Source organism: Nonomuraea sp. NPDC049504 (assembly GCF_040676845.1).
GTDB lineage: Bacteria > Actinomycetota > Actinomycetes > Streptosporangiales > Streptosporangiaceae > Nonomuraea > Nonomuraea salmonea.
In genome coordinates this window covers 56,735-170,236 of record NZ_JBFAPT010000022.1, presented here as the reverse complement: position 1 = coordinate 170,236, position 113,502 = coordinate 56,735, and the positions used below count along the sequence as shown (strand labels likewise).

The 113,502-nt window shown below is 72.4% G+C and carries 104 protein-coding genes (2 of these 104 only partly in view); 48 read left to right on the top strand and 56 right to left on the bottom strand.

What is annotated here, in order from left to right:
• Positions 1–502, bottom strand: the 5' portion of a protein-coding gene (locus tag AB0K28_RS35590) for a helix-turn-helix transcriptional regulator (protein ID WP_364378549.1). It extends 374 nt beyond the left edge of the window; 502 of the gene's 876 nt are visible here — the first part of the coding sequence; the start codon lies at positions 500–502; its stop codon lies off the left edge, out of view.
• Positions 503–847: 345 nt separating this feature from the next.
• Between AB0K28_RS35590 and AB0K28_RS35585 the strand changes: the two genes are divergently transcribed.
• Positions 848–1,345 (top strand): DUF6292 family protein, encoded by a 498-nt coding sequence (locus AB0K28_RS35585; protein ID WP_364378546.1) that lies wholly within the window; start codon positions 848–850, stop codon positions 1,343–1,345.
• A 49-nt stretch (positions 1,346–1,394) separates the two neighbouring features.
• Here the strand turns inward: AB0K28_RS35585 and AB0K28_RS35580 are convergent, their stop codons facing one another.
• Together AB0K28_RS35580 and AB0K28_RS35575 are read right to left on the bottom strand one after the other, a co-directional pair.
• A complete protein-coding gene (locus tag AB0K28_RS35580) occupies positions 1,395–1,520 on the bottom strand; it encodes a hypothetical protein (protein ID WP_345385641.1) in 126 nt (41 codons plus the stop codon).
• Between the two features lie 5 nt (positions 1,521–1,525).
• Complete coding sequence (locus AB0K28_RS35575; protein WP_364378636.1) at positions 1,526–2,083, bottom strand: hypothetical protein; 558 nt, start codon at positions 2,081–2,083, stop codon at positions 1,526–1,528.
• Positions 2,084–2,440: 357 nt separating this feature from the next.
• On the opposite strand from AB0K28_RS35575, the gene AB0K28_RS35570 reads away from it, so the two are divergent.
• The 9 genes from AB0K28_RS35570 to AB0K28_RS35530 are packed head-to-tail and all read left to right on the top strand — an operon-like array spanning position 2,441 to position 12,667.
• Positions 2,441–3,430, top strand: a complete 990-nt coding sequence (locus AB0K28_RS35570) for a substrate-binding domain-containing protein (protein WP_345385645.1) — start codon at positions 2,441–2,443, stop codon at positions 3,428–3,430.
• 13 nt (positions 3,431–3,443) lie between these two features.
• Positions 3,444–4,499 (top strand): galactitol-1-phosphate 5-dehydrogenase, encoded by a 1,056-nt coding sequence (locus AB0K28_RS35565; protein WP_364378542.1) that lies wholly within the window; start codon positions 3,444–3,446, stop codon positions 4,497–4,499.
• Positions 4,500–4,501: 2 nt separating this feature from the next.
• Complete coding sequence (locus AB0K28_RS35560) at positions 4,502–6,010, top strand: FGGY-family carbohydrate kinase (protein ID WP_345385649.1); 1,509 nt, start codon at positions 4,502–4,504, stop codon at positions 6,008–6,010.
• Entirely contained in the window at positions 6,000–6,935 is a 936-nt protein-coding gene (locus AB0K28_RS35555; RefSeq protein WP_364378539.1) for a sugar-binding domain-containing protein, read from the top strand. The genes AB0K28_RS35560 and AB0K28_RS35555 overlap by 11 nt, the downstream gene beginning before the upstream one ends.
• Positions 6,932–8,431, top strand: a complete 1,500-nt coding sequence (locus AB0K28_RS35550; protein ID WP_364378536.1) for a sugar ABC transporter ATP-binding protein — start codon at positions 6,932–6,934, stop codon at positions 8,429–8,431. The genes AB0K28_RS35555 and AB0K28_RS35550 overlap by 4 nt, the downstream gene beginning before the upstream one ends.
• Positions 8,428–9,453, top strand: coding sequence for an ABC transporter permease (locus AB0K28_RS35545; protein WP_345385659.1), 1,026 nt, complete (start codon positions 8,428–8,430; stop codon positions 9,451–9,453). The genes AB0K28_RS35550 and AB0K28_RS35545 overlap by 4 nt, the downstream gene beginning before the upstream one ends.
• On the top strand, positions 9,446–10,366 hold the full coding sequence (gene deoC / locus AB0K28_RS35540) for a deoxyribose-phosphate aldolase (protein ID WP_364378533.1): 921 nt from the start codon (positions 9,446–9,448) through the stop codon (positions 10,364–10,366). The genes AB0K28_RS35545 and deoC overlap by 8 nt, the downstream gene beginning before the upstream one ends.
• Before the next feature lie 14 nt (positions 10,367–10,380).
• A complete protein-coding gene (locus AB0K28_RS35535) occupies positions 10,381–11,802 on the top strand; it encodes an aldehyde dehydrogenase family protein (RefSeq protein WP_364378633.1) in 1,422 nt (473 codons plus the stop codon).
• Positions 11,795–12,667 (top strand): aldehyde dehydrogenase family protein, encoded by an 873-nt coding sequence (locus AB0K28_RS35530; RefSeq protein WP_364378530.1) that lies wholly within the window; start codon positions 11,795–11,797, stop codon positions 12,665–12,667. Before AB0K28_RS35535 ends, AB0K28_RS35530 begins: the two co-directional genes overlap by 8 nt.
• Before the next feature lie 316 nt (positions 12,668–12,983).
• Here the strand turns inward: AB0K28_RS35530 and AB0K28_RS35525 are convergent, their stop codons facing one another.
• Positions 12,984–13,565, bottom strand: coding sequence for a DUF4865 family protein (locus tag AB0K28_RS35525; protein WP_364378527.1), 582 nt, complete (start codon positions 13,563–13,565; stop codon positions 12,984–12,986).
• Positions 13,566–13,791: 226 nt separating this feature from the next.
• Here AB0K28_RS35525 and AB0K28_RS35520 point away from each other — a divergent pair, with 226 nt between their 5' ends.
• A complete protein-coding gene (locus tag AB0K28_RS35520) occupies positions 13,792–14,586 on the top strand; it encodes a hypothetical protein (RefSeq protein ID WP_364378524.1) in 795 nt (264 codons plus the stop codon).
• Positions 14,587–14,651: 65 nt separating this feature from the next.
• On the opposite strand, the gene AB0K28_RS35515 is transcribed toward AB0K28_RS35520, so the two are convergent.
• The gene (locus tag AB0K28_RS35515; RefSeq protein ID WP_345385667.1) at positions 14,652–14,849 is read right to left on the bottom strand and encodes a hypothetical protein; all 198 of its coding nucleotides are present in this window, start codon (positions 14,847–14,849) and stop codon (positions 14,652–14,654) included.
• A 249-nt stretch (positions 14,850–15,098) separates the two neighbouring features.
• Here AB0K28_RS35515 and AB0K28_RS35510 point away from each other — a divergent pair, with 249 nt between their 5' ends.
• The gene (locus tag AB0K28_RS35510; protein WP_345385669.1) at positions 15,099–16,070 is read left to right on the top strand and encodes a DUF1838 family protein; all 972 of its coding nucleotides are present in this window, start codon (positions 15,099–15,101) and stop codon (positions 16,068–16,070) included.
• On the opposite strand, the gene AB0K28_RS35505 is transcribed toward AB0K28_RS35510, so the two are convergent.
• The 4 genes from AB0K28_RS35505 to AB0K28_RS35490 all read right to left on the bottom strand — a co-directional run bounded on the left by AB0K28_RS35505 (position 16,067) and on the right by AB0K28_RS35490 (position 19,600).
• Positions 16,067–16,858 (bottom strand): class I SAM-dependent methyltransferase, encoded by a 792-nt coding sequence (locus tag AB0K28_RS35505; RefSeq protein WP_364378519.1) that lies wholly within the window; start codon positions 16,856–16,858, stop codon positions 16,067–16,069. The two genes, AB0K28_RS35510 and AB0K28_RS35505, sit on opposite strands and share 4 nt — an antisense overlap.
• A 108-nt stretch (positions 16,859–16,966) precedes the next feature.
• Complete coding sequence (locus AB0K28_RS35500) at positions 16,967–17,377, bottom strand: ATP-binding protein (protein WP_364378516.1); 411 nt, start codon at positions 17,375–17,377, stop codon at positions 16,967–16,969.
• Positions 17,378–17,467: 90 nt separating this feature from the next.
• On the bottom strand, positions 17,468–18,634 hold the full coding sequence (locus AB0K28_RS35495; protein ID WP_364378514.1) for a hypothetical protein: 1,167 nt from the start codon (positions 18,632–18,634) through the stop codon (positions 17,468–17,470).
• Positions 18,635–19,099: 465 nt separating this feature from the next.
• Positions 19,100–19,600 carry a hypothetical protein gene (locus tag AB0K28_RS35490; RefSeq protein ID WP_364378511.1) on the bottom strand — a complete coding sequence of 167 codons (501 nt, stop codon included), beginning with the start codon at positions 19,598–19,600 and terminating at the stop codon, positions 19,100–19,102.
• A gap of 306 nt (positions 19,601–19,906) precedes the next feature.
• On the opposite strand from AB0K28_RS35490, the gene ilvA reads away from it, so the two are divergent.
• A complete protein-coding gene (gene ilvA, locus AB0K28_RS35485) occupies positions 19,907–21,211 on the top strand; it encodes a threonine ammonia-lyase IlvA (RefSeq protein WP_364378508.1) in 1,305 nt (434 codons plus the stop codon).
• Positions 21,212–21,263: 52 nt separating this feature from the next.
• Positions 21,264–22,145 carry an RNA polymerase sigma-70 factor gene (locus AB0K28_RS35480; protein ID WP_364378505.1) on the top strand — a complete coding sequence of 294 codons (882 nt, stop codon included), beginning with the start codon at positions 21,264–21,266 and terminating at the stop codon, positions 22,143–22,145.
• Here the strand turns inward: AB0K28_RS35480 and AB0K28_RS35475 are convergent.
• From AB0K28_RS35475 to AB0K28_RS35465, 3 genes are read right to left on the bottom strand one after another with little or no spacing between them, the layout of a single operon-like run.
• Positions 22,142–24,910, bottom strand: a complete 2,769-nt coding sequence (locus AB0K28_RS35475; protein ID WP_364378502.1) for an FAD-binding and (Fe-S)-binding domain-containing protein — start codon at positions 24,908–24,910, stop codon at positions 22,142–22,144. The two genes, AB0K28_RS35480 and AB0K28_RS35475, sit on opposite strands and share 4 nt — an antisense overlap.
• 13 nt (positions 24,911–24,923) lie before the next feature.
• Positions 24,924–25,928, bottom strand: coding sequence for an alcohol dehydrogenase catalytic domain-containing protein (locus AB0K28_RS35470; protein WP_364378499.1), 1,005 nt, complete (start codon positions 25,926–25,928; stop codon positions 24,924–24,926).
• The gene (locus tag AB0K28_RS35465; protein WP_364378496.1) at positions 25,929–26,777 is read right to left on the bottom strand and encodes a fumarylacetoacetate hydrolase family protein; all 849 of its coding nucleotides are present in this window, start codon (positions 26,775–26,777) and stop codon (positions 25,929–25,931) included.
• 139 nt (positions 26,778–26,916) lie between these two features.
• Between AB0K28_RS35465 and AB0K28_RS35460 the strand changes: the two genes are divergently transcribed.
• Positions 26,917–28,629: an IlvD/Edd family dehydratase gene (locus AB0K28_RS35460; protein ID WP_364378493.1), complete on the top strand. Its 1,713-nt coding sequence runs from the start codon at positions 26,917–26,919 to the stop codon at positions 28,627–28,629.
• Between the two features lie 79 nt (positions 28,630–28,708).
• Here the strand turns inward: AB0K28_RS35460 and AB0K28_RS35455 are convergent, their stop codons facing one another.
• The 6 genes from AB0K28_RS35455 to AB0K28_RS35430 all read right to left on the bottom strand — a co-directional run bounded on the left by AB0K28_RS35455 (position 28,709) and on the right by AB0K28_RS35430 (position 34,493).
• Positions 28,709–29,575, bottom strand: a complete 867-nt coding sequence (locus AB0K28_RS35455) for an LLM class F420-dependent oxidoreductase (RefSeq protein WP_345385689.1) — start codon at positions 29,573–29,575, stop codon at positions 28,709–28,711.
• A gap of 51 nt (positions 29,576–29,626) precedes the next feature.
• Complete coding sequence (locus AB0K28_RS35450) at positions 29,627–30,322, bottom strand: hypothetical protein (protein WP_345385691.1); 696 nt, start codon at positions 30,320–30,322, stop codon at positions 29,627–29,629.
• On the bottom strand, positions 30,319–31,176 hold the full coding sequence (locus AB0K28_RS35445) for a carbohydrate ABC transporter permease (protein ID WP_345385693.1): 858 nt from the start codon (positions 31,174–31,176) through the stop codon (positions 30,319–30,321). Before AB0K28_RS35445 ends, AB0K28_RS35450 begins: the two co-directional genes overlap by 4 nt.
• The gene (locus AB0K28_RS35440) at positions 31,173–32,090 is read right to left on the bottom strand and encodes a sugar ABC transporter permease (RefSeq protein WP_364378488.1); all 918 of its coding nucleotides are present in this window, start codon (positions 32,088–32,090) and stop codon (positions 31,173–31,175) included. The genes AB0K28_RS35445 and AB0K28_RS35440 overlap by 4 nt, the downstream gene beginning before the upstream one ends.
• A 65-nt stretch (positions 32,091–32,155) precedes the next feature.
• A complete protein-coding gene (locus tag AB0K28_RS35435) occupies positions 32,156–33,451 on the bottom strand; it encodes a sugar ABC transporter substrate-binding protein (protein WP_364378485.1) in 1,296 nt (431 codons plus the stop codon).
• A gap of 34 nt (positions 33,452–33,485) precedes the next feature.
• On the bottom strand, positions 33,486–34,493 hold the full coding sequence (locus AB0K28_RS35430) for a hydroxyacid dehydrogenase (protein ID WP_345385700.1): 1,008 nt from the start codon (positions 34,491–34,493) through the stop codon (positions 33,486–33,488).
• Positions 34,494–34,882: 389 nt separating this feature from the next.
• On the opposite strand from AB0K28_RS35430, the gene AB0K28_RS35425 reads away from it, so the two are divergent.
• On the top strand, positions 34,883–36,802 hold the full coding sequence (locus tag AB0K28_RS35425) for a DUF2264 domain-containing protein (protein ID WP_364378482.1): 1,920 nt from the start codon (positions 34,883–34,885) through the stop codon (positions 36,800–36,802).
• Between the two features lie 25 nt (positions 36,803–36,827).
• Here AB0K28_RS35425 and AB0K28_RS35420 read toward each other — a convergent pair whose 3' ends face one another.
• Positions 36,828–37,964: a substrate-binding domain-containing protein gene (locus AB0K28_RS35420; RefSeq protein WP_364378479.1), complete on the bottom strand. Its 1,137-nt coding sequence runs from the start codon at positions 37,962–37,964 to the stop codon at positions 36,828–36,830.
• Between the two features lie 217 nt (positions 37,965–38,181).
• Between AB0K28_RS35420 and AB0K28_RS35415 the strand changes: the two genes are divergently transcribed.
• From AB0K28_RS35415 to AB0K28_RS35375, 9 genes are all read left to right on the top strand, one after another.
• Complete coding sequence (locus AB0K28_RS35415; RefSeq protein WP_364378476.1) at positions 38,182–40,746, top strand: ATP-dependent Clp protease ATP-binding subunit; 2,565 nt, start codon at positions 38,182–38,184, stop codon at positions 40,744–40,746.
• Between the two features lie 248 nt (positions 40,747–40,994).
• Positions 40,995–41,378 (top strand): hypothetical protein, encoded by a 384-nt coding sequence (locus tag AB0K28_RS35410; protein ID WP_345385708.1) that lies wholly within the window; start codon positions 40,995–40,997, stop codon positions 41,376–41,378.
• Positions 41,379–42,293: 915 nt separating this feature from the next.
• Positions 42,294–43,100 carry a hypothetical protein gene (locus tag AB0K28_RS35405; protein WP_364378473.1) on the top strand — a complete coding sequence of 269 codons (807 nt, stop codon included), beginning with the start codon at positions 42,294–42,296 and terminating at the stop codon, positions 43,098–43,100.
• 128 nt (positions 43,101–43,228) lie between these two features.
• Positions 43,229–43,558, top strand: coding sequence for a TraR/DksA C4-type zinc finger protein (locus AB0K28_RS35400; RefSeq protein ID WP_345385711.1), 330 nt, complete (start codon positions 43,229–43,231; stop codon positions 43,556–43,558).
• 64 nt (positions 43,559–43,622) lie between these two features.
• A complete protein-coding gene (locus tag AB0K28_RS35395) occupies positions 43,623–45,137 on the top strand; it encodes a helix-turn-helix domain-containing protein (protein ID WP_364378470.1) in 1,515 nt (504 codons plus the stop codon).
• Between the two features lie 160 nt (positions 45,138–45,297).
• Positions 45,298–46,551, top strand: a complete 1,254-nt coding sequence (locus tag AB0K28_RS35390; protein WP_364378467.1) for an FAD-dependent oxidoreductase — start codon at positions 45,298–45,300, stop codon at positions 46,549–46,551.
• Between the two features lie 82 nt (positions 46,552–46,633).
• A complete protein-coding gene (locus AB0K28_RS35385) occupies positions 46,634–47,734 on the top strand; it encodes a histidine kinase (RefSeq protein WP_364378464.1) in 1,101 nt (366 codons plus the stop codon).
• Complete coding sequence (locus tag AB0K28_RS35380) at positions 47,731–48,378, top strand: response regulator transcription factor (protein WP_364378461.1); 648 nt, start codon at positions 47,731–47,733, stop codon at positions 48,376–48,378. Before AB0K28_RS35385 ends, AB0K28_RS35380 begins: the two co-directional genes overlap by 4 nt.
• A 47-nt stretch (positions 48,379–48,425) precedes the next feature.
• The gene (locus AB0K28_RS35375) at positions 48,426–48,563 is read left to right on the top strand and encodes a hypothetical protein (RefSeq protein WP_364378458.1); all 138 of its coding nucleotides are present in this window, start codon (positions 48,426–48,428) and stop codon (positions 48,561–48,563) included.
• A gap of 44 nt (positions 48,564–48,607) precedes the next feature.
• On the opposite strand, the gene AB0K28_RS35370 is transcribed toward AB0K28_RS35375, so the two are convergent.
• Both AB0K28_RS35370 and AB0K28_RS35365 read right to left on the bottom strand, forming a co-directional pair.
• Positions 48,608–50,764: a SulP family inorganic anion transporter gene (locus tag AB0K28_RS35370; protein ID WP_364378455.1), complete on the bottom strand. Its 2,157-nt coding sequence runs from the start codon at positions 50,762–50,764 to the stop codon at positions 48,608–48,610.
• A 110-nt stretch (positions 50,765–50,874) separates the two neighbouring features.
• Entirely contained in the window at positions 50,875–53,151 is a 2,277-nt protein-coding gene (locus tag AB0K28_RS35365; protein ID WP_364378452.1) for an FdhF/YdeP family oxidoreductase, read from the bottom strand.
• Positions 53,152–53,299: 148 nt separating this feature from the next.
• Between AB0K28_RS35365 and AB0K28_RS35360 the strand changes: the two genes are divergently transcribed.
• Positions 53,300–54,166, top strand: coding sequence for an LLM class F420-dependent oxidoreductase (locus tag AB0K28_RS35360; protein ID WP_345385717.1), 867 nt, complete (start codon positions 53,300–53,302; stop codon positions 54,164–54,166).
• Positions 54,167–54,239: 73 nt separating this feature from the next.
• Here AB0K28_RS35360 and AB0K28_RS35355 read toward each other — a convergent pair whose 3' ends face one another.
• From AB0K28_RS35355 to AB0K28_RS35320, 8 genes are all read right to left on the bottom strand, one after another.
• Complete coding sequence (locus AB0K28_RS35355; protein ID WP_364378449.1) at positions 54,240–55,328, bottom strand: hypothetical protein; 1,089 nt, start codon at positions 55,326–55,328, stop codon at positions 54,240–54,242.
• On the bottom strand, positions 55,325–55,873 hold the full coding sequence (locus AB0K28_RS35350; protein WP_364378446.1) for a UGSC family (seleno)protein: 549 nt from the start codon (positions 55,871–55,873) through the stop codon (positions 55,325–55,327). Before AB0K28_RS35350 ends, AB0K28_RS35355 begins: the two co-directional genes overlap by 4 nt.
• A gap of 123 nt (positions 55,874–55,996) precedes the next feature.
• Complete coding sequence (locus AB0K28_RS35345; protein WP_364378443.1) at positions 55,997–56,704, bottom strand: alpha/beta fold hydrolase; 708 nt, start codon at positions 56,702–56,704, stop codon at positions 55,997–55,999.
• A complete protein-coding gene (locus tag AB0K28_RS35340) occupies positions 56,701–57,543 on the bottom strand; it encodes a class III extradiol dioxygenase family protein (RefSeq protein WP_364378440.1) in 843 nt (280 codons plus the stop codon). The genes AB0K28_RS35345 and AB0K28_RS35340 overlap by 4 nt, the downstream gene beginning before the upstream one ends.
• Before the next feature lie 3 nt (positions 57,544–57,546).
• A complete protein-coding gene (locus AB0K28_RS35335) occupies positions 57,547–57,888 on the bottom strand; it encodes a hypothetical protein (RefSeq protein ID WP_345385725.1) in 342 nt (113 codons plus the stop codon).
• Positions 57,885–59,291, bottom strand: coding sequence for a hypothetical protein (locus AB0K28_RS35330; protein ID WP_345385727.1), 1,407 nt, complete (start codon positions 59,289–59,291; stop codon positions 57,885–57,887). The genes AB0K28_RS35335 and AB0K28_RS35330 overlap by 4 nt, the downstream gene beginning before the upstream one ends.
• Positions 59,292–59,410: 119 nt before the next feature.
• Positions 59,411–60,082 carry a response regulator transcription factor gene (locus tag AB0K28_RS35325; protein WP_345385729.1) on the bottom strand — a complete coding sequence of 224 codons (672 nt, stop codon included), beginning with the start codon at positions 60,080–60,082 and terminating at the stop codon, positions 59,411–59,413.
• On the bottom strand, positions 60,079–61,626 hold the full coding sequence (locus AB0K28_RS35320) for a histidine kinase (RefSeq protein WP_364378435.1): 1,548 nt from the start codon (positions 61,624–61,626) through the stop codon (positions 60,079–60,081). Before AB0K28_RS35320 ends, AB0K28_RS35325 begins: the two co-directional genes overlap by 4 nt.
• Positions 61,627–61,831: 205 nt before the next feature.
• On the opposite strand from AB0K28_RS35320, the gene AB0K28_RS35315 reads away from it, so the two are divergent.
• On the top strand, positions 61,832–62,107 hold the full coding sequence (locus AB0K28_RS35315) for a muconolactone Delta-isomerase family protein (protein WP_345385733.1): 276 nt from the start codon (positions 61,832–61,834) through the stop codon (positions 62,105–62,107).
• A gap of 167 nt (positions 62,108–62,274) precedes the next feature.
• Complete coding sequence (locus tag AB0K28_RS35310) at positions 62,275–63,147, top strand: hypothetical protein (protein WP_364378432.1); 873 nt, start codon at positions 62,275–62,277, stop codon at positions 63,145–63,147.
• Between the two features lie 19 nt (positions 63,148–63,166).
• Here AB0K28_RS35310 and AB0K28_RS35305 read toward each other — a convergent pair whose 3' ends face one another.
• Both AB0K28_RS35305 and AB0K28_RS35300 read right to left on the bottom strand, forming a co-directional pair.
• Entirely contained in the window at positions 63,167–64,486 is a 1,320-nt protein-coding gene (locus tag AB0K28_RS35305; RefSeq protein ID WP_364378429.1) for an MFS transporter, read from the bottom strand.
• Between the two features lie 88 nt (positions 64,487–64,574).
• On the bottom strand, positions 64,575–65,573 hold the full coding sequence (locus AB0K28_RS35300) for a hypothetical protein (RefSeq protein WP_364378426.1): 999 nt from the start codon (positions 65,571–65,573) through the stop codon (positions 64,575–64,577).
• A gap of 282 nt (positions 65,574–65,855) precedes the next feature.
• Here AB0K28_RS35300 and AB0K28_RS35295 point away from each other — a divergent pair, with 282 nt between their 5' ends.
• Complete coding sequence (locus AB0K28_RS35295) at positions 65,856–66,683, top strand: IclR family transcriptional regulator (protein WP_364378423.1); 828 nt, start codon at positions 65,856–65,858, stop codon at positions 66,681–66,683.
• On the opposite strand, the gene AB0K28_RS35290 is transcribed toward AB0K28_RS35295, so the two are convergent.
• Positions 66,658–67,497, bottom strand: a complete 840-nt coding sequence (locus AB0K28_RS35290; RefSeq protein ID WP_364378420.1) for an SDR family oxidoreductase — start codon at positions 67,495–67,497, stop codon at positions 66,658–66,660. The two genes, AB0K28_RS35295 and AB0K28_RS35290, sit on opposite strands and share 26 nt — an antisense overlap.
• Entirely contained in the window at positions 67,497–68,801 is a 1,305-nt protein-coding gene (locus AB0K28_RS35285; RefSeq protein WP_364378417.1) for an AMP-binding protein, read from the bottom strand. Before AB0K28_RS35285 ends, AB0K28_RS35290 begins: the two co-directional genes overlap by 1 nt.
• 272 nt (positions 68,802–69,073) lie before the next feature.
• Here AB0K28_RS35285 and AB0K28_RS35280 point away from each other — a divergent pair, with 272 nt between their 5' ends.
• Positions 69,074–70,183, top strand: coding sequence for an alcohol dehydrogenase catalytic domain-containing protein (locus AB0K28_RS35280; protein WP_364378414.1), 1,110 nt, complete (start codon positions 69,074–69,076; stop codon positions 70,181–70,183).
• Between the two features lie 47 nt (positions 70,184–70,230).
• Here AB0K28_RS35280 and AB0K28_RS35275 read toward each other — a convergent pair whose 3' ends face one another.
• Both AB0K28_RS35275 and AB0K28_RS35270 read right to left on the bottom strand, forming a co-directional pair.
• Positions 70,231–71,493 carry a pectate lyase gene (locus tag AB0K28_RS35275; RefSeq protein WP_364378411.1) on the bottom strand — a complete coding sequence of 421 codons (1,263 nt, stop codon included), beginning with the start codon at positions 71,491–71,493 and terminating at the stop codon, positions 70,231–70,233.
• Positions 71,494–71,900: 407 nt separating this feature from the next.
• Complete coding sequence (locus AB0K28_RS35270) at positions 71,901–72,869, bottom strand: CapA family protein (RefSeq protein ID WP_345385751.1); 969 nt, start codon at positions 72,867–72,869, stop codon at positions 71,901–71,903.
• A gap of 108 nt (positions 72,870–72,977) precedes the next feature.
• Between AB0K28_RS35270 and AB0K28_RS35265 the strand changes: the two genes are divergently transcribed.
• Positions 72,978–73,115 carry a hypothetical protein gene (locus AB0K28_RS35265; protein WP_364378407.1) on the top strand — a complete coding sequence of 46 codons (138 nt, stop codon included), beginning with the start codon at positions 72,978–72,980 and terminating at the stop codon, positions 73,113–73,115.
• Here AB0K28_RS35265 and AB0K28_RS35260 read toward each other — a convergent pair.
• The 8 genes from AB0K28_RS35260 to AB0K28_RS35225 all read right to left on the bottom strand — a co-directional run bounded on the left by AB0K28_RS35260 (position 73,099) and on the right by AB0K28_RS35225 (position 81,591).
• Entirely contained in the window at positions 73,099–73,866 is a 768-nt protein-coding gene (locus tag AB0K28_RS35260) for a protein-L-isoaspartate(D-aspartate) O-methyltransferase (protein ID WP_364378404.1), read from the bottom strand. The genes AB0K28_RS35265 and AB0K28_RS35260 overlap by 17 nt on opposite strands.
• 78 nt (positions 73,867–73,944) lie before the next feature.
• Positions 73,945–75,408 carry a glycoside hydrolase family 43 protein gene (locus AB0K28_RS35255; protein ID WP_364378401.1) on the bottom strand — a complete coding sequence of 488 codons (1,464 nt, stop codon included), beginning with the start codon at positions 75,406–75,408 and terminating at the stop codon, positions 73,945–73,947.
• Between the two features lie 181 nt (positions 75,409–75,589).
• Positions 75,590–77,077, bottom strand: coding sequence for an alpha/beta fold hydrolase (locus tag AB0K28_RS35250; protein WP_364378398.1), 1,488 nt, complete (start codon positions 77,075–77,077; stop codon positions 75,590–75,592).
• 99 nt (positions 77,078–77,176) lie between these two features.
• Positions 77,177–78,175, bottom strand: coding sequence for a LacI family DNA-binding transcriptional regulator (locus tag AB0K28_RS35245; protein ID WP_345385761.1), 999 nt, complete (start codon positions 78,173–78,175; stop codon positions 77,177–77,179).
• Positions 78,176–78,198: 23 nt separating this feature from the next.
• A complete protein-coding gene (locus tag AB0K28_RS35240; RefSeq protein ID WP_364378394.1) occupies positions 78,199–79,728 on the bottom strand; it encodes an alpha-L-arabinofuranosidase C-terminal domain-containing protein in 1,530 nt (509 codons plus the stop codon).
• A gap of 147 nt (positions 79,729–79,875) precedes the next feature.
• Positions 79,876–80,358, bottom strand: a complete 483-nt coding sequence (locus tag AB0K28_RS35235) for a hypothetical protein (RefSeq protein WP_345385767.1) — start codon at positions 80,356–80,358, stop codon at positions 79,876–79,878.
• Positions 80,355–80,873 (bottom strand): RNA polymerase sigma factor, encoded by a 519-nt coding sequence (locus tag AB0K28_RS35230; RefSeq protein ID WP_364378390.1) that lies wholly within the window; start codon positions 80,871–80,873, stop codon positions 80,355–80,357. The genes AB0K28_RS35235 and AB0K28_RS35230 overlap by 4 nt, the downstream gene beginning before the upstream one ends.
• 82 nt (positions 80,874–80,955) lie before the next feature.
• On the bottom strand, positions 80,956–81,591 hold the full coding sequence (locus AB0K28_RS35225; protein ID WP_364378388.1) for a hypothetical protein: 636 nt from the start codon (positions 81,589–81,591) through the stop codon (positions 80,956–80,958).
• Positions 81,592–81,774: 183 nt separating this feature from the next.
• On the opposite strand from AB0K28_RS35225, the gene AB0K28_RS35220 reads away from it, so the two are divergent.
• The 3 genes from AB0K28_RS35220 to AB0K28_RS35210 all read left to right on the top strand — a co-directional run bounded on the left by AB0K28_RS35220 (position 81,775) and on the right by AB0K28_RS35210 (position 84,556).
• Complete coding sequence (locus AB0K28_RS35220) at positions 81,775–82,368, top strand: histidine phosphatase family protein (protein ID WP_364378386.1); 594 nt, start codon at positions 81,775–81,777, stop codon at positions 82,366–82,368.
• Between the two features lie 6 nt (positions 82,369–82,374).
• Positions 82,375–83,100 carry a helix-turn-helix domain-containing protein gene (locus AB0K28_RS35215; protein WP_364378384.1) on the top strand — a complete coding sequence of 242 codons (726 nt, stop codon included), beginning with the start codon at positions 82,375–82,377 and terminating at the stop codon, positions 83,098–83,100.
• A 265-nt stretch (positions 83,101–83,365) separates the two neighbouring features.
• The gene (locus tag AB0K28_RS35210) at positions 83,366–84,556 is read left to right on the top strand and encodes an FAD-dependent monooxygenase (RefSeq protein WP_364378382.1); all 1,191 of its coding nucleotides are present in this window, start codon (positions 83,366–83,368) and stop codon (positions 84,554–84,556) included.
• On the opposite strand, the gene AB0K28_RS35205 is transcribed toward AB0K28_RS35210, so the two are convergent.
• From AB0K28_RS35205 to AB0K28_RS35185, 5 genes are all read right to left on the bottom strand, one after another.
• Positions 84,522–84,752 (bottom strand): hypothetical protein, encoded by a 231-nt coding sequence (locus AB0K28_RS35205; protein WP_345385779.1) that lies wholly within the window; start codon positions 84,750–84,752, stop codon positions 84,522–84,524. The genes AB0K28_RS35210 and AB0K28_RS35205 overlap by 35 nt on opposite strands.
• 63 nt (positions 84,753–84,815) lie before the next feature.
• Positions 84,816–85,043, bottom strand: coding sequence for a hypothetical protein (locus AB0K28_RS35200; RefSeq protein ID WP_345385781.1), 228 nt, complete (start codon positions 85,041–85,043; stop codon positions 84,816–84,818).
• 15 nt (positions 85,044–85,058) lie between these two features.
• Positions 85,059–86,396 carry a TRAP transporter large permease subunit gene (locus AB0K28_RS35195; protein WP_364378379.1) on the bottom strand — a complete coding sequence of 446 codons (1,338 nt, stop codon included), beginning with the start codon at positions 86,394–86,396 and terminating at the stop codon, positions 85,059–85,061.
• A 74-nt stretch (positions 86,397–86,470) separates the two neighbouring features.
• Positions 86,471–87,385, bottom strand: a complete 915-nt coding sequence (locus AB0K28_RS35190; protein WP_364378377.1) for a CoA ester lyase — start codon at positions 87,383–87,385, stop codon at positions 86,471–86,473.
• The gene (locus AB0K28_RS35185) at positions 87,382–88,569 is read right to left on the bottom strand and encodes a CoA transferase (protein ID WP_364378375.1); all 1,188 of its coding nucleotides are present in this window, start codon (positions 88,567–88,569) and stop codon (positions 87,382–87,384) included. The genes AB0K28_RS35190 and AB0K28_RS35185 overlap by 4 nt, the downstream gene beginning before the upstream one ends.
• A 68-nt stretch (positions 88,570–88,637) precedes the next feature.
• On the opposite strand from AB0K28_RS35185, the gene AB0K28_RS35180 reads away from it, so the two are divergent.
• A complete protein-coding gene (locus AB0K28_RS35180) occupies positions 88,638–89,291 on the top strand; it encodes a GntR family transcriptional regulator (protein ID WP_364378373.1) in 654 nt (217 codons plus the stop codon).
• A gap of 48 nt (positions 89,292–89,339) precedes the next feature.
• Here the strand turns inward: AB0K28_RS35180 and AB0K28_RS35175 are convergent, their stop codons facing one another.
• On the bottom strand, positions 89,340–90,167 hold the full coding sequence (locus AB0K28_RS35175) for a Scr1 family TA system antitoxin-like transcriptional regulator (protein ID WP_364378371.1): 828 nt from the start codon (positions 90,165–90,167) through the stop codon (positions 89,340–89,342).
• A 245-nt stretch (positions 90,168–90,412) separates the two neighbouring features.
• On the opposite strand from AB0K28_RS35175, the gene AB0K28_RS35170 reads away from it, so the two are divergent.
• The 3 genes from AB0K28_RS35170 (at position 90,413) to AB0K28_RS35160 (ending at position 92,206) form a co-directional block, all read left to right on the top strand.
• Entirely contained in the window at positions 90,413–91,033 is a 621-nt protein-coding gene (locus AB0K28_RS35170) for a hypothetical protein (protein ID WP_364378370.1), read from the top strand.
• A gap of 94 nt (positions 91,034–91,127) precedes the next feature.
• Positions 91,128–91,445: a hypothetical protein gene (locus AB0K28_RS35165; protein WP_364378369.1), complete on the top strand. Its 318-nt coding sequence runs from the start codon at positions 91,128–91,130 to the stop codon at positions 91,443–91,445.
• Between the two features lie 20 nt (positions 91,446–91,465).
• The gene (locus tag AB0K28_RS35160; protein ID WP_364378367.1) at positions 91,466–92,206 is read left to right on the top strand and encodes a GntR family transcriptional regulator; all 741 of its coding nucleotides are present in this window, start codon (positions 91,466–91,468) and stop codon (positions 92,204–92,206) included.
• Here AB0K28_RS35160 and AB0K28_RS35155 read toward each other — a convergent pair.
• Positions 92,180–92,797 carry a DedA family protein gene (locus tag AB0K28_RS35155; protein WP_345385802.1) on the bottom strand — a complete coding sequence of 206 codons (618 nt, stop codon included), beginning with the start codon at positions 92,795–92,797 and terminating at the stop codon, positions 92,180–92,182. The two genes, AB0K28_RS35160 and AB0K28_RS35155, sit on opposite strands and share 27 nt — an antisense overlap.
• A 159-nt stretch (positions 92,798–92,956) precedes the next feature.
• Between AB0K28_RS35155 and AB0K28_RS35150 the strand changes: the two genes are divergently transcribed.
• From AB0K28_RS35150 to AB0K28_RS35110, 9 genes are read left to right on the top strand one after another with little or no spacing between them, the layout of a single operon-like run.
• Complete coding sequence (locus tag AB0K28_RS35150) at positions 92,957–94,903, top strand: beta-L-arabinofuranosidase domain-containing protein (protein ID WP_364378364.1); 1,947 nt, start codon at positions 92,957–92,959, stop codon at positions 94,901–94,903.
• The gene (locus AB0K28_RS35145; RefSeq protein WP_364378362.1) at positions 94,900–96,588 is read left to right on the top strand and encodes an ABC transporter substrate-binding protein; all 1,689 of its coding nucleotides are present in this window, start codon (positions 94,900–94,902) and stop codon (positions 96,586–96,588) included. The genes AB0K28_RS35150 and AB0K28_RS35145 overlap by 4 nt, the downstream gene beginning before the upstream one ends.
• Positions 96,589–97,524 (top strand): ABC transporter permease, encoded by a 936-nt coding sequence (locus tag AB0K28_RS35140; protein WP_345385808.1) that lies wholly within the window; start codon positions 96,589–96,591, stop codon positions 97,522–97,524.
• Positions 97,521–98,519 carry an ABC transporter permease gene (locus AB0K28_RS35135; RefSeq protein ID WP_364378360.1) on the top strand — a complete coding sequence of 333 codons (999 nt, stop codon included), beginning with the start codon at positions 97,521–97,523 and terminating at the stop codon, positions 98,517–98,519. The genes AB0K28_RS35140 and AB0K28_RS35135 overlap by 4 nt, the downstream gene beginning before the upstream one ends.
• Entirely contained in the window at positions 98,516–99,316 is an 801-nt protein-coding gene (locus tag AB0K28_RS35130; RefSeq protein WP_364378358.1) for an ABC transporter ATP-binding protein, read from the top strand. The genes AB0K28_RS35135 and AB0K28_RS35130 overlap by 4 nt, the downstream gene beginning before the upstream one ends.
• Positions 99,313–100,125: an ATP-binding cassette domain-containing protein gene (locus AB0K28_RS35125; RefSeq protein WP_364378356.1), complete on the top strand. Its 813-nt coding sequence runs from the start codon at positions 99,313–99,315 to the stop codon at positions 100,123–100,125. Before AB0K28_RS35130 ends, AB0K28_RS35125 begins: the two co-directional genes overlap by 4 nt.
• The gene (locus AB0K28_RS35120; RefSeq protein WP_364378354.1) at positions 100,122–101,399 is read left to right on the top strand and encodes an alpha/beta fold hydrolase; all 1,278 of its coding nucleotides are present in this window, start codon (positions 100,122–100,124) and stop codon (positions 101,397–101,399) included. The genes AB0K28_RS35125 and AB0K28_RS35120 overlap by 4 nt, the downstream gene beginning before the upstream one ends.
• The gene (locus tag AB0K28_RS35115) at positions 101,392–102,732 is read left to right on the top strand and encodes an aminopeptidase P family protein (protein WP_364378352.1); all 1,341 of its coding nucleotides are present in this window, start codon (positions 101,392–101,394) and stop codon (positions 102,730–102,732) included. Before AB0K28_RS35120 ends, AB0K28_RS35115 begins: the two co-directional genes overlap by 8 nt.
• Entirely contained in the window at positions 102,729–103,628 is a 900-nt protein-coding gene (locus tag AB0K28_RS35110; protein ID WP_364378350.1) for a dihydrodipicolinate synthase family protein, read from the top strand. Before AB0K28_RS35115 ends, AB0K28_RS35110 begins: the two co-directional genes overlap by 4 nt.
• A gap of 7 nt (positions 103,629–103,635) precedes the next feature.
• On the opposite strand, the gene AB0K28_RS35105 is transcribed toward AB0K28_RS35110, so the two are convergent.
• Positions 103,636–104,538, bottom strand: a complete 903-nt coding sequence (locus tag AB0K28_RS35105) for an ACT domain-containing protein (RefSeq protein WP_364378348.1) — start codon at positions 104,536–104,538, stop codon at positions 103,636–103,638.
• Positions 104,539–104,628: 90 nt separating this feature from the next.
• On the bottom strand, positions 104,629–106,689 hold the full coding sequence (locus tag AB0K28_RS35100; RefSeq protein WP_364378630.1) for an alpha-galactosidase: 2,061 nt from the start codon (positions 106,687–106,689) through the stop codon (positions 104,629–104,631).
• Between the two features lie 168 nt (positions 106,690–106,857).
• On the opposite strand from AB0K28_RS35100, the gene AB0K28_RS35095 reads away from it, so the two are divergent.
• On the top strand, positions 106,858–107,754 hold the full coding sequence (locus AB0K28_RS35095; RefSeq protein WP_364378346.1) for a siderophore-interacting protein: 897 nt from the start codon (positions 106,858–106,860) through the stop codon (positions 107,752–107,754).
• 254 nt (positions 107,755–108,008) lie between these two features.
• On the opposite strand, the gene AB0K28_RS35090 is transcribed toward AB0K28_RS35095, so the two are convergent.
• The 4 genes from AB0K28_RS35090 to AB0K28_RS35075 form a co-directional block, all read right to left on the bottom strand.
• Positions 108,009–109,175, bottom strand: coding sequence for a hypothetical protein (locus tag AB0K28_RS35090; RefSeq protein WP_364378344.1), 1,167 nt, complete (start codon positions 109,173–109,175; stop codon positions 108,009–108,011).
• A 311-nt stretch (positions 109,176–109,486) separates the two neighbouring features.
• Positions 109,487–110,068: a helix-turn-helix domain-containing protein gene (locus AB0K28_RS35085; RefSeq protein ID WP_345385828.1), complete on the bottom strand. Its 582-nt coding sequence runs from the start codon at positions 110,066–110,068 to the stop codon at positions 109,487–109,489.
• 302 nt (positions 110,069–110,370) lie between these two features.
• Positions 110,371–112,188: an ABC transporter ATP-binding protein gene (locus AB0K28_RS35080; RefSeq protein WP_364378341.1), complete on the bottom strand. Its 1,818-nt coding sequence runs from the start codon at positions 112,186–112,188 to the stop codon at positions 110,371–110,373.
• Positions 112,189–112,508: 320 nt separating this feature from the next.
• Positions 112,509–113,502 carry the final stretch of a DEAD/DEAH box helicase gene (locus AB0K28_RS35075; RefSeq protein ID WP_364378339.1) on the bottom strand. Its footprint extends 1,736 nt past the window's final position, so only the last 994 of its 2,730 coding nucleotides appear in the window; its start codon lies beyond the right edge, outside the window; the stop codon is at positions 112,509–112,511.

Here is a 113,502-nt window from a genome sequence, read left to right as displayed (position 1 = left end):
ACTCCGGAGGGAGAAAGCGTTTCTGGCGGTTCAGCCGGATGGCGACGCGGTCCTCGACCTGACGCTGCGTCAGCGTGTCGTCGATGTCGCGCCAGCTCTGGATCAGATGCCGCGCGTACGCCTCCGTCTGCAGGACGCCCGGCACCACCCCCACCTCCCACTGCCGGATCGAGTCGGCCACCGCCTCGACTTCGAGAAACGACAGGAACTCCTGCGTCGGCGCGGGATAGGCCCGCCAGGAGTGCGGGGTCTGGGTCTGGCCGGCCAGCGCCAGAAGGCGCTCGCGCTGGACGGCGGAGGCATTGTAGACGTCGAGCAACAATTCGATGTCGCCCTGCGAGACGCTGATGCGGGCGTTCTCGATCCTGGAAATCTTGGAAGGCGACCAGCCGAGCCGGTCCTTGATGTCGTCGCCCGTCAGGGACGCACGTTCACGGAGATGACGCAGCTCCCGCGCCAGAATGCGACGCTGCACGGTGGGCGGAGAAGTGCGATTGACCATATATGTCCCAAAAGTGGCTAATTCCCGGACAGAGCCTTGATCACTCCAGATATTGAGCCACAGAAGTAAGACTGCGTGCAAGATTGCATGCAGACTTACCATACCTCACCATTGGTAGCGGGAGGGGTGCGGATGACCACAGAAATCGCCGACGACGGGGACGCCCTTCAAAAGCCCGTCGCATGTCGGCAGCTCGGCATCCCTGGTTCCGCGAGAAAGAGGGGAGCCTTGCATGTCCCTGGTCCTCAAGGGCGGGTCAAGGCCGGAGCTCAGCTCGACCGGCTTGCCGCGTGGGGTCGCCGCCCCACGGGCACCGATGTGGTGACGCCCAGGGGTGTCTGGCATGTGGAGTGGCAGGAGTTGCATGTCGGCTACCTGCACGATGTCTACCTGGCTCTCGTTCGGCGGGCCGTTCAGCCGAGTGATCACTGGATGGCGGAGTTCCTGCCGCGCTCGGCTTCCATCCTCATCGAGGATCGGGAGCTCGTCGAGGAGTGCGTGCTGGCGCTGGCCTGGGACGAGGAGAGCGGGTGGCGGTTCGGGAGCTTCGTGCGGGGAGACGTGCGCTGCCCGACGCTGCTGAGGCGGCAGCGGTACTTCGGTGGTGACGTGCTGCCCGATCCGGCCGAGGTGGGGGACACGGTGCTGGCCATCGTGGAGCGGCTGCGGCAGCCGCGGCGCTGGTGGTGGGGGCATCACAGGGAGCAGCCCTGGGGGTGGCACTATCCGCCGGCGTACCGGTCGTATCGGGACGTCGACGACGGGTTCGATGATCGGTTGCGGGAGCATCTGCCGCCGGACGTGCCGTATGTGGCGCCGCGCGAGCCGTCCGCCGGGGCCTGAGGGCCGATCTCCGAGGCCCCCTGTGTGGGGCGGGGGGCCTTGACGGGGGTCAGCCGGTCCGTACGCGTTCGCCGGTGCGGCGCAGCAGCACGGCGGCGGCGAGGGCGGCGGCCACCAGCAGGGTTCCCGAGACGCTCAGGCAGAGGCGCATGCCGTCCAGGAACGCGCCCGACACCGCCGTCAGCGCCTGGGCGGTGGCGGGGCCGAGGTCGAGGCCGGCGACTGCGCCGAGGCCGCCTGCGTCGGCGGTGTGCAGGACCTGCTGGGCGGACGCGCCGGTGAGGCCGGCTCCGGTGAGATGGGTCGGCAGGGTGTCGAGGGCGAGTCCCCATGACCAGGCCTAGCAGCATGGAGACGACGTTGACCAGCACCATGCGCAGGCCCGCTTCCAGGGTGCTCAGCTGCTGGACGAGCCCGAAGTAGAGGCTGAGCACGAAGAAGAAGCCGATCAGGGCCGAGGAAGCTGATCAGCGCGGCCAGGGTCGAGGCGGTGAAGGCCGGGCTGCGGAACAACGACGGCGGCAGCATGGGGGCGCTGCTGCGCGCCGCTCCACCAGGACGAACGCGGCGCCGCTGAGCACGGCCACCGCCAGCGCCGCCACGGCGAGCGGTTCGCCGTACGAGGTCGCGCACCGGAAGGAGGAAGATCCAGCGCCAGCCGGCGTGTTCGAGCACGACGCCGGCGATCAGCGGCGGCACGGCCATGGCGGCCATCATGCAGGTGGTCCACCAGCCGATGTACGTGCCGCGCCGCCGCACGTCCGGCACCGTCTGGCCGATCAGGGCGAGGCCCGCCTGGTAGATCTTCTCGCGCCCGTGGACGTCGGCGAACACCCCGGCGGTGAGGATCAGCGCGGCGACCGGAGGGACGAAGGCGTCCTGCATCCACGACAGCTGCGCGGTCGAGCTTCCGACACGTACGGCGCCGCGGAGCGGCCGTAACGGCTGTGACCTGCGGAAACTCCTGTGACGGTCAAAGGACACCAGGAGCAAGGACACCAAGTCTGCTCATATGAGCAAATTCCGGCTCAAGTGTTGCATCGAGGTTAATTCCCGACTTACGGTGCGTTACCTACGTCACATACGGAGGCCCCCATGAGTAGATTTCGGCTGCTCACAATCCCTGCACTCCTCCTGATCTCCGCCCTGACCGCCTGCTCGGTGTCGTCCACACCAGGCGGGTCGACGGAAGCGGGCGGCGAGAAGTCCGGCGGCCCGGTCGCCATCGGCTTCAGCCAGGCGACCCAGCAGTCGCCCTTCTACGTCCAGCTCCGCGAGGGCGCCGAGGCCGCCGCCAAGAAGGCGGGCGCCTCGCTCTACTTCGCCGACGCGGGCGGCGACGTCACCAAACAGAACAACGACATCCAGGACCTGATCACCCGCCAGGTGGACGTCCTGCTGGTCAACCCGGTGGACCCCCAGGGCGTGCAGCCCGGGATCGCCGCGGCCAAGGCGGCGGGCGTGCCGGTCGTGACCGTGGACCGGCCGGTGCCCGAGGGCGCGGTCGCCCAGGTCGGACGGGACAACAAGGCGATGGGCGAGCTCGTCGGCAAGCGGCTCAGCGAGGCGCTCGGCGACAAGGGCGGCAAGGTCATCGAGATCCGCGGCGACGCGGGCGGCGCGGTGGCGCGTGACCGCAGCGCCGGCTTCCACGACGCCGTGAAGGGCAACCCCAACATCAAGATCGTCGAGGGCCCGTACTCGGACTACGTGCGCTCCAAGGCGGTCACCGCGATGCAGGACCTGCTCCAGGTGCACCCCGACGTCGCCGCCGTGTACGCGCACAACGACGACATGGCACTCGGCGCGCTCCAGGTCCTGAAGGAGAACGGCAAGGACAAGGTCCTGGTCGCGGGCGTGGACGGCCTCATGGAGGCGGTCAAGCAGATCCCGGACGGCCAGTACGTGGCCACCGCGCTCAACGACCCGCTCTCCCTCGGCGCCAAGGCCGTCGAGACCGTGCTCAAGGTCAAGAACGGCGAGCAGGTCGAGCCGAACATCGACGCGGGCACCGCGCTCATCGACAAGGGCAACGCCGCCCAGTACATCGGCGACGGCGAGTTCGCCGCGGCACAAGAGAAGTAGGAAAGGCACAACGATGGCGGAAACCATGCAGGCGGCGGTGCTCCACGCGCCCGGCGACATCAGGGTCGAGCAGGTGCCCGTGCCCGAGCCGGGCCCGGACGAGGCGCTCGTACGCGTGGCGGCCTGCGGCGTGTGCGGCTCGGACATCTCGCGCATGCTGCAGCCGGGGATCGCCTACCACTTCCCGATCATCTGCGGGCACGAGTTCTCCGGTCACGTCGTCGGGCTCGGCGCGAACCTGGCCGCCGAGGGCAGGGTCCGCGAGGGCGACCTGGTCACCGTCCCCCCGCTGATCCCGTGCCGCACCTGCGGCCCGTGCACCCAGGGCCACTTCAGCCTGTGCAAGAAGTACGGCTACTTCGGCAGCCGCCGCGACGGCGCGTACGCCCAGTACGTGACCGTCCCCGCGGGCAACCTCATGGTGCTGCCCGCGGACCTGGACCCGAGGGCGGCGGCCATGATGGACCCGGCGGCGATCGCGCTGCACGCCCTGTGGCGGACGAACATGCGCGGCGGCCGCCGGGTGGCGGTGGTCGGCGCGGGCCCGATCGGGCTGTTCGCGGTGCAGTGGGCCAGGCTCGCGGGCGCGTCCGAGGTGCTGGCGATCGAGCTGAACGAGCAGAAGGCCGCGATGGCCGCCGAGGCGGGCGCCACCCACACGGCGACCAGCGCGGAGGCCGCGGCCGAGGTGGCCGGCGAGGGCTACGACATCGTCATCGAGTCGGCGGGCGTGCCCGCCACGATCGACCAGGCGGTGGCGCTAGCGGGCCGGCACGGAGAGGCGGTGTTCATCGGCATCCCGCACGACCCGGTGGTGCTGCCGGAGTCCACGTTCAGCTCGTTCCTGCGCCGCGAGGTCACCCTGCACGGGGCGTGGAACTCCTTCTCGGCGCCGTTCCCCGGCGACGAGTGGCGGACGGCGGCGCGCGCGCTGGCCTCCGGCGAGCTGGCCTGGAAGTTCATGATCACCCACGAGCTGGGTCTCGACGCCCTGCCGGAGACCATGGCCGCCCTGGGCGAGCGGTCGATCTTCAGCTCGAAGGTCCTCTTCCTGCCGAACGAGGAGTGAGCATGGCTGCCTTCCTCGCCCTCGACCTGGGGACCGAAGGCGCCCGCGCGGCGGTCTACGGCGACCAGGGGGCGCTGCTCGGGTCGGGCGCCGAGGCGTACCCGACCCGCTTCCCCCGGCCTGGCTGGGCCGAGCAGGATCCGGACGACTGGTGGCGGGCGAGCGTGTCGGCCGCGCGGCAGGCGCTCGCCGCCGCGGGCGGCCCGCCGATCGAGGGGGTCGCGGTGGCGACCACGGCCTCGACGGTGGCCGTGCTGGACGGCCGTGGCCGGCCGCTGCGCCCGGCGCTGCTGTGGATGGACGGCCGCGCCGGCGAGGAGTCGGAGCTGACCGCGCGGACCGGCCACCCGGTCCTGCGGTACGCCGGCGGCAGCGACGCCGTGGAGTGGCTGGTGCCCAAGGCGATGTGGCTGGCCAGGCACGAGCCGGAGACGTACCGGGCGGCGGCCCGCATCGTCGAGGCCGTGGACTACATGGTGTGGCGGCTGACCGGCCGCTGGGCCGGGTCGCGCATGAACGCCGTCTGCAAGAGCAACTACGACCCGCGCGGCGCGGGCTTCCCGCACGACCTGTACGAGCAGCTCGGCGTCGCCGACCTGGCCGCCAAGCTGCCCGACGAGATCGTGCCGGTCGGCGACCCGGTGGGGCCGCTGGCCGAGCCGGCCCGCGCGGAGCTGGGCGTCACGGGCACCGCCACGGTGGTGTCCGGCGGCATCGACGCGCACCTGTCGCTGCTGGCCATCGGCGGCGCCCAGGAGGGCCACGTGTCGATCGTGTGCGGCACGTCCAACGCGTTCGTCACGGAGATCGCCGAGCCGGTGTTCCCGCCCACGGTGTGGGGTCCCTACCCGGACGCGCTGCGCACGGGCCGGTGGCTCGTCGAGGGCGGGCAGGTCAGCGCGGGCTCGGTGCTGGCCTGGGCGGGCGAGAAGCTCATCGGCCGGCCGCGCGCCGAGATCGGCGGCCTGATCGCCGCCGCCACGCGGGTGCCGCCGGTCGAGCACGGCCTGATCGTGCTCGACTACTTCATGGGCAACCGCACCCCGCTGCGCGACCCCCGGCTGCGCGGCGCGGTGCTCGGCCTGACGCTGGCCAGCACGCCCGAGCAGGTCTACCGGGCGGCCGTCGAGGGCGTCGCGTACGGCACCCGCCAGGTCGTCGACTCCTTCACCGACGGCGGCGTCGCGGTGTCGGAGATCTTCCTGTCGGGCGGCATCCAGCACAACGAGCTGTGGCTGCAGACCACCGCCGACGTGCTCGGCCGCCCCGTGCACCTGGTCACCGGCGACAACCTGACGCTGCGGGCCTGCTCGGTGCTGGCCGCGACCGGTTCGGGGCGGCACGCGTCGCTGGCGGAGGCCGCCGCGGAGTACGCGCCCAAGGTGCGCACGGTCGAGCCGGTCGCCGCGCACGCGGCGGCGTACCAGGCCGGTTACGCCGGCTACCGGGAGGCCACGGCCGCGACGACGGGCATCTCCCACCGGCTGAGCGGAGGCCGCCATGAGCGATGACGACCAGCTCTACCAGGTGGCGGTGCGCTACTACGAGTCGGGCGAGACGCAGGAGCAGATCGCCAACGCCATGCACCTGACCCGCTGGAAGGTGGGCAGGATGCTGGCCGAGGCGCGCGAGGTCGGCATCGTCCGCATCGAGGTGCTGCACCCGCGCTCCCGCGTCCGCACGCTGGAGCAGGCGGTCAAGGAGCGGTTCGGGCTGCGCGAGGCCGTCGTGGTGTCGGTCGGCGGCGACGCCGAGCACGCCCGCGACCGGGTCGCCGCGGCGGGCGCCGACCACCTGATGGAGATGCGGCCGGCGCCCCGGCTGATCGGAGTGTCCTGGGGGCGTACGCTCGACCGCCTGGCCGGCGGGCTGACGCCCGGCTGGGCCACGGGCGTGCACGTCGTGCAGATCAACGGCGCGCTCAGCCGATCCCGGGAGCCGACCAGCGCGCACAGCATGGCCAGTTTGATCGCCCACCACGGCGGCGGCACCGCGACGCTGCTGGCGGCCCCGGCGATCCTGCAGCAGCAGAGCACCCGTCAGGTGCTGGAGAGCGACAGGGCCGTCGCCGACGTGCTGGCCCTGGCCGCCAAGGCGGACCTGTTCCTGTTCAGCCCGGGCGCCATGGGGAACGACTCGGTGCTGGTCGACTCCGGGCAGATCGACGCGGGCGACCTCGCCGGGCTGGCCGCCGCCGGCGCGGTCGGCGACGTGCTCGGCCGCTTCATCGACGCGGACGGCCGAATCGTCGACCCCGACCTCGACGGCCGCACCCTCGGGCTCTCCCTCGACCTGCTGCGCTCGGCCGCCACGTCGGTCGCGCTGGTCAGCGGCACGGCCAAGCGGGCGGTCTGCCGGGCGGTGGTGACGAGCGGCCTGTGCGACGTGCTGATCACCGACGACCACAACGCCAGACACCTGCTGGAGGCGGCATGAGCGAGACTCCCGAACGCCTGCACATGTCCGGGATCGTCAAGCGGTTCCCCGGCACCGTCGCGCTCGACGGGGTCGAGCTGAGCGTGCGGCCCGGCGAGGTGCACTGCCTGCTCGGCGAGAACGGGGCGGGCAAGAGCACGCTGATGAAGGTCCTGGCGGGCTCGTACCAGCCGGACGAGGGCACGATCCTGCTCGACGGGCAGCCGTACGCGCCCGCCACCCCGCACGCCGGGCTCGCGGCCGGCATCGCGGTCATCTACCAGGAGCTGGACCTGCTGCCCGACCTCACCGTGGCGCAGAACCTGCTGCTCGGCAGGGCCCCCAGGCTGGGCCCCTTCGTCCGCAGGGGGCAGCGGGCCAAGCTGGCCCGCGCCGCGCTCGACCGGGTCGGCGCGAACTTCCCGGTGAGCGCGCGGGTCGGCACGCTGCCGATCGCCGCACAGCAGCTCACCGCCATCGCCAAGGCGCTGACGGCGGACGCCAGGGTCATCGTCATGGACGAGCCGTCGGCGACGCTCGGCGAGAGCGAGCTGGAGGCGGTGTTCGCGGTCATCAGGTCGCTCACCGCCGAGGGCCGCTCGGTCATCTTCATCTCGCACCGCATGGACGAGGTCATGGACATCGGCGACCGGGCCACTGTGCTGCGCGACGGCCGCGCGGTCGGCGTCTACGACCTGGCCTCCACGCGCCCCGGCGAGCTGGTCGCCGCCATGATCGGCGAGGCGGGCGGCGAGCTGGTGGGCGCCACCGACCGGGCCGCGCCGCGGGGCGAGCCGCTGCTGAGCGTCGAGCGGGTGCACGTGCCCGGCCTGCTGGACGTGCGCGACCTCGACGTACGGCCCGGCGAGGTCGTCGGGCTGGCCGGGCTCGGCGGCGCCGGCCGTACGACGCTGCTGCGCGCCCTGTTCGGCGACCTGAAGGCCCAGGTGACCGCCACGCTCGGCGGCCGGCCGCTCAAGGTCGCGAGCCCGGCCGCCGCCGTCCGCGCGGGCCTGGCCCTGGTGCCGGAGAGCCGCAAGGAGCAGGGCCTGATGCTGGGCCTGTCGGTCAGCCGCAACGCGGCGATCAGCGCGCTCGGCAAGCCGCCGTGGCTGCTGCCCGGCCGGGCCGGGCAGCGCCTGACCAAGCCGGCGCTCGCCGACCTCGGCGTCAAGGCGTCGGGCCCCGGCCAGCTCGTCGGTCAGCTGTCGGGCGGCAACCAGCAGAAGGTCGTGCTGGCCAAGTGGATCACCCGCGGCGGGATCAGGGTCCTGCTGCTGGACGAGCCCACGCGCGGCCTGGACGTCGGCGCCAAGGCCGACCTCTACCGCCAGGTGCGCCACCTGGCCGACCAGGGCGTGGCCGTGCTGCTCGCCAGCAGCGAGCTCAACGAGCTGACCGCCAACGCCGACCGGATCCAGGTCCTGTACGAGGGCCGCAACGTCGCGCACTTCGACCCCCGGGTCAGCCCGGAGAACGTCATCGCGCACACCGTCATCACAGGAGCCGCACCATGACAGCTTCGCTCGGATCCACGGGTTCGCCGGGATCCACCGCGACCGCAGCCGCCCCCCAGGATGGCGGCGCCCGCCGGCGCCGCGGCGCCGACCTCATCGTCAAGTCCAACCTGCTGCTGGTCTTCCTCGGGCTGTGCGTGGTCGCCTCGCTGCTGGCGCCGCAGTTCCTGACCGGCCGCAACATCGCGAACCTGCTCCAGCAGTCCTCGCTCACCGGGATCGTGGCCATCGGCATGACCATGGTCGTGCTGACCGCCGGCATCGACCTGTCGGTGGGCAGCGTGGCCGCGTTCGGCGGCATGACGGTCGCGATCCTCATCGGGTCGGGGGTGCCGGTGCTGCCGGCGATCCTCATCAGCATCGCGGCAGGCGCGGTGTTCGGCGCGATCATGGGCGGGCTGTCGGCGTACCTGTCGCTGCCGGCGTTCATGACCACGCTGGCCGGGCTGACCGCGATCCGCGGCCTGACGTATCTGCTGACCGACGGCAAGCCCGCGGAGGCCAACGCCTCCGAGGGGTTCCAGCTGCTCGGCGGCGGGTTCATCGGCTACGTGCCGATCGTCGGGATCATCTTCGTGGCGATCACCGTGCTGGCCGCCCTGGTGCTGCGCGGCACCACGTTCGGTGAGTACGTCTACGCCGTCGGCAGCAACAAGGAGGCCGCCCGGCTGTCCGGACTGCCGGTGCGCGGCGTGATCACGACGGTGTTCGCGGTGTCGGGCGCGCTGGCGGCGCTGGCCGGGGTGCTGCTCACCTCGCGGCTGACCGTGGGGCAGCCCACCGCGTTCAACGGGCTGGAGCTGGACGCGATCGCCGCCGTCGTGCTCGGCGGCACCAACCTGTTCGGCGGCCGGGGCGGGGTGTTCGGCACGTTCGTGGCGGTGCTGCTGCTGTCGGTGCTGCGCAACCTGTGCAACCTGCTCGGCCTCGGCTCCTTCTTCCAGATGGTGGTGACCGGCCTCATCCTGCTGGTCGCCCTCGTACTCAACATGCTCATCGAGAGGCGTGGCGCTCGTGCCTGACACCATCCCCGGCTCTTTGCGGGCCTATCTGCACGGTCTGCCGGGCGTCGACGAGGTCGGCGTACAGCGGCGGGCCGCCGGCCTGGCCACCAGGTCGATCAAGACGACGGCCAAGCGGGAGGCCATCGACCTGGCCATCCGCATGGTCGACCTGACCACGCTCGAAGGGGCGGACACCCCCGGCAAGGTGCGGGCGCTGGCCGCCAAGGCCGTGCGCCCCGACCCGGCCGATCCGAGCGCTCCGTCGGTGGCGGCGCTGTGCGTCTACCCCGACATGATCGCCACGGCCGCCGAGGCGCTGGCGGGCACCGGGGTCGGGCTGGCCTCGGTGGCCACCGGCTTCCCCTCCGGGCGTACGTCGCTGGAGGTCAAGCTGGCCGACACCGCCGACGCGGTCGCGGCCGGCGCCACCGAGATCGACATGGTGATCGACCGGGGCGCGTTCCTCGCCGGCGACTACCGCAAGGTGTTCGACGAGATCGTGGCCGTCAAGGAGCAGTGCGGCGACACGCACCTGAAGGTCATCCTGGAGACCGGCGAGCTGGTCACCTACGACAACGTGCGCCGCGCGTCGTGGCTGGCGCTGCACGCCGGGGCCGACTTCATCAAGACCTCGACCGGCAAGGTGTCCCCCGCCGCCACGCTGCCGGTGACGCTGGTGATGCTGGAGGCCGTACGCGACTACCGCGCCGCCACCGGGCGGCAGGCCGGGGTGAAGCCGGCCGGCGGCATCCGCACCACCAAGGACGCCATGCGCTACCTCGTGCTGGTCAAGGAGATCGCCGGGGCCGGCTGGCTGGACCCCGCCTGGTTCAGGCTGGGCGCGTCCTCGCTGCTGAACGACCTGCTCATGCAGCGGACCAAGCTCTCGACCGGGCACTACGCCGGGCCCGACTACTACACCATCGACTAGGGAGAGGCGTGGAGATCTTCGAGTACGCGCCCGCGCCGGAGTCACGTTCCATCGTGTCCATCCGGCCGTCGTACGACCTGTTCATCGACGGCGAGTTCGTCGCGGCCAAGAGCGACGAGCGCATCGTCACCGTCAACCCGGCCGACGAGGAGCCGCTGTCGGAGGTGGCCGCGGCCGGCGAGGCCGACGTGGACCGCGCCTTCGCCGCCGCGCGGCGCGCCTTCGAGCAGGTGTGGGGGCCGCTGCCGGCCGCCGAGCGCGGCAAATACCTGTTCAGGATCGCGCGCATCATCCAGGAGCGTTCCCGCGAGCTGGCCGTGCTGGAGTCGCTCGACAACGGCAAGCCCATCAAGGAGACGCGCGACATCGACCTGCCGCTGGTCGCGCAGCACTTCTTCTACTACGCCGGCTGGGCCGACAAGCTCCGGCACGCCGGGGTCGGCACGAAGCCGCTGGGCGTGGCCGCGCAGGTCATCCCGTGGAACTTCCCCCTGCTCATGCTGGCGTGGAAGGTCGCGCCCGCGCTGGCCACCGGCAACACGGTGGTGCTCAAGCCGGCCGAGACGACGCCGCTGACCGCGCTCGCCTTCGCCGAGATCTGCCAGGAGGCGGGCCTGCCGCCCGGCGTGGTGAACATCGTGACCGGCGCCGGCGACACCGGCCGGGCCGTGGTCGCCCACCCGGGCGCCGACAAGGTGGCCTTCACCGGCTCGACCGAGGTGGGGCGGCAGATCGCCCGCGCCGTGGCGGGCACCCGCAAGCGGCTCACGCTGGAGCTGGGCGGGAAGGGCGCCAACATCGTCTACGACGACGCGGCCATCGACCAGGCCGTCGAGGGCATCGTGTCCGGCATCTTCTTCAACCAGGGCCACGTGTGCTGCGCGGGCTCGCGGCTGCTGGTGCAGGAGTCGATCGCCGAGGAGCTGCTGGAACGGCTGCGCAGCCGCATCGAGCTGCTGCGGCTCGGCGACCCGCTGGACAAGAACACCGACATCGGCGCGATCAACTCGGCCGCGCAGCTCGCCAGGATCCGCGAGCTGACCGCCGCGGGCGAGGCTGAGGGCGCGACCTCGTGGTCGCCCGCCTGCGAGCTGCCCGAGCGCGGCTACTGGTTCCGTCCGACCGTGTTCACCGGGGTCACGCAGGCGCACCGGGTCGCCAGGGAGGAGATCTTCGGCCCGGTGCTGTCGGTGCTCACGTTCCGCACGCCGGAGGAGGCCGTCGCCAAGGCGAACAACACGCCGTACGGGCTGTCGGCCGGCGTCTGGACGGAGAAGGGCTCCCTGATGCTCTGGACCGCGAGCCGGCTGCGCGCCGGCGTCGTGTGGTCCAACACCTTCAACGTGTTCGATCCCGCCAGTCCCTTCGGCGGCTACAAGGAGTCCGGGTACGGCCGCGAGGGCGGGTTGCTCGGATTGGAGGCCTACCTTGGCTGAGACCCCGCCGCGTATCGCGGTGCTCAGGACGTACAAGCTCTATGTCGGCGGCGCGTTCCCGCGCTCGGAATCAGGGAGGTCCTACCCCGTGACGTCGGCGGACGGGTCCCACCTCGCCAACGCCGCGCTGGCCTCGCGCAAGGACGTGCGCGACGCCGTGGTGGCCGCGCGCAAGGCGTTCCCCGGCTGGTCGGGACGTACCGCCTACAACCGGGGGCAGATCCTCTACCGGGTCGCCGAGATGATGGAGGGGCGGCGCGACCAGTTCGCCGCCGAGGTGGCCGCGGCCGAGGGCGTCGGCGCGGACCGCGCGCGGGCGCTGGTGTCGGCGGCCGTGGACCGCTGGGTCTACTACGCGGGCTGGGCCGACAAGATCAGTCAGGTGCTGGGCGGCGCGAACCCGGTGGCGGGGCCGTTCTTCAACCTGTCGGAGCCCGAGCCGACCGGCGTCGTCGGCGTGGTCGCGCCCACCGGCTCGTCGCTGCTCGGGCTGGTCTCGGTGCTCGCCCCGGTGATCACCGCGGGCAACACGGCGGTGCTGGTCGCCGACGAGCGGGCGCCGCTGCCGGCGATCACGCTGGCCGAGGCGCTGGCCACGTCCGACCTGCCGGGCGGCGTGGCGAACGTGCTCACCGGGCGGGTCGCCGAGCTGGGCCTGCCCCTGGCCGGGCACGCGGACGTGAACGCGCTCGACCTCGCGGGCGCCGGTGAGCTGGCGGCCGAGCTGGAGGAGCTGGCGGCCACCACGCTCAAGCGGGTGCTGCGGCCCCGGCCGCAGGACGACTGGCACGACGCCGATCCCGGCCTGGACCGCATCAGGCCCTTCGTGGAGACCAAGACGGTCTGGCACCCGATCGGCCGCTGACCCTCGCACGGCCTGGCACACCGCACCTCCCGGGCACGCCTCAGGCCGCGGCGCTCCTGGCGCCGGGGCCGTCGCATGACAGGCGCTGTCCGCTCCTTTGACACAGTGTTGTCACAAAAGCCCTGGCAGCAGGTCCTTTTGCCGGCTTTCGCCGTTAGGGTGAGGACCATAGCCCCGGCGTGAGTGAGAGTCAGGGACTGGTGAACCCCGGCGGGGACGCGCGTGACGGCGGCGCACGCCCATGCCCTCCCCTGCGGCGGCGCGCGCCTTCCTGGTGTCGCGCACGTTCCCTCCGGGGTCGCCCATCAAGAGCCCGTCACCAGGTCCGGCCCTCCGGCAGGCCGTCCAGGGCCGGCGCGGACAGGTGCAGCACCTCGTAACGCTCGGTGGCGTCGGCGTCCTGCGCGGAGGTCTCCGCCCACAGCACGAACCGCACGATCTGCCAGTGATGCGGATCGACGGCCAGCGCCGCGGTGTGCACGCCGTCCTGGCGGGACAGCTCGCGCAGGCGCTCGGCCTCCCGCTCGATGGAGTCCAGGTCGGGTACGGGCGTCAGCCGGCGGGAGGCCGCCCGTGGCGGTGCGGTGCGGGCGGGGCCCGCGTGGCAGGCGACGCCCGTCCAGTGCAGGACGGCGGGGCGGCCGAAGTCGCTGACGATGCCCTGGAAACCGCCGCCCCCGAAGACGAACCGGGCCATCGCCCCGGTGTCGTTCCACAGGTAGAAGGGGGCGTACTGGTTGACCGGCGAGCCGTCGATGCCGCGCTCGCGGATGAGGTACGCCTTCAGGCCCAAGCCCGCGCGGTCGTCGAGGAGGTGACCGCGGTCGGCGACGCGCTTGCGGATGATCGTCATGTCGTAGTCGGCGGGCAGGGTGATCTCGTACTGCTTGGCGTACACGTGAGGGGCCGTCCTTCCATGGTCGGACTATACATACTAGTAGGTACAGCCGCGCCCTGCCGTGATCGTTTCTTTGGGAACAGCGGCGGATATTGACGCTCTTTCACCTGATCTTGCCAGGTGTGGACCATTCATCTGCGGCGTGGCGTTGTCACCGGGCTCGCGTCAACTGTAAGCATCGTACCGGCCTGGCCACCGAGGAGTGCTTTTCCGAAAGGGACGGTAGATGTTCACCCCATTGCGAAAACTGGCGCGACCCGCCACCCACGCCCTCCTCACGGTGGCGTTGGCGGCCACCGCGGCTCCGGCCAGCGCGGACTCAGACCACGACAAGTTCCGTAAACTGCGCAAAATTCATAGCGACCGGGGATTCCACACGACCAGGACCGACGAGGACGGCGGCCGCAACTGCCGCCCGCGTACTTTCTGGCGCATTCATCAGCAGTCGCCGCGCAATTTCTTCATCCCGCGCACCCGGTTCATCGACGGCCCCGGCGGCTCCATCACGGTCTCGGTCACCCGCGAGCACGAGGTGGTCGCCTTCCTGGAGGCCGAGAACGAGAAGGAGAAGACGCTGCGCAAGCAGCGGGACAGGCCGCGGGACGACCAGGGTGCGGACGCGGGGGCCGACGTCGTGATCGACCCCGTGAACGCCCCGGGAGACCCCACCGGGACCGACCCCGCGAACGGCACGGCGACCGACACAGCGGTCAGCACGGGGACCGACACCAAGGCCGTGGTGGAGAGCATCCGCCGGCTCGGCCTACCCCACCTGCAGGAACGGCACAAGGTCTTCAGCGGTCACGACTACACGCGCGAGATCAGCGACGGCATGTACGGCAACATGTGGTACCGCGTGCTCGGCTACCGCATCGGCTGGTCGGCCTGGTCCGTCCTCGCCACCTGCGACCGGCGCAAGGTCTCCTCGGGCATCGCCAACGTGCCGAGCCGGGTGGAGGGCTGGCGCTACTGGGAGACCAAGCACCCCAAGTTCCGCGGCCGGCTGCTGTCGTGGAAGTGAGTTGAGAAACGCCCGGCGGAGCCTCCGCCGGGCGCACACCCCACCCCGTCAGGGGCTCAGCCGCCTCAGTAGTAGAGGGAGAGCAGCCAGTAAGGGCTGTCCCAGTCGCACTTGTACTTCGTGGACTTGCCGTAGGCGACCGCGTACTTGCCGACTTCCACGCACGTGTCGTAGTTCTTGTACGCCTGGTACGGGTGCCAGGAGGCCGCGGAGGCGGGCGCGGCGCTCAGACCCACGGCGGCGACCGCGATGGCGGCCGACATCGTCACTGCTCGGGCGGATGTACGCAGAAAGCTGATCGGACCTCGGTGCGTGCTGGCCATTGTCTGGGGGTCCTCCTTCGCCTGGAGCCCCGTCCCGGGATGGACGGTGGACGGCTCATCGCCAGCCTCTCCCCTCGCGCCACATCGTCACCACACACCCGCCACAACCCTCCGTCCACACCGGGTGGACGCGACGGCGGCGGCATGATCACAATGGCCTCCCCATCCCCGTGCGCGGAGGCACCCCCCATGAAGCGATCCCTGCTGACCAGGTCGTTCGCCCTGGCCGCCCTGCTGATGAGCGTCGCCGTCCCGGCGAGCGCCGGCACCGGCGACCCCACCGACCCGGACCCCGTCTTCAGGCAGGTCACCGACAGGAACGCCCGGCTGTCGCTGCAGACGTACGGCCGTCCCGACGGTGCCGACATGGTGTTCAGGATCTCCGGCAGCGTGTACGCCGACGTGCCGGGCAACGCCCTCGACCCGGCGCTGCGGCACGGGCAGAAGCTGTTCGGCATCGAGGGGTACAACATCCGCCGCCTCTACCGGGAGCCCGGCACCACCCGGCTCCACCAGCTCTCCCGCGAGATCGTCTTCTACACCGACCCGGCGGACCCCACGCGGATCCTGCGCGAGTGGACGAACCCGGTGGACGGGAAGACGTACCCCGTCGTGCCCATCAACAACGACACCGTCAACTTCGGGCCCTTCGACGTCACCCCGTCCTACGCGGGCCCGCCGGTGCGCCGCCTGCACGACGAGACGACGTGGACCAGCGACATCCCCGTACGCACGGATTTCGGCGCCACGCTGGGCGAGCGGTTCGGGCTGACCGGCGGCGTCTACACGGCGCAGGAGATGTTCGACTTCTTCGTGGACGAGCGGGAGGTGGCCGCGCGTACCAGGCCGGGGCGGGTGCCGTCAGGGGCGATGGAGACGAAGATTAGCTGGGCGCGGACGAGCCCGTGGGCGCCGTTCATGTGCCTGGCCGAGAGCGAGGTGCGCGGCGGGCTCACCTACCACGCGCGGAGCTGGTCGCTGGACTCCTACGGCGAGGTCGAGCCGTGGCTGCGCGCCGAGGTCGAGGCGCGCCACCCGCTCTACCGCAGCGCGCCCGGCCAGCCCGGCCCGAGCCAGAACTCCTGGTCGTCCTTCCACGCCAAGCAGCTCGGCGGCGGCGCCACCACCTGGGCCGCCTGGTGCTCGGCGAACGGCCGTTAGCGGCGGCGGCAGATCATCAGCTCCGTCGTGGGGCTCTCCGGCAGGACGCGGACCAGCCGCCGCTCCGCCAGCGCGAGCAGCCCGCCCGCGACCTCGCCGGTGGTCTCGGTGAGGGTGACCGCCCGCAGCAGGCCGCCCCACAGCTTGCGCCACACCGGGTTGGCGTCGACCTGCGCGTTCATCAGCACGAGCATGGGCACGCGGCGTACGACGTCGAACCCGGCGTCGGCGAGCGCGCCGGTGATCCAGGGGAGCGTGTGGTTGACCTGGTGGTCGCCGCGCTGCTCCTTGCCGTGCAGGAAGTTCTCCGACAGCACGAACGTGCCGCCGGGCCGCAGCGCGTGCGCGACGGAGCGCAGCGCGGAGCGGTAGCGCTCGTCGTCGGTGATGTGGAACAGCATGTCCATGGCCGAGACGGCGTCGAAGGAGGCGGGTTCGAGCGTGTCACCCGGGTCGGCGATGTCGAGCCGGAGGATGTCGGTGCCGGGGAAGCGGGCGCGCAGGCGCTGCGCGGCGGCCTCCGTCAGGTCGGAGCCGGTGACGGACTTCGCGCCGAGCGCCCGCCACTGCCGCAGGTAGAAGCCGGTGCCCGAGCCGACGTCGAGCACGCGTGCGGAGGACAGGTCGAGGCCGAGCGCCGCCCCCTCGCGCCGGAACACTTCGCCGCGCACCCGGTACATCCACGTGTTGAACGCCAGCCCGAGCCGCTGGTAGCCGACGCCGCTCTCCGTCCAGTCGGCGTGCAGGCGCTGCTCCCAGAAGTCCTTCAGTTCGGCGTGCTGTTTCATGGAGTGACGCTCCCGGGTGGAGGGGGTGCGGCCGATCCGGCCTGTACGGTTCACAGCGTCATGCCACGTACGGCCGGGTCCGAAACGTGTGATCTTTCCCGCCGGGCGCTATCCGGCGAGCGCGGCGTCCAGCACTTTCTCGAAATGCACGGTGACGCCTCTCCCCCGATGATGACGAATCTCCACCCGGTCCGTCAGCGCGTGAATCAGGTGCAGGCCGCGCCCGCCCTCCGCGTCGGGCGGCGCGCCTTCCCCGAAGTCCTCGATGGCGAACCCCGAGCCGTGATCGGTCACCTCCACCACGCACCGATCGCGGTGCAGTGCCGCGTCCACCTGGTAGTCCCGCTCGGCGTCCGAGTGGCGCACGGCGTTCGCGCACGCCTCGGTGAGCGCCAGCCCTATGTCGTGGCGGGCGTCACGGGGGACCCCGCACCGCTTCAACGCGACGTCCAGCACATTGCGCGTCAGCGAAACAGAGGCGTTCTCCAGGGGGATCGACAGTGCCATTCCCAGTTCCATACCATCACCTCCCGACCGATTACCATCCCATGCCCTACACAACCCTTGACAAACAGTTTCCTAGGCATTAATGGGGAATGCTTCCCCCCATCAGCTGGTGATCGTCACGTCGCGCAGCAGGAAGTAGCCGACCGAATCCGCCTGCATGTAGAGGTGGAACTTGTCGGCCTTCGACTGGGCCGTTCTGTCCGCGGTGACGATGGTGACCACCACGTAGTTCTTGGCCGGGCTGGTCCTGATCTTGCCGTACTCGAAGGTGCGCAGGGCCATGTCCCTGCGGATGTTGACGGCGTCGGTGGTGAGCTTGGTGATGCGGGTGGCCGCGTTCCTGGCCGCCTTGTCCGACGGGAACTCCAGCATGACCTGCACCGCCTTGAGGTGGCCGCGGTAGGCGGAGTAGGCGACCTGGATGGCGCGGCGGCAGTCGTTCTTGGCCAGGAGGCCCTGGGCGTCCACGGGCTCGCAGGTCTCGTAGGTCCAGCCGCCGACCTTGTTCGCGTCGAACTTCACGCCCGACAGGTTGAACTTCCAGTCGTCGAACTCGGTGTGGGCGATCGGTGAGCCGGGCTGGGCGGCCGAGCTGGATGACGTACTGGGAGACGTGCTGGGAGACGTGCTGGGGGACGGCTCTTCTGCGGGGTCCGGCGGCTTGTCCGTCGCCTTCGTCTTGGGGTTGTCGCCGGCCTCCGCCTCGGCCGGTTCGTCCGAGGGTGGGGGCGCTTCGGCAGGGGCTGATGTGCCGCTGCCGTCCGGGAGGGCCGCGGGCGTGCTGCCCGAGGCTTTGAGGTAGGAGACGGCGCCGACCGTACCGCCGCCCAGGAGGACGACGCCCAGGGCGGCCGAGAGGGCGATGATCATGGTTTTGCCGCGCTTCGGCGGGCGGTCGAAGGGGCCGGCGGTCAGGTCGTAGGGCTCCTGGGGCGGCTGCTGACCATAGGGACCGTAGGGGGTCTGGCGTCCGTAGGGGTCACCGTAGGATCCGTACGGGTCCTGGTCGCCGTAGGGGGCGGGGCGGCTGTATAAGCCCTGGTCGCCATGCGGGTCAGGGTGGCCGTACAGGTCCTGGCCGTACGCGTCCTGGGGGCCGTACGCGTCTTGGCCGTACGGGTCCTGAGAGACGTATGGGTCCGGCGCGTAAGGGTGGTCGTCCGGGGGGCCGGGCTGGCTGTGGCGGCCCGGTGGTGCGCCGCCGAAGCCGGGTGGCGGGCTGCCCTGCCGCGGGTGCGGCCCGCTCTCCCTGCGGCCTGGGCTCCGCACGCGTTCCCCGGCGAGCGGTCCATGACTGGGCCACTGGCTCTCCGGCTCGGGGTCCGGCTGGGGCTGGGATGCCGGGGCCGGGCGGCTCCGGGGCGTGGGGCCTGGCTGCTCGTACGGGGCGCGGCCGTAGTCCCGCCATCCCTGCTTAGGCTTCCCATGCGTGTACGGACCGAACGGGTCCGGCGCTGAAGGGTGAGTCATTGCCCCATTGTGTGGCGACATTTCGACGTTTCCCCCGGTCCACGGCCATATGGCATGAGAGTGAACCGGCCCCGCGCACCGCCACGTACTAGAGCAAAGGCTTCAGTACCGGCGGACGGCCGCCGCGGCGTCGTTGCCGCGGCGGCCGCGCCGCCCGGTCAGCACTCCGGCCGCGACGTCGTCGAGCACGGGCGTCCTCCTCCCCTCCCATGGAGGACGGTTCCGTGCTCGCCGCGCGTCGTGGCCGGAGGCCGTTCGAGGGGCTCACTTCGACAGGTAGAGGGTCTTCCAGGTGCCGGCGTACAGGCAGGTGAGTGACGGCTTCTTGGCCTTCGGCTCGGAGCAGACCTTGAGCTCGACCTGGTAGACGTCGCGGTAGCGGAGCGAGAAGTGCTTCGGGCTGCCGTAGCTGCAGTCGCGGACCCACCGCTCCCGGAAGGGCAGCTCGTTGCCCGAGCGGTACGTGATGCGGAGGACGGCCCAGCCGCACGAGGAGCGGCGGGTGTTGTCGTAGACCTTGCCGGTGATGCGGACGGAGTCGGCCGTGGGCAGGTCGGCGTGGTCCTCGCCGGTGGCGGTCAGGGTGCCCCACGCCTTTGCGGCGCGCCTGGGCGCGTAGTACGTGCCCCACGACTTGGCGGGGGCGGCGAGCTCGGTCGTCTCGGCGGGGGTGGTGGCGGCGTGGGCGGCGGGGGCGAGGGCGGCCGCGGTGGCGACGGTGGCGAGGGTGGCGGCGGCTAAGGCGAGCGTACGGGGGAGCGTCATCGGGGCCGTCCTTTTTGCTGTGCTGTTCAGCGGATGGCCTTACTGTGCGATGGAGTGATTTCAAGTGGCTTGCCGGAAGTGTCGTCCGATTTCAGGTGGCTTGCCACGCCTCTTGCAGATCGCTTGACGGCTCCCGCGGCGGCGGGTTCCGGTCATGCGGGACCCGGCGATTTGGGCCCGGCGGGGTCGATGCACTATGACACTAGGAAGCGGGCTGTCACCGCGACTGATCGGGGGATCACGCGCATTGCCCGGCCGGCGGGGGGGTTCCGGCACCGACATGACGACTTTGATGGGGAATGTGACGTGAGCAGTCCACGCCAGGACGAGCCGGAGACAGGAACACACGCCGTCGATGCGGCCGCGGTCGATGCGGCTGCGGTCGATGCGGCGGCTGCGCGGCTGGCCGGCATCGTGGCGACGACGCCGCTGGAGCGCAGCCCGCGCCTGTCCGAGGTGACCGGCGCCGAGATCTGGCTCAAGCGGGAAGACCTGCAGACCGTGCGCTCCTACAAGGTGCGCGGCGCGTTCAACCTCATCGCGCAGCTCGGCGACGCGGCGCGGGCGGCCGGGGTGGTGGCCGCGAGCGCGGGCAACCACGCCCAGGGCGTCGCGTACGCGTGCTCCGCGCTCGGCGTGCGCGGCCGGGTCTACCTGCCGCGCATGACACCCAGGCAGAAGCGCGACCGCATCGCCGCGCTGGGCGGCGAGATGATCGAGATCGTGCTGGGCGGCGAGACGTACGACGAGGCGTCCGCCGCCGCGAAGGCCGACGCGCAGGCGACCGGCGCGACGCTGGTGCCGGCGTTCGACGACGTCAGGACGATCGCCGGGCAGGGCACGGTGCTGCGCGAGGCGGTCGAGCAGCTCGGCCGGGCGCCCGACGTGGTCGTGGTGCCGGTGGGCGGCGGCGGGCTGCTGGCCGGTTCGCTGGCCTGGCTGCGCGAGCGGCATCCCGGCACCCGCGTCATCGGCGTCGAGCCGGCCGGGGCCGCCTGCGTGGCCGCCGCCGTGTCCGCCGGTGGGCCGGTCACACTGGACGCGATCGACACCTTCGTCGACGGCGCCGCCGTACGCCGGGCGGGCGACGTCACGTACCCGCTGATCGCGGGCTCCGGCGTGGACCTGGTGGCCGTCCCCGAGGGCCAGGTGTGCAGCGAGATGCTCGCGCTCTACCAGATCGACGGCATCATCGCCGAGCCGGCGGGCGCGCTCGCCACCGCCGTGCTGCGCTCCCCCGCCGTGACCGGCATCCCGGCCGGCGCCACCGTGGTGTGCGTGCTGTCCGGCGGCAACAACGACGTCAGCCGCTACGCCGAGGTCGTCGAGCGCGCCCTGGTCCACGAGGAGCGCAAGCACTACTTCCTGGTGGAGTTCCCGCAGGAGCCCGGCGCGCTGCGCCGCTTCCTCGACGAGGTGCTCGGCCCCAACGACGACATCACCCTGTTCGAGTACGTCAAGCGCAACAACCGCGAGACCGGCCCCGCGCTGGTCGGCATCGAGCTGTCCAGCCCCGACGACCTGCCCGCGCTGCTCAAGCGCATGGAGGCCGCCCCGCACCGCATCGAGCAGATCGACCCGTCGAGCCCGCTCTTCCGCTTCGTCACCTGACCATTGATCGGAGCGGTTCCGGGCAGACACGTGGTGACGGGGGGCGAGGGCAGTGGCAGACGGCGCGGGGGACGATCTCGAACGTGCGGCGGCGGTGTTCGCGGAGGTGCGGCCGCGCCTGTTCGGCATCGCGTACCGGATGCTGGCCAGCGTCACCGAGGCCGAGGACCTCGTGCAGGACGTGTGGATGCGCTGGCAGGAATACGACAGGGCGACGGTGGAGAACCCGCCCGCGTTCCTCGCGACGATCACCACCCGCCTGGCGATCAACGCCGCCCAGTCCGCGCGCGCCCGCCGCGAGACCTACGTCGGGCCGTGGCTGCCCGAGCCGGTGGACACCAGCGCCGACCCGCATCTCGGGGCCGAGCGGGGTGAGGCGCTGGAGTTCGCGGTGCTGCTGCTCCTCGAACGGCTCTCCCCCACCGAACGCGCCGCGTACGTGCTGCGCGAGGCGTTCGACTACCCCTACCGGCAGATCGCGGAGATCGTCCGGCTGAAGGAGCCCGCGGTGCGGCAGCTCGTCAGCAGGGCGCGCAAGCGGCTGCGCGTCGAGCGGCGCACGCCGGTGCCTCGCGACGCGCAGCGCAAGCTGCTGGCCGCCTTCGTCAGCGCGGCCCGCTCCGGCGACCTGGCCGCGCTGGAGGAGCTGTTCGCCGCCGACGTGGTCAGCTACTCCGACGGCGGCGGCGCGGTGCGGGCGTCCAAGTTCCCCGTGGTGGGGCCGCTGCGGGTGGCCAGATACCACCGGGCGTTCGCGAGCCGCTTCTGGGCGGGCGCCGAGGTGGTGTGGGCGAGCGCGAACGGGCAGACGTCCGCGCTGCTGGTCCGCGACGGCGAGGTGTTCACCATCCTGACGATCAATGCCACCGAGACGGGCATCGACCGGATCTACTGGACGATGAACCCCGCCAAGATCGCCGCCTACACCCGCTAGCCGGTGGCGCGGTCGAGGTATTCGAGCAGGTGATGGTACGTCTTGCCGGTGGCGCGGGTCAGGCCCAGCTCGCACGTCCTGTTGACGGAGGCGTGCGCCCTGCTGCCCGAGGCGATGACGGCGGCGGCCTCCGCGCGGGTGGCCGAGGCGGTCAGCTCGGGGTGCAGCAGGCCGCGGTCGCCGGCGAAGGCGCAGCACTGCCAGTCGTCCGGCACGACCACCTTCTCGGCGATCGCCTCGGCCAGCCGCGTGATGGCGGGGTCGAGGCCGAGGCGGGCGGATGAGCAGGTGGGGTGCAGGGCCAGGGACGGCATGCGGCGCTTGACGGTCAGGCGGGGCAGGAGGTGCTCTGCGGTGTAGGCGACCGCGTCCATCACCTCGACGCCGGGCAGCAGGTGGCGGAAGCCTTCGGTGCAGGAGGCGGCGTCGCTGACCACCGGGACGCCGCTGGTGTTCTCGATGCGGCCGAGGACCGTACGGACCTGGCCGGCCATCGTGGCGTGGCCGTCGGCGTACCCCTTGGACGACCACGGCGTGCCGCAGCACAGGCTCGCGATGCCCTCGGGCACGAGCAGCTCGACCCCGGCGCGCTCGGCGAGCCGCTGGAAGGCGGTCATGACGCCGGGACCGCCCGCGGCGGGTGCGAACATCGTGTTGAGACAGGACGGCAGGTAGACGGCGGCGGGCCGGTGCGCGGGGCGCGGCTTGCGGCGGTCCCCGCCCTTGGGCAGGTCGCGCGACCACTGCGGGACCGCGTCGGCTCCGGCCACGTTGCGGGCGGCGCGGGAGGCCGCCTCGGGCAGCGGGGCCGGGGTGGCGGCGGCGGTGTCGAGCGCGAGGTTCATGGCCTGGGTGACGCCGTCCCAGTGGCGGGCGGCCGACGTCCAGCCCTTGCGGGCCAGGCGGCCGTGGCGCTCGGCGCGCAGCCGCTTGGTGAGGTCGCCGGTGTTGATGAGGACGGGGCAGGCGGTGGCGCACATGCCGTCCACAGCGCAGGTGTCGACGGCGTCGTAGCCGTAGTCGGACTCCAGCTCCGCGACCAGCGCGTGGTCGCCGGCCGCGCGGGCGGCGGCCAGCTCGCGGCGCAGCACGATGCGCTGGCGGGGCGTGGTGGTCAGGTCGCGGCTGGGGCAGACCGGCTCGCAGTAGCCGCACTCGACGCAGCGGTCGACCTCGGGCTCGACGGTGACGACCTGCTTGAGGTCGCGCAGGTGGGCGTCGTCGTCATCGGTGAGGACGACGCCGGCGTTGAGCGTGCCCGCCGGGTCGCACAGGCGCTTGACCTCGCGCATCACCTCGTACAGCTCGTCGCCGTACTGGCGGCGGACGAACGGGGCCATGACGCGGCCGGTGCCGTGCTCGGCCTTGAGCGTGCCTCCTCTGCCGAGCACCGCGGCCACCATGTCCTCGGTGAAGGCGGCGTAGCGGTCGAGGTCGGTGCCGAACCGCTCGTTGATCATGAAGTGCAGGTTGCCGTCCTTGGCGTGGCCGAAGATGACGCTGCGCTCGTAGCGGTGGGCGGTGAACAGGCCGGTGAGGTCGTCGCACAGGTCGGCCAGGGCGGGCACGGGCACGGCGACGTCTTCGAGCAGCGCGGTGGTGCCGCTGGGGCGGGCGCCGGCGACGGCGGCGTACAGGCCCTTGCGGATGTGCCAGAGCCCGGCGCGGCCACCCGCCTCGCGGCTGAGCCTGGCCGGCGCGGCGAGATGAAGGCCGGCGAACGCGCGCTCTGCGGCCCGCTCGCGCTCGGCGAGCAGGTCCGCCTCGGACTCCTGCCACTCGACGAGCAGCGCGGCGTGCGCCTGGACGTCGAGCGTGCGCAGCACGTCGTCGGCCTTGGGGTCGGTCTGGGCGACACGCAGCGACTCGGCGTCGAGCAGCTCGACGGCGGCGGGCCCGGCCTCGACCAGCGCGGGCATGGCGGCCATGGCCGCGTGCAGGGTGGGGAAGACGAGCAGGCCGGTCGCGGCCAGCCGGTGCGCGGGCACCGTACGGAAGACCGCCTCGGCGACGAACCCGAGCGTGCCCTCGCTGCCGATGACCAGGTGGGCGAGGATCTGGGCGGGCGTGTCGTGGTCGAGGAAGCTGTTGAGCCCGTAGCCCATGGTGTTCTTCAGCGCGAACTGGGCCTGGATGCGGCGGACCGACTCGGGGTTGCCGCGCACCCGCTCGCGCAGCCGGTCGAGGCCCTCGGCGAGCGCGGGTTCGAGCGCGCGCAGCCGGTCGTCGGCGTCGGGCGCGCCGGTGTCGATGACGGTGCCGCTGGGCAGCACGAGCGTCATGGACTCCAGCGTCCGGTACGTGTTGGCGTGGGTGCCGCAGGTCATGCCGCTAGAGTTGTTGGCGACGACGCCGCCGATCGTGCACGCCGACTCGCTGGCCGGGTCGGGGCCGAGCTTGCGGCCGTAGGGGGCGAGGCGGGCGTTGACCTGCCGGAGCACGGCGCCGGGCTGGACGCGTACGCGGGCGCCGTCGTCGAGCACCTCGATGCCGCGGAAGTGGCGCCGGGTGTCGACCAGCAACTGGCCGCTGACGGCCTGCCCGCTGAGGCTGGTGCCGCCGGAGCGGAAGGTGAGCGGCAGCCCGGCCCGCAGCAGCGCGGCGACCTGCGCGGCGTCCTGCGGCACGAGGACGGCCTGCGGGGTGAGCAGGTAGTGGGAGGCGTCGTGGGCCAGGCCGAGCCGGTCGCTCGCCCTCGTCCGGGCGATCCCCGGCACGGCGGTCTCCACCGCGGCCAGGAGTGCGGGGTCCGGCTGGTCGATCACGATGAGTGCTTCCTTAGCGTCGGGGGTCGATGTGGATTTTGGGTCCTGGGCCGGCGGGACGGTGCCCGGCCAGCGCCTCGGCGGTCTCGGCGAGCCCGATCGTGGCGGCGACCAGCGGGCGGGCGTCCACCGAGCCGTCGGCGTAGGCCGCGGCCGCCCCGTCGAGTCCGGCTGAACCGCCGAGGATACCGACTGCCGTCACCTCCCTTAGTACCAGGTCACGGGTGTCGAGCGTGGACGGGGTCGGCGCGAGGCCGATGTAGACGACGCGGCCGGCGGGTTCGACGAGGTCGAGGGCGAGCGCGGGTAAGCCGGGGTCGGTGGCGGCGTCGATGACGGCGTGCCACGGCAGATCGGGCAGCCCGGGCCGGACCCAGGCGGCGAAGCCGAGCCGGGCGGCCAGGCGCAGCTGGTCGGGGTCGCGGCCGAGCAGGTGGGTCTCGACGCCCTGGGCGCGCGCGAACAGCGCGGCGAGCAGGCCGATGGTGCCGGTGCCGAGCACGAGCAGCCGATCGCCCGGCCCGAGCGCGGCGGCGCGGACGGCGCGCAGTGCGTTGCCGCCCGGCTCGACCAGCGCTCCGAGCGCCGGGTCGAGGCCGTCGGGCAGGGCGCGCAGCGCGGCGGCGGGCACCGGCAGCTGCTCGGCGAGCGCGCCTGGCCGGCCCCTGCTGATGCCGATCTCGGCCAGGTCGGCGCACACGTGGTGGCGGCCCGACCGGCAGCGGGCGCAGTGGCCGCAGCCAAGCATGGTGTCGCCGGTGACGCGGCGGCCGAGCCAGGCGGGGTCCACGCCGTCGCCGACCGCGCTGACCCGGCCGCACCACTCGTGTCCCGGCCGCAGCGGATACCAGGAGCGCCCGGTGCTCAGGTAGCTCATGTGGCCGGTGAACAGCTCCACGTCGGTGCCGCACACGCCGGCCCGCTCGACGTCCACCACGACCTCGCCCGGCGCGGCGCGCGGCGGCTCGACCTCCTGGACCTCGGCCTCACCGGGCCCGGTGAGCACCAGGGCGCGCATCTAGCGGGGTCCGACGACGGTCTGCCGCTGGCTGCCGAGGCCGTCGATGCCCAGCTCCATGACGTCGCCGGGCTGGAGCCAGATCTGCGGGTCATGGCCCATGCCGACGCCGGGCGGGGTGCCCGTGTCGATGAGGTCGCCCGGCTCCAGGACCATGAACTGGCTCAGGTGGTGCACGATCACGTACGGGTCGAAGATCATGGTCTTGGTGGTGCCGGTCTGGCGGCGCACGCCGTTGACGTTCAGCCACATGCCGAGGTCCCGAACGTCGGGGACCTCGTCGGGCGTCACCAGCCACGGCCCGGCCGGGTTGAACGTCTCGGCCGACTTGCCCTTGCTCCACTGCCCGCCGCGCTCCATCTGGAAGGCGCGCTCGCTGACGTCGTTGACCACACAGTAGCCGGCGATCGCGTCGCGAGCCTCCTCGACCGAGTCGAGGTAGGAGGTGCGGCGGCCGATGACGATGCCGAGCTCCACCTCCCAGTCGGTCTTGGTGGCGCCGCGCGGGATGCGCACGTCGTCGTAGGGGCCGACCAGCGTGTTCGGCGACTTGGTGAACAGGATCGGCTCGTCCGGCACCGCCTGGCCGGTCTCGGCGGCGTGGTCGCTGTAGTTGAGCCCGATGCACAGGATCTGATGGGGGCGGGCGATGGGCGCTCCGACGCGCTCGCCGGCGAACTCGCGGACGTCGCCGCGCGCGACCCGCTCAGCCAGCAGGGCGGGGCCGCCGGCGGCGAAGAAGCGCTCGTCGAAGTCGGGGGTGACGTCGGAGACGTCGATGTAGTGGGTGTCGTCGACGCGGACGACGGGCCTCTCGGCGCCGGGGGCTCCGATGCGCATGAGGTACAAGGCGGTCTCTCTCCAGGTCTCGGCTGACGACGGCGGTGCGACGGCCCGGCTCGCCCGGTGACCGGCGCGGCGTGTCACGCCCGATGCCCGGTATGCGGTCGATTTCCGTTTCACCGATCTTCTTTCCCATTATGAGAGGATGATGTCCCGCAGTAGCCAGTGGTACGACGGCACCGACCGCAACGCCTACATCCATCGCGCCTGGATGCGGCGCGGGGTGCCGTCCGACGCCTTCGACGGCCGTCCGCACATCGCGATCGCGAACACCGCCTCCGACCTCACCCCCTGCAACATGCATCTCAACGAGGTCGCCGAGCAGGTCAAGCACGGCATCTGGGAGGCGGGCGGCGTCCCGCACAACCTGCCCGTCGTCTCGCTGGGCGAGACGAACGTGCGGCCGACCGCGATGCTCTGGCGCAACATGGCCGCGATGGCGGCGGAGGAACTGCTGCGGGCCAACCCGATCGACGGCGTGGTGCTGCTGGGCGGCTGCGACAAGACGATCCCGGCGCTGCTCATGGCGGCCGCGTCGGTGGACCTGCCCGCCGTCGTGGTGCCGGGCGGGCCGATGCTGACCGGGACGTTCCGCGGCGCGCCGCTCGGGTGCGGGACCGACGTGTGGCGGCTGAGCGAGGAGGTCCGCGCGGGCACCCTCACCGAGGGCGACTTCCTGCGCTCGGAGTCGTCGATGATCCGCAGCAAGGGCCACTGCAACACGATGGGCACGGCTTCCACGATGGGCCTGCTGGCCGAGGTGCTCGGCATGACGCTGCCCGGCCTGGCCGGGACGCCGGCGCCCGACAGCCGGCTGCTCGAAGGCGCGCACGCGACCGGTCGGCTGATCGTGGACATGATCGCCGCCGACCGCCAGCCGTCCGCCGTCATGACGCGGGGCTCGTTCCTGAACGCGATCGTCGCGCTGGCCGCGCTCGGCGGCTCCACCAACGCCGTCGTGCACCTGCTGGCCATCGCCGGGCGGCTCGGGGTGGAGCTGACCCAGGACGACTTCGACCGCACGGGGGCGGGCGTGCCGCTCCTGGTGGACCTGCAGCCGGCCGGCCGCCACCTGATGGACGACCTGCACCGCGCGGGCGGCCTGCACGCCGTGCTGCACCAGGTGCGCGACCTGCTCGACCCCGAGGCGATCACCGTGACGGGGCGCCCCCTGGTGGACCACCTGGAGGACGTGACGATCCACGACCCCGAGGTGATCCGCACCAGGGAGCACCCGTTGCAGGAGGACGCGGGCATCGCCGTCCTGTACGGCGACCTGGCGCCCGGCGGAGCCGTCATCAAGCCCGCCGCCGCCTCGCCCCACCTGCTCAAGCACCGCGGCCCGGCCGTGGTGTTCGACTCGATCGAGGACCTGCACGCCCGTCTGGACGACCCCGGCCTCGACGTCACCGCCGACTCGGTGCTGATCCTGCGCGGCTGCGGCCCCAAGGGGTATCCCGGCATGCCGGAGGTGTCGAACCTGCCGCTGCCGCCCAAGCTGCTCGCCCAGGGCGTGCGGGACATGGTGCGCATCTGCGACGGGCGGATGAGCGGCACCGCGTACGGGACGGTCGTGCTGCACGTGACCCCCGAGGCCGCGGCGGGCGGGCCGCTCGCCAAGGTGCGCACCGGTGACATGATCGTCCTCGACGTGCCGAACCGCCATCTCGACGTGGAGCTCCCGCCCGGCGAACTGGCCGCGCGTGAGCCGTCGGAGGCGATGACGCAGGCCCTCGCGCGCCCGCCGCGCGGCTGGCAGCGCCTCTACGTCGAGACGGTCCAGCAGGCGAATACGGGCGCCGACCTCGACTTCCTGGTCGGCGGCAGCGGCGCCGAGGTGGCCCGCGAGTCGCACTGACGCGATCCGGCGCCGCCGCCCGGGTCCCGCGGAGGCGGGCCGGCCGGCGCCGAGCGTGCCGCGCGGGCGCGGGCCGGGGTCAGCCGTTGAGCGCCGGGGCGAGCCGGCGCCACTGCTCGCGCGGGAAGCCCTTCGGGTCGTCGATGAGCACCTGCACGCACACGTGGTCCGCCCCGGCGGCGCGGTGCTCGTCCACCCGGCGCTTGACGGCCTCCTCGTCGCCCCAGGCGATGAGCGCGTCGAACAGCCGGTCGCTGACCGTCTCCAGGTCCTCCTCGGTGAAGCCGAGCCGCAGCAGGTTGTTGGCGTAGTTGGGCAGCGACAGGTAGCCGCGCAGCCAGTCGGCACCGATCGCGCGTGCCTCGTCGCGGCCCGAGCACAGGATCGCGGTCTGCTCGGGCAGTACGAGCGGCCCCGCGCCGAGCGCCTCGCGGGCCTGGCGGGTGTGATCGACGGTGACGAGGTACGGGTGCGCGCCCCGCGAGCGCTCCTTGGCCAGCTCCAGCATCTTGGGGCCGAGCGCGGCGAGCACCCGGTCGCCGGGGAGCACGGGCTGCTCGGCCGCGTCGAGCCCGTCGAGGAAGGCCGACATGGCCGCGAGCGGCCGGCGGTAGCGGCCGGGCTCGGCGGAGTCGATGAGCGGGGCATGGCTGACCCCGATGCCGAGCAGGATCCGGTCGCCGTGGGCCGCGGTCAGCGACGCGTACGAGGCGGCGGTCTCCTCGGGGGTGTGCATCCACAGGTTCAAGATCCCCGTGGCGACCGTCGCCCGCTTGGTCGCCGACAGCAGCCGCTCGACCGCGTCGAACACCGGCCCTCCGACGTCGGGGATCCACAAGGCGGTGTAGCCCAGTTCCTCCAGTTCTGCGGCGGCCTCCGCGGCCTCGCCCGGGTCTCCGTGTCTGAGTTGCGTGCTCCAGATGCCCACGCCGGCAAGATTCTTCACGTTCTTCGTGATACCACGCCGGTGCGCCGTGATCGGAGTGCGCCGCGCCACTTACCGGGCGGCCGCGACGACGTACCGGGTGGTGGCCCAGGCCGCGTACAGCAGGGGCGAGACCAGCAGGAGCAGGCCGGCCACAGGCTTGACCAGGACGACCGCGACGGCGAGGCCGAGCACGACGAGGCCGGCCGCCGCGAGGTACCAGCGGCGGGCGATGAGGAACAGGCAGGGCAGCACCAGGGCGCGCAGCCGGACACCCGGTTCGCCGGCGAACGTCAGCAGCGCGAACGCCACCGCCGCCACCAGCGCCGCCGCCGTGCAGAAGAACGGCACCAGGGCTGGGCCGAAGGAGGTGCCCCCCACGGCGACCGCGTCCACGGCGAGCACGGCCACGGCCGTCACCGCCGCCGCCCACACGGCGAGGGCGCGCCGCCACCCGCGCCGGTAGCCGTCCCGGAACGCGCGCAGCACGCCGGTGTCGCCCTCGCCGAGCGCCTCGAAGCAGCCGAACGCGCCCGCCAGCGCCGGCCCGCACAGCAGCGACAGCACCGCGAAGAACGGCCACGACGCCAGCGGATCGCGGACGACGGCCAGCGCGAGCAGCAGCGGCGCGCAGGAGAGGGCCAGCAGCACGTTCGTCATGAGGCCGACGTAGACGGTCGAGAACACCTTCTCGTACGTCTCCTGCCGGGCGGGCCGCAGCAGCCGCCGCGCGACGCCGCCTTCGGAGACGTTCCCCGGCGCGCTCATCCCTTGAGCCCGCTCGTCGCGATGCCGCGGATGAAGTACCGCTGGCCGAACAGGAAGATCACCAGGACGGGCAGCACCGACAACACCGACCCCGTCATGATCATCGCGTACTCGGCCTCGTACTGGCCGACGAAGGAGCGCAGGCCGAGCTGCACGGTCCACAGCTCGTTGCTGGTCAGGTAGATGAACGGGCCCATGTAGTCGTTCCAGGTGTTGACGAACGTGAGCAGCGCGAGGCTGGCCAGCGCCGGTTTCGACAGGGGCAGCATGATGCGGCGGTAGATGCCGTACTCGCTGAGCCCGTCGATGCGGGCCGCCTCGCACAAGTCATCGGGGATCGACATGTAGTACTGCCGCATGAGGAACACGCCGAACGCGCCGAACGCCTGGAGCAGGATGATCGACCAGTAGGTGTCGGTCAGCTCGGCGCGCTGCATCATGATGTACTGCGGCACCATGTACGCCTGCCACGGCACCGCGATGGTCGCGATGTAGGCGAGGAACAACCCGTCCCTGCCGGGGAAGCGCACCTTCGAGAAGCCGTACGCGGCGAAGCTGCCGGTCAGCACCTGCAGCGCGGTGATCGTGAGGGACAGGAACGCCGAGTTGCCAAGGTAGGTGAGCAGCGGGATGCGGTCCCAGATCTCCACGAAGTTCGACCAGCGCAGCTCCTCGGGGATCCACTGGACGGGCACCGTGAAGACCTGGTTGTCGCGTTTCAGCGACGACGACACCATCCACGCGAACGGCACCAGCACCAGCGCGGCGATCACGGTGAGGCCGGCGTAGGCGGGGACGGTGCGGAGCAGCCGCCGGCCGCGGCTGCTTCCCGCGGCCTCTGGCAGCGCGGTCATGTCACGCTCCTGCGCTCGTTGATGCGGAACTGGACGACGGTCACCGTGAGCACGATGAGGAACAGCACCAGCGCGATGGCCGAGGAGTAGCCGAACTGGCCCTCCCTGATGCCCTCGCGGTAGACGAGCTGGGCCAGCACGAGCGTGCTGCGGCCAGGACCGCCGTCGGTCATGACCACGATCAGGTCGAGCACCTTGAAGCTCTGGATCGTCAGCATGACCAGGACGAAGAAGGTGGTGGGCCGCAGGCACGGCAGCGTGACGCTCCAGAACCGCTGCCAGGCGCCGGCGCCGTCCACGGTGGCGGCCTCGTAGTACTCGCGCGGGATGGTCTGCAGGCCGGCGAGGTAGAGCACCATGTAGTAGCCCATGTCCCGCCACACGCTGGTGATGATGACGGCGGGCATCGCCCAGTCGGTGCTGGCCACCCAGCGGGGCGGCTCGCTGACGCCGAGCACCTCCAGGAACTGGTTGACCGGCCCTGAGGTGGGGTTGAACAGCATGTTCCACACGACCGCGACGGCGACCAGCGAGGTGACGTACGGGAAGAACGCGGCGGTGCGGAAGAACTGCACGCCGCGCAGCTTGCGGTTGAGCGCGATGGCCAGGCCCAGGGCGACGGCGAGGGTCAGCGGGATGTGCCCGGCGGCGTAGAAGAGCGTGTTGCGCAGCGCGACGTGGAAGTTCTCATCGCGCAGCAGCCGCTCGAAGTTCTCCAGCCCGACCCACTCGGGGGTGCTGTAGGAATCCCAGTCGAGGAACGCCAGCGCGAACGCCGCCGTCATGGGCACGAGCGTGAACAGCGCGAAGCCGATGAAGTTCGGCAGGATGAAGCTCCAGCCGACGAGGATGTCGCGCCAGGCGCGCCGGCGGGACGGTGCGGCCGGCAGCGGCCGCGTCGTTGCCTGTGTCATGGTGTCCTTCGGAACTCTCCGTGAGACGCCGGGAGCCCGGACGGCGGCCCGGGCCCGCGACCGCCCTAGTTGAGCACTTCGCTCTTGACGCGCTCGTTCATCGTGCGGATGCCGTCGGCCACCGACTTGTCGTTGACCATGATCAGCTCGTGCTCCTCGTTGAGGATCGTGTCGATGTCGGAGCTGTTCTCGCTGACCGGCATCTCCAGCGTCACCTTGTCGGGGACGAACGCCTTCTTCGACAGCTCGTCCTCCGGCATGCCCTCGAGCCCGAAGTACGCCTCGGTGATCTCGGGCGTCTGCAGCGCCGGCACCACGCCGACCTTCGTGATCGCCTCGGCCCCCGCCTTGCTCGCGGCGAACTCGACGAACTTCCTGGCCGCGTCGGCGTGCTCCGAGCGCTTGTTGACGGCGAACGCGGTCGGCGAGCCGAACGTGGTGACGCCGGTCGTTCCGGGACGCTGCGGCATGGGGGCGAGCCCCCACTCGACGTCGGTCGCGCCCTTCGCCTTGGCCTCCAGGATGCCGGAGATGTACCAGGTGCCCATGGGCATCAGCGCGGTCTTGCCGCTCTCGAACTGGCTGCGGTAGTCGGCCTGCTGGGACTTGGCGGTGCCGAAGTCGAGCACGGCGCCGGCGTCCTGGAGCCCCTTGGCCACGTTGTACTGGTCGGTGAAGAAGGTGTAGTCGCCGCTGAGCTGGTCGCCGCCGGTCTGCGCGGCGGAGATGGCCTGCACGACCGAGCGCCAGGTGTGGTGGTAGGCGCCGTACACCTTGTCGCCGCCCTCGCCCTGCGTCAGCTCCTTGGCGAGCTTGGTGTAGTCGTCCCAGGTCAGCGGGTCGGGCAGCTTGGCGCCCGCCTTGTCGAGCAGCGTCTTGTTGTAGTAGAGCAGCCAGAAGTCCTGCCGGTACGGCAGCGCGTAGTACTTCCCGCTGACGTCGAAGGCGTCCAGGCCGGCCAGCTTGCTCGTGTCGGTCGACTTGACCAGGTCCGTGAGCTCCAGCAGCTGGTTGCGGCTGGAGTAGCGGGAGTAGTCGATGACGTTCTTCATCGTGATCACGTCGGTCTTGTCACCGCCCGCCAGCATGGTGGTGACCTTATCCGGATAGTCGTCGGCGAGGATGTCGACCGGCTTGATGGTGATGTTCGGGTTGGCCTGCTGGAAGGCGTCGAAGAGCGCCTTGAACTCGGGCGTCTTGGCCAGGTTCCACACCGTGACGCTCAGCGTGATCTTGCCGTTGGGGTCGGCCGGCTCCGGGTCGCCCGAGCCGCAGGCCGCGAGGGCGAGCGAGAGCGCTCCTGCCAGGGCCAGGCCCTTGACCGCCTGCCGCCGCGCCCCGCCCTTGCCTGACGTGATCATTGATCCGGTCTCCTCTCCGTCGCTGGGGGGTTGGTCAGGCGCTGACGGCGAACTCGTCCGGCGTGACGGCCGTGCGCAGCGGCAGGCCGGCCAGGTGGCGTTCGAGTTCGTCGAGAGCGCTGTCGCTCATGCGCCGGGTCTCGCTGCCCAGCGAGCCGGCGATGTGGGGGGTGATCATGACGTTGGGCAGCTCGTACAGCACCGACTCGGCCGGGAGGGGTTCGGGGTCGGTGACGTCGAGGATGGCGTCGAGCCGCCCTGCGGCGCACTCGCGCTCCAGCGCGGCGGTGTCGAGCACGGCGCCGCGCGCGGTGTTGATGACGGTGGCGCCGTCGGGCAGCATGGCCAGCTCGGCCGCGCCGATGAGGTGCCGGGTGGCGGGCAGCGACGGGACGTGCAGGGTGAGCACGTGGCTGCGGCGCAGCAGCTCGGGCAGCGCGACCAGGCGGCCGCCCGCCGCGCTCACCTCCTCCTCCGCCGCGTACGGGTCGGCGACCAGCACGTCCATGTCCAGGCCGCGCAGGCTCCGCGCGACCCGGCGGCCCACCCGGGAGAAGCCGACGACGCCGACCGTGCGGCCCCTGTTGCTCAGCTCGCCGCGCCGGGAGGCGTAGGACCAGTCGTCGCGGTGCTCGCGCGCGTCCTGGGCGAGGAACGGGGCCTTCTTGCCGGCGAAGATGACGGCGGCGAGGGTGAACTCGGCGACCGGGATGGCGTTGGCGTCGGCGGCGCTGGTGACCACGATGCCCCGGCGCCACACCTCCTCGGTGACGAACGGGCGCACGGTGCCGGCGCAGTGGAAGACGGCCCGCAGGCGGGGCGCGTCGGCCAGCCGCTCGGTGGTCAGCGGCGGGCAGCCCCACGAGGTCAGCAGCACCTCGCTCTCGCGCAGGCGGCGCCGCGCCGAGGGGGTGTCCAGGTCGTCGGTGCAGATCGGGTCTCCCAGCTCGGCCAGGCCGCGCAGCCGGTGCAGCTGCCGCTGCCCGAACTGCAGGCGGTACGTGGCCGGGTCCATGACCAGCAGGGCGTGGGGCCGCGTCATAGGGACGCGCCCGTGTGCCCGTTCGGTCGGCCGGCGACGCGGGATCTGCTGTTCAACCTGATGCTCCTCGCGGTGTGGGGGTTCGGGGTCTCGGCGCGTGGCGGCATGACGGCACGGCCAAGAGGAGGACGCCTGGAAGTTCCGATCGGCAAACGATCAGCTTTGTTCATCTGTGATCGGCTGGCGTTGCCTTGGAGTTAAGCGTGACCGCAGCGAGCTCGTCAAGGGGCAATCCAATCGCTCTGATCAGCAACGCTCGTGTCAGATCACAACTGCTCAACAAAGCGGGCGGATGCGCCGGTGACGGCTTGACGGGCCCTGGCGGCGCTGTAACCATCGCGTGAATCCATGGTTACGTAAACATCCCCCCGGCAGGAAGGGACTCGTGAATGGCGCCCCTGAACGACCCGCGGCTGTCACCGTTCACCGGGTGGACGCGCGCGCACTGGGCCGGCCTCGCCGACCGCCTGCTGCTGGCGGCCCGCCGCCACACCTCGCCAGGTCGCGCCCGCGTCTCCTTCCCCGGCAGGCCGGGCGGCTACGGCCCTGACGTGGACGCCCTGGAGGGCTTCGCGCGGACGTTCCTCGCAGCCGGGTTCCGCGTCGCGGGCGAGCGCGGCGCCGACCCGCTGAACCTCATGGAGTGGTACGCCGACGGCCTGGCCGCCGGGACGGACCCGCACGCGCCCGAGCGCTGGGTCCGGCTGGACGAGCACGACCAGGCCAAGGTCGAGGCCGCCTCGCTCGCGCTCGTCCTGCACCTGACCAGGCCCTGGTTGTGGGACCGGCTCAACCCGCTCGTTCAGGAGCAGGTCGTCGACTACCTCACGCCGGCCATCGGCTCCTGGTACCCGCCGATCAACTGGGTGTGGTTCCAGATCGTCGTCGAACAGTTCCTTGCCTCGGTCGGGGGGCCGTACGCGGCGGACGACATCGAGGCAGGCCTGGCGCTGACCGACGGCTTCGCCCGCCAGGACGGCTGGTACGCCGACGGCGACGAGCGCGCCTACGACCACTACGCCGGATGGGCGCTGCAGTTCTACCCGCTCATCTGGACCGAGATGGCCGCCGGCAGCCCCGACGCCGAGTCGCGCAGGCCCGTCTACCTGCGGCGGCTCGAACGGTATCTCCAGGACGCGGTGCACCTGGTCGGGGCCGACGGCTCGCCGCTCATCCAGGGGCGCAGCCTCACCTACCGCTTCGCCGCCGCCGTGCCGTTCTGGCTGGGCGCCCGCCACGGGCTCGACTCCCCCTCACCCGGGCTGCTGCGCCGAGCCGCCTCCGGCATCGCCCGCCACTTCGTCTCCCACGGCGCGCCGGACGAGGACGGGCTGCTGACGCTGGGCTGGCACGGGCCGTGGCGGCCGATCGCGCAGTCGTACTCGGGGCCCGGGTCGCCCTACTGGGCGGCCAAGGGGCTCTTCGGCCTGACCCTGCCCGCCGACCACCCGGTGTGGACCGCCGTGGAGGAGCCGCTGCCGGTCGAGCGCGACGACTTCCAGCGCGTCGTCGCCGCTCCCGGCTGGCTGGTCGGCGGGACGCGGGCGGACGGCGTCGTACGGGTCGTCAACCACGGCACCGACCACTCACGCCCGGGCTCGAACCTCACCGACTCCCCCCTCTACGCCCGCCTCGGCTACTCCACCGCCACCTCTCCCCTGCTCGCCGGCCCGCACGCGGGGCGGCCGCTCGACCAGTCGGTCACGCTGTTGTCCGAGACCGGCGAGCCGAGCCACAGGACCGGCTTCGACATGCTCGGCCTGGAACGGCTCCCCACCGGAACCGTCGCGGGAGCGTCCCGGTGGCGGGCGCACTGGGTGACCCTCGACGAGGACGTTCCCGACCACGGCTCAGGGCGCTCCGGCGAGGTGCGGCTCGGGCCGTGGCTGGAGGTGCTGTCGGCGGTGCGGGGCGCGTGGGAGGTGCGGCTGGTCCGCGTCCAGCCCTCTGAGGAGACGGGGCGGCTGCGCGTCGGCGGCTGGCCGCTCCCGGCCGACGGGCCGGATCCGGAACCCGGCTCGGTCGTGAGCAACGGCAAGACCTGCTCAGGCGTGTGGAGCGCCGGGCTGGACGACGGCGGCGTCACCGCGGCCGACGACGCCTCGCCGCTCGGTCTCTGGACGCTGGTGCCGTGGCGGGCGACGAGCGGCCCCGCGCGTACGGACGTCTGGTACGACGCGGCCATCCACCTCGGCACGGGCGAGCCCGCCCAACCGCCCGCCGTGTCATGGGACGGCCCGTCATGCCTCATCACCTGGCCCGACGGCACGAGCGACACCCTCGACCCCGCCCGCCTGCCGCGCCCCTGACCCGCCCGCCCCCGAGGCAGGCAGGTCAGGACGACGAGTGACGGACGATCAGCTGCGGCCCGACCACCACGCGGTGGGCGGGCCTGCCGGGGTCGTGGAGGCGTTCGAGCAGCAGGGCGAACGCGGCGCGCCCGATGTCGGTCTTCGGCGGCCTGATCGCGGTGAGCGGCGGGTCGCACAGCTCGGCCACCTCGTCGTCGTACGTCACCACCGCCAGGTCGCCGGGCACCCTGATGCCGCGGTCCTGGCAGCGCTCGACCAGCGAGATGGCCTCGGGGTCGGAGTGCACGAGCAGCGCCCTGGTGCCCGAGGCCAGGCAGGCGTCGAGCACGTCGTCCAGCGCCCGCGCCCAGCCGGGGTCGCGGCGGTCCACCGTACGGGCCTGGGGCGTGCCGTCCGTCTCCAGCCCCAGCTCCTCGCAGGCCAGCCGCCACCCGGCGCGCACGTGCGGAGTCGTGGGGCTGGTGATCGTGGTGATCAGCCCGACCCTGCGGTGGCCGAACGTGGCGAGGTGGCGCACGGCCATCGCCGCCCCGAGCGCGTGGTCGCTGACCACGGACTCCATGGCCTCCCGATAGGGCCCGACGGCGGCGGCCCGCTCGATCAGCACGACCGGCACGCCGGCCGTCTGCAGCCAGCGGACCAGCTCCTCGCCCTCGTCGCTCTCGGTGGTGGGCGCGACCAGCAGGCCGTCCACGCCGACGGAGTCGATGAGCGAGGCGAGCTGCCGCCGCTCGTCGGCCACCTGGTACGTGGCCCCGCGCAGCACCACCCGCACCCCCGCCGCCGCTGCCGCCTCGCGGACGCCACGGATCACGTCGGGGTAGTAGTAGTCGAGCGAGGGGACGACCATGCCCACCGTGAGCGACGCCGCCGCCTGGCCAGGGGGCTCCGCCGGCTCACGGGCGGATGCCGGCTCGGGCGGCTCGGTCAGCGTGGCACCCCCGCGCACCCGGCGGATGACGCCCTCCTCGGCCAGCAGCGTGATGTCACGCCTGATGGTGATCGCCGAGACGGCCAGCTCGGTGGCCAGGTCGTGGACGCGCATGATGCCGCGCCGCCGCAGCAGATCGACCAGCCGGTTGCGGCGCTCGTCGGGCAGCCGGCCCGCCGCGTCGGCTGCCGCCGCCTGGTCCTCAGCCGGTGATGCGTCTGTGGCCACGTTGGTCATACTCCTCCTCGCCGACGGCCATAGTACCGATCGAAACTGATCGAAGGTGAATTAACAAGTGACGGACCTGATTCGTTCCGCCCTTCCGGTCAGCGGGCCAGGCCGAGCGCGGGCCCCGCCAGGGCAAGATCGCGCTCGCCCACCCCGTGGTTATGGCGTACGGGCAGGGGTAGGCGGCCCGGAAGTGACGTCATGTGAAGGGGGACCCATGACCTCTGGTGATTACTGGCACTACGGCTATGGCCCCATGGACGAATTGCTGGCCAGGTTCTTCGGGTTCGGGCCGCCGCCGTACAACCGGCGGGTCGATCTCGAACGGCTGCTCAGCGAGGACGCCATCGAGCTGCTCCGCACCGCCGCCCAGAAGGCGGCCTCGTGGGGAGCGGGCTACCTCGACACCGAGCACCTGCTGTGGGCCGCCACCCAGGTGGAGTCGACCCGGGCGATGCTGGAGCAGGCGGGGGCCGACCCGGCGGCGCTGGCCACGGAGGTGGAGCAGTCCGTCGAGCAGCGCGAGCCGCGCGAGGGCCCGGTACGCCTGGCGCCCGCCGCCAAGCGGGCCCTGCTGGACGCGCGGCAGGTGGCCAGGGCCACGGCGGCGTCGTACATCGGAGCGCGGCACCTGGTGCTCGCCTTGTCGGCGAACCCGCTGTCGGCCGCCGGGCGGCTGCTGCGCCACGCCAGGCTCACCCCGGAGTCGTTCGTGCAGGACAACAGGGGCGCCGCCGAGCCGATACCGCACCAGCCGCCGCAGCCGAGCACCACCCCGACGCTCGACCAGTTCGGCAGAGACCTGACGGCCACCGCCGACGAGGGCGGCATCGACCCCGTGATCGGCAGGGACGACGAGATCACGCAGGCGGTGGAGGTGCTGTCGCGGCGTACCAAGAACAACCCGGCGCTGCTCGGCGAGCCGGGCGTGGGCAAGACGGCGATCGTGGAGGGGCTCGCGCAGCGCATCGTCAGCGGCGAGGTGCCCGACACGCTGCGCGGCAAGCGGGTCGTCCAGCTCGACGTGGCCGGCCTGGTCGCCGGTACGAAGTACCGCGGCGAGTTCGAGGAGCGGCTGAGCAAGCTGATGGAGGAGATCCGCGCCCACAGCGAGGAGCTGATCGTCTTCATCGACGAGCTGCACACCATCGTCGGCGCCGGCGGCGCGGAGGGCGCGATCGACGCCTCCAACATGCTCAAGCCCGCGCTCGCCCGAGGCGAGCTGCACGTCATCGGCGCGACCACGCTGGACGAGTACCGCAGGTACATGGAGAAGGACGCCGCGCTCGAACGGCGCTTCCAGCCCATCCTGGTGCCCGAGCCGACCGTCGAGGACACCATCGAGATCATGCGCGGCCTGCGCGACCGGTACGAGGCCCACCATCAGGTCAAGTTCACCGACGACGCGCTCGTCGCCGCGGTCGAGCTGTCCGACCGCTACATCTCCGACCGGTTCCTGCCGGACAAGGCCATCGACCTGATGGACCAGGCGGGCGCCAGGGTCGCGCTGCACACCAGGACCACCCCCGCCGGGACCCGCGAGATGGAGGAGGACCTGGAGCACCGGCAGCGCGAGAAGGACCAGGCGGTCGAACGCGAGGACTACGACCGCGCCCGCGAGCTGCGCGACGAGATCACCGCGCTCAAGACCCGCATCGAGGAGACCAGGACCAGCCGGCGCGGCTTCGCCGAGGTCACCCCCGACGACATCGCCGAGGTCGTCTCCCGCGCCACCGGCATCCCCGTCTCCCAGCTCACCCAGGAGGAGCGCGAACGGCTGCTCGGCCTCGAAGAGCACCTGCACCGGCGGGTGATCGGCCAGGACGAGGCGGTGGCGGCGGTGTCGGAGGCCGTACGCCGCTCCCGCGCCGGGATGAACGACCCCAACCGGCCGATCGGCTCGTTCCTCTTCCTCGGGCCCACCGGGGTCGGCAAGACCGAGCTGGCGCGGGCGCTGGCCGAGTCGCTCTTCGGCGAGCAGGACCGGATGATCCGGCTGGACATGAGCGAGTTCCAGGAACGGCACACCGTCTCCAGGCTCGTCGGGGCGCCCCCTGGTTACGTCGGCTACGAGGAGGCGGGGCAGCTCACTGAGCAGGTGCGGCGCAGGCCGTACTCGGTGATCCTGCTCGACGAGATCGAGAAGGCCCACCCCGACGTGTTCAACCTGCTGCTCCAGGTGATGGACGACGGGCGGCTGACCGACGCGCAGGGGCGTACGGTCGACTTCAGGAACAGCGTGCTGATCATGACCTCGAACATCGGCGCGGACATCATCATGGCCCATCCCGGCGAGGGGGCCCGGGGGTTGCGCGGGCAGCTGCTGCGACTGCTCCAGCAGCGGTTCCGTCCCGAGTTCCTGAACCGGATCGACGAGATCATCATGTTCCGCGGCCTGGAGGCCGAGCAGCTGCGCCAGATCACCTCGCTGCTGCTGGACGAAACCAGGCGGCGGCTGCACGCCCAGGGCGTGGAGCTGGAGATGGAGCCGGGGGCGGTGGACTGGCTGGCCCACGAGGGCTACCAACCGGCCTTCGGCGCCCGGCCGCTGCGCCGCATGATCCAGCGCACGCTGGACAACACGTTCTCCCGGCTCCTGCTCAACGGCACCCTCCACGACGGCCAGCGCGCCCACGTCGGTGTCAGGGACGACGACCTCACCATCACCGTCCTGGACCCGGGCGCCGAACTCGGCCCGGAGATCCGCCCGAACGCCGTCGCCAAACCGGCCCCTAGGGTCCAGCAGGAACAACGCGAAGAGAACATCGGCCACTACCTCTGACCAAGATGGCCCCGGGGCGGAGCTGAGTGATTGGCGGGGCCATGGGAACGCCTGCGGCTGACGAGGTGGTGTGACTCGCGGGGCTCATGAGAGCTCGGGCGGCTGACGAGGTGGGGTGACTCGCGGGGCTCATGAAGGCGCGAGCCCCGAGACATGAGGCGGTGGGGAGGCGCCGCCTTCGGGGTCGCTGGGGCGGGGCCCGACATACGGGCATGCCTTTTCGCATTTCGTGGGCTATGGTCGGCCGTATGACGGGACCAGGGCTGACCCTACGAGGGTTCATCGCGCCGCGTGGCGGTGTGATGGGCCTGGTCCTGCTGTCCCTGCTCGTGGCCACCACCTTCTCCGTCGCCTGGTACGGCGGCGGCCAGGTGGGCCTGTCCGGCGGGTCCGCGGGGCAGGTGTGGCTCGCCGGCGCGTACAAGGACAAGCTGTCGAGCCTGCCACCGCAGGCGGGCAACGCCCGTGAGCACCACACGCCGTCGCTGTGGCCGCCCCTGCGCGGCACCCGCAACGGCGAGGCCGGCCACCTGGCGCTCCTGCCGTCGCCGGCCGCCGACGGCCCCGCGATCCGCGACCCGCAGCAGTTCGGCCACCGCACCGCGGGCTCCCGCAGCCCGCCACCGGCCTGACCCCTCCCCACCTCGCGACCCGCGGCCTCGCTGCCGGGACGTGGACGCATGCGGCATGCGCCCGCACCCCGTCTCCGCCGCGGCACACGCACAACGCACCGACCGCGAACGGCAGGCGTCCACACGCCGGTGAGCGCTGACACGCAAACCCGCGCACGCACACCAGCGAGCGCTGACCCGCCGACCGAACTGACACGGTGACGCGCGTCGGCCGGACTTGCGCGTGACGCACGCCGGCCGAGCTGACGCCTGCCACACGGCCGGACCGGCATGTGACGCACGCTGGCCGAGCCGGCGCGTGACGCAGGCAAGCTGACCGGCCTGTGACGCTCGGCGGCTGAGCCGGCATGTGATGCGGGCGAGCCACGTCGGTGTGTGGCTGTGCGGCCGTTGTGGTGCACGGGCGCACGCCAGGGCGCCGGGGGCAAGCGTCTGCACGCCCGGGCAACGGGACGCGTATTCGCGCGCCTTGACCGTCTGGCGAGCGTCCGCATGCCCACGGTCTTCTGGCAGGCGTTCGCGGGCTTGGCCGCTTCGGGTGCTGTGCGCCGTCGATCGTCCCATGAGTGTGCCCGGCGCGCTTCAGTGCCCTCGTGCCACGGGTGTCGCGGCGGCTGGGCGGCGTGGGTGGTGCGGGGAGGGTGCGGCGGTCGAGTTCGTGGGGTGGTGGTTGTGCCGTCCCAGTCGGTTCATCTACAGCAAGGAGCCATTTGTCATGGCCGTGATCAGGTCATTGCCTGTCCGCCGTCGTCCGAGGGGGGCGGTATGAGTCTCGGGCGGGGGTTCGTGGCGCTGGATCTTGGGACGGCGCGTACGCGTATGTCGCGCGGGTCCGCGATCGCCGACCGTTCGTCGGACGTGTTCGGCGTCGCACCCGAGGACTCCGCCGTTCCGATACGTCCGATACGTCATGGGATGGTGGCTGACCCGGCCGCATGTCTCCGGCTGGTACGCCAGGCGCTGCACGACGCCAGACCTCCCGACGAGCCCCTTGAACAGGTGCTCGTCGGTGTGCCGCTGGCGGCGACCCAGAGTGACCGCCGTGCCGTGCACACCGCGGTGGTCGAGGCCGTCACCGGGCGTCCCGTCACCGGGCGTCCCGTCACCCGGGGTGCTGTTACGCGGGTGCCTGCCGCGGCCGGCAGCGGGACCGGCCGGGCCTCCGGGGCTTCTCCCGGCGAGTTGCCCGGCGGCCTCTCCGGCGGCCTCTCCGGCGACGGCCTGCCCGGCGACGCCGAAGGTGGCGGCCTCGCCTCCGGTGCCCGAGGCGGTGGGTGTGGGGTGTGGCTGGTGGATGAGCCGGTGGCCGCCGCCGTCGGGGCGGGGCTGGATGTCGTGGGGGCGGAGCCGTTCCTGCTGCTCGATGTGGGGGCGGGGATCGTGGAGGCGGTCGCGGTGCGCGAAGGTGCCGTGTTCGACGCCGCCGCGCTCCAGCTCGGCGCCACCACCAGCGCGGGCCTGCTGCCGTACGCGCTGGACGGGGTCGTGGAGATGACCGCCGCCCTCGTGCGGCGGCTGCCCGACGACGTACGCCCGTCCGTGCCGGCCCTGACCGTCACCGGAGGCGGCGCCCGGCAGCGGCGGCTCCTGCACCGCCTGCAAACGGCGCTGCGCATGCCGGTCAACACCCTGCCCGAGCCCGAGTACGCGACCATCCGCGGCCTGTCCCGCATGGGCCGCCACCCGGAGCTGGCCTCCCGCATCAGCCGACAAGGCCGATGAAGCGGGCCTATGTCCCCGGCCACCCAGCCGGTGCAGCGGGCCGGGGTCGCCCTGGCAGGCAGGAAGGCTTCCGCGGCACGACCTGTCGCGGTTCTCGTTCCACGTACTCCCAGAAAGGGGATCACGTCATGATCGACACTCACCTCAGCACCGTGCAGCTCCAGGAACTGCGTGAGGAGCTGCAGCAGCAGCTCGAGCGCCGGAGCCGGCACCTGCTCGGCCTGCGGGCCGAGGCCAGCGACGGCACCGGGGCGGACGCCCAGTACCAGGAGCTGCTGGTGGACCTGGCCGCGGCCGACCGCGCGATCGCCGAGCTGACGCAGGCGCTGGATCGCGTGGCGGAGGGCACGTACGGCCGCTGCTCGGAGTGCGAGGCGGGCATCCCGTTCGAGCGGCTGAAGATCCGGCCGCTGGCGCGGTTCTGCATCACCTGCCAGCGCCGGTACGAGGCCGCCTAGAACGGGCAGGTTGCGTGGCGGGACGGCGCGTCCCGCCACGCGACCCGAACACGGAGGACGAACCGTGGTCAGACTGGACCGCCTGGTCAACGTGCTCGGCGGGTACGGCGTGCGCCTGGCCGGCCGGACGGACGCGCGCACGGCGCAGCTGCGCAGCGTCGCGATGCCCGACCCGACCGACGAGCGGGTGACGGGCGACGTGCTGCTGGCGGTGGGCGCGGCCTCGGTGGCGGAGGCGATCGCATGGGCGGAGGCGGCCCGCGCGACGGCGGTGCTGGTGCGCGCGGGCGAGGAGGCGGCGCGCGAGGTGCCACAGGACGCCGGGGTCGCGGTGCTGCTGATCGACCCGGCGGTGTCGTGGAGCCAGCTCACCGGGGTCGTGTACGGGCTGGTGCTGGAGGGCAGGGAGACCGAGTCGGGGCGGGGCCCGACGGACCTGTTCGCGCTGGCCGACAGCCTGGCGGACGTGGTCGGGGCGGCGGTGACGATCGAGGACCGGCTGTCGCGGGTGCTGGCGTACTCGCGCTCGCAGCAGGCGGGCGACCCGGCGCGGCTGGAGACGATCCTGGTCAGGCAGGTGCCTGAGCGGTTGCGCGAGCTGTTCGAGCAGCGGGGGGTGCTGTCGCGGCTGGCCGCGTCGGACGGGCCGATCTTCGTGGAGCCCGACCCGGCGTACGGGCTGACCGGGCGGATGGCGGTGGCGGCGCGGGCCGGCCGCGAGGTCCTGGGCACGGTGTGGGCGACCTGCGACAGGCCCCTGACGGGGCGGCGGCTCACCGCGCTGGCCGACGGTGCGCGTACGGTGGCGCTGCACCTGCTGCGCTCCCGCGCGAGCGCCGACCTGGAGCGGCAGGTGGAGTCCGACCTGGTGATCCGGCTGCTGGAGGGCAGCGCCGACGCGGTGACCGCGCTGAGCCAGCTCGGGCTGGCGCCTGGCCCGATGCGGGTCATCGCGGTACGCGCGGGCGCCGCCGCCGACCGGCACGCCGCCCTGCTGCTGGCCTTCGACCGGGCGACCACGGGGTTCGGCTGGTCGCGTCCTGGACGCAGCACGCTGCTGGGCAACACGCTCTACACGATCCTGCCGGGCGAGGAGGCGGGGGCGGCCCTGGCGTGGGTGGCGGCGTTGCAGGCGGCGCTGCCCGCACAGGTGGAGCTGGTGGCCGGGATCGGCGCGCCGGCCGGGGTCGCGGAGCTGCCCGCCGGGCGGCAGGAGGCCGACGAGTGCCTGGCGCTGCACGAGAGCGCGGGCGGGGCGCCGCCGGTGTACGACGAGTCGTGGGGCGACATCCTGCTGCAGCGGCTGCGGGCCGCGGCGCGTACCGGGAGGACTCCGGCCAGGGGGCCGGTCGGCGCGTTGCGGCGGCACGACGCCAGGCACGGCACCCGGTACGTGGCGACGTTGCGCGCCTGGCTGGAGGCGCAGGGCGACCCGGTGGCGGCGGCGGAGCGGCTCGGCGTGCATCCCAACACGGTCAGGAACCGGCTGCGCAAGATCGGCGAGATCACCCCGCTCGACCTGGACGACGCCCGGCAGCGCCTCGCCATGATCATCCAGCTGGAGGCCCTCGGCGAGTGACCTCGGGCCGGTTCTCCGCCATTCGATCGACGGTGGAGGCGCGGCACCCCGTTGTGGAACCCGCACAATCCGGGCGTCCGGATTGTCGCGTCCGTACAGCGCTCCCCCGCCTCGCCGGGGTCATGCTGTCCCCGTAGGCAGCGAGGAGAGGAAGGGCGTCATGGTCGACGGGGGCAGCGGCTGGCCGCGCAAGGTGATCGTGGTGGGCGCGGGCATCGTCGGCCTGTCGACGGCGTGGTTCCTGCAGGAGCGCGGTGTCGAGGTCGAGGTGGTCGACCGCAAGGGCGTGGCGGCAGGGGCGTCCTGGGGCAACGCGGGGTGGATCTCCCCCGGGCTGGCCATCCCGCTCAACGAGCCGTCCGTGCTGCGGTACGGGCTGCGCTCACTGCTGAGCCCGTCCGCTCCGCTGCACGTGCCGGCCACCCTCGACCCGGGGCTGTGGTCGTTCCTGCTGCGGTTCGCCGCCAACTGCCGGTGGCCGTCGTGGACCCGGGCCGTGCGCGCCAACCTGCCGCTCAACGAGGAGAGCATCGAGGCGTTCGACGTGCTCACGTACAACGGCGTACGTGCGCCGCTCGTGCACGCCCCGATCACCGCGGCCTTCCGCACGCCCAAGCAGGCACGGGCGCTGCTGCACGAGCTGCGCCGCATCTCCGCCGCCGGGCAGCAGGTCGCGCACGCCCCGCTCCGCCGCGAGCAGCTCGTCGAGCACGTGCCGCTCGCGTCCGGCGCACTGACCGCGGGGGTGCGGATCGACGGGCAGCGGTACGTCGACCCGGGCGCGTTCGTGCACGCCCTCGGCAGGTCGGTGATGAGCAGGGGCGCCACCGTGTACGCGTTCGAGGTCACCGACGTGCGCAGCGACGGCGGGAAGGTCACCGTCAGCTCGTCCAAGGGCACCACCCTGACGGCGGACGCGGTCGTCGTGGCGACCGGCGCGTGGCTGCCCAAGCTGGCCGCGCAGTGGGGCGTGCGGACGCAGGTGCGCGCGGGCCGCGGCTACTCCTTCACCGTCCCGGTCGATCGTCCGGTGCCCGGGCCGATCTACCTGCCCGAGGTGCGGGTGGCGTGCACGCCGTACCAGGGCAAGCTGCGGGTGGCGGGGACGATGGAGTTCCGCTCCCCCGACGCGCCGCTGGTGCCGGCCCGGCTTGAGGCGATCATCGCCTCGGCGCGGCCGCTGCTCGACGGCGTCCGGTGGGAGGAGCGCACCGACGTCTGGGTGGGCCCCCGCCCTGTCACCCCGGACGGGCGTCCGCTGGTGGGCGCGACCGGGCGGCCCGGCGTGTACGTCGCGGGCGGCCACGGCATGTGGGGCATGGCGCACGGCCCCGCCACGGGACGCCTGCTCGCCGAGCAGATCACCACGGGCAAGCAGCCCGCCGCGCTCCGCGAGTTCGACCCCCTCCGCTGAGCCTGAGCCGCCGGCGCCGGGAGCGCGTACCCATGACTTCCGGCACCTCCTCGGCGGCCGTCCCGCGCCGTACAGTGGCGGCATGCGGCGAATCGGCCCCGATGCGTGGGCAGGGCTGGCGATGCTGGCCGGATCCGTCGTGGTCGGGGCGCCGGTGCTGTTCGGCGCGGGCGAGACGCGGGTGCCCCGGCTGCTGTGGGCCCTGCTGTTCGCGGCGCTGCTCATGGCGCTGGTGACCGCCGCCGTCCTGGAGGACGCCGGCACGGTCGCGGCGTGGGCGGCGTACGCGACGGCGGTGGTGCTGAGCTGGGCGGTGGTGCTGACCGCGTCCGACGCGGGATGGCTGCCGATCCTGCTGGTGTTCGTGGCGGCGGTGAGCGGGTACCTCGTCCCGGTCTGGGCGGGTGCGGCGGTGGTGGCGCTCAACTCCGTGGTCATCGCCGTGAGCATGCCGGGCCCGTGGGCGGGGGTCGCCGTCGGCACGTCCCTCTACCTGCTCATCCAGGTCTCGACGCTGCTCGCCTCGATCGCCATGAAACGGGAGCGGCGGCTGCGCCGGGAGCTGGCGGCGGCGCACCTCGACCTGCGGGCGGCGAGCGTGGTGCTGGCCGACTCCGCGCGGGCCCGCGAACGGCTGCGCATCGCCAGGGAGCTGCACGACCTCATCGGCCACCAGCTGACCGTGCTCACCCTGGAGCTGGAGGTGGCCCGCCACCAGGAGGGCGGCGCGGCGCGGGAGCACGTGGAGCGGGCGGACCGGGTGGCCAGGGCGCTGCTCGGCGACGTACGCGACACCGTGGGGCGGCTGCGGACCGGCGCGCCCCATCTGCGCGAGTCGCTGACCGCCGTCGTCCGCGACATCCCCGGCCTCGACATCAGCGTCCGTGTCGGCGACGACGTGCCCGCCGACGAGGACCTGGCGGCAACGCTCGTCCGCGTGGTGCAGGAGATCGTCACCAACACCATCCGCCATGCCGAGGCCACGTCGCTGCTCATCACCGTCGACCGCGCCCCCGACGGCGCCGTGCGGCTGACCTCGGTGGACGACGGGCGCGGCGCCCCCGCCCTGACCCCCGGCAACGGGCTGCGCGGCCTGACCGAGCGGATCGCCGCGCTCGGCGGCGACGTACGGCTCGACGGCGGCGACGGCTTCCGCGTGACCGCACGGGTGCCGGCCCGATGATCAGGGTGCTGGTGGTCGACGACCAGACGCTGGTACGCCAGGGCATCCGCAGCCTGCTCGGCCTGAGCGGCGACATCGAGGTGGCGGGCGAGGCGGGCGACGGACGGGAGGCGCTGGCGGCGATCGAGGCGTGCACGCCCGACGTGGTGCTGCTCGACCTGCGCATGCCCGGCTACGACGGGCTCTGGACGCTGGGCGAGCTGCGCTCCCGTACGGACGCGCCGCCGGTGCTGGTGCTGACCACGTTCGACCACGACACGCTGGTCATGGACGCCATCCGGGCGGGGGCGCGCGGCTACCTGCTCAAGGACGTGACGCTGGAGCGGCTCACCCGCGCGATCAGGACGCTCGCCGACGGCGGCACGCTGGTCTCGCCGTCGATCACCGAGCGGCTGCTGCGTGCCGTGCACAGGGGCCGCCCTCCGGCGGGCGAGCCGCCGGCGAAGGTGCAGCCGCTCACCGAGCGCGAGCTGGAGGTGCTGCGGCTCATCGCCGAGGGTTGCAGCAACAGGGAGATCGCCGAGGCGCTCTTCCTGGCCGAGGGGACGGTGAAGAACTACGTCTCGGCGCTGCTGGCCAAGCTGGGGGCGCGCGATCGTACGAACGCCGTGCTGCGGGCGCTGCACGAGAACGTGCTCGGCTGAGCGGCGGTTCGTGGTGACATGCGGTCACCGGGTGTTAGCGTCCCGTTATGCACGACGACGACATGTCCGGGCGGCCGCCGCTGGGCCGCCGGGTGCTGATCGTGGTGGGGGCGGTGCTGCTGACGCTCGCCTACGTGGCCATGGGCGCCGCCTCGTTCGTGCTGGTGGCGAAGGAGTTCGGCTGAAGGCGGGCCCCCGCCGCTCCGGCCGGCGAGGGCGCGCGGCGGGGTCACCGCTGGCCGGGCTCCGCCGGGAGCGCGGGGCTGCGCGGCGGCACGACGTGCACGCGGGCCGTGGCGATGTCGAAGTAGAGGCCCACCAGCTTGAGCTGCCCGGCCCTGACCTGCTCGTCGACGCGGCGGTAGGTCCTGAGGTTCTCCAGCTGCTGCTGGACGTTCAGCCGGCAGAGCCGGTCGAGGGAGGCGTCCGGCCCGCGCTCGGCGGCCAGCCGGTCGAGGCCGGCGGCGCCGTGCCGCAGCCAGCTTCCGAGCTGGGGCAGGCCGGCGGTGGTGGCGGGGCCGCCGAGCAGTGCGGCCATCGCGCCGCAGCCCGAGTGGCCGCAGACGGTGATGGTGTGGACGTCGAGGACGCGGGTGGCGTATTCGATGGCGGCGCCCACCGAGTCGTCGGCGGGCTCAGAGCCGGCGCAGGGCACGAGGTTGCCGATGTTGCGGACGGTGAACAGGTCGCCGGGGCCGCTGCTGGTGATGAGGCTCGGCATGATGCGGGAGTCGGCGCAGGTGATGAACAGGTGGCTGGGCTGCTGCCGGCCGGCCAGCTCGGTGAAGATGGGGCGCACGAGCGGCGCCGTACGGCGGTGGAACTCGGCCGCGCCCTGGGTGAGCCGGCATTCCTGCACCCCGGTCGTCCGGCGGCGGGGGTGGGTCCACGGCAGCCACCAGTGCCCGGCCGGCTTGGGCGGGCTCTTGGCGGGGAACATGCGGGCCCCGCTGGCCGCCATCGAGTACCACTCGTCGTGCAGCTCGTCGATGGTGACGGTGCCGCCGAGCCGCTCGTGGTCGAGCCGCCAGGAGTGGATGGCCTCGAAGGCGGCGTTGTCCATGAAGTCGATGTTGAGGTCGAGGTCGACGTCGGCGCGGGCCGGGATGGCGCGCAGCTCGGCGGTCAGCCGGGGCACGCCGAGGAAGGTGAGCGAGCCGGACACCGTGGCGTGCAGGCGGCCGTTCGGCTCCTCGCGCTTGTCGACCGTGACGCGGGTGAGCCGCCGCAGCGCGAGCAGCGCGGCCAGGGCGAGCCCGGCCAGCACGCCTTCTGCCAGGCCGATCACGACGACGCCGGTCAGCGTGACGAGGTAGACGGGCACCTCGTTGTGCCCGTGCACCTTCCTGACGTGGCCGAGGCTGATCGTCCTGATGCCGATGAAGACCAGCAGCGCGGCCAGCGCCTCCATGGGGATGAGCCGGATCGTCCAGCCCAGGCAGAGCGCGAACAGCAGCACCCAGCCGCCGTGCAGGACGGCCGACCAGTGCGTACGCGCCCCCGCCCGGATGTTGGTGGTGCTGCGCACGATCACCCCGGCCACGGGCAGCCCGCCGAGGAACCCGCTCACCACGTTGGCCACGCCCTGCCCGGACAGCTCCTTGTCGAGGTCGGCGCGCGGCCCGGTGTGGGTGCCGTCGGTGGCGACGCTGCACAGCAGCGACTCGGCGCCGGCGAGCAGCGCCACCAGCAGCGCGGCTCCGGCGATCTGGTGCCAGTCGCCCTGCGGTAGCTCGGGCAGGGACCAGGAGCCGAGCGCGCCGGACAGGTCGATCCTTGTCACGTTCCAATGGAAGAGCCAGGCGGTCGCGGCGGCCACGACGAGCGCGGCCAGCGGCGCGGGGACGGCCCTGACGTGCTTGGGCAGCCGGCTCCAGACGAGCAGCACCGAGACGGTGAGCACGCCGACCATGACCTTGTGCCCGTGCAGGTCGGCGATCTGGCCGGGGAGCTGGACGAGGTTGTCCCACGCGGAGTGCTGCGGGCTGCCGCCGAGCACCACGTGGAGCTGGGCGAGCGCGATGACGATGCCGACGCCGGCCAGCATGCCGTGCACGACGGCGGGCGAGACGGCGAGCGCGGCCCGCGCCGACTTGAACGCGCCGAGCAGCACCTGGACGCCGCCCGCCAGGATGGTGATGAGGCAGGTGGCCTGCCAGCCGTAGGTGTGCACGAGCCCGGCGATGACCACGGTGAGGCTGGCCGTCGGGCCGCTGACCACGAGGGGCGAGCCGCCGAGCAGGCCCGCGACGATGCCGCCCACGGCGGCGGCGATCAGCCCGGCGGCGAGCGGCGCGCCGGCGGCCATGGCGATGCCCAGGGACAGGGGCACGGCGACGAGGAACACCACCAGCGACGCCGGTAGATCGTATCTGAGAGTCCGCATGATGCTACTCTCCGTAGTTATCTGCATGCGGCCACCCTAGTGCCCGCGCCAGGCACGATCCGGCGTCTGATGAGCGCGCCGGACGCTTTTCGCTGCCGGCGTCGAAACCCCTAGACCGCCGGGCGTTCCAGCCGGATGACGACCGACTTCGAGGTCGGGGTGTTGCTGCCGTCGGCCACGCTGTCGAGCGGAACCAGGACGTTGGTCTCCGGGTAGTAGGCGGCGGCCGAGCCGCGCGCGGCGGGGTAGGCGACCACGGTGAAGCCGGGCGCGCGGCGCTCCACGCCGTCGTGCCAGACGCCGACCAGGTCCACCACGTCGCGGTCGGCGAAGCCCAGCTCGGCCAGGTCGCCGGGGTTGACGAGCACGACGCGGCGGCCGTGCCGGATGCCCCGGTAGCGGTCGTCGTCGGAGTAGGGGACGGTGTTCCACTGGTCGTGGGAGCGCAGCGTCTGCAGGATGAGGTGGCCGGGCGGCGCCTCCAGCAGGGTGAAGGCGTTGGCGGTGAAGACGGCCTTGCCGCTCGGGGTGCGGAAGACGCGCTCGTTGACCGGGTTGGGCAGCCGGAACCCGCCGGGCTCCGCGACGCGGGCGTTGAAGTCCTCGAAGCCGGGCACGACGCGGGCGATGCGGTCGCGTACGGCGCCGTAGTCGGACTCGAACGTCTCCCACGGGATGTCGGGACGGTCGCCGAGCACGCGGCGCGCCAGCCGGCTGATGATGGCGACCTCGCTGAGCAGGTGGGGCGAGGCGGGGTCGAGCCGGCCGCGCGAGGCGTGGACCTGGCTCATGGAGTCTTCGACCGTGACGAACTGCTCGCCGCCCGCCTGCACGTCGCGGTCGCTGCGGCCCAGGGTGGACAGGATGAGCGCGGTCTCGCCGCAGACGGTGTGGGAGCGGTTGAGCTTGGTCGAGATGTGCGTGGTCAGCTTGCAGGCGCGCATGGCCCGCTCGGTGACGGCGCTGTCGGGGGTGGCGCGGACGAAGTTGCCGCCCACGCCGAGGAACACCCGGGCGCGGCCGTCCAGCATGGCCTGGATGGCGCCGACCGTGTCGAGGCCGTGCTTGTGCGGCGGGGTGAAGCCGAACTCGCGCTCGATCGCGTCGAGGAACGGCCGCGGCGGGCGCTCCCAGATGCCCATCGTGCGGTCGCCCTGCACGTTGCTGTGACCGCGCACCGGGCACACGCCCGCGCCTGGACGGCCGACGTTGCCGCGCAGCAGCAGGAAGTCGACGATCTCGCGGATGGTGGCCACGCCGTGCTTGTGCTGGGTCAGCCCCATCGCCCAGCACACGATGACCTTCTCGCTGGCCAGGACCATCTCGTGCACGCGCTCGATCTGCGCCCGCTCCAGGCCGGTGGCGGCCAGCAGGTCGGGCCAGGCGAGCGTACGCGCGTGCGCGGCGAACTCGGCGAAGCCGGTGGTGTGGGCCTCGATGAAGGCGTGGTCGAGCACGGTGCCGGGCCGCGCGTCCTCGGTCTGGAGCAGCAGCAGGTTGAGCGCCTGGAACAGGGCCAGGTCGCCGCCCGGCCTGATCTGCAGGAACTCGTCGGCGATGCGGGTGCCGCGCCCGACGATGCCGCGCGCCTTCTGCGGATGCTTGAACCGCATCAGCCCGGCCTCGGGCAGCGGGTTGACCGCGACGACCCGCCCGCCTGAGCGCTTGGTCTCCTCCAGCGCGGAGAGCATGCGGGGGTGGTTGGTGCCGGGGTTCTGGCCGACCACGAACACCAGGTCGGCGTCGTGGATGTCGGCCAGGCTCACGCTGCCCTTGCCGACGCCCAGGGTCTCGATGAGGGCGTGGCCGCTGGACTCGTGGCACATGTTGGAGCAGTCGGGCAGGTTGTTGGTGCCGTAGGCGCGGGCGAACAGCTGCAGCAGGAACGCGGCCTCGTTGCCGAGCCGGCCCGAGGTGTAGAAGAGCGCCTGGTCGGGGTGGTCCAGGGTGCGCAGCTCGCCGGCGAGCAGGCCGAGCGCGTCGTCCCAGCCGATCGGCTCGTAGTGGTCGCTGCCCGGACGCTTGACCATCGGCTCGGTGAGCCGGCCCTGCTGGTTGAGCCACTGGTCGGTGCGGCCGGCCAGCTCGGAGATCGGGTGCTCGCGGAAGAAGTCGCGGGTCACCCGGCGGGAGGTGGCCTCGTCGGTGACGTGTTTGGCGCCGTTCTCGCAGTATTCGTTGCGGTGCCTGCGGCCCGGCTCGGGCCAGGCGCAGCCGGGACAGTCGATGCCGGCCGTCTGGTTGACGTTGAGCAGCGTCAGCGCCGTGCGGCGCACGGTGGTCTGGCCCAGGGAGTATTCCAGCGCGTGGGTGACGCCGGGCAGCCCCGCCGCCCACGTCTTGGGCGGCGTGACGTGCAGACGCCTGCCCTCTTCTCCCCTGTTCATCGGTGATCATCTCCTCGCGGCTCGTGCGTAGGTTACCGCCGGTGCGGGAGCGGTCGGTTCACCGGGCTCCGGAGCGTCGTGTGGTCCATCGCCAGCTCCGCGGCGATGATGGTGCGAGTTGATCACTTCTCGATGGAGGCAGTACGCGATGCGGATCGGTGTCGTCTTCCCGCAGACCGAGCTAGGCGGCGACGCGGGCGCGCTGCGCGCCTACGCCCAGGGGGTCGAGGAGCTGGGTTACGCCCACGTGATGACCTTCGACCACGTGCTCGGCGCCGACCCTGACGTGCACCGGGGGTGGGACGGCCCGTACGACGTGCACACCACCTTCCACGAGCCCTTCGTGATGTTCGGCTACCTCGCCGCGCTGACCTCGCTTGAGCTGGTCACCAGCATCATCATCCTGCCGCAGCGGCAGACGGCGCTGGTCGCCAAGCAGGCGGCCGAGGTCGATCTGCTGACCGGCGGGCGGTTCAGGCTGGGGGTCGGGCTGGGCTGGAACCGGGTCGAGTTCGAGGCGCTCGGCCAGGACTTCTCCACCCGGGGGCGGCGGTCCGAGGAGCAGATCGCGCTCATGCGGCGGTTGTGGACCGAGCAGACGGTGACGTTCGACGGCGAGTTCGACCGCGTCACGGGGGCCGGGCTGGCGCCGATGCCGGTGCAGCGGCCGATCCCCGTCTGGATCGGGGCCCAGGCGCCGCCCTCCTACCGGCGGGCGGGGCGGCTGGCCGACGGCTGGTTCCCGCAGATGAGTCCCGGGCCGAAACTGGACGAGGCCAAGGCGATGGTCGAGGAGGCCGCCGCGCAGGCCGGTCGTGACCCTTCCACGCTCGGCATGGAGGGGCGGCTGGCCTGGCGGGGCGACGCCGACGAGGTGGCCGAACTGGCCGGCCGGTGGCGCGACTCGGGCGCCACCCACATCGCCATCGACACGATGCGGGCGGGCCTGGCCACGGTGGACGACCACCTCGCCGCCCTGGCGAGCGCCGCCGACGCCCTCGGCCTGCGCGGCTGACCCCGGACCTGGGCGGACGTCCCCGGGGCCCGCGCGGTCCTGCGAGCGTCAGGCGTGCTGAAAGCGGGCTGCGTCAGGCGGGGACACGGATGCGGGCCGTGGGGAGGGGGCCGGTGTGGGGGGCGAAGGTTTCGAGGATCGTGGAGACGCCCGCGTTGTCGGCGCCCGCGACCGCGATCACCACCGCTTCCGGTGAGGCGAGCGCCGGGACCCGGTGCGGGGTCGCGCTCAGGCCGTAGCGGTCGGTGATCGCGTCGGGATGGTCGGCGGGAAGCCGGTGACGGCCGTTCCGTGAGACGGCGTCCTTGCCGACGGCGGCCAGCTCGGCGCGGCTGTTGACGGCGTGGTCGTGCAGGAAGCGGCGCAGGTCGTCCTTGCTCCATCCGGCCGCGCCGAAGGCGGCGGCGTGCTCGGGCCCGAGCACCACGAGCGCGCTGCCGGTCTCGTGGACGAGCGCGCCGGTCCTGCGCAGGGAGCCGGCGAGGTCGAGCGCGAGTTGCTCGGGCGAGCCGGTGTGGCGGGACTCGACGTGCAGGCACGACCGGATGACCAGCGCGGTCACGACGCTGTCGGCGAGGTCGAAGCCATGCTCGCAGTGCAGCGGCTCCCAGGGGCTGTCCTCCTCGTTCTCCGCGATGCAGGCGGAGAACCTGGCCGGCGTGCCCTGGGTGGCCTGGTCGAGCAGGTGCGGGCGCAGGCCGAAGACGTTGATGGCGGCCAGCCGGACGGCCCGCCCGATCGTGGCGTTGGCCCGGAAGCCGGAGCCGAAGACGTCGCCCCTGCTGTTGAGCCCGATCCGGTCGCGTACGGGGCCGTTGACGACGAGCAGCGGCGCGGTGCCCGCCGTGCTCTGCCAGACCCCGCACTTCAGCTGCGGCTCCCTGCCGATCGCCTCCCACGCGGCCAGCACCACCGGGAAGTACGCGGGCAGGCACCCGGCCATGGCGGCGTTGATGGCGGCCAGCCGGACGGTGCAGCGCCGGTCGAGATGCGGCAGGGCGAACAGCACCTCCTCGGGGTCGCGGTCGGTGGTGGCGAGGAACTCGGCCAGGTACGACCCGGTGACCGGCACCACCGGCAGCCCGTCGGTCCAGCCCTGCCGGGCGTAGTACTCCATGGCCGCCCGGACCTCCTCAGCACCGGCCACCGGCATCGCGGTCATGCCCGGCCTCCCCCGGCTCCGAGGACGCGCAGCACGCCGGGCAGCACCTCGGCGGCCCGCCCGCGCAGCGCGTCCGCGCCCAGACCGGCGACGGGGTGGCGGACGACGGCGAAGGCGTACCCGGGGAAGCCGCAGACCTCGGCCATGGCGCGGCCCGCCGCGAGGAACGGCTCGGTGACGACGCTCACGGCGGGCACTCCGGCACGTTCCAGCGCGACGCCGTCGGCCACGGTGGCGGCGGCGCAGGAGCCGCCGTCGCCGACGGCGGTGAGCACGACGTCGCAGTCCTGCGCGAGCTCCTTGATCAGCTCCTCCCCGGCGGGCAGCCCCGCGCAGTCCTTGACGTAGCGGAGGGAGCCGGCCGTGCGGTGGCGGTGGCGCAGCTCGGCGGCCAGCTCCGTGAGGAGCCTCGTGGCGTTGGGGCGGGCGTTGTCCAGCAGGCCGACGGTCAGCCCGCGCAGGCTCACCGGCCGCGGGGCGGGGGTGGCGTCGGCCGTCCTGGCGGCGGAACCCGTGGGGTCGAGCAGGGTCTCTCGTCCGGTCATGGCGCCTCCAGCTCGTCCGTCGGGGCGCGCGCGGTGGCGTACGCGCCCGATGGATCCACGTTCGCGCCACGTCACCGCCGGTGACTACCTCTTTTTCCACACAACGGAAGCCGGATCGGGCGCTCAGCCGGCGGCCAGCCCCAGCAGCAGCTCGGCCAGCTCGCCCGGCGCGGTCACCATGGCCTCGTGGCCGGTGGCCAGGTGGTGCACCGGCCAGCCGCGGGCGGCGGCGCGCTCGGCGTGCGGGGTGAAGACCCGCATCCATTCGACGCACTCGATGAACGCGGCCGGCACCTGCTCGCCCTTGCCGGTCAGCCGCAGGGGCTCGGTGTAGGTCGCCCACGGGTGCGGGGTGAGCCTGGGGGTGAGCCAGCCGAGGTCGGCGGCCTCGGTGACGCCGAGCACCTCAAGGGAGCGTACGGGGATGAGCCACCCGAAACCGGGCCCCGCCACCGACGCGCGGTAGTGCCCGGCGACGGTGGCGGGCAGCAGGTCGATGGCGGGTTCCCCGTCGTCGCCGACGAACGCGTCGAGGTGCACGCGCAGCGCCAGCCGCTCCGGCACGCGGTCGGCGACGCCGGTGACGACCTGCCCGGCGTAGCTGTGGCCGACGAGCACGACGTCGCGCAGGTCGTACGCCTCGATGAGCGCCACCACGTCCTGGACGTGGACGGCGAGCCCGACGTGCGGGCCGAGCAGGTGGGCGCGGTCGCTGAGGCCGGTCAGCGTCGGCGTGTGCACCTCGTGACCGGCCGCGCGCAGCAGCGGGACGACCCGCCGCCACGCCCAGCCGCCGTGCCAGGCGCCGTGGACCAGGACGAAGGTGCTCACGCGTTCTCCATGACGATCATCCCGGCCCCGGTCATGGAGGCGGGCACGAAGTAGTGGCGGTGCCTGACCACGACCTCGGGGTCGAGTGCGCCGCGCATGACCAGCCACATGATCAGCTCGGCGCCCTCGCCGCCGAACGTCTCGATGTAGCGCTCCCTGCTCCACCCGGCCAGCTCGTCGGGGCGGAAGGCGATGTCCTCCAGGAAGCGGCGGTCGGCCGCCGGGTTGACGAACCCGGCGCGGGCGCCCTGGAGCTGGTGCGACAGGCCGCCGGTGCCGAGCACGACGAACGTCTCGTCGCCCGGGTGGCGGTCGATGGCGCGGCGCAGCACCTTGCCGAGGTCGTACAGGCGGGCGGGCAGCGGGATGGGGTACTGCAGCACGTTCACGAAGATCGGCACGACCTTGACCGGCCACGCCTGTGACGGGCGGCCCCAGAACAGCTCCATCGGCACCTGCAGCCCGTGATCGACCTTGATCTCCTGGATGATCTCCGGGTCGAACATGTGCTCCACCAGCGTGTCCACCAGGTGCCAGCCGAACGCGGCGGCGCCCTCGAAGGGCGGCACGGCGCGCGGCCCCCAGCCCTCGTCCACCGGCTGGTACTCGGCCGCGCAGCCCACCGCGAACGTGGGCACGCGGTCGAGGAACAGCGCGTTGAAGTGGTCGTTGAAGACGACGACCGCGATGTCGGGCCGGTGCTCGTCGATCCACCGCCGGGCCGGCTCGTAGCCGTCGAAGAACGGCTTCCACTCGGGGGTGTCGCGCAGGCCCTGGTCGAGCGCGGCAGCGATCGAGGGCACGTGGGAGGTGCCCAGGCCGCCGAGGAGTCTGGCCACGGCCTATCCCTTCTTCCCGAGCCGCTCGCGCAGGAACGTCTCGTGGTCCATGCCGGCCTGGTGCGCGCCGATCTCGGTGATGCGGATCGGATCGACGGCGGAGATCTTCAGGATGAAGAACAGGTTGCCGCCGAGGCGGATCATCTCCCGCCAGTCGCGGGCCAGCACCGCGCGCCGCTCCTCCTCGCTCAGCCCGAACCGGTCCAGGTACGCCCGCTCGTCCGCCTTGAACGCCGCCCTGTTGGCCGGATCGCCGAGCCCCATGGCCATCTTGTTGAGCCGGTAGCCGCGCAGCTGCCGTGCGCGGTCGAGCAGCGGCGTGTCGGGGATCCGGTCTTCCGTCACTTGAGCGCCGCCTTGCGCCAGCCGCCGTCGGCGTAGATCTTGCGGGCGACCTCCGTGTACGGCACCGGGCTGACCGTCGCGCCGATCTCGGCCAGGGCGTGCCGCTCCACGGTGAGCTTGCCGCTGCCGCCGTCCGGCTCGCCCCACACCAGCGACACCTGGACGCCCTCGTGGGCGTGCTCCTCGTCGAGCATGGCCAGGGTCAGCATCCTGCGCTCGTTGGCGCTGTAGCCGATCCACGTCGAGATCCCGGCGGGCGCGCCGCCGGCCTTGACCAGGTCGTACGGGTGCATCGCGTACACCGCCGAGGGGAACTCGACCCACTTGGCCGGCCGCCCCTCCTTGTCCAGCTGCGAGCCGATCGCGGCGAGGAAGTCACCGGCGTCCAGCGCGAGCGTCACCTTCCTGCGGTGCGGCTCGGCGGCCTTCGCCTCCAGCGCGTCGCGGCCGATGAAGTCGTGGTCGAACTTGACGAACGAGCCGTAGCCGAGGTCCCACGGCGTCAGGTAGTAGTCCTCGATGCGGTCGGAGACGAAGCTGCCGCCGATGGAGGCGTTGGCCTCGTACCCGTCGGCGGGCAGCCACTGGCGGTAGCTCTTGAGCGCCGCACCGGTGTAGATCGCGGGCAGCGGCGAGGGGATCCAGCCGGACTCCAGCGTGTTGGAGGAGTAGGCGCGCCCGCCGACCAGCCGCATCCCGTACTCCTCGCCGGCCGCCACCAGCGCGCTGTGCACCTCCTCGCCCTCGGCCCAGGGGCCGAACAGCTCGTAGCCCGGCTGGCCCGCCATGCCGTGGCGCAGCGCGCGGACCTCGCGGCCCGCGATGGTGATCGTGGTGATGTGGAAGAACGTCAGCTCGGGGGCGGGCGCTCCGGTGGCCCGCTCGATCACCCGCGCCGCGTCGGGGCCCTGGATCTGGTAGCGGTACGACCTGCGGTTGAACGGGTCGGGCCGGGCCGCGGAGCGCTCGTCCAGGGTCGCGGTGACGTCGTGGCCGCCGGTCTCGGCGTGGTAGCGCACCCAGTTGAGCGCGGGGATGCGGCCGACCAGGTTGAACGTCCGCTCGCCCAGGCGGAACAGGATGACGTCGCCGATCACGTACCCGTCGGGGGTGCACGGCACGAACTGCTTCGCGCTGTTCACGGGGAACCTGGCGAAGCTGTTCACCCCGAGGCCCGTCAGCAGGGCGAGCGCGCCCGGCCCTTCGAGCAGCAGCTCCGCCATGTGGTACGACTGGTTGAACAGCACGCAGGTCCGCTGCCAGGCCAGCTGCTCGTCCCGCCAGTTCGTGTACTCCGGCGGCACCCCCGGATAGACGTTCGGCCCGGCCTGCAGGTTGCGTAGATGGTCGACCAGGTTCGTCCGTACACCGTTGACGACGTCTTCGAGGCTGGAGCCGGTCATCGCGCGTCTTCTCCTTAGCCGAGCTTGTGCCGTGCCTGGATGCTAAGCAGCGGCGCCGCGGCGGCGGATGGGGCCGCCGTCCCGGTCGTCCTAGGACAAGTGACGTAGCCGGCCGGGTGTCAGCTCGGGGGCGGCACCAGGCCCTCCCGCATCGCGACCAGCACCGCCTGCGTACGCGAGCGCAGCCCCAGCTTGCCCAGCAGGTTGCTGACGTGGGTGCGGGCCGTGCGCTCGCTGATCACCAGCCGGGCGGCGATCTCCCGGTTGGAGTGACCCTCGGCGATCAGCACCAGCACGTCCCGCTCGCGGTTGGTCAGGCCCGCGACGCCCGTGTGCGGGGCGCGCATCTTCTGCACCAGCCGCCTGGCCACGGCCGCGCCGAGGAAGACGTCGTCGTTGGCGGCGGCCCTGATGGCGGCGGCCACCTCAGAGGGGCCGGCGTCCTTGAGCAGGTAGCCGGCCGCGCCGTGCTCCAGGGCGGCGTGGATGCGCTCGACCTCGCCGAAGCTGGTCAGGATGACCACGCGCACGGACGGGAACCGCCTGGCGATCTCCGCGGTGGCCTCGACGCCGTCCATCTTCGGCATCACCAGGTCCATCAGCGCCACCCTGGGCAGCGGCAGGCCGCGCGTCCTGAGCGACTCCAGGCAGTCGAGCGCTTCACGGCCGTTCGCGGCCTCGCCGGCCACCTCGACGTTCTCCAGCGCCTCCAGATACGCGGTCACGCCCCGCCTGACCACGGTGTGATCGTCCACCACCAGCACGCCGATCGCCTGCGCCTCCGCGCTCATGAGTTCCCCAGGGAAGGTCGTCGGGTCGGTCCGGCCGGCAGCAGGGTCGGCAGCGGAATCGCCAGCCGCACCAAGGCCCCACGCTCGGAGGGACGTGCGGACGTGGTCAGTTCGCCGTCCCAGCGGGCGGCGCGTTCGCGCATGGCGGTCATGCCGAAGCCGCCCTCGCCGGCCGGCTGCTCGGGCAGGCCGCGGCCGTCGTCGGCGATCTCGCACGTCAGCCGGCGCTGGGTGCCGCGCCTGGTCAGGGCGAGGTCGATGGTGACGAGCGAGCCGCCCGAGTGCTTGACGCTGTTGTGCAGCGCCTCGGCGACGACCCGGTAGGCGTCCTCGCACAGCTCGGACTCCAGGTCGCCGAGCTCGTCGTCCTGGTCGGTGACGGTGACACAAACCTCGAAGCCGGTACGTCCGGTGGTGACCGCCGCCAGCGTCCGCACCGCCGCCGGCAGACCCTCGTCCGACAGCGCCGTGGGGTGCAGGTCCGTCACCATGGCCCGCAGGTCGCCGAGCACCGCCTTGGAGATGCCGGCCAGCTCCTGCGCCACCCGCGTCACGTACGCCGAGTCCACCACCGCGCCACGGGCGGACAGCATGCCGAGCGACTCCACCTGCATGCCCATCGAGAACACCTGCTGCACCACCGAGTCGTGCAGGTCGCGGGCCAGCCGCTGGCGTTCCTCGCGGCGCGCGACCTCCCGCTCGCGCTCCAGCAGCGCCGCGTACGCGACGGCCTGCGCCGCCTGCTCGCCCATCGCCATGAGGAAGTCCAGCGCGGTGCGGCCGATCTCCTGGCCCGGCGCGAAGTACGCGTTCAGCACGCCGACCGGCTCGCCGCGCACCAGGAGCGGCACGCTGGCGAACCAGTCCCACTCGGGGTGGCGCATGTGCTCCCTGATCGGCTCCCACACCGGGTCGGTCATGACGGTGGCGTAGCGGTGGGGCACGACGACCGGCCTGCGGCTGGTGAACGCGTCGATCATGCGCAGCTCGGCGCCCGCCTCCATGCACGCGATGAGCAGGTCGAAGAAGTCAGGCGTGCTGCCGAAGCCGGCCGTGCCCATCACCTGGAAGCTCTCGCCCGCGGCGTTCACGGTGAGGATCTGGACGCTGGCCAGCGCGTCGGCCTCCAGCACCTCCTTGGCCAGCGCGTCGAGGGTGCTGCTCAGCGAGCACTCGGCGGCCACCCGCCCGGCTGCGCTGGCGATGGCGGCCAGCCGCCGCTGGTGGCGGCGGCTCTCGGTGACGTCCCTGAACGCGACGACCCGCTCCCCCCTCCTGGAGGCTCTGACCTGGTACGCGAACTCCCGCCGCCCTCCGCCTGGCGCCTCCCATCCCACCACCGCCTCCTCCGCTCCCCCGCTGGAGGGGAAGGGGGAAGCGGCGCCTGGGAGGTCGGACGGGCTCAGGCCGCACAGGCGCAGCGCGGCCGGGTTGGCGAGGATCAAGCGGCCGTTGCGATCGATCACGGCGAGCCCGTCGGGGGCCAGGTCCAGCAGCGTGCGCGCGTCGAGTGCGGGTGCCTCGTGCCCGGCGTCATGCGCCATGAGCGGTGTCCTCCTCGCTGGAACGGGGCCCGCTGACCCCCATGATGCCCCGGGGTGGCGGGCGGCGGCAGGTGCGGCGGGACGAGTTACGACATTTGACGTAGACGGCCTGGCCGCAGGACACGTCCCGGCGGGGCCGCGCGTCGCATCACGCGGGGTCGCGGGCGTCCTAGCGTCGGAGGCCAGAGCGTAAGGGAAGGCTGCGATGGAGTTCCTGGTACGTTTCGAGACCCGCCTGCCCGACGCCATGGGCGACGCCGAGCGCAAGGAGCTGCGCGAGGCCGAGCGGGCCAGGGCGATGCGGCTGCGCGCGGACGGCCTGCTCAAACGGCTGTGGCGGGTGCCTGGCCGGCGCGCTGTCGTCGGTCTGTGGGAGGCCCCCGACGCCACCGCCCTGCACGCGGCGCTGTCCTCACTCCCGCAGTTCCCCTGGATGGACGTGACGGTCGAACCCCTCGCCACCCACCCCCAGGAGACCTGACCCACGCGGGCCGGCGGCCCGCCGTAGGACAGGTGTCGCGGCCGGGACGCGACGGGTGCGCAGGCGGAAACGGTCATCCGCGCCGTGTTCGCGGGCGGGCCGGTCCCTAGCCTCACCAGCAGGCACCGCAGCCGGTCGGCTGCCCGCTTCCGCAGGAGGGTCAGGTCATGTCCGCTGACAGCGCGCCCGCGCAGGTCCGTCTCGACCCCCGGACGGCCCTGGCGCGGGCCCTGAGCGCCGCCACGTACGAGATTCTGCCCTTCGGCCGCGCGGAGGAGCCGGTGCTCGCGCACGTCCCGCGCACGGTCGGGCTGACCGTCACCGCCACCGAGGCGCGCGGGCTCGGCCCCACGATCGACCTGGCCGTACGGCTGGCCGGGCACGGCTACACGGTGGCCCCGCACCTGGCCGCCCGGCTGGTCCGCGACGAGCGGGAGCTGAAGGACATGGTGGCGCAGCTCGGGGAGGGCGGCGTGGACGGCGTGTTCGTGGTCGGCGGCGACGCCGTACGGCCGGCGGGGCCGTTCCCCGACGCGCTCTCCCTGCTGGAGGCGCTCGACGGGCACCCGTTCGCGCGGGTCGGCATCGCCGGGCACCCCGAGGGGCACGGCGGCATCCCGCGTACCGTCATCGACCGCGCCCTGGAGGAGAAGGCGCCGCACGCCACGCACATCGTCACCCAGCTCTGCTTCGACGCCCGCACGACCGCCGGCTGGGCGCGCGGGCTGCCTGCCCGCAGCGTCGGCCTGCCGGTCATGGTCGGGCTGCCCGGGGTGGTGAGCCGGCAGCGCCTCGTCCGCGTCACCGCCCGGCTCGGGCTCGGCCCGTCCGCGCGCTTCCTGCGCAAGCAGCAGAGCCTGTTCTGGCGGTTCCTGCTGCCCGGCGGCTACCGCCCGGGCCGGCTGGCCGCGCGTCTCGCGCCTTACCTGGCCGAGCCCGGCACGGGACTTTCCGGCCTGCACCTGTTCACCTTCAACGAACTGGCCGCGACGGAGGCGTGGCGGCGCAGGCTCCTGGAACGGCTCGGAGGCGCGGCCTGACGTCCGCGCCCCGGCAGGCTCAGGACTCCGACGGTACGGCCACCGCACCGGGCTCCTTCTCCTCGGGCCGCACGGTGGCGTACCTGATGCCCAGCACCGCGAGCAGGCTGACCAGGCCGGGCACGCACAGGAAGAGCGCGACGGTCGTGGAGGAGCCGCCGGCGGCGTAGAGGGCGGGGTAGACGGGGGTGAGGGCGCCGGCGACGGTACCGCCCACCGCGTACGCCACCGAGATCCCGCTGTAGCGCACCTCGGTCGCGAACATCTCGGTGAACAGCCCGCCCTGCGCCCCCGCCATGATGCCCTGCACGATGGCCGCCACCAGGAACGCCACCAGCGCCAGCCCGGCGTTCCCGGTGTCGACGAGGGCGAACATCGGCACCGGCCACACCACGGCGGTGATCGCGCCCGCGATGTAGAGCCGCTTGGCGCCGAACCGGTCGGACAGCAGCGCCGAGACGAGGATCGCCAGGATCCACACGGAGGTGGACGCCAGGATGAGCGTGAGCAGCGTGTTCCTGGCGTACCCGACGGCGGAGGTGCCGTAGGTGAGCATGTAGACGGTCACCGCGTAGCCGACGGCGGGCGGGGCGATCGCGGCGAGCCCGCCGAGCACCAGGTTGCGGGGATGGCGGCGGAGCAACTCGGCGAAGGGCACCTTGGTGACGGCCTGCCGCTGCTTGGCGCGGGCGAACTCGTACGGCTCCGACAGCCGGATCCTGACGATGAAGCCGATGACGACGAGCACCGCGCTCAGCAGGAACGGGATGCGCCAGCCGGTGGAGTAGAAGGTCTCGTCGTCCATGCCGGAGACGGCGAGGAAGGCCAGGTTCGAGGTGAGCACGCCGATGGGGACGCCGAACTGGGCGAAGCTGCCGTAGACCGCGCGCCGGCGCGGGGTCGCGTTCTCGGTGGCGATGAGCAGCGCGCCGCCCCACTCCCCCGCCACGCCGAACCCCTGGATGAGGCGGAGCGAGACGAGCAGCAGCGGCGCGCCGATGCCGAGCGCGGCGAACGTGGGCAGCACGCCGATGAGGAACGTCGAGCCGCCGGTCAGCAGCAGCGACAGGACGAGCATCGACTTGCGGCCGATCCGGTCGCCGAAGTGGCCGATGACCGCGGCGCCGATCGGCCGGACGATGAAGCCGGCGGCGAACGCCGACAGGGAGGCGAGCGTGGCGGCGTCGGGGTCGGACTCGGGGAAGAAGAGCCGCGGGAACACCAGCGCCGCCGCGGTGCCGAAGATGAAGTAGTCGTACCATTCCACCGACGTGCCGATGAAGCTGGCCGCGAAGACGCCTCTCATCGACCTGGGCTTGGACGTGCCGTTCTGGGCCATGGCTGTGCTCCTCGGAGCAGGGGGGATCGTCTCACCGTATTCGGGCCCGCGCCGCGCGTCGTGCGTCTTCCGCGGCACGCGGGCTACGTCATGTGTCGCGGTTCCGCTCGACCGGGACGGGCGTGCCCGACCAGCCGGAGAAGACCCGCGCCACCATGGAGATGCCGGCGTCGGCCGCACCCGCCACGGCGATCGGCAGGTGCCCCGGGTCGCCGCGCCGGGGCAGCGGGGACGACGGAGGGGCGCACCGCGCGGTCAGCAGGGCGCGTACGTCGTCCTTGCTCATGCCGGCTCTGGCCAGCAGCCGCGCGTGCCCGGGGCAGAGCAGCACGGCGGCTCCGGCGTGCCGCGAGGTCCAGCCACCGATACGCGTGATCGCCCCGGCCAGCTCGGCCATCAGCGGGCCCGCCGCGGTGTCGGGGCCGCCGGCGAACGTGCTGGTGTCGACCAGGATCGCGGAGACCGCGTCGGTGCCCGCGGGCACGCCGCCGTCGGCGCTGAGCGGCGGCCAGGGGCTGTCCTCCTCGTTCTCGGCCACGCACATCGACCACCGGCCGGGCAGGACGCCCGGTGCGGGGCGGTCGAGGCCGTGCGGGACGACGCCGAGCGCGTTGTGGACGGTCAGGCCGATCGCCCGCGTCACGGTGGTGCTGGGGCGCAGGCCCCGCGCGGGGCCGGTGAAGCCGAGCCGGTGGCGTACGGGGCCGTTCACCACGATCATGCGGGCCGGGCCGCTGCTGCTCTGCCAGCCGCCGCCGACGTCGGACCGCTCGCCCATGAGCGCGTCCCAGGCGGCCAGCACCACGGGGAAGTGCTCGGGGCGGCAGCCGGCCATGACCGCGTGGACGGCCGCCACCTCGACGGTGACGGGGCTCTTGAGCTGGTCGAGCCGGCCGATGTCCTGGTCCGGCGGCCGGTGCGTGGTGGCGAGCAACTCGGCCACGCGGCGCGGGGTGGCGGGCACGAGGGGCAGCCGGTCGCTCCAGCCGTGCTCGTACATGAACGCGACCGCCCGATACGCCGCCTCCCACTCCCCGCCGGCCACCTCGGCCGCGGGATGGGGCGGGCCGTGAATTCGGTCGGACATCCTGCTCACACCTCCTGTCCGGTGCAATTTAGAACGCGGGGGCGGCCCCGGTGACCGCGCCTTTCATGACGCGGAAGGGTCGCTGGAACGGGGCGCGGGGGCGGGCCGGCGAGCGGGAAGAATGGCCGGATAGAAAGGCATTTTCCACGCAAGGGAAGGAAATGTCGCGATAAACGTGTCCACTATCGGTGACTTGTCCCTTTGGGTAGCCTGGTGTAACACCTACGTAACCCGATATACGGACAGGCAGGTGAGCAGGTGACCGTCCTGGCAGACCGGTCTGTGGAATCGCGTCGCCCGACATCGGCGCAGCGGGTGCTGTCCATCCTCGGCGTGTTCGACGCCGAGAACCTGGCGCTGTCGCTCAGCGAGATCAGCCGCCGGGCCGGTCTCACGCTCAGCACCACCCACCGGCTGCTCAACGAACTGCGCTGCTGGGGCGCGCTCATCCGGCACGGCGACGGCAAGTACAGCATCGGGCTGCGCATCCTGGAGCTGGGCACGCTGGCCCCGCAGGGCGGGCAGCTGCGCGAGATCGCGCTGCCGTACCTGCACGACCTCCAGCACGCCGTGCGCGCCAACATCCACCTCGGCGTGCCCGACGGGCACGACGTCATCTACGTCGAGTCGCTGCGCGCCCGCGACACCGTCCCCGTGCCGAGCCGGCAGGGCGGGCGCTGGCCGCTGCACGCGACCGGCACGGGGCTGGTCCTGCTGGCGCACTCCTCGCAGGAGTTCCAGGAGGAGGTGCTCGCCTCCGAGCTGCGCGGCTACACCGCGAACACGCTGACCGACCCCGACGAGCTGCGCCGCTTCCTCGCCGAGGTGCGCAGGTCGGGGGTGGCCGTCGTGGAGAGCCAGCTCACCTACGGGGTGCTGGCGGTGGCCGTGCCGATCAGGGGCGCGCGCGACCGGGTGGTGGCGGCGGTCGGCATCACCGTGCCGAGCGGCTCGGCGTCCCCGCGCTCCCTGGTGCCGGCGATGGCGACGACGGCGCGCAGCATCTCGCGAGCGCTCGGCGCCCCCTCGGCGGGCGCGCCGGTGCCGCGCCCGCACTGGCGGGTCCGCGAGGCCACCCGCCCGCTCACTCCCCCTGGGGTACCGAGGTGACCGGCTCGGTGTCGTAATGGTGGGGAGGGCCGCCGTCCACGGCCAGGATGTGGCCGGAGATCCACCGGGCGCGGTCGCTCAGCAGGAACAGCGTGGCGTACGCGACGTCCCATGAGGTGCCCTCGGTCTTGAGCGAGGTGCTGAGGCGGCGCGGCTCGCGCAGCGACTCCGGCATCGGGCCGCGCGCCGCGAACGCGCCCCAGATCACGCCGACCTGGACGCAGTTGACGCGGATGCCCTGCGGGCCGAGCGAGGTGGCGGCGCCCTCGGTGAGGTTCTCCAGGCCCGCCTTGGCGACGGAGTAGATCATGCCGGGGCCGCGGGAGCGCACGGTGACGGACGAGATGTTCACGATCGCGCTGCCGCGCGGCATGACCGGGACGGCGTGCCTCATGATCGACCAGGCCGACCTGAGGTTGACGGTCATGAGCCGGTCGTAGTGCTCGGGCGTGGTGTCGAACAGGCCGCCGCGGTCGCCGGCCGCGACGCAGTTGACGACCGCGTCCAGCGTGCCGAACGCGCCGGCGGTCTCGGCGACCGCGCCGGCGCAGGCCCGGTCGGAGGTGACGTCGGCGATCACGGGGACGGCCGTGCCGCCGTCCTCGGTGATCAGCTTGACCGTACGGCCGGCGGCGCCGGCGTCCCTGTCCAGCACCGCGACGCGGGCGCCGTGCCTGGCGAGCACCCGGCAGGTGGCGTACCCGACGCCCGGGAACGCCGTGCTCTGCCCGCCGCCGGTGACCAGCGCCGTCCGCCCGGCCATCCACCGGGCATCGGCGCCGGCGAACGGGTCGGTCATGGGATCGGCGGTCATCACGTGGCCTCGGCCAGCGGGGCGACGCGCGTCAGGCGGGACTTCATCTCGGTACGTTCCAGCGAGCCGGGCGGGACGAGCGTGACGGCCGCGCGGACGGTCAGGCGGGCGCGGATCAGCTCCTCGATCTCCCTGCGCAGCCCCTCGGGGTCGCCGGGTGCCTCCCCCAGCTCGACCTCGACCCGCAGCGGCGGCTCCACCCGCGGGCCAGGCCCCGGCAGGACGATCTGCGCCACGCCGTTCGTGCGCGGATGCAGGTCCTGGACGAGGTCGCGCACGGCCGTCGGGAACACGTTCACCCCCAGCACGATCAGCATGTCGTCGGTACGCCCCACGCACCGGATCAGCGGCGCCCCGTCGCGGTCGAGCCCCGTGACCAGCACCCGGTCCCTGGTGCGGAAGCGCACCAGCGGGCAGCACTCGCGGTCCACCGACGTGTAGACCAGCTCACCCGACGCGCCCGGCTCGGGGACGACGGGCTCGCCGTCGTCGGGGTCGATCAGCTCCACCAGGACGTGCCTGCCGCCGGTGAAGCGCATGCCGGCCGCCCCGGGCGGCTCGGCGAACAGGACCGGCGCCATGTCGGCGTTGCCGAGCCCCTCGGTGATGCGGGCGTCCCACTCCTGCTGCAGGTGCCGCCGGAACGCGGGCTCGCCGCCGCCCGGCTCGCCGCCCACGAAGATCTTGCGGATGCCGAACTCGCGCGGGTCGCGGCCGAGCCCGCGGACGTACTCGGCGAGGTAGCGCACGTACGAGGGGGTGGCGTGCAGGGCGGTGACGCCGAGCGAGTCGAGGGCCTGCACCGCCTTGTCGGAGTTGCCGGTGCCGATGGGGATCATGGTGGAGCCGATGCACTCCAGCGCGTCCCTGATCGGCAGCCCGCCCACGAACAACGTCAGCCCGGCCCCGTGCAGCACGACGTCCTCGCGGGTGGCGCCCATGGTGGTGAACGCGCGGGCGGTCATCTCGGTCCACGACTCGGCGTCGCGGCGGGTCACCCCCACCCAGCTCGGCTTGCCCGTGGTGCCGGTGGAGGCGTGCACCCTGATCACCTCGGCCATCCCGACCGCGGCGTGCCGGCCGAGCGGCGGCGCGGCGGCCTGCGACTCGCGCAGCGCCTGCTTGTCGGTGAACGGCAGTTTCCGCAGGTCGGACAGGGACACCAGGGCAGCCGGGTCGATGCCGTGCGCGGCGAACAGGTCCGCGTAGAACGGCGAGCGGGCCGGCAGTCCGGCGAGTTGCGTGAGGAGCATCGCGGTGACGGCGTCTCGGTCCTCGGGCGCGACGAAGCCGGGTGTGGTCACGTGGTGTCCTTCCGGTGAGCGTGTCGGCGGCCACGGTGCCGACGGATGTGCGCGGGCCTTCCGGGGACCCCACTATGCCGAGGGGGCGCGGGGGTGATCGAGCGGACTTTCGCGTCGCGGAAGTAAATGGCCGATGTGGCCATGAAAGCGGCTTTAGGGCATATGCCGCACAGGTCGGCTCGGGGCTTTCCGCGAGGCGGAAGCGGCGTCGCAATCGGCGGTGGCCGCCGTCATCCTGTCAGGCAGCGGACGACCGGCCCTTCGGAGAGAGCATGGCGGAAACCGTACGCGCGGCCGTACAGATCGCTCCTCGCAAGATCGAGGTACGCGAGTTCCCACGACCGCGGATCGGCCCCGACGACGGTCTGCTGCGCGTCGAGGCCAACGGGGTCTGCGGCAGCGACGTCGAGACGTACAGGGGCCATCTCGGGTCGATGTTGCAGGACGAGCCGCGGCCCTTCGTGCCGGGGCACGAGCCGCTCGGCATCGTCGAGGAGGTCGGCGAGCGCGCGGCGGCCCGGTGGGGCGTGCAGCCCGGCGACCGGGTCGCCGTGGAGATCGTCGTGCCGTGCCACGCCTGCCGCCGGTGCCTGTCCGGCGCGTACCAGTTCTGCCCCCGCATCAGGCACGGCCACGGCATGACGCCCGTGGACGAGGCCCCGTCGCTCTGGGGCGGGCTGGCCGAGCACATGTACCTGGCGCCCGGCACGATCCTGCACCGCGTCGACAACACGCTGCCCGTCGAGGTGGCGGCGCTGTTCAACCCGCTCGGCGCGGGCGTGCGCTGGGCCTGCCACCTGGGCGGCGCCGGGCTCGGGGACACGGTGCTCGTCCTCGGCGCCGGGCAGCGCGGCCTGGCCTGCGTCATCGCGGCCCGCGCGGCCGGCGCCGGGACGATCATCGTGACCGGGCTCGAGTCCGACGCGCACAAGCTGGCCCTGGCCCGCGAGTTCGGCGCCGACCACACCATCGTGGCCGGCGCCGGGGCGGACATCGTCGAGCGGGTGCGCGAGCTCACCTCGGGCGCGATGGCCGACGTCGTGCTGGAGCTGACGCCGATGGCGGCGGAGCCGGTGGCCGACGCGCTGCTCGCGGCCCGGCCCGGCGGGCGGGTGGTGCTGGCCGGCCTGAAGGGGAGCCGCGACATCCCGGTGCGCACCGACGTGATCGTCAATCGCGGGCTGACCGTCGTGGGGGCGTTCTCGGTGGACAACCGGGCCTACGCCGAGGCCATCGGGCTCATCGAGGCGCGCCGCCATCCGCTGGAGAAGCTGCACACGCACTCGTTCGGGCTGGACGACACCGTGCTCGCCCTCGAGACCCTCGGCGGCGAGGTGCCCGGCGAGGACGCCGTCCACGTGTCCGTGCACCCGAACGGCTGAGCCCGGCCGGGCGGGCGCCCTCACCCGCCCGCCCGGCTCGCGCGTTTCTACCGGTAGGTGATGTCGGAGTCCCGGTAGAGGCAGTGGGTGCCGTCCGGGCCCGAGCCGAGCTTGGAGGGCTCCTGGCCCTTCGGCACACCCTTGTAGCGCTCGCAGATGGTGGCGCTGCCGTACACCGTGATCCGGCTGAAGCGCGCGGTGTCGCCCCAGTTGGAGTTGATGCCGGCCAGCACCTTGGTCGAGCGGGCGGTGATGCCGTCCATCACCACGTGCCGCTGGTAGGAGGACGAGCAGTTGCCGCACGCCCGGTAGAGCTTGCCGCTGCTGTGCACCTGGAAGTTCTTGATGGTCAGCGTGCCGGCGCCGTTGTGCTGGAACACCTTGTCGGAGCCCGACCTGGCGCCGCCGCCGTCCACCAGGTAGGTGGCAGAGGAGCTGGAGCTCTTGAACGTGGCGGCGTCCTCGCCGACGTCGTTCCACCAGACGTTGCGGATCGTGCAGGAGCCCTCGCAGTGGATGCCGTCACCGGCGGGGGCGTCGATGATGACGTTCTGGATGGTGCCGCCGTTCGGCACGACGAACATCGGGTCCTGGCTCTCGCTCTGGCCGCCGTCGCCGATGCCGTAGTAGCGCTTCATGCCGCCGTCGAAGAACGAGCCCAGCTCGCGGGTGTCGGTCAGGTGCACGCTGCCGGTGTCGGACGGCCAAGAGCCGCTGCCGTCACCGCCGCCGGGCGGCGGCGTCACGGTCGGCGTCACGGTCGGGGTGGGGTCCGGGTCGGGGTTGCCGCCGCCGGCCGCCCTGAGCGTCCACTGCTTGGTCGACACCGAGTCGCAGGAGTTCTGCTGGAGCAGGGCGCCCGAGGAGGTGGAGTTGTCCTTGACGTTCAGGCACTTGCCGCCGTTGGCGTTGACCACCCGGTAGTTCGAGCCCGACTCGGTGAGCTGCCAGCTCTGCGACGACGCCGAGCTGCAGGACTCCTGCTGCACGGCCTTGCCCGCGCTGGTGGAGCCGTCCTTGACGCCGAGGCACCTGCCGCTGTGCACGGCCTTGATCTGGTAGCCGCCGCCCGCCGAGGTGACCGCGAACACCTGCCCCGACCCGCCCGAGCAGCTCGCCTGGACGAGCTGGACGCCGTCGCCCGTGCTCGCGCCCGGCACCGCGGCGCACAGGCCGCTGCCCGCGTTGACCAGCGTGTAGGTGCCGTTGGACGGCGCCGCCGAGGCGGCGGTGGCGAACCCGGCCACCAGCCCGCCGCCCGCCACGAGCGCCGCCGCCAGCACGACGCTCAGCCTTCTCTCTTTACGCACGGTGAACTCCCCTTTCGACGAACTGCATGGGGCATCGAGCGCGCGCCCGGTGATCGCGGCGCCGCCTCGGGATCGGTCGGAATGCGCTTACCGACTTACGGTAAGCGCTTTCCCGACTGCAGGAGCAGTGAAGCACAGCCCCGCAACCCGGCAAAGGACACTCCCTTCGAGGAGCGACGTCTTTCCAGGTCAGAGGGTGTGCGGGAGTTGCAGAGCGGCGCTGAAACTTTCATCGCCTTCCGGTACGACCGCATTGTGCGGACGGCCTTGTGCGGACGGCCTTGTGCGGGCGGCCTTGTGGGGGCAGCCTTGTGGGGCGGCGTTTCCCCGAGAGGGACGGCCCGGCTGTGACCCGGCGTCTGGTCAGACGCCGATTCCGCCCGCCCGGCGACCGCGGTGGGCTCTTGTCAGCGGAGGTCGACGGTGAGGACGTCGTCCTCCCAGACGGCGTCCGTGCCCAGGGCGGCGCAGGCCGCGGTGAAACGGCTGGCCAGCCAGGCCCGTTCGGCGCCCCTGGCCAGCGTCGTCCGGCAGTAGTCGAGCTTGAGCGGCACCGCGCGCAGCCGGAGCGGCCCGAGGTCGTCGCAGGTGACCAGGAACAGCAGCGACAGGTCGTTGCGCAGGTCGGGGTCCACGGCGTAGTCGTCGATGAAGTCGCCCATGTCGTACAGGACGGGCGGCGCCACCCCGTGCGGGACGTGCGCCGAGTGACCGGCGATCAGCGTGGCGCCGGCGCCGGTCAGGATGCTCGCGGCGGTCCGCACGTACGGGAGCGGCTCGGTCGTCATGTTCGGCCCCCAGTGCGGGCTGACCAGCACGACGTCCGCCTGCGCCCGCGCCCTCGCCACCGCGTCGATCAGCCAGGCGGGCACCCCGGACGGCAGGTCGGCGTGTGCCACGCCGGGCCGGTCGGGGGTGGCGGTGTAGTCGCCGGGGTGGTCGGTGACGGCGACTACGGCCAGGCGCAGGCCGTTGACGTCGACCAGCACGGGCTCGCGGGCCCGTTCGAGGTCGGGGCCGGCGCCGGCGGTGTGGATCTCGACCCGCGCGAGGTGGGCGCAGGTGTCCAGGAGCGCGTCGTGGCCGAAGTCGAGCGCGTGGTTGTTGGCCAGCGTCACGCAGGCCACGCCCAGCTCGGCCAGCAGGTCGGCGGCCCTCGGCGGGGCGCGGAAGTGGAAGATCTTGCCCGGCGCCATCCACGGAGTGCCCCGATCGGACACGCAGCACTCGAGGTTGAGCAGCGTGAAGTCGGCCTCGGAGAGGTACGCGCGGACCGCGTCCGACACGTAGTCCCCGGGGTCGGCAGACTTCGCCAGCAGGTCGGCGACACCCCGGCCGAGCATCGTGTCCCCCGCCAGCGCGAGCGTGACGGCCACCCCGCTCCCCTGCCCACCGCACCACCCCCTAACCCCCTCCCTCGGCCGCCCACCCGCCACGCAGCATGGGCTTTCTGGACTGACGGGTCCCCGCCTCCCCCTGCTTCAATGCGACCTATTGCCGGCGGCGCCTGCAGGGCCAGGGGCGCGTCGGTCAGCCTGACCGACGCGGGCGAGGTGGATCACAGCCAGACCGTACGCAGGGCGCTGCCGAAGGTCGTCGCCGGCCTCACGGGCCGGGGATGAGCGGGACGAAGGACGCCGGGGTCAGCTCGCGGAGGCTCGCCAGGTGTCCGCGCTGCTTGGTAAAGAGCGTGACGATGTCCGCGATCTGTCCCGTGACGGGCATGACGAGCCGGCCGCCCTCCGCCAGCTGCTCGGCCAGGGCGGCGGGGACGTGCGGGGCGGCGGCGGAGACGATGACGGCGTCGTAGGGGGCGTGCTCGGGCAGCCCGGCCGAGCCGTCCCCGGCCAGCACCTCGGCGCCGGTGATGCCGGCGGCGGCGAGGTTGGCGCGGGCGTGGGCGGCGAGATCGGGCAGGCGTTCGATGGAGTGGACGTGCCTGGCGAGCCGGGCCAGCAGCGCGGTCTGGTAGCCGTAGCCGGTGCCGATCTCCAGCACGGTCTCGGCGCCGGTCAGCCGGAGCGCGTCGATCATCTGGGCGACCAGGGACGGCTGGCTGGTGGGCTGGCCGTGGGCGAGCGGGATGGGCACGTCCAGGCACGCCTGCCCGGCCGAGCGCGGCGGCACGAACAGCTCGCGCGGCGTGGCCGCGATGGCCGCCAGCAGGCGGAGGTCATGGATCCCCGCCCGCTCGGCGGCCGTCACGAGCTCCAGGCTGCGGCAGTCACCTTCGGCCGCCGCGACCAGCTCCTGCGCACGCGGATCCCCCGCCCGCCGCGCCGCCCTCATCAGGCCCTGCAGCCGGGCCTCCCCCGCACGCCGCGCCGCCGCCATCAGCCCCTCCTCCGCCGGAAGAGCGCCGGTCACCGCCATCAGCCACTCCCTCGCCCCCGAAGGGGACGGGCGGGTGGCGTAGGACGTCCCTTCTCACCCGCCCCCTACCCCGGAGGCTCAGCCCGAGACGCGGCGCCAGGTGGCGTCGGCGCGGCCCTGTGCGTCGGTGATCGGGTCGAGGCGGAGCAGGTAGTCGTAGTGGCGCAGGTAGCGGTCGGGGTAGTTGACCGACTGGTAAGACGTCCACGACGCGTCGGCGAGCCCCGCCACGGGCCGGAAGGTGGCGTCGGAGGCGAAGGTGCCGGTGCCGTCGTCGGCGGCCAGGGTCAGGTCGAACCCGTAGTGCCGCAGGTAGTAGCCGGGGTAGTTGACCGAGGCGAACGACACGGTGCCGGACCCGCCGGCCAGTCCGGGCACGAGGCGGAACTGGGCGTCCTGGGCGGGGCTGACGTTCGCGTCGATGCGCACGTCGAAGTCGGCGTGCCGGATGTGGCGGTCCTGGAAGTTGTAGGACTGGATGCGGCTGACGGGCACGCTGCTTCCCCAGCGGCCGAGCACCCGGCTCTCCTCGGCGGCGGTGAGGTTGAGTATGGAGCCGTGCCGCTTGCGGTTGCCGCCCATGGCGTAGTCGGAGCGGGTGCGGAAGTTGCGGGTGCTGCCGAGGTCGGTGGAGGTGATGGGCATGTAGCCGCGCCCGGTGGCGAACTGGTCGAGCCAGAGGGCCCACTCGTCGCGCTCGTTGAAGCGCGCCCACATGGGGCCTTCGACGACGGTGCCGCCGCCGGTGCCGTTGGAGATGCCCATGTGCGACAGGTTGCCGAGGGTGGTCCAGGTGCCGAGGATCGAGTCGGCCGCCTCGATGGTGATGTGGCCGTCGGCGGAGGCGCGGTAATAGCGGTGGCCGCCGACGCTGTTGGGCACCTCGATGATCTGGGTGTCGATGAGTCCCTGGGTGCCGCCGCGCTCGATGTAGAGCTGGGGCGTGGTGAAGGAGCGGAAGTCGCTCGTACGGACATACCAGATGCGGTGTTTCGTCACCCCGTTGCGCGCCGAGTTGGTGGCCCAGTAGAGCACGTAGTCGCCGGTCGCGGCGTTGTAGATGGCTTCGGGTGCCCAGGCGTTGCCCGCGCCGGGGATGGCGCCGGCGACGTTGATGAGCCAGGGGGCCGACCAGTTCACCAGGTCGCGCGACTCCCACACGACGAGGGAGGTGCTGCCCCGGTTGGCGGCGTCGTTCCATGAGGTGCCGCTGGCGATGCGCAGGTCGGTGGCGACGATCCAGTACCGGTCGCCGGACGGGGAGCGGACGATCGAGGGGTCGCGGACGCCGCGCGTGCCGATCGTGGAGCGCAGGACGAGCTGGCCGTTGTTGAGGTCGGTCCAGTGCAGGCCGTCGTCGCTGTGGGCGAGGTAGATCTGCTCGCCGTTGGCGGACTCGCCGGTGAAGTGGGCCATCAGGTAGCCGGTGAACGGGTCGAGCGCGGCGGCGGCCCGCTTGGGGGCGACGGCGGCCAGGCAGGCGAGCAGGAGGCAGGCCACGGTGAGCACCACGGCCGTCCTGCGGGGCAGGGTCGCGTACATGCGTCTCCTTCGGGAGGGGGTACGACGCTTCTGTTAGCGCTAACATTCCTGCGCCGCCGGAAAGGAGCTCACATCGGCGGCGCCCTCAGTGTGATCGCTAACATCGGGGCGGTCAATGGCCCTCTCACCAAAGACGGGGCCGCGCGGTGAACCGCGCGGCCCCGTCTGCCGGACGACCGGCCTAGCTCTTCGGCTCCGGCTCCTCGGCCGGGCAGGTGGTGCCCCGCTTCGGCACGGTCAGCGAGATGAGGTAGCCGTCCATGGCCTTGGTAGTGCACTCGGTCATGCCGTAGACGCCGTGCCCCCACCCCTCGTACGTCAGCAGCGTCGCCTTGGGGCCGAGCTGCCTGGCGACGTTGGCCGACCACCGGTACGGCGTGTCGGGGTCGTGCTTGGACGTGCCCACCAGCAGCGGCGCGCTGCCCTTGTAGCGCAGCCGGTGCTGCGGGTTGGTGACCGGGTGGCCCTGGCAGATCGGCATGTCGCCCATCGGCATCGGGTTGTAGCGGACGTCCGGCGCCACGGCGTTGGAGGCCCGCATCACGGCGGCGTACTCCTTGTAGTCACGCAGCCCCAGGTTCCAGTCCTCGCACAGGATCGCGGTGGGCAGCTCGGCCCATTTGCCGCTCACCGGCCCGTTGCCGGGCGGGCCCGGCATGTCGTCCGGCACCGGCCCGCCGTCCAGGGCGAGCAGCACCTGGGCCTCCAGGTGCCAGTCCGGCGCCTCGTTCATGATGACGGCCAGCCAGAGCAGGTTGTGGGCGCTGACCTTGTCGTCGCCGCCAGGCCAGACCAGCTCGCCGCGCTCGGCCTTGGCCACGACCTTCTTCCACAGCGCGCGGATGTCGCGGCCGTGCAGGGCGCAGCCGGTGTCACGCTCGCACCAGGCGATGAACTCCTCGAAGCTGTCCTGGACGGTGTCCGCCTCGGTGACCTGGAAAGCCTTGGCGTTCAGGCTGTGGTCCATGTTGCTGTCGAGCACCATGGCCCTGATCCGGTTCGGGAACATCTCGGCGTACATCTGCTGGGCGAGCGTGCCGTAGGAGACGCCGTACGAGGTGAGCTTCTCGTCGCCGAGGGCCGCGCGGATGGCGTCCATGTCGCGGGCGACGTTCTTCGAGTCGAGGTGGTCGTAGACCGGGCCCGTGCGCTTGCGGCAGTCGGCGCGCAGCTTCTTGTCGAAGGCGACCCACTTGTCGAAGTCGGCCTGGCTCTTCATCACCGGGTAGGGCATCTGGTTGTAGACCGAGGCCGAGCAGGTGACCGAGCCGCTGCGGGCGACGCCGCGCGGGTCGTAGCCCACGATGTCGAAGCGCCGCTGGATCTCCTCGCTGAATCCGGTGGGGCGCAGGATGCCGTCGACGCCGGAGTTGCCGGGCCCGCCGGGGTTGGTCAGCAGCGAGCCGATGCGCGCGGCGGAGTCCTCGGCCTTGCGCCTGGCCAGCGCGAGGCCGATGGTCGGCCCGTTCGGCTTGGACCAGTCGACCGGCACCTTCAGCGTGGCGCACTCGACGCTCGGCTCTTCCTTGCACGGCCGCCAGGTCACCCCGCGCTTGCCGACCGCGTTCGTGACGTCCTTGCCTGTCACGGTCGCGGCGGCGATGGGAGCGGTCAGCACCGTTCCCATCATCACGAGCGCGGTGGCGAGCAGGGAGGTCTTTCTGAGCACGTCTCTCCTAACGTCGGGCGCCCCTCCATGATCAATGACCCACGAATCTAACAGCTCAGAAGGCACCTTTGGCATTTATGGGAGAAACGGGACATACGCCTATCTGGTGGACTCGCGGATCACCAGCGCGTACGGCGCCACGTACCGGGCGGTCGGCCGCCCAGGGTCGGCGATGCGCTCGGTGACCAGCTCGACCGCCTTCTCGGCCATCCAGGCGTGGTCGGGCGCCACGGTGGTGAGCGCGGGCACCAGGTACGCCGCCTCCGCGATGTCGTCGAACCCGGCCACCCGCACGTCGTCGGGCACCCGCAGCCCCACGTCGGCCAGCCCGCGCAGCACGCCGAGAGCGACGGTGTCGGTCACCGCCAGCACGCCGTCGAAGGGCCGCCCGGCGGCGGCCAGCCGGTGCGCCGCCGCCCGGCCCGCCTCCATGGTGAGCGCGTCGAGACCCACGTGCAGCGCGGGGTCGGCCTCGACGCCGCGGGCGGCGAGCGCGCCGAGGTGGCCGCGGTGCCGGGCGTTCACCATGTTGAGGTTCCAGTCGAGGCGGCCGGTGACGTGCGCGACGGCGCGGCAGCCCCGGTCGAGCAGGTGGGCGGTGGCCGCCGCGGTGGCCTCCTCGTTCGGCATGGCGATGTGGTCGAAGCGCCCGCCGAAGTCCTGCTCGCCGAGCATCACGATCGGGTGGTCGCCCTCGGGCGGGGTGCGGTCGCGGCCGTCGAGCCCGACCGCGCTGAGGATCAGCCCGTCGAACTGCAGCGTCCGCGCGTGGGCGATGGCGTCGATCTCGCCGGCCGCCGCCGCGCCCGTCTGCTCGATCGCGACGTGGAAGCCGCGCCGCCGCGCCCGCTCGATGACGTGGGAGGCAAGCCGCCCGAAGTAGGGCCGGTCGATCTCGGGCACGGCCAGCCCGATCACGCCGGTACGGCCCGACCTGAGCGTGCGGGCCGAGACGTTGACCCGGTAGCCGGAGCGCTCGATGGCCTCGCGGACGCGGCGGCGTACCGGCTCGCTGACCCCGCCCCGGTTGTTGACCACGTTGGAGACCGTCATCTTCGACACCCCGGCCAGCCGGGCGACGTCGTCCATCGTCACCATGCCGCCGAGGGTAGCGCCGCCGCTCAGGTCAGGCTCGCCTCCACGGTGACGAAGGAGTGGGCGGGCAGGTGCACGCGCAGCCCGGACGGGGTGGCCGTGACCTGCTCGTGCGGGCGCGGCGCGACCGCCTCGGGCGCGTCGGGGGTGTTGTGCGTGCGCAGGTCGCCGGCCGTGAGGATGCGGGCGCGGGCGATGGCGACCGCGCCGCCGCGCAGGTCCAGCTCGACGTCGGCCGCCTCGCCGGCGTCCAGGTTGGACAGCGAGATCAGCACCTGCCCGTTCTTCCTGCTGGCCGACAGCGACACCGTACGCAGCTCCGTCCCGTCCACCTGCCGGGCCGGCAGGCCGTCGGGCAGGTCGACGCGCAGCGAGGCGGCGTCCTGGTGGCCCTTGTTCATTTCGAACACGTGGTATGTGGGCGTCAGCACCAGCGCACCCGAGTCGGGGTCGGTGAGGATCATGGCCTGCAGCACGTTCACGGTCTGCGCGATGTTGGCCATGACCAGGCGGTCGGCGTGCCGGTGGAAGACGTCGAAGTGCAGGCTGGCCACGAGCGCGTCGCGCAGCGAGTTCTGCTGGTAGAGGAAGCCGGGGTTGGTGCCCGGCTCCACGTTCCACCAGGTGCCCCACTCGTCCAGCACCAGGCCCACGTTCTTGCCGGGGTCGTAGCAGTCCATCACGTTGGAGTGGCCGGTGATCAGCTCGTCCACCCGGGCGGCCTGCGCCATCGTGCGGTAGTGGTCGTCCACGCCGAACTCGGTGGCCGAGCCCTTGTCCTGCCAGGTGCCGGGGATCGTGTAGTAGTGGAACGACAGCGCCTGCATGAACGACGCCGGCCGATACGCGCAGCCCAGCTCGCCGAGCTGCTTCATCAGCGTCTCGGTCCAGGCGTAGTCGGCGGAGTTCGCCCCGGCCGCGATGCGGTACAGCTTGTTGTCGCCGTGGTCGCGGCAGTAGGTGCCGAAGCGGCGGGCCTCGGCCGCGTACTGCTCGGCCTTCATGTTGCCGCCGCAGCCCCACGCCTCGTTGCCCAGCCCCCAGAAGCGCACCCGCCACGGCTCCTCGCGCCCGTTGGCCTTGCGCAGCCGCACCATCGGCGAGTCGCCCTCGCGGGTGAGGTACTCCACCCAGTCGCTCATCTCCCGCACCGTGCCGGAGCCGACGTTGCCGCTGATGTACGGCTCCGCCCCGAGCAGCTCGCACAGGGCCATGAACTCGTGGGTGCCGAAGTGGTTGTTCTCCTCGACGTTGCCCCAGTGGGTGTTGACCATGGCGGGGCGGCTCTCCTTGGGGCCGATGCCGTCCATCCAGTGGTACTCGTCGGCGAAGCAGCCGCCTGGCCAGCGCAGGTTGGGGATGTTCAGGGCGCGCAGCGCCTCGACGACGTCGAGGCGGATGCCGCCCTCGTTGGGCAGGTCGCTGTCCTCGCCGACGTAGAAGCCGTCGTAGATGCAGCGGCCCAGGTGCTCGGCGAAGTGGCCGTACAGGTGGCGGCTGATCACGGGGCCTGGGACGTCGAGGTTGATGATGGCGGGCACGGTGACAGGACTCATCGGGTGAGCTTCCTCGCGTTCGGGGGCCGGTCGGAGGTGACTTTATCGATAAACCTCCCGTCTTGGCGAGACCCCCGCGCCGCCGGGCCCGGGGGTGCGGGCCCGGGGGTGCGGGCCCGCAACCCGGCTCCCGCCCCGCGCCCGGGCTCAGGGCTCGTCGCCGGACAGTTCGCGTCTGCGGCGCAGCAGGGCGGCCCGTCGCGCGTGCGCCCTGATCGTCAGCGCGAGCGCCACCGCGACGACGGGACCGCCGGCCCCGAGCGCCACCCCCAGCCCTTCACCACGCTGCACGGCCACCACGACCAGCAGCGTCGTCGTCACGGCCGAGGCCGCCAGCGCGAGCCACCCGGCCACCACCCGGTCGGTCGCGAACAGCGGCACCCGCCGCGTCAGCAGCCACCCGCCGTAGCAGGCCCAGCCCAGGCAGAACGCGGTGAACAGCCCGAACGCCAGCTGCGTACGCCCCGGCAGCGGCCCCGGCTCGCTCGCCCACAGCCCGATCACGAACAGCGCACCCGCCACGCCCGCGACCAGCGTGGCCACCGCGCGGACGCGCCGGCGGGGCGACAGCGCCGGCTCCAGCCGATCCAAAAGCTCCTGCGCCGACAGGCGCGGCTTCTCCTCGCTCATGGCCGGTACCCCTTCTCCTCCAGGCGCTCGCGCATCAGCCGCCGGGCGCGGTTCAGCCGGGACTTGGCCGTGCCCACCGGGATGCCGCAGATCTGCGCGCAGTCCTCGACCCGCAGGTCCTCCAGGTAGTGCAGGACGAGGATCTCCCGCTCGGCCGGTGGCAGCAGGGCCAGGGCGGCCGTCAGCTCGGCCCGGTCCAGCACCGCGTCGGCCGGGTCGCCCGCGAGCTCCTCGCCCTGGTGCGCCGGCTCGTCGGCGTACTGGACGCGCAGCCGGTCCATCACCGACCTGCGGGCGATGGTGAACAGCCAGGGCTTGAACCGGCCTGGCTCGCGCAGCCGGGGCAGGCCGCGGACCACGGCCAGCCACACCTCCTGGCTCACGTCGTCGGCCCGCTCGGCGTCCAGCATGCGGCGCACGTACGTCCACACCGGCGTGCGCCAGCGGGACACGAGCTCGGCCAGCGCGTCCCGTTCACCCAGCTGGGCGCGGACGACCAGCAGCTCATCGATCATCTCGTCCTCCCGTCACCCTGCACAGTCGGGCGGGCGGCCGATCCGGTTCACGGGGCCGGGCGGACGAGCGGGTTCCGTCGAGTCAGTCTGCGGCGCAGACGGGCGCGAGCGCCAGGGCCAGGGCCTCGCGATGCAGGCGGTCGAGGCGGGCACGGGTCTCGGCGGCGCGGCGGGCGTCGGCGAGGGCGGGCGCGCAGCGGCGCGGCACCCCGCGTACCGGTTCGGTGTCCTTGAGCAGGTGCAGCAGGCGCGGGGTGAGCAGGTCGAGCCGTGAGCGCAGGTCGCCCGCGAGCCCCGGGCGCGGCTGCGGACGCAGCGCGGGCTCGGCCTGCCAGCGGGCGTGCAGACCGCGCCGCACCAGGTTGGCCGCCTCCAGCTGGGCGCGGAAGAACCACACGCCGGTGGGCGCGGGCAGGCCGATCTCGACGGAGTGCTCGGTGACGGCGTCGAACAGCTCGTGCTCGGTGGTGAGGTCGGCGGCAGTGCTGGTGGTGGGGGTGCCATATTCGGCGGCGGCGACCGCGTCGGCCAGCAGCAGCCGGCGTACGGTCAGCTCCGCCAGCTCGGGCAGGTCCTCGAGCCCCGCGGGCCCGCGCAGCGCCGCCGGGTCGTCGGTGGTGGTGAGACCGGCGTGCAGGGCGGGCGCGGTGGCGACGGCCAGCAGGACCGCGGCGATGGCCGCGGCGTGGCAGGCCATGGGTAGTGCCTGGTGAGGCATGACGATGACTCCTGTGCGTGAAATCTCGACAACGCACCGTACATGCCCCTGGCCCCGGCCCACCATCCGCCCCCGCGATCACTGACGATGACGACACCCCCGCATGGCCGTCAGGGGAAGGTTCGCTGCCGGGAAACGGCCTGGTGTGCCACACTTCACTCTCACCTAAGAAGGGGGCAAAGGGTGGCGAACCGCTATCTCTATCTGGCACGGCATGGCGCGGCGATCGACGAGGGCGAGCTGAGCGAGACGGGGTGCGAGCAGGCCGAGCTGCTCGGCAAGCGGCTGGCCGAACATCCCATCACCGCCGTGCATCACGGCCCGCTCCCCCGTGCCGCGCGTACCGCCGAGATCGTGGCCCGTCACCTGCCCGGCGCCCAGGTGCGGACGGCCGACCTGTACGGCGACTACGTCCCCGCCGCCCCGCCCCGCGACGAGCTGCCGCCGGCGCACGCGGCGTTCCTCAACGGCTTCACCGACGCCGAGCTGACCTCGGGCCCGCCGCTGGCCGCCGCGGCGATCGCCCGGCACGCCGGCCCTGCCGACGTCGAGACGCACGAGCTGATCATCACGCACAACTTCCTCGTCGCCTGGTTCGTCCGGCACGCGCTCGGCGCGCCCGAGGCCCGCTGGATGGGGCTCAACCAGGGCAACTGCGCCCTCACCGTCATCCTCTACCGGCCCGAGGTGCCGCCTTCGCTGATGTTCTTCAACGACATGAGCCACCTGCCGCAGGACCTGCGCTGGACCGGCTTCCCCCCGGCACTGCGGATGTGACACGGCATGGGGCTGGAGATCGAGAGCAGGGAGTCCGACTCGCCGTACGTGGAGCGGGTCTGGCGCAGCCGCAGCAGCGACGTCACGGAGATGATGTCGGTCGCCTCGGCGCGCTTTGACCTGGTCTTCTGGGAGGAGCGCGGCGAGACGCACGTGGCCGTCCAGGGGCCGGAGACGCGGGCGAGCGTGGCGCCGGTGCCCGAGGACGCCACGTTCTTCGGCATCAGCTTCGCGCTCGGCGTCTCGATGCCACACCTGCCGTTCGAGCGGCTGGTCGACGGCAATCTGCTGCTCCCCGGCGCCACCCGGCGCTCGTTCCACCTGCAGGGGTCGTCCTGGCACCTGCCCGGTTACGACGACGCCGAGGCGTTCGTGCGGCGGCTGGCGCAGGAGGAGGTGCTGGTCCGCGACCCGCTGGTGGCCTCGGGGGGCGGCCCTGTGTCGTGGGTGTCGGAGCGTACGCTGCAGCGGCGCTTCCTCGCGGCCACCGGCCTGACCAGGAACGCGGTCCGGCAGATCGACCGGGCCAGGCACGCGGCGGTGCTGATCAGGGACGGCGTGCCGGCCGGCGAGGTCGTGCACCGGCTCGGTTACTTCGACCAGCCGCATCTGGCGCGATCGCTGGCCCGCTTCGTCGGCCGCACCGCCACCCGGCTCGCCCAGGCCGATCCCGCCGAGCCGCTGTCCCTGCTCTATCGCAGCAGCGCGAGCCCGCACCGCATCGACGGCTGAAGGCCCGCTCACCGGCGGCTGACAACGATGTCTCAACAGAGCTTCCCCGGCACGTGCGGCAGGAGGACCGCGCCGAAGAGGCCCTGTGGCGGCGTACGGACGCGCTGCGCCCCGCCGACGTGTGCCGGCTCGCCCGCGCCTCGACCTAGGAGTTCCGAAAGGTACGCGTTCGGCCTGCTCAGCGGCGCGGCGTCCCGATAAGCCGCCCACCACTTGCTACTCTCTGCACCTGAATGGTGACGTTTAGTACGGTGAGGAGCTCGTTGTGAAGGTCGCCTGCGTCGGCGGCGGACCCGCCAGCCTGTATTTCTCCATCCTGATGAAGCGCGTGGACCCGTCCCACGAGATCACCGTCTACGAGCGTTACCCGGCCGGCGCCACCTACGGGTGGGGGGTGACGTACTGGGAGGAGCTGTTCGACTACCTGCACGAGGTCGACCCCGAGTCGGCCCGCGCGATCGGCGAGTCGTCGGTGCGGTGGGACAGCTGGGTCGTGCACGTGCAGGACCGCGCGACCGTCACCGTCGAGCACGGCGACGAGGGCTTCGGCGTCGGACGGCAGCGCATGCTCGACATCCTCGCCGAGCGGGCCCGCGACCTGGGCGTGGACATCGCCTACGAGCACGAGATCACGCCGGAGACGGAGTTCGCCGACGCCGACCTGGTGGTGGCCGCCGACGGGATCAACAGCGTGCTGCGCGAGCGGCACGCCGAGCATTTCGGCACCGAGGTGTCGGTCGGCCGCAACATGTACATGTGGCTCGGCACCACCAAGGCGCTCGACGCCTTCACCTTCGTCTTCACCGAGACGCCGCACGGCTGGATCTGGGGCTACGGCTACGGCTACGACTCCGGGCACAGCACGTTCATCGTGGAGTGCGCGCCCGACACCTGGCGCGGGCTGGGCTTCGACACGGCCGGCGAGGCCGACGGGCTGGCCCTGCTGGAGAAGCTGTTCGCCGAGGTGCTTGACGGCCACCCGCTGATCGCCCGGAGCGAGGCGGGCGGCAGCGCGCGCTGGCTCAACTTCCGCACGCTGACCAACCGCAGGTGGTACCGCGACAACGTGGTGCTGCTCGGCGACGCCGCGCACACCACGCACTTCTCGATCGGCGCGGGCACGGCGCTGGCGCTGGGCGACGCCGCCTACCTGGTGGAGGCGCTGCACTCGGCGACCGACCTGGACGCCGCGCTGGCCCGCTACGAGCGCGAGCGCCGCGCGGCGATCCGCGTCTCGCAGCGGGCGGCCAGGCGCAGCGCCCGCTGGTACGAGAGCGTGCCGCGCTACGTGAACCTGCCGCCGCGCCAGCTCATCGCGCTGCTCAACGAGCGGCACTCGGCCGTGCTGCCGTACGTGCCGCCGCGGCTGTACTACGTCACCGGCCAGACGGCCGGCACGCTGGCGTGGCTGGCGTCGTGCCTCATACCGGGGCGGCGCCGCCGGACATCGGGATGAGATGACCCGGCCTGCGGCGGCGTGAGGCCCGTCCGGCCAGGAACGCGGCCAGCAGCGCCGAGCCGATCAGGACGGTCTTGGGCCTGGTCACGGCCTTCCTGACCCGGGTCTTCACCCCCGGTTTGGACGCGACGGCCGTCCGCGCGAGCGTGACGGCCCTGTCCTTGCCGCGAGACCTCGTCTGCTGCGTCCTCATGCTTTCCCCCCGCTTGCTCGGCGGCACGTCTACCCAGGTCAGCGCCGTCCATGCGGGTGGCGGTCAGTCCTCGCCGGTCTTCCAGCGGTAGACGTACGACATGACGAACCCGAGCAGGCCGGTCACCCCGGCCGCGACGGTCATGGGCAGGCCGAGCGCCGCGACGGCCCCTGACACCAGCCCGGGGCTGCCCGCGATCAGGCCGGCGGCCTGGGCGAGCACGAGGACGACGCCGAGCGCGAGGAACAGCACGAGGCCGATCTTGAACAGCACCATGGTGAGACGTCTCATGACGGGGGGCTCCTCTCAGATCGGCAGCACGCCGGTCGCGACCAGCACGCCGATGACCAGGGTCGGGATGACGAACCACAGGATGAGCCGGCCGAACGTCCTGGCCGGGTCCACCTGGGCGATGCCGCTGGCGATGTAGATGGGGGCCGCGCCCGGCGGGGACGCGCCCTCGGTCGAGGCGAAGATGAGGATGGCGGTGGCCGCGGCGGCGGGCGAGACTCCTGCCGCGGTGAGCGCGCTGAAGGCGACCCCGCCGACGGCGGCGATCGTGGCGGTGCCGGTCAGCGGCGCGGCGATGACGACGAGCAGCAGGCCGACGATGGTGGCGATGACGACGGCGGGCGCCTGCACGCTCTGCATGACCGTGGTGAGCTGCTCGACCAGGCCCAGCTCGCCGAGGCTGGCGGCGGCGGCGAAGGCGAAGAACAGGGTGGCGCCGATGACGGCGTAGCGGGGCGCCATCTCGCCGAGCAGGTCGTTCCAGGCGCTCGCGGTGCGCGGCAGCCGCCGCCAGGCGACGGCGAACGTGGCCAGCACGGTCAGCACCGGGATCCACACGACGATGCTGATGTCGCCGGCCGCCTCGCCGACCCGCGACTCCATGAGCGCCTTGCCGAACTCCAGCGTCATCAGCACGGGGATGGCGATGCCGGCGTAGACCAGCAGCGAGGTCCATCCCGCGCGCAGCGCGGCCCGCAGCGGCACGATGTCGGCGGCGTCGGTGGCGGCGATGCGGTGCCTGCGCACCCACAGGAAGACCACCACGAACCGGTGCGCGACCGTCCACAGGCCGCCCACCAGGGCGGGCACGAACAGCTGGTCGGCGGTCAGCACCGGCGCCACGGCGGCCGAGCCGAGCAGCAGGAACATCGACGAGCTCGGCGGGATCGAGATGCCGAGCCCGGCGTTGCCGGCGACGAGCGAGGCGGCCAGGTCGGGCCGCCAGTTCGAGCGGATCATCCAGGGGATGGTGACCGAGCCGACCGAGGCCGAGATGCCCGAGCCGGACCCGGAAGGGCCGCCCAGCAGCGCGGCGGCCGACGTCGAGACGTATCCCGCGCCGCCGCGCAGCCGGCCGAACACCGAGTTGAGCACCGTGACCTGCTCCTGGATGAGGCCCAGCCTGGTCAGCAGGTACCCCATGAAGACGAAGGCCAGGGCGGCGAAGACGACCTCCTCGGCCATGGCGTCGGCGATGCCCGCCCAGGCCAGCTCGAAGAAGCGGGCCCCGCCGAAGAGGCACACGCCGGCGAACCCGATGAGCATCGCCTCACCGATGTTGCGTTTCAGCACGCCGTTCCAGACGACGATGATGACGATGTAGGCGACGAGCGCCCAGATGGCGATACCCACGGCGAAAGTCCTCCAATGGGGTGGGGCTGGGGGTGTTCGGCGAGCCTTCGCCGACGGTCAGGTGCCCGGCGGGGTCAGGCGCCGGGCGGCGCACTCGCCGGGGGCGGGCCCTGCGAGTGCGAGTCCTGCGAGTGCGAGTCCTGCGAGTGCGAGTCCTGCGAGTGCGGGTCGGCGAGGTGGCGGGCGAGTGCGAGGGTGCGGCGGGCTCTGGTGACGATGGGGGCGTCCACGAAGCGGCCGTCGGGGAGGGCGACCGCGCCGGCGCCGTCCCGTTCGGCCTGCTCGGCGGCGGCGACGATCTCGACGGCCCTGGCCGTCTCCTCCTCGCCAGGACGGAAGGCGCGCCTGATGGCGGGGATCTGGCGGGGGTGGATGGCGGTCCTGCCGAACAGGCCGATCGCGCGGCCGGCCCGGCAGGAGGCGAGCAGCCCGTCCTCGTCCTTGACGTCGGGGTAGACGGACATGGGCACCGGGGGCAGCCCGGCCGCGGCGGCGGCGAGGACGACCTGCAGGCGCAGGTGGTTCATGGCCTGCTGGTTGGTGATGCCCAGCTCGGCGGCGAGGTCCTGCTCGCCGAGCGCCACTCCGGCCACGTGCGGGTGCGCGGCGATCTCGCGGGCGTTGACGATGCCGGCCGCCGACTCCAGCAGCGCGTACGCGGGCACGCCTGTCAGCGTGTCGAGGACGGCGGCCGACTCGACCTTGGGCAGCCGCACGGCGTCGGCCAGGCCGGCGACGGCGGCCAGGTCGTCGCGCCCGCGCTCGCCGGCGGGGTCGTTCACCCGCACGTGCAGCACGCCGCCGTCGGGGCGGGCGCTCAGGTAGGCGACGGCGTTGGCCCTGGCCTCGTCCTTGCGAACGGGGGCCACCGCGTCCTCGAGGTCGATGATGACGACGTCCGCGCCGGACGCGACGGCCTTGGCGAACCGCTCGGGCCGGTCGCCCGGCACGTACAGCCAGGTCACCGGCGGGCGCTCGGAGGCGCTCACGCGATCACCCCTTCCTCGCGCAGCCGCGCGATGCGCTCTTCGGGGTAGTCGATCTCGCCGAGCACCTCGTCGGTGTCGCGGCCGAGCGGGCGGCCCGGCCAGCGGATCCCGCCTGGGGTGTCCGACAGGCGGAACAGCACGTTCTGCATGGTGAGCGAGCCCAGCTCCTCGTCGGGCACCTCGACGAACGTGCCGAGCGCGGCGTACTGGGGGTCCTCGGCGAGGTCGGTGACGTCGTAGATGGGCGCGACGGCGGCCTGCGCCTGCTCGAAGGCGGCGATGACCTCGTCGGCGTCGCGTTCGGCGATCCAGGAGGCGACGGCCTCGTCCAGCTCGTCCACGTGCTGCACCCGGCCGTGCCCGCTGGCGAACCACGGCTGCTCGACCAGGTCGGGCCGGCCGACGAGGGTGACGACCCGCTCGGCGATGGGCTGGGCGCTGGTGGAGATGGCGAGCCAGCGTCCGTCGCGGGTGCGGTAGGTGTTGCGGGGGGCGTTGCTGCTGGAGCGGTTGCCGGTGCGCTGCGGCACGGCCCCGAGCGCCTTGTACGCGCTCATCTGCGGCCCGAGCAGGCCCAGGATCGGCTCGATGATGGCCATGTCGATGACCTGGCCGCGCCCGGTGCGCTCGCGGGCGTGCAGGGCGACCATGATCGCGTACGACATGGCGAGGCCGGCGATGCCGTCGGCGAGGGCGAGCGGCGGCAGGGTGGGCGGCCCGTCGGGCTGGCCGGTCATGGCGGCGAAGCCGCTCATGGCTTCGGCGAGGGTGCCGAAGCCCGGCCGTCCCGACATCGGCCCGAACTGCCCGAACCCGGTCATCCTGGCGACGATGAGCCGGGGGTTGAGTTCCAGCAGGTCGTCGGGAGAGAGGTTCCAGCGTTCCAGGGTGCCGGGACGGAAGTTCTCGATCAGCACGTCGGAACGTTCTGCGAGGCGGCGCAGGATCTCCTGCCCCTCGGGGCGCGACAGATCGACGGCGGCGGTGCGCTTGTTGCGCGAGAGGGTCTTCCACCACAGGCCCACCCCGTCGACCGAGGCTCCGTGCCCGCGCGAGGGGTCGCCCCGCCTCGGGTGCTCGATCTTGATCACGTCGGCGCCGAAGTCGCCCAGCATCATGGCGGCGGAGGGACCGGCGAACAGGGTCGCCGCGTCGATGACCCGCAGGTCGTCGAGGCTCGTCATGGGTATGTAACTTATAAGAAATATGTCATAGGTCAACCATGTGACCATTTTGCGGGACACTTAAGGACATGTCAGCCACCGAGCCGCGGCCGCCCATGAGCAAGGCCGACTACGTCTACGCCGTGCTTCTGGAGGAGATCCGGTCGGCACGGATCCCGGGAGGGACCGCGGTCAGGGCCGGGGAGGTGGCCAAGCGGCTGGGGGTGTCGGTCACGCCGGTGCGCGAGGCGCTGCGCCGGCTGGAGAAGGACCGGCTGATCAGCTACGAGGCGCACCACGGCGCGACCGTGATCGACCTGGGTGACGAGGCGCTGGCCGAGTACTACGGGCTGCGCGCCGTCGTCGAGGGGCTGGGGGCGCGGCTGGCGGCGTCCAGGATCACCCCCGAGGAGCTGGCCGGGCTCAGGGAGCTGCACGCCGCGATGGCGCGCGACGCCGCCGAGGGCCGCAACGACCGGCTCGGCGAGCAGAGCAGGACCTTCCACCTGCGCATCGTCGACATCGGCGGCCCCGCCTTCCTGGGCGGGCACGCGAGATCGGTCCGCAACAGCTTCCCCGTCCCCGCCGAGGCGTCGCTATGGCTGGACGAGACCCAGGTCAGGGCCCAGCTGGACGCCCACGAAGGCATCCTGGCCGCCCTGGAGGCCGGCGACGGCGAGACGGCCGAACGCATCATGATCGACCACGTCCAGCACGCCGGCACCTACCGCCGCCACCGGTGACCGGCCGCCACGGCCTGTCCCCCGCACGCCCGTGACGGGTGGCGATGGTCAGGTCGTGGAGTTTCTGATCTCGTCGAGGACGTCGGCGGTGGAGTCGACGGGCAACGCCGACAGGGACAGGCGGGCGAAGGCCTGCTGGTGTTCCTCGACGCGCCGCCGGTCCTCGATGACGACCGGCGCGTGCAGCAGGTGGAGCACCAGCGTGTCGGGGCTCGCGGGGTCGGCGAAGCGGAGCAGGGTGAACGGCGGCCCCTGGTAGAGGTAGCCGCTCTCGGCGACGGGCCGGGCGACCTGCAGCGCGATGTGCTGCTGCTTGGTGGCCGCGGTGAGGGCGTCGAGCTGGGCGAGCCGGTCCTCGGCCCGGCTGAGCGGCGGGTCGAGCAGCGCCGTACGGTCGAGCACCGCCCAAAGGCGCGGCCCCTCCTGCCGGTCGAGCACCTGCTGCCGGACGGTGATCAGCGAGGCCATGGCGGCGGCCCGCTCGTAGGCGGCGCCCGGCAGCAGCCCGGCCAGGGCGGCCGACAGCGCGTAGGCGGGGGTCTGCAGCAGCGGCGGGATCTGGTGGGGGCAGTAGGTGTAGATGATCTGCGCCCGGTCCTCCAGCTCCAGGAACGCCGACAGCGCCAGGGGCACGCCGGGGGCGTCGTACCAGCCGGGCACCCGCTCCTCGCGCAGCAGCGACAGCACGCGGGCGACGTGCTCGCCCTCGCCGTACAGCTGCAGCAGCGTGCGCACGGTGCCCTCGCGGGGCGCGACGAGCCCGTGCTCGATGCGGAAGATGGTGGAGGTGTTGAGCCCGGCCGCGTCGGCGGCGGACTTCATCGACAGCCCGGCACCGGCGCGCAACGAGGAAAGCCGGGCCGCGACAACGCTCAACTGCATACGTCTGTCACAGCCACCGATGACAAAAATCAGCGTTTACACCAGGTCTGTTGCAACAGTGTGACGGTTGATGCACGATGGCCACTCTAGTGGCCTGACACGTTATGCATACGCCGATCCGAAAGGCAGTGACTGTGGCGGACGCGTGGATGCTCCATCCCGACTACCGGACTCCCCCGGTCCCCACAGACACGGACATACCGCCGGGCCCGTGGCGTCACCCCGACGGCGGCCAGATCATGAACGGCACCTACGAGCGCCAGCTGCCCAAGCGCCAGATGGAAGTCGTGACCGTGTGGTACGGCTATCCGCTGAGCCACTGGCGTGGCCCGCGGATGCCGCGCTTCAGCAGCCCGATGGTATCGGCATGGAACCCGGTGCTGGCACAGGGCCTGGCCGTCGATCCCGCGGCGCCGTCGCCGTACCGCGACGAGCTGTGGTGTGACCGGTGGATCGCCGAGGCCCTGCTGTACGGGCGCAAGCCGTACGGCGCGTTCACGCTGCCGGTGGACGAGGCGATGCGCTGGTTCGCCAAGAGCGGCGGCACGAACCTGGTCTACCAGGCGCGGGCGGAGGACGACCTGGTGCGGGTGGTGGCGGGCACGTCGGAGCGTTACGGGCAGCTGTTCGACCTCGACGCGCTGATCGCGGACTACCGGGAGGCGCTGCCGAAGCCGCTGGCCGACCGTGAGGCGGAGGCGCTGGAGGCGCATCGCACGGTGTCGCCGGCGCTGTCGTACGTGCTGAGCGAGCCGGCCGAGACGCTGTTCGCGCAGGCGGCGCTGTCGGTGCGGGGCCTGACGCTGGGTTATCCGCCGCGCGAGACGGCGGCCAGGATCGTCGCCGGCGCCGCCTCGTGAGCCCGCTGGACGTCAAAGGCGTGCTGTTCGACCTCGACGAGACGCTGCTGGACCATCGCGGCGCGGCGAGCGCGGGCATCGCCGCCTGGGCGGCTTGGCCATGCCTGCCCTGGCCGACCTCGACGCCGCCTACGAGGAGTACGCCGCCCGCTACCGGCGCTCCTGGGTGGCCTTTCCCGACGTGGCGCAGGCGGTGGCGGGGCTGGCCGGGTTCGCGCTGGGGGTGCTGACCAACGGCGTGCAGCGCGTGCAGGAGGCGAAGGTGCGCGCGATCGGACTGGCTGGATCGTACGGGCGCGGAGCCCGGCCCCGAGGAGTTCCCGCGCATCACCTCGCTGACGGAGCTGGCGCCGCCGCTGAGGGCCTGAACCGGTTACGACGCCAGCTTGACACATTTGTCAGGACATTCTGACCTGCGTTAAGCTGATCAGCATGACCGCCAATCTGGCCATCGACCTCGATCGGTCAAGCCCCGTGCCGCTCTACTTCCAGGTGGCCGAGCAGATCGCCGAGGCGATCCGGCGAGGCGACCTCGCGCCGGGCTCGCGGCTGGACAACGAGATCCTGCTGGCCGACAAGCTCGGCCTGTCGCGGCCGACGATCCGCCAGGCCATCCAATATCTGGTGGACAAGGGCCTGCTGGTGCGCAAGCGCGGCGTCGGCACGCAGGTGGTGCACGGCCAGGTCAAGCGCTCGGTCGAGCTGACCAGCCTCTACGACGACCTGCGCAGGGCGGGCCAGGAGCCGGCCACGCAGGTGCTCGCGCTGGAGCCGCGCCCGGTGGAGGAGGACATCGCCGCCATCCTGGGCGTCGAGCCCGGCTCACAGATCCTCTACCTCGAGCGGCTGCGCTTCGCGGCGGGCGAGCCGCTGGCGGTGCTGCACAACTGGCTGCCGCTGGGCCTGGCCCAGCTCAGCGCGGCCGACCTGGAGAGCCGCGGCCTGTACGAGCTGCTGCGCGGCGCGGGCGTGCGGATGCGGGTGGCCAACCAGCGCATCGGCGCGCGGGCGGCGGGGCAGGCCGAGGCGCGGCTGCTGAAGGAGCGCAGGGGCGCGCCGCTGCTGACGATGGTCCGCACCACCTACGACGACCAGGGCCGGGCGGTCGAGCACGGCTCGCATGTCTACCGGGCCTCCCACTACTCCCTAGAGGTCACCCTCATCGAGCGCTGAGGCGGCGCGGCGGCGCAGATAGAGCGTGGTGGCCACGCCGAACAGCACGGCCGCGGCGAGCCCGGCCCAGGAGAAGCCCTTGAGCCACTTCTCGGCCACCAGCCCGAGGTAGTAGATGACCGCGGTGGTGCCGGCCGCCCACACGACGCCGCCGAGCACGTTGGCGACCGCGAAGCGCCAGTACGGCATGCGCAGCGCCCCCGCGAGCGGCCCGGCCAGGATGCGGAGCAGGGCCACGAACCGCCCGAAGAACACCGCCCACATGCCGAAGCGGGTGAAGTAGTGCTCGGCCCTGGTGATGTGGCGGGGCCCGAAGTGCTTGGGGAAGCGGCGGCCGAGCCGGGCGAACAGCGCGGAGCCGCCCTTGCGGCCGATGGTGTAGCCGGCCGAGTCGCCGACGATGGCGCCCGCGCCGGCGCAGGCCGCCACCCACGCGGGGTGCACGATGCCCTTGGCGGCCAGGATGGCGCTGCTGACCAGAACGATCTCGCCGGGCAGCGGGATGCCGAGGCTCTCCAGCCCGATGACGAGGGCGACGGTGGCGTAGAGCCAGCCCGCGGGGATCGCCTGCAGCCAGTCGTCGATGTGCACCGGAAAACCCTAGCGCCGTCCGGACGCTGCTCGATCCGACCGATGTTTACAAGATATTTCGCTCGGATCACGTTCGTTTCAGTCCGCTCGTAACCCTTGGCAAGTGACCTTCCCGACTTCTAAGGTGCAGTGCAATGCCACACATTACTGGGATGGTTCATGACGTCTAAGCAGGTCACGCCACCGGCCGGCGCGGTACGCCTGAGCAAGGAGGCGGCCTCGGCGGCCGTGCGTCCGCTGTCCGGGGTGCGCATCACGGGAGGTCTGCTCCACCACTGGCAGCGCCGCAACAGCACGGCCACGATCCCGCACACCATCGAGCAGCTGCGCGCGGCCAGCAACGTCGCCAACCTGAGCCGGCTGCTGGAGCAGGACCCGCCGCCGTACCGCGGCCGCTACCCCTTCCTCGACACCGACCTCTACAAGACCCTGGAGGGGCTCGCCTACGAGCTCGGCGACGGCAGCGCGGAAGAAGGAGTGCGCGACTTCTACGAGGAGGTCGTCACCCTCCTCGAACGGGTCCAGGCCGGCGACGGCTACCTCAACTCCTTCTTCCAGGACCCGGCCGCCACCAAGAAGCCGTGGGAGGACCTGGCCTGGGGCCACGAGCTGTACAACCTCGGCCACCTCATCCAGGCCGCCGTGGCCGCGCACCGCCGCATGGGCGACGACCGGCTGCTGCGCATCGCCCGCCGCTTCGCCGACCTGGTGACCGCGCGGTTCGCCGACAGCGGCGTGTGCGGGCATCCCGAGGTGGAGATGGCGCTGGTCGAGCTGTTCAGGGAGACCGGCGAGCGGTCCTACCTCGACCTCGCCGCCGCGTTCGTCGACCGGCGCGGCTCCGGGCAGCTCAAGCACAGCATCTTCCCCGGCGACTACTTCCAGGACCACGTGCCCTTCCGCGAGCTGCCCTCGGTGACCGGTCACGCGGTGCGGATGGCGTACCTGGCGGCCGGCGCCGCCGACGTGCTGCTGGAGACCGGCGACGCCACCCTCGCCGAGGCGCTGGAGCGGCTGTGGGACGACATGGTCGCCACCAAGCTCTACATCACCGGCGGGCTCGGCAGCCGCCACTCCGACGAGGCCATCGGCGACCGCTACGAGCTGCCGTCCGAGCGCGCCTACAGCGAGACCTGCGCCGCCATCGCCCTCATGCAGTGGGCGTGGCGGATGTTCCTGGCCACCGGCGCCGCCTCCTACCTCGACGTGTTCGAGCGGGTGCTCTACAACGCTTACGCGGTCGGCCTGTCCGCCGACGGCCGCGCGTTCTTCTACGACAACCCGCTGCAGCGCCGCCCCGACCACGAGCAGCGCAGCGGCGCCGAGGCGGGCGGCGAGCCGCTGCGCCGCGCCTGGTTCGGCTGCCCGTGCTGCCCGCCGAACATCGTGCGCTGGATGGCCCAGCTCGCCGACTACGTCGCCGCCGAGCGGGACGGCGCCGTCCTCGTCGCCCAGTACGCCACCGCCCGGATCGAGACGGCGGAGCTGGCGCTGGCGATGGAGACCGGCTACCCGTGGGACGGCGACGTGCGGCTCACCGTCGAGCGGGCCCCGCAGGGCGCGTACGGGCTGGCCCTGCGCGTGCCCGGCTGGGCGCGCGGCGCGACGCTCACCGTCAACGGCGAGAGCGTCCCCGCCGAGCCGGAAACCGGCTGGCTGACCGTCGAGCGCACCTGGACGGCCGGCGACGAGGTCCGCCTCACCCTGCCCATGCCGGTCAGGGCGCACGGCTCCCACCCCTACCTCGACGCCACCAGAGGCGCGCTCAGCCTGGCCCGCGGCCCCCTCGTCTACTGCGTCGAGCAGCACGACAGCCCCCAGGCCGCCGTGGACGACCTGCTCGTCGGCGTGAACGACGCCACGGCGGCATCGACCAGGCAGGACGGCCTCGCGCCCGGCGCGGTCGTGCTGGACGTGCAAGCGCACCCCGCTCCCCCGCCCCCGGCCGAGCTCTATCCCGAACTGCCGTCCCCCGGGACGGCGCTGCCCGGCACGAAGGTCCCCGCGACCTTCGTCCCCTACTTCCTGTGGGGCAACCGCGGCCCCGCGGCCATGCGGGTCTGGGTCAGGACCCCCGACACGACCAACGGAAAGAAGGCGACATGAGGAGATCGGCGGCGCTCACCAGCGTCACGATGACCGCCGTGCTGGCACTGTCGGCATGCGGCGGCGGCGGGGCCGCGCAGAGCCCCGGCGGCGGCACCGGCGCCACCGGCCAGGCCACCCCCGCCACAGGCGGCACCGTGCACGTCCTGGCCAACGCGGACTTCTCCCACCTGGACCCGGCACGCGGCTTCGACGGCGGCGTCAACAACTTCTACCGGCTCATCTACCGGGGCCTCACCACGTTCGGCGCCGGGCCGGGCGCCGAAGGCACGAAGATCGTCCCCGACCTCGCCACCGACACCGGCACCCCGTCCAACGACGCCAAGACCTGGACCTTCACCCTCAAGGACAACATCTTCTTCGAGGACGGCACCCCCATCACCAGCGAGGCCGTCAAGTTCGGCTTCTCGCGCGCCTTCGACCCCGAGGCCGGCATCGGCTCCCCCTACGGCCGGCTGCTGCTCGACGCCCCCAAGGACTACAAGGGCCCCTACCTGTCCGGCGACCTCGACACCATCGAGACGCCCGACCCCAAGACCGTCGTCATCCACCTGAAGAAGCCGTACGCCGACTTCCCGAGCGCGCTGGCGCTGCCCAACTTCACCCCCTTCCCCAAGGGCACCGGCGCGGGCGCCGCCTTCGACAGCAAGCCGATCGCGAGCGGCCCGTACAAGCTGGCCTCCTACCAGCGCAACGCCTCGCTCAAGCTGGAACGCAACCCGCAGTGGAAGCCCGAGACCGACACCGTGCGCGCGGCCAGGCCCGACGCGTTCGAGTGGACGTTCGGCCTCGACCCGGCCACCATCGACGAGCGCATGCTCGCCGGGCAGGGCACCGACGCCGACGCCATCGGCCAGAGCATCCAGGCCGCCACGGTCGCGCGCGTGCAGACCCCGCAGATCAAGGCCCGCACGCTGTCCGGCCTCAACGGCTGCACCACCTACATGGGGCTCAACACCACCAAGAAGTACCTCAAGGACGTCCGCGTCCGGCAGGCCATCAACCACGCCATCGACAAGGACACCATCGTCGCCGCGATGGGCGGCTCCACGCTGGCCGAGAAGGGCACCTCGATCCAGCCGCCCACCGTCGCCGGCCGCGTCGACTACGACCCCTACCCCCACGACGTCGCCAAGGCCAAGCAACTGCTGGCCGACGCCGGCCTGTCGGGCGGCTTCTCGCTGATCCTCGACACCAGGGCACAGCCGAAGATGGCCGCCGTCTCGGTCGCCGTGCAGGAGGCACTCAAGCAGATCGGCATCGACGTCAAGATCAACAACATCGACGCGTCCACCTACTACGAGGTCATCGGCACCCCCGCCAAGCAGAACGACATGGCCGTGACCGGCTGGTGCCCCGACTGGGCGTCCGGCGCGACGTTCCTGCCGCCGCTGTTCGACGGCCGCAACATCACCTCCAAGGGCAACTCCAACCTCGCCCAGATCAACGACAAGGCCGTCAACGCCAAGATCGACGAGATCGCCCAGATGACCGACGTCGAGCAGGCCAACGCCGCCTACGGCGAGCTGGACAAGCAGATCATGGAGCTGGCACCCGTCGTGCCGCTGGCCTACGAGAAGCTCATCCTGGTCAACGGCGCCAACATCGCCGGCGCCTACCAGTCCAACTCCTACTCCGGCGGCATCGACCTGGTCTCCGTCGGGCTGGCGAAGCCGACGAAGTAGATGACGGTCGCAGCGCATCCAGAGCAGGTGGCGGGCGGCGCGCCCGCCACCTCGGGCCGGCGCGTCCTGCGCGTGCTGCTGCGTGATCGGGGCGCCGTGCTCAGCGGCGCCTACCTCGCGCTGATCGTCCTCATGGCGATCTGCGCGCCGCTGATCAGCGCGATCACCGGGCACGGCCCCAACGACTTCGACACGGCCGCGGTCAACACCGACCTGGGCGGCGTCCCGTACGGCTCGCTCGGCGGCATCAGCTCCGAGCACCTGCTCGGCGTCGAACCCCAGAACGGCCGCGACATCCTCGCCCGCATCGCCTACGGCGCCCGCGTCTCCCTCATCATCGCGATCTCCGCCACCGCCCTCACCACGCTGCTCGGCGTCGTGCTCGGCATGCTGGCCGGGTTCTACCAGGGCTGGGCCGACCAGGTGATCTGCCGGATCATGGACTTCCTGATGGCCTTCCCCGCGCTCATCTTCATGATCGCCATCCTGTCGGCGCTGCCCCAGGGCAACCGGCCGGTGCTGCTCGTCGTGGTGATCAGCGTGTTCGGCTGGCCCTACCTGGCAAGGGTGGTGCGCGGGCAGACGATGACGCTGGTCAACCGGGAGTTCGTGGAGGCCGCGCGAGCCTCCGGCGCCTCCACCGGGGCACTGGTGTTCAAGGAGATCCTGCCCAACCTGCGCAGCTCCCTCATCGTCATGACCACCCTGGCGGTGCCCGGCTACGTCGGCACCGAGGCCGGCCTGTCGTTCCTCGGCGTCGGCGTCACCCCGCCCACCCCCTCGTGGGGCCAGATGATCGCCGGCTCGGTCGGCTGGTACGCCGTCGACCCCATGTACTTCGTCATCCCCGGCGCGTTCCTGTTCCTCACCGTCCTGTCACTGACCGTGCTGGGCGACCGCATCAGGGCCGCCTTCGACGCGGGGGAGGCCTCATGATGGCCCGCTACGTGGCCGGCCGGCTGGCCGGCGTCGTGGTCATCCTGTTCCTGGTGTGCCTGTTCACGTTCGTGCTGTTCTTCACCCTGCAGCCCGACCCGGCCGTGATGATCTGCGGCAAGACCTGCACCCCGGAACGCATCGACCAGATCCGCGGCGTGCTCGGCCTCGACCGGCCGTTCCTCACCCAGTTCCTCGGCTTCATCGGCGGCATCTTCGCCGGCCGCGATTACGGCGAGGGCGCCAACCTCGTGCACTGCGCCGCACCCTGCCTCGGCTACAGCTTCCAGACCAACCAGTCCGTCATGGACATGGTGGTCGAACGGCTGCCCGTCAGCGCCACCGTCGCCGTCGGCGCCGCCGTGCTGTGGCTGCTCGTCGGCATCGCCGCCGGCCTGCTCAGCGCCGTCAAGGAAGGCACCTGGCTGGACCGCACCGCGATGGGCCTGGCGCTCGGCGGCTCCAGCATCCCCAACTACGTGCTGGCGCTCGCCCTGCAGTACGTGCTCGTCGTCCAGCTGCAGGTGCTGCCGTTCCCGCAGGCCGTGGCGTTCTCCGACGACCCGGTGGTGTGGTTCCAGTCGTACCTGATGCCGTGGATCGTGCTGGCCACCGGCTACGCCTGCCTGTACGCCCGCCTCACCCGCGCCAACGTCATCGACACCCTCGCCGAGAACTTCATGCGCACCGCGAGATCCAAGGGCCTGTCACCGGCGCTCACCCTGCGCAGGCACGCGCTGCGCCCCGCGCTCACCCCGATCGCCACGATCTTCGGCATGGACTTCGCCGGCCTGCTCGGCGGCGCCCTCATCACCGAGACCGTGTTCGGGCTGAACGGCGTCGGCAAGATGGCCGCCGACTCCATCGCCAAGAACGACCAGCCCGTCATCATGGCGGTCACGCTGCTGGCCGCGTTCTTCGTGGTGGTCGGCAACGTCGTGGTGGACCTCGTCTACACCCGGCTCGACCCGAGAGTGAGGATCACGTCGCCATGAGCGAGCTGCTGGAGGTGGAAGACCTCACCGTCACGTTCCCCACCACGCGCGGCCCCGTGGACGTGGTCAGGAACGTCTCCTTCACCGTCGGCAGGGACGAGACCGTCGGCATCGTCGGCGAGTCGGGCTCCGGCAAGTCGATGACCAGCCTGGCCGTCATGGGCCTGCTGCCCAAGGGCGCCCGGACCAGCGGCAGCATCAGGCTCGACGGCGCCGAGCTGCTCGGCCGCCCCGAACGGGAGCTGCGCAGGATCCGCGGCGACCAGATGTCGATGATCTTCCAGGATCCACTGTCGTCGCTGAACCCGTACTACACGGTCGGGCTGCAGATCGAGGAGATGTACCGCGCCCACCGCGACCGCTCAAGGAAGGCCGCCCGCCAGGTCGCCGTCGACGCGCTCGCCCAGGTCGGCCTGCCCGACCCGGACAAGCGCGTCGACCACTACCCGCACCAGTTCTCCGGCGGGCAGCGCCAGCGCATCATGATCGCGATGGCGCTGGTGTGCCGGCCGAAACTGCTCATCGCCGACGAGCCCACCACCGCGCTCGACGTCACCGTGCAGGCTCAGATCCTGCGCCTGCTGGCCGAGCTGCGCGAGCAGAGCGGCACCGGCATGATGTTCATCACCCACGACCTGGCCGTGATCAGCTCGATCGCGACCCGCGTCCTGGTGATGCGCCGCGGCGAGCAGGTCGAGTACGGCACCGCCGAGCAGGTCTTCGCCGAACCCCGCCACGACTACACCCGCATGCTGCTGGAGAGCATCCCGCGCATCGACGACGAGGTGGCCACATGACGCTGCTGCGCGCCACGGACCTCACCAAGAGGTTCGTCACCCGCGGCCCGCTCGGCGCGAAAGCCGAGTTCACCGCCGTGGACCGGGTCAGCTTCGAGGTACGCCTGGGCGAGACGCTGGCCGTCGTCGGCGAGTCCGGCAGCGGCAAGTCCACCACCGCCCGCATGATCGCCAAACTCATGGACCCGACGGAAGGCGCCCTGGAGTTCGACGGCGAGGACGTCACCCACGCCAAGGGCGAAACCCTGGCCCGCTTCCGCGGCAACGTCCAGGTCGTCTTCCAGGACCCGTTCTCCTCGCTCAATCCCCGCCACACCGTCGAACGCATACTCAACGCGCCGCTGCTCTACCAGGGCCGCACCCCCAAGGGCGGCCGGCGGGCGCACGCCAAGGAGCTGATGGAACGCGTCGGCCTCAACCCCGACCACTCGCTGCGCTACCCCGCGCAGTTCTCCGGCGGGCAGGCCCAGCGCATCGGCATCGCCCGCGCCCTGGCCGTCGGCCCCAAGCTGGTGATCTGCGACGAGGCCGTCTCCGCGCTCGACGTGTCGGTGCAGGCCCAGATCATCGAGCTGCTGCTGCGGCTGCAGCGCGAGAGCGGCTTCAGCTACGTCTTCATCGCCCACGACCTGGCCGTCGTCCGCCAGATCGCCCAGCGCGTCGCGGTCATGAACAAGGGACGCATCGTCGAGCTCGGCGACACCCGGCAGGTGTTCGGCGACCCCCAGGACGAGTACACCCGCACGCTGCTGGCCGCCATCCCCCGCATCAACCCCGAATGGGACCGCCGCAGGAGGGAACACACATGATCACCGCCACCTACGTCATCCCCGGCATGCGGGTGCGCGACCACGTCGAACGCGTCCCGCTCGACTGGTCCGACCCCGGCGGGCCCGCTATCGAGGTGTTCGCCCGCGAGCTGGTGGACCCGGCCCGCGACCGCGACGACCTGCCCTGCCTGCTGTTCCTGCAGGGCGGCCCCGGCGGCAAGGGCCCCCGCCCGGTCGGCACGTCGGGCTGGCTCGGCCAGGCGCTGCAGAACTACCGGGTCGTCCTGCTCGACCAGCGCGGCACCGGCCGCAGCTCCCGCGTCGACGGCCGCACCATGAGCGCGCTCACCGCCGAGCAGGGCGCCGCGTATCTCGCGCACTTCCGCGCCGACTCCATCGTGGCCGACGCCGAGCACCTGCGCACCACCGTCTTCGGCGGGCGCCGCTGGTCCACCCTCGGCCAGAGCTACGGCGGCTTCCTCACCCTCACCTACCTCTCGCGCGCCCCGCACGGCCTGACCGCCTGCTACGTCGCCGGCGGCCTGCCCTCGATCGACCCCGACGCCGCCGAGGTCTACCGCCGCACCTATCCCCGCGTGGCCGCCAAGAACGCCGAGTTCTACCGCCGCTACCCCCACCACGCCGAGACCACCGCGCGCCTGGCCGACCGGCTCGCAGAAGGCGGCGTGCTGCTGCCCGACGGTGACACGCTCACCGTGCGGCGCCTGCAGTCGCTCGGCATCGACTTCGGCATGAAACCCGGCTACGAGCGCATGCACTGGCTGCTCGACGAGTCCGACGGGCTGCCCGACACCTTCCTGCACCAGGTGCTCGCCCGCTCCTCCTACGCCGACAACCCGCTGTTCGCCGCCCTCCAGGAGAGCATCTACGGCTCGGGCCCCGGCGCCACCGCCTGGGCCGCCCAGGCCGAACGCGAGCGCCACCCCGCCTTCGCCGAGGACGCCAGGCCGCTGCTGTTCACCGGCGAGATGATGTACCCCTGGATGTTCGAGGAGATCCGCGTCCTGCGGCCCTTCCGCGGCGCCGTCGAGCTGCTCGCCGCCCGCGACGACTGGCCGCCCCTCTACGACACCGACCGGCTGGCCGCCAACGACGTGCCCGTCGCCGCCGCCGTCTACTTCGACGACATGTACGTCGACGCGGGCCTGCAACTGCAGACCGCCGCCCGCGTCGGCAACACCCAGACCTGGGTCACCAACGAGTACGAGCACGACGGCATCGGCGACGACCGCGTCTTCGCCCGCCTGACCGAGCTCGTACGCCGGCAAGGAGGAGGAATCACCGGTGAGTGACGGCAGGCTGCCCCGGCTGGCGGAGATCCCCGCCTTCACCGACTACATCGCCCAGGGCTGGGACTCCCCCGCCCGCACCCCCGGCCTCGTCCCAGGAGCCGCCGAAGCGGCCGCCGCCCACCGCGACCGGCTGGCCGCCGCGCTGCCCGGCCGCACCGTCGTCGTCGCCGCCGGCCACGCCCCCACCCGCTCCAACGACACCGCCTACGACTTCCGCGTCGACAGCGACTTCTACTGGCTGACCGGCTGCGCCGCCGAGAACGCGATCGTCGTCGTCCGCGACGGCGCCGCCACCCTCTACCTGCCGCCGCCCGCCCGCCCCGGCGAGCCCGGCTTCTTCTCCGACGCCGCCTACGGCGAGCTGTGGGTCGGCCCGTCCCCCTCGCTCGCCGAATGGGCGGCCGCGCTCGGCGCCGACGTGCTGCTGCTGCCCGGCTACCCCGGCACCCCGGCGGGCGCGCTCACCGGCGACGACGCCGAGCTGCGGCGAACGCTCGCCGAACTCCGCATGATCAAGGACGAGTGGGAGGTCGCGCAGCTCCGCGAGGCCGTGGACCGCACCGTCGAAGGCTTCTCCGCCGTCGCCGCCGAACTGCCCGCCGCCATCCGGGCCGGCGGCGAACGCTGGCTGCAGGGCACCTTCGACCGGTACGCCCGCACCCACGGCAACGGCCCCGGCTACGCCTCCATCGTCGGCAGCGGCCCGCACGCCCCCACCCTGCACTGGGTGCGCTGCGACGGCCCCGTCCTGCCCGGCGAGCTGCTGCTGCTCGACATGGGCGTCGAGACCCGCTCCCACTACACCGCCGACGTCACCCGCACCATCCCCGCCTCCGGCGCCTTCACCCCCGCCCAGCGGCAGGTGCACGACCTCGTCGAACGCGCCCACCGCGCCGGCCTCGCCGAGGTCGCGCCCGGCCGGCCGTTCACCGCCTTCCACCACGCCGCCATGGAGGTCATCGCGCGCGGCCTGCACGACTGGGGCCTGCTGCCCGTCTCCGTCGACGAGGCCCTGTCCGCCGACGGCCAGCACCACCGCCGCTACCTCGTCTGCGGCATCGGCCACCACCTCGGGCTCGACGTGCACGACTGCGCCCAGTCCCGGTACGAGGCCTACCAGGGCGCCGCGATGGAGCCGGGCATGGTGCTCACCGTCGAGCCCGGCCTGTACTTCCACGCCCACGACCTGACCGTGCCGCCCGAGCTGCGCGGCATCGGCGTACGGATCGAGGACGACCTGCTGGTGACCGCCGGCGGCGCCGAGAACCTGTCGGCCGCGCTGCCCATCACGGCGAGCGGCCTGGAGAACTGGACCAAGGAGAGAACATCATGACCGCCCCCACCACACCGGTGTGGCACGGCGTACACGTCGCCACCGCGCTGCCCTTCCACGACGACCTGTCGGTCGACTACGACGCCTACGCCGAGCACGTCCGCTTCCTCGCCGGCGGCGGCTGCGACGGCGTCTGCCCCAACGGGTCGCTCGGCGAGTACCAGACGCTCACCGACGCCGAACGCGCCCGCGTCGTCCGCACCGCCGTCGAGGCCGCGCCCGACGGGTTCCACGTCATGCCGGGCGTGGCCGCGTACGGGGCCGCTGAGTCGCGGCGCTGGGCCGAGCAGGCCGCCGAGGCCGGCGCCGCCTCGGTGCTGCTGCTGCCGCCCAACGCCTACCGCGCCGACCGGCGGGCCGTCGTCGCCCACTACCGCGAGGTCGCCAAGGCCGGGCTGCCGGTCGTCGCCTACAACAACCCCCTCGACACCAAGGTCGACCTCACCCCCGACCTGCTGGCCGAGCTGCACCACGAAGGGCTCATCGTGGCGGTCAAGGAGTTCAGCGGGGACGTGCGCAGGGCGTACGAGCTGGCCGAACGCGCGCCCGGCCTGGACCTGCTGATCGGCTCCGACGACGTGCTGCTGGAGCTGGCCGTCGCCGGCGCGGTCGGCTGGATCGCGGGCTACCCGAACATGATCCCCCGCGCCACCGTCGAGCTCTACCGCCTCGCGGTCGCCGGCGACGTCGCCAAGGCCCTGCCGATCTACCGCGACCTGCACCCGCTGCTGCGGTGGGACTCCAAGACGGAGTTCGTCCAGTCGATCAAACTGTCGATGGACCTGGCCGGCCGCAAGGGCGGCGCCTGCCGCCCGCCCCGCGTCCCCCTCACCGCCGACCAGGCCGCCCAGATCACCCGCCAGACGAACGAGGTGCTCGCCAAGGGCTACCGCTGACCGCTCCTCACCCCGAGTGGTAGCGGGCGTGGGCGGCGGATGCGGCGAGGGCGGCGGCGCGGGCCGCCTCGGTCGGCGTGAACGGCAGCTCGGGCCGCCGCACCAGCAGCGCCCTGTCCGGGCTCACCGAGACCACCATGGTGGTGTTGGGCTCGGCATCGTCGTCCACGGTGTCCCCAGGCCGCCGCCACTCCACGTCCGGCGCCCGCAGCAGCTCGCCCAGCGCCTCGGGCAGCCTGGCGGGATCGTCGCCGACCCGCTGCGCCAGCACGAGCGCCTGGACGCCCGGGTCGGTGAGGTCGGTGACCCGGGCGGGCACGATCACCACGTCATGCCCGCCCGCCTCGGTGAGCGCGGCGGCGAGCACCTGAGGCGCGAGGTCGCGCGGCGCCTCGATGACGAACTCGTCGAGCGCGTCGCACCCGGCGGGCGTGATCGCGCCGCCCCCGGTCGGAGCGATGTGCAGCGCCAGGATGTTGCATCCGAGCCGCCCGAACGCGCCCGCGACGGTGGCCAGCCGCCCCGGCCGCTCCACCACCCGCATCCTGATCCGCCACAGGGTCATGCCCCGCCCGCTCTCCCCCGGCAGCGCCGCCTTGTCGCGCCGCGCCGCCTTGTCGTGCCGCGCCGCCTTGTCGTGCCGCGCCGCACGCCCGGCCGGGCGGCGGTCCTGTAGCCGGCGGTGTCCCAGCCAGCGGTGGACGGCCGCCCCCGCGATCAGCGCCACGCCCAGCCCGACGAGCACGACCGGCCCAGGCTCCTGATGCCCGAGCAGGGTGGCGAGCAGGTGCGCCAGACCGACCGCGACGAACAGCGCGGCGATCTCGACCAGCTCCCGCCACCAGGCCCGCTCGGGAAGGTGCGGCGGTCCTGAGCCGGGGCGAGACGTTACTTTGGGTGCATCGCTCATGACCCTCAGTCTGCGGCACCCGTGTTACCTGATCACGGGCGTCCGCGTTGCGACCGCATTAAACCGCGTTCACCACCCCGGCGCCGGATCTCAGACCCGTTCCACCTCGATGACGAGCGCGGACGTCGCCGGCATGGCGGGCGCGGGCAGCCCCAGCCCGCCCAGCACGGCCCCGGACAGCCGGACCGGACCGGCCGCCCAGTCGGGCAGCAGGGCGCGGGCGGGCACAGGCCCGGCCAGGCGCACCTCGTACGTGGCGGCGGGGTCGAGCCCGGGCAGCCGCAGCGGGCTGGGCCCGATGTCCAGCCGCGAGCCGGCCTGCACGTACGCGAACACGCCCCGCTCGGGCAGCACCACGCCGTGCAGCAGCGACGTCGGGTCGGGATGGTCGGCCCGCACGACCCGACCGGCGTGCAGCACGGGCCGCAGCCGCTTGTGCAGCGCGATCCAGGCGGTCAGCTCCTCCAGCTCCTCGGCGCTTGCCGAGGTGATGTCCCACTCCACCCCCATGTGCCCGAACAGCGCGGTCGCCGCCCGGAACGCCAGCGGCAGCATCCTGCCGGTGCTGTGGTCGCGGGGCGCGCCGACATGGCTGCCCATCCGCTCCGGCGGCACCAGCAGCCCGGTCCAGCGCTGGATCTGCTGCCGGTCGAGCGCGTCGTTGCAGTCGGACGTCCACACCCGGTCGGTGCGCGCCAGGATGCCGTAGTCGATGCGCGCCCCGCCGGACGAGCACGACTCGATCTCCAGGCCGGGGTGACGCTCGCGCAGCTCGTCCAGCAGCCGGTAGGTGGCGAGGGTCTGCGCGTGCACGCCGGGCGCGCTGTCATGCACGGGCTCGGCGATGTCGCGGTTGTGGTCCCACTTGATGTAGTCGAGCCGGTATTCGCGCACCAGCGCGTCGATCCGCTCCAGCAGGTACGCGTACGCCTCCGGCCTGGCCAGGTCGAGCACCTGCTGGTTGCGCTGCGGCGGCGGCATCCGCTCCGGCCGGGCGAGGATCCAGTCGGGATGCTCGCGGGCCAGGTCGGAGTCGGGGTTGACCATCTCGGGCTCGAACCACAGCCCGAACTGCATGCCCAGCTTCCGCACCCGGTCGGCGAGCGGGTGCAGGCCGTCCGGCCAGACGCCTTCGTCCACGTACCAGTCGCCCAGCCCGGCCCGGTCGTGGCGGCGATGCCGGAACCAGCCGTCGTCCAGCACGAACCGCTCGATGCCGGCCGCGGCGGCCCGCTCGGCGAGCTCCAGCAGCCGGTCGATGCCGTGGTCGAAGTAGGTGGCCTCCCAGTTGTTCAGCGTGACCGGGCGCACGGGCAGCGGGCGGGCGCGCAGGTGCTCGTGCAGCCGCGCCGCCGCGTCGTCCAGACCGCTCCCCGACCACGTGAAGAACACCCACGGCGTCCGGTACGTCGCGTCCTGCGCCAGCACGACCTCGCCCGGCTCCAGCAGCTCACCGGCGCCCAGCAGCGACACGCCCTCGGGCAGCCGCTCGGCGTAGTGCACGTGGTCGCCGCTCCAGCCGGCGTGCACGGCCCACACCTCGCCGCCGCGGAAGCCGAACCCGCCGGTCCCGGCGATCAGCAGCCCCGTGCCGTCGTGCCCGGTGCGGCCGCGCCGGTTCTCCCGCGACCACACCCCGCGGGTGAACTCCCTGCGCTGCGGCACCTTCTCCAGCGCCCACCGGCCGGTGAAGTCGAGCAGCTCCCCGGCGCGGGCCGGCACCGGCAGCGTGCACACCAGCCCCTCCAGCCGGTACGGGGAGGCGGCCGTGTTCGTCACCGCGTGCCGCATGCGTACCAGCCCGCTGCCCTCCATGACCAGCTCGCACACCAGCCGCAGCCCGGCCCGCTCGTCGGCGGCCGTCACGGTCACCGTGCCGCCCGCGCCCGGCTCCGCGGCGACGTCGAGCCCTTCCACGCTCCAGCGGACCGGCCAGTGCTCGCCGTCCCGCACGCCGGACAGCCCCGGCCTGCCGTACCAGGACTCGGCCTGGGCGGGCAGCAGTGACGGCGCGGGCGCGCCCGGCGAGGGGGCCAGCACCACCGCCAGGTCCTGCCCTGCCCCCGGGTCCGCGCCGAAGTGCCGTACCCGGGGCAGTCCGTGGCCGGAGGCGTCGAGCACCAGCGCGGCACCGGCCGCGGAGAGGATCACAGGAGACAAGTTCGGGACTCCAATCTCGGGGCGGGCGCTGGGGCCCGGTTTTCACCGTTCACGACGTTATCGTCCCGAGTGGGGCCGATGCACTAACCCCGGCTGGCCGAAATCCCCACGATCGTTTAGGTTAGGCTCACCTAATAACTTCGTTGGAGGATTCCGGGGATGACCGAGCCCTTTCGCATGTTCGACGTACGAGTGGACCGGCTCGAACGCCTCAGCCCGTCCTTCCTGCGCGTCACCTTCACCGGCGACGACCTGCACGAGTTCGCCGACAACGGCTTCGACCAGCGGGTGAAGCTCTTCCTCCCCGTTCCTGAGCACGGCATGACGTACCTGCCCAAGGGCCCCGACTGGTACCAGCGCTGGCGCGAGCTGGACCCCGGCAGGCGCAACGTGATGCGCACCTACACCGCCCGTACGGTCCGCCCGCGGGCCGGCGAGGTCGACGTGGACGTCGTCATGCACCCCGACGGCGGCCCCGCCGCCCGCTGGGCCGAACAGGTGCGGCCCGGCGACGTCGCCGCCCTCCTCGGCCCCAACGGCGTCCACGAGGGGCCGCACGGCGGCCTGGAGTTCCGGCCGCCTGCCGGCACCGGCTGCGTGCTCATCGCCGGCGACGAGACCGCCGTGCCCGCCATCTGCGGCATCCTCGAACGCATTCCCGCGCACCTGGCCGGCGAGGTGCTCATGGAGGTGCCCCTCGACGCCGACGTCCTGCCGATCACGGCGCCCGCCAACATCAAGGTCACCTGGCTCGCCAGGAACGGCGGCGAACGCGGCGCCGAACTCGTCCCCGCCGTCCGCGCCGCCGCCGCCCGCCTGCTCCCCCCGCTGTCCGCCACCCCCGACTCCTTCGAGGACGTGGACGTCGACACCGACGAACTATGGGAAGTCCCCCAGGACACCGCCGACCACGGCCCCCTGTACGCCTGGCTGGCCGGCGAAGCAGGCGTCATCAAAACCCTCCGCCGCCACCTGGTGGCCGAACGCGGCATGGACCGCCGAGCAGTCGCCTTCATGGGCTACTGGCGCCATGGCCGCGCCGAAAACACCGGCTGACCAGCCACCACCCCTCAACCACCCCCGCCAACCCCCCGGCACGGTCCACCGCCGAAGCCGGCAGCCACCGACCAACCGCCCAACATGGCAACCGCCGATTTCAGCCCATCCGCCAGACCTGGCGATGACCGCCGCGGCCCCACCTACCGCCCCCGCGATCGCCTACCGGCGGTTCGGCCGCCGGACCCCGGCGGGTCCCTGCCCGCGGCGTCGTCCACCGGGTTCCGGTGAGTGACGCTGTCGGAAGGCGGGCGTCAGTGCGGCTCCGGGGAGCCTCCCTGCACGAGGTGGCGCTGGGCCGGGGTGGGCGGGTGGGCCCACGTCATGCCAGGGCCGTCGGAGGCGAGGAGGTTTCTGACCGCCTCGCGCAGCACGTCCTCGGCCGGCGCGTCCGGCCGTAGCTCGCGTACCTCGCGGGAGCGGTCCAGGACACGGGCCAGGTCCAGCATGAGCGTGTTCGGCCGGCCCGCGTCCGCCTCGGGCGCCGCTTCCTGGGCGGTGTGCAGGGGCTTGACGGGCGTCCCGTTGACGTGGGTCCTTCCGCCGGACCCGCTCTCGTCCGGCCCGCCGTCGGCCGAGCCCGTCTTCCCCGCCGGCAGCGCCGGGGCCGGAGCCGGGGCCGGCACGCGGATGTGCAGCGCCCCGATCCTCGTCTCCGCCGCCCAGAGACCCCGTCCCTCGACCCCGCTCACCGCCATACCGCTAAGCCCCTCGGCACCGCTCACTGCCGTTCCGTCCACATTCGCGGCGGCCACCACCGTTCCGCCCACGTTCGCGTCAGCCACCGCCGTGGCGCCCGCACCCGCGTCGGTCCCTGTCGCGCTCGCTTCGGCACCGGCCACCGCCCCGTCGGCCGCCGACCCGCCGGCACCGGCAACCGCCGCGTCAGCCGCCGTCGTGCTCACGCCGGAACCGGCCGCTGCCGCGTCGGCCGCGGTCGTATGGGCCACCATCTCCGTCACGACCTCGGCCACCGCTGCGGCGAGGCGGTCGGCGTTCATGCCGTCCAGGTCCGCCACGTCGTCGAGGTCGTCCGCTGGCAGGCCGCCGCGCAGGTGCAGGACGCCGGGGCGTTCGGTGGCCGTGAGCTCGTCCATCAGCTCCGCGACCGTGCCCTGCGGGTCGTGCAGCGCGGCGTCCCCGCGGGCAGCGAAGGCGTCGGCGAACAGGCGCAGGGAGACCGACCGCGGCGGCTCGTACGCCACCACCACCTCCAGCTCCCCGTCCACCCGGATCGGGCTGCCCGAGTCGTGGTACGCCCGCAGGCCCTCCACGAAGACAGCCTCCGTGTCAGGCGGCAGCAACCCGCCGAGAGGCGCCTCGAACCTGTCGCCGGCCGCACCCTCCACCGGATCCCGGCGGAACCACCAGACCACCGCACCAACCACGGCGGCGGCCAGCACTGTGACTGCGATGAACACGATGTCGTCCGCTTTCCCTCGTACTCGGCAAGCGGTAGCAGCGTAGTGTGATCAACCCCGACAAACCCGCAAATTCCCACAAATAACGATCAGGTCGCCGCGCACGTCATACGTCGCCCGGGATGACGTTTCTTCCACTTGGTAACCGGAATTGTTTTTCCGATAATTTCTCCTGTCTACCCGGACGAGAACCGCCCCCTGGACCGACCGCGACAGGCCGGCACACGCCCGTCCACCTCGTCAATGTCCCGCCCCCGATGCGCCGCCTGCTCCGGATCACCGGCCTCGACCGTCACCTGGCCTGGTGACGGTCAAGGTGAACGTGCGCGCATCCCGTCGCACACCACGTCCGCCAGCCGGACCGCCCCGCCCCTGGCCCGCGCGCCGCGCTCGGCGACCAGGCAGCCCCGCAGCAGGTCGAGCGCGTCCCCCGCGCTGAGGTCGGCGCGCACCGCGCCCACCCGCTGCGCCCGCACCAGCAGCCGGCCCAGCGCGGCGGCGAAGTCGCCGGCCAGCGTGGAGCCCGGCCGCAGCGGCATCGCCGCGCCGCTGTCCAGCATGTCGCACAACGCCTGGTTGACCGACGCCTGCTCGACCACTCCAGCGAACCAGCCGAAGAACGCCCGCCCGGCGTCCTCGGCGGTGGCGAGCGCGCGGGCGTCGGCCACGAACCGCTCGATCCGCCCCAGCAGCACCGCCTCGAACAACGCCTCCTTGGTGGGGAAGTGCCGGTAGACGGTGCCGACCCCGAACCCGGCGCGCCGGGCGATCTCATCGAAGGAGATGGTCAGGCCGTCACTGGCCAGCGCCTCCTGCGCGATCTGCAGGACCCGCTCCCTGTTGCGCCGGGCATCGGCCCGCAACGGCCTGGCGGCGCCGTGATCGTCGCCCAAGATCTCCACCTGCCTTCGGCCCGCCGGCAGGCGGAAAGCGGGCCCGCGGCGACAAACGGAGAAAGCCCTCCGATTCTATCTAGGAGATTCCCCGACATACAGCCTCAAAAGCCCAGCAGAACCCCGAAAAGCCCGGCACCCGCCCAGATCGCCAGGACGGGTGAGACCCGAGTCACGGACCCCCCAAAGCCCGGCACCCGCCCCAGAATGTCAGGACGAGCGTGGCCTGGGTCACGGACCCCCGAAAAGCCCGGCACCCGCCCCGGAGTGTCGGGGCGGGTGCCGGACCGGCGAGCCGGGGGTCACGGAGACGCTCCCCCGCCGGACCGCGCGCCTACCCGCTTGAGCCGGATCCGCTCCTCCCGCGGAACCGGCTCGACCTCGATCACCCGCGCCCCCTCCGGCGCCTGCCGCAGGTCGTGCGTGATGAGCAGCGTGGTACGCCCGGCCATGAGCCGCCGCAGCGGCCGCATGACGTGGGCGGCGGTGGCGACGTCCAGCCCGGTGACGGGCTCGTCGAGCACGAGCACCGGCGTGTCGCGCAGGATGGCCCTGGCGATCGCGATGCGCTGCCGCTGCCCGCCGGACAGAAGCCGGCCGCGCTGCCCGACCGGCGAGTCGTACCCCTGGGGCAGCAGCTTGGCGAAGTCGTGCACCCCGGCCACCTCGGCCGCCCTGATCACCTCGTCGAGCGAGGCGCCCGGCCGGCCGTAGGCGATGTTGTCGCGTACCGAGCCGGAGAACAGCAGCGTCTCCTGGTGCAGGACCGTGATGTTCTCGCGCAGCGACTGCCGCGTCAGCCTCCGGACGTCGGTGCCGTCCAGCAGGATGCGGCCCGAGTCCGGGTCGTAGAACCGCAGCAGCAGCTTGGCCAGCGTGGACTTGCCCGCCCCGCTGGGCCCGGTGATCACGACGACCTCGCCGGGCTCGGCGGTGAACGACAGGTCACGCAGCACCGGCCGGCCCCGTCCCGGGTAGGTGAAGCTCACCCGGTCGAAGTCGATCCGGCCGCCGCACCGGCCCGCCGGGACCGCGTCGCCGGCGTCGCGCACGGCAGGCTCGGTACGCAGGATCTCGATCACCCGGTCCGACCCGGCCGCCGCCTCCGACACCGTCAGGGCCAGCTCACCCAGGCTCTGCACGGCCGGGTAGAGCAGGGCCAGGTACGCCGCGAACGACAGCAGCCCGCCGATCGTCAGCCGGCCCGCCGCGATCTCCCACGCGCCGAACCCGAGGATGGCGATCAGGCAGATCGTCTCGATGACCTGCACCGCCGGGTTGTAGAGCCCGGCCAGCCAGGCCTGCGACATGTTGGCCCGCAACCAGCCGCGCCCCTCGGCGTGCAGCCGGCGGGACTCCTCGCCCTGCCGGTTGTACGACTGCACGAGCGGCTGGTTGGCCAGCCCCTCCTCCAGGACGCTGTTCATCGCCCCGTTGCTGGCCCGCTCGCGCGCCGCCGCCGTCCTGAACCTCGAAGCGAACACCTTCGAGGTGATCAGGAACAGCGGGATCAGCGCCATCGTCAGCAGGGCCAGGTCCCATCGGATGAAGAACGCGGCCCCGGCGAAGAAGATGATCCCGGCCACCGTGGTGATGGCCTTGACCAGCCCGGACCCGACCAGTTCCTCGATGGCCTCCACGTCGTCCGTCATGCGCGCCATCAGGTCGCCCAGCCGCCGCTTCTCGGAGAAGTCGGGGGCGAGCGTCTGCACGTGCGCGTACACGCGGTCGCGCAGGGCCAGCAGGAACCGCTCGGCGCCCAGCGCGGTGGTGTAGGCCCCGCCGAAGGACAGCAGCCCGGCGAGCACGGCGAGCCCCAGCCAGACGGTGGCCGGTGACCAGAAGGCGTCGAGTTGGCGGGTCGTCAGCACCTCGTCGGTGATGTGCCCGAACAGGCGGATCGCGGCGACCTCGCAGAGCGCGGCCAGGATGGCGAAGGCCACGCCTGCCGCGAAGAGCCGCCGCAGACCGCGAGTGTCCGGCCAGAACTCGCGGAACGTCCGGCGAATGGTGATCGCCGGCGCGAGTTCACGGCCGGAGGCGTTAAAGGAGAGCCGGCGGCCAGGCCGCCGGCCCTCATCTGGGGGCTCTAGCACCCCCACCACCTGCGACGGGCGCACCAGCCCCACCTGCGCCAGCGACGCCGCCTACGGCATCCCCATCCTTGCTGGAAGCCGACCTGGGACAGTTGCGTGTTCGCCATGATTCCTCCCCCGTTGGCTGAACACTGACAAATCGGACGCTAGCACCCGAATTGCGATAAATCAGCAGATAATCGCTGATTTCAGGAAGGCTTGACTGGTAAAGCCCGAACAGAAAGGCCGTTCCGGCGAAGAAGTAAAGGCCCCCGTCCACCGGTAAAAACGCAAAACGGCGGTCATGACAACACCAAAGGCGCCCCCGAAACCTCGTTTCGAGAGCGCCTTCGGCGGCAACGGCATCAGGTCAGCGACGAGTACGCCACCACACCCCGCCGCATCGCGTCCATCGCCTTCACCGACGTCTGCCGGATCTTGCTGCCCTCCGGCGCCGCGTTCCCCAGCTGACCCAGCAGGTCCATCAACTGCTTGACCCACCGCACGAAGTCACCCGCCGCCAGCTCGTTGCCGTTGACGCCCTCCATCAGGACCGCGTCCAGCGAATGCCCCTTCGTCCACCTGAACGCCGCCCACGCGAACCCCAGATCGGGCTCCCTGATCGTCGACAGCCCATGGTCGGACTCGATGCCCTCCAGCTCACCCCACAGCCGGATCATCGCCGACAACGCGTCCTGCGCCCGCCCCGCCGGGATCTTCGGCCGCCGCGTGTCGTCCGACGCCCGCGACTCGAACACCAGCGCCGACACGCACGCCGCCAGCTCCGCCGGATCGAGCTCCTCCCACAAACCGTTGCGCAGGCACTCGGCCGTCAGCAGATCCAGCTCGGTGTAGAGCCGCCCGAGCCGCCGCCCCTCATCGGTGACCGTCTCGTCGCGCAGATAACCCAGCTGCTCGAGCACCGAGCAGATCCGGTCGAACGTCCGCGAGATCACATGCGAACGCCCCTCCACCCGCCGCCGCAGACCCTCCGTCTCACGCAGCAGCTTGTAGTAACGCTCGGCCCACCGCGCGTGGTCCTCCCGGTCGTCACACCCGTGGCACGGATGCTGCCTGATGCGCCGCCGCAGCTCGTTGACCTCGTCGTCCTCCACCGTGTGGTCACGCGCCCGCACCGGCTTGCCGAGATCACGGTCACCGATCTTCGCCATCAGCGTCGAGATCAGGTTCGCCCGCTCCTTCGGCGAGCGCCCGTTGAAGTTCTTCGGGATGCGCACCTTCTCCAGCGGCTCCACCGGCACCGGGAAGTCCGCCGGATCCAGCTTCTTCACCTGCTTGCCGATGGTCAGCACCAGCGGGCTCGGCCCGTGACCACGCGGATTACGGCCGGGATCCAGC

Coding starts and splice junctions, on each gene's coding strand:
- AB0K28_RS35570 (WP_345385645.1), top strand. CDS start 2,441: ATGAGTAGATTTCGGCTGCTCACAATCCCTGCACTCCTCCTGATCTCC.
- AB0K28_RS35565 (WP_364378542.1), top strand. CDS start 3,444: ATGGCGGAAACCATGCAGGCGGCGGTGCTCCACGCGCCCGGCGACATC.
- AB0K28_RS35560 (WP_345385649.1), top strand. CDS start 4,502: ATGGCTGCCTTCCTCGCCCTCGACCTGGGGACCGAAGGCGCCCGCGCG.
- AB0K28_RS35555 (WP_364378539.1), top strand. CDS start 6,000: ATGAGCGATGACGACCAGCTCTACCAGGTGGCGGTGCGCTACTACGAG.
- AB0K28_RS35550 (WP_364378536.1), top strand. CDS start 6,932: ATGAGCGAGACTCCCGAACGCCTGCACATGTCCGGGATCGTCAAGCGG.
- AB0K28_RS35545 (WP_345385659.1), top strand. CDS start 8,428: ATGACAGCTTCGCTCGGATCCACGGGTTCGCCGGGATCCACCGCGACC.
- AB0K28_RS35520 (WP_364378524.1), top strand. CDS start 13,792: ATGTTCACCCCATTGCGAAAACTGGCGCGACCCGCCACCCACGCCCTC.
- AB0K28_RS35515 (WP_345385667.1), bottom strand. CDS start 14,849: ATGTCGGCCGCCATCGCGGTCGCCGCCGTGGGTCTGAGCGCCGCGCCC.
- AB0K28_RS35510 (WP_345385669.1), top strand. CDS start 15,099: ATGAAGCGATCCCTGCTGACCAGGTCGTTCGCCCTGGCCGCCCTGCTG.
- AB0K28_RS35505 (WP_364378519.1), bottom strand. CDS start 16,858: ATGAAACAGCACGCCGAACTGAAGGACTTCTGGGAGCAGCGCCTGCAC.
- AB0K28_RS35500 (WP_364378516.1), bottom strand. CDS start 17,377: ATGGAACTGGGAATGGCACTGTCGATCCCCCTGGAGAACGCCTCTGTT.
- AB0K28_RS35490 (WP_364378511.1), bottom strand. CDS start 19,600: ATGACGCTCCCCCGTACGCTCGCCTTAGCCGCCGCCACCCTCGCCACC.
- AB0K28_RS35470 (WP_364378499.1), bottom strand. CDS start 25,928: ATGCGCGCCCTGGTGCTCACCGGGCCCGGTGAGGCCGAGGTCCAGGAG.
- AB0K28_RS35460 (WP_364378493.1), top strand. CDS start 26,917: ATGATGTCCCGCAGTAGCCAGTGGTACGACGGCACCGACCGCAACGCC.
- AB0K28_RS35450 (WP_345385691.1), bottom strand. CDS start 30,322: ATGAGCGCGCCGGGGAACGTCTCCGAAGGCGGCGTCGCGCGGCGGCTG.
- AB0K28_RS35445 (WP_345385693.1), bottom strand. CDS start 31,176: ATGACCGCGCTGCCAGAGGCCGCGGGAAGCAGCCGCGGCCGGCGGCTG.
- AB0K28_RS35440 (WP_364378488.1), bottom strand. CDS start 32,090: ATGACACAGGCAACGACGCGGCCGCTGCCGGCCGCACCGTCCCGCCGG.
- AB0K28_RS35435 (WP_364378485.1), bottom strand. CDS start 33,451: ATGATCACGTCAGGCAAGGGCGGGGCGCGGCGGCAGGCGGTCAAGGGC.
- AB0K28_RS35430 (WP_345385700.1), bottom strand. CDS start 34,493: ATGACGCGGCCCCACGCCCTGCTGGTCATGGACCCGGCCACGTACCGC.
- AB0K28_RS35425 (WP_364378482.1), top strand. CDS start 34,883: ATGGCGCCCCTGAACGACCCGCGGCTGTCACCGTTCACCGGGTGGACG.
- AB0K28_RS35415 (WP_364378476.1), top strand. CDS start 38,182: ATGACCTCTGGTGATTACTGGCACTACGGCTATGGCCCCATGGACGAA.
- AB0K28_RS35410 (WP_345385708.1), top strand. CDS start 40,995: ATGACGGGACCAGGGCTGACCCTACGAGGGTTCATCGCGCCGCGTGGC.
- AB0K28_RS35405 (WP_364378473.1), top strand. CDS start 42,294: ATGGTGGCTGACCCGGCCGCATGTCTCCGGCTGGTACGCCAGGCGCTG.
- AB0K28_RS35400 (WP_345385711.1), top strand. CDS start 43,229: ATGATCGACACTCACCTCAGCACCGTGCAGCTCCAGGAACTGCGTGAG.
- AB0K28_RS35390 (WP_364378467.1), top strand. CDS start 45,298: ATGGTCGACGGGGGCAGCGGCTGGCCGCGCAAGGTGATCGTGGTGGGC.
- AB0K28_RS35385 (WP_364378464.1), top strand. CDS start 46,634: ATGCGGCGAATCGGCCCCGATGCGTGGGCAGGGCTGGCGATGCTGGCC.
- AB0K28_RS35380 (WP_364378461.1), top strand. CDS start 47,731: ATGATCAGGGTGCTGGTGGTCGACGACCAGACGCTGGTACGCCAGGGC.
- AB0K28_RS35375 (WP_364378458.1), top strand. CDS start 48,426: ATGCACGACGACGACATGTCCGGGCGGCCGCCGCTGGGCCGCCGGGTG.
- AB0K28_RS35370 (WP_364378455.1), bottom strand. CDS start 50,764: ATGCGGACTCTCAGATACGATCTACCGGCGTCGCTGGTGGTGTTCCTC.
- AB0K28_RS35365 (WP_364378452.1), bottom strand. CDS start 53,151: ATGAACAGGGGAGAAGAGGGCAGGCGTCTGCACGTCACGCCGCCCAAG.
- AB0K28_RS35360 (WP_345385717.1), top strand. CDS start 53,300: ATGCGGATCGGTGTCGTCTTCCCGCAGACCGAGCTAGGCGGCGACGCG.
- AB0K28_RS35355 (WP_364378449.1), bottom strand. CDS start 55,328: ATGACCGCGATGCCGGTGGCCGGTGCTGAGGAGGTCCGGGCGGCCATG.
- AB0K28_RS35350 (WP_364378446.1), bottom strand. CDS start 55,873: ATGACCGGACGAGAGACCCTGCTCGACCCCACGGGTTCCGCCGCCAGG.
- AB0K28_RS35330 (WP_345385727.1), bottom strand. CDS start 59,291: ATGACCGGCTCCAGCCTCGAAGACGTCGTCAACGGTGTACGGACGAAC.
- AB0K28_RS35325 (WP_345385729.1), bottom strand. CDS start 60,082: ATGAGCGCGGAGGCGCAGGCGATCGGCGTGCTGGTGGTGGACGATCAC.
- AB0K28_RS35320 (WP_364378435.1), bottom strand. CDS start 61,626: ATGGCGCATGACGCCGGGCACGAGGCACCCGCACTCGACGCGCGCACG.
- AB0K28_RS35315 (WP_345385733.1), top strand. CDS start 61,832: ATGGAGTTCCTGGTACGTTTCGAGACCCGCCTGCCCGACGCCATGGGC.
- AB0K28_RS35310 (WP_364378432.1), top strand. CDS start 62,275: ATGTCCGCTGACAGCGCGCCCGCGCAGGTCCGTCTCGACCCCCGGACG.
- AB0K28_RS35305 (WP_364378429.1), bottom strand. CDS start 64,486: ATGGCCCAGAACGGCACGTCCAAGCCCAGGTCGATGAGAGGCGTCTTC.
- AB0K28_RS35300 (WP_364378426.1), bottom strand. CDS start 65,573: ATGTCCGACCGAATTCACGGCCCGCCCCATCCCGCGGCCGAGGTGGCC.
- AB0K28_RS35290 (WP_364378420.1), bottom strand. CDS start 67,497: ATGACCGCCGATCCCATGACCGACCCGTTCGCCGGCGCCGATGCCCGG.
- AB0K28_RS35280 (WP_364378414.1), top strand. CDS start 69,074: ATGGCGGAAACCGTACGCGCGGCCGTACAGATCGCTCCTCGCAAGATC.
- AB0K28_RS35265 (WP_364378407.1), top strand. CDS start 72,978: ATGCGACCTATTGCCGGCGGCGCCTGCAGGGCCAGGGGCGCGTCGGTC.
- AB0K28_RS35260 (WP_364378404.1), bottom strand. CDS start 73,866: ATGGCGGTGACCGGCGCTCTTCCGGCGGAGGAGGGGCTGATGGCGGCG.
- AB0K28_RS35255 (WP_364378401.1), bottom strand. CDS start 75,408: ATGTACGCGACCCTGCCCCGCAGGACGGCCGTGGTGCTCACCGTGGCC.
- AB0K28_RS35245 (WP_345385761.1), bottom strand. CDS start 78,175: ATGGTGACGATGGACGACGTCGCCCGGCTGGCCGGGGTGTCGAAGATG.
- AB0K28_RS35240 (WP_364378394.1), bottom strand. CDS start 79,728: ATGAGTCCTGTCACCGTGCCCGCCATCATCAACCTCGACGTCCCAGGC.
- AB0K28_RS35235 (WP_345385767.1), bottom strand. CDS start 80,358: ATGAGCGAGGAGAAGCCGCGCCTGTCGGCGCAGGAGCTTTTGGATCGG.
- AB0K28_RS35230 (WP_364378390.1), bottom strand. CDS start 80,873: ATGATCGATGAGCTGCTGGTCGTCCGCGCCCAGCTGGGTGAACGGGAC.
- AB0K28_RS35225 (WP_364378388.1), bottom strand. CDS start 81,591: ATGCCTCACCAGGCACTACCCATGGCCTGCCACGCCGCGGCCATCGCC.
- AB0K28_RS35215 (WP_364378384.1), top strand. CDS start 82,375: ATGGGGCTGGAGATCGAGAGCAGGGAGTCCGACTCGCCGTACGTGGAG.
- AB0K28_RS35205 (WP_345385779.1), bottom strand. CDS start 84,752: ATGAGGACGCAGCAGACGAGGTCTCGCGGCAAGGACAGGGCCGTCACG.
- AB0K28_RS35200 (WP_345385781.1), bottom strand. CDS start 85,043: ATGAGACGTCTCACCATGGTGCTGTTCAAGATCGGCCTCGTGCTGTTC.
- AB0K28_RS35185 (WP_364378375.1), bottom strand. CDS start 88,569: ATGACGAGCCTCGACGACCTGCGGGTCATCGACGCGGCGACCCTGTTC.
- AB0K28_RS35180 (WP_364378373.1), top strand. CDS start 88,638: ATGTCAGCCACCGAGCCGCGGCCGCCCATGAGCAAGGCCGACTACGTC.
- AB0K28_RS35170 (WP_364378370.1), top strand. CDS start 90,413: ATGAACGGCACCTACGAGCGCCAGCTGCCCAAGCGCCAGATGGAAGTC.
- AB0K28_RS35160 (WP_364378367.1), top strand. CDS start 91,466: ATGACCGCCAATCTGGCCATCGACCTCGATCGGTCAAGCCCCGTGCCG.
- AB0K28_RS35150 (WP_364378364.1), top strand. CDS start 92,957: ATGACGTCTAAGCAGGTCACGCCACCGGCCGGCGCGGTACGCCTGAGC.
- AB0K28_RS35145 (WP_364378362.1), top strand. CDS start 94,900: ATGAGGAGATCGGCGGCGCTCACCAGCGTCACGATGACCGCCGTGCTG.
- AB0K28_RS35140 (WP_345385808.1), top strand. CDS start 96,589: ATGACGGTCGCAGCGCATCCAGAGCAGGTGGCGGGCGGCGCGCCCGCC.
- AB0K28_RS35135 (WP_364378360.1), top strand. CDS start 97,521: ATGATGGCCCGCTACGTGGCCGGCCGGCTGGCCGGCGTCGTGGTCATC.
- AB0K28_RS35130 (WP_364378358.1), top strand. CDS start 98,516: ATGAGCGAGCTGCTGGAGGTGGAAGACCTCACCGTCACGTTCCCCACC.
- AB0K28_RS35125 (WP_364378356.1), top strand. CDS start 99,313: ATGACGCTGCTGCGCGCCACGGACCTCACCAAGAGGTTCGTCACCCGC.
- AB0K28_RS35120 (WP_364378354.1), top strand. CDS start 100,122: ATGATCACCGCCACCTACGTCATCCCCGGCATGCGGGTGCGCGACCAC.
- AB0K28_RS35110 (WP_364378350.1), top strand. CDS start 102,729: ATGACCGCCCCCACCACACCGGTGTGGCACGGCGTACACGTCGCCACC.
- AB0K28_RS35105 (WP_364378348.1), bottom strand. CDS start 104,538: ATGAGCGATGCACCCAAAGTAACGTCTCGCCCCGGCTCAGGACCGCCG.
- AB0K28_RS35095 (WP_364378346.1), top strand. CDS start 106,858: ATGACCGAGCCCTTTCGCATGTTCGACGTACGAGTGGACCGGCTCGAA.